At 42.5% G+C, this 81527-nt stretch carries 63 protein-coding genes, 1 tRNA gene and 1 pseudogene (1 of these 65 cut by a window edge); 33 read left to right on the forward strand and 32 right to left on the reverse strand.

Translation table 11 applies throughout. The features are described from left to right. A protein-coding gene (locus CLV59_RS11955) for a TROVE domain-containing protein (RefSeq protein WP_111592260.1) crosses the window boundary here: on the reverse strand, nucleotides 1–800 show its 5' portion. 724 nt of this gene lie to the left of the window's left edge; the window shows 800 of its 1524 coding nt (coding positions 1–800); it begins with the start codon at nucleotides 798–800; its stop codon lies beyond the left edge, outside the window. Between the two features lie 485 nt (nucleotides 801–1285). After that, nucleotides 1286–2485 (reverse strand): TROVE domain-containing protein, encoded by a 1200-nt coding sequence (locus CLV59_RS11960; RefSeq protein ID WP_111592261.1) that lies wholly within the window; start codon nucleotides 2483–2485, stop codon nucleotides 1286–1288. A gap of 38 nt (nucleotides 2486–2523) precedes the next feature. On the opposite strand from CLV59_RS11960, the gene CLV59_RS11965 reads away from it, so the two are divergent. The 3 genes from CLV59_RS11965 to CLV59_RS11975 all read left to right on the forward strand — a co-directional run bounded on the left by CLV59_RS11965 (nucleotide 2524) and on the right by CLV59_RS11975 (nucleotide 6123). Further along, complete coding sequence (locus CLV59_RS11965; protein ID WP_245950856.1) at nucleotides 2524–3612, forward strand: helix-turn-helix transcriptional regulator; 1089 nt, start codon at nucleotides 2524–2526, stop codon at nucleotides 3610–3612. A gap of 30 nt (nucleotides 3613–3642) precedes the next feature. After that, on the forward strand, nucleotides 3643–5292 hold the full coding sequence (locus tag CLV59_RS11970; protein ID WP_111592262.1) for an acyl-CoA dehydrogenase family protein: 1650 nt from the start codon (nucleotides 3643–3645) through the stop codon (nucleotides 5290–5292). Nucleotides 5293–5808: 516 nt separating this feature from the next. Then, nucleotides 5809–6123 (forward strand): hypothetical protein, encoded by a 315-nt coding sequence (locus CLV59_RS11975; protein WP_146616173.1) that lies wholly within the window; start codon nucleotides 5809–5811, stop codon nucleotides 6121–6123. 52 nt (nucleotides 6124–6175) lie between these two features. On the opposite strand, the gene CLV59_RS11980 is transcribed toward CLV59_RS11975, so the two are convergent. The 6 genes from CLV59_RS11980 to mgtA form a co-directional block, all read right to left on the reverse strand. Next, the gene (locus CLV59_RS11980; RefSeq protein ID WP_111592264.1) at nucleotides 6176–6562 is read right to left on the reverse strand and encodes a VOC family protein; all 387 of its coding nucleotides are present in this window, start codon (nucleotides 6560–6562) and stop codon (nucleotides 6176–6178) included. Between the two features lie 126 nt (nucleotides 6563–6688). Then, nucleotides 6689–8098, reverse strand: coding sequence for a serine hydrolase domain-containing protein (locus CLV59_RS11985; RefSeq protein ID WP_111592265.1), 1410 nt, complete (start codon nucleotides 8096–8098; stop codon nucleotides 6689–6691). 134 nt (nucleotides 8099–8232) lie between these two features. Beyond that, nucleotides 8233–9519, reverse strand: coding sequence for a TolC family protein (locus CLV59_RS11990; RefSeq protein ID WP_111592266.1), 1287 nt, complete (start codon nucleotides 9517–9519; stop codon nucleotides 8233–8235). Nucleotides 9520–9529: 10 nt separating this feature from the next. Beyond that, nucleotides 9530–12619 carry an efflux RND transporter permease subunit gene (locus tag CLV59_RS11995; RefSeq protein WP_111592267.1) on the reverse strand — a complete coding sequence of 1030 codons (3090 nt, stop codon included), beginning with the start codon at nucleotides 12617–12619 and terminating at the stop codon, nucleotides 9530–9532. 24 nt (nucleotides 12620–12643) lie between these two features. After that, the gene (locus CLV59_RS12000) at nucleotides 12644–13762 is read right to left on the reverse strand and encodes an efflux RND transporter periplasmic adaptor subunit (protein WP_111592268.1); all 1119 of its coding nucleotides are present in this window, start codon (nucleotides 13760–13762) and stop codon (nucleotides 12644–12646) included. Between the two features lie 35 nt (nucleotides 13763–13797). Then, nucleotides 13798–16494: a magnesium-translocating P-type ATPase gene (gene mgtA, locus CLV59_RS12005; RefSeq protein ID WP_111592269.1), complete on the reverse strand. Its 2697-nt coding sequence runs from the start codon at nucleotides 16492–16494 to the stop codon at nucleotides 13798–13800. Nucleotides 16495–16821: 327 nt separating this feature from the next. Between mgtA and CLV59_RS12010 the strand changes: the two genes are divergently transcribed. The 3 genes from CLV59_RS12010 (at nucleotide 16822) to CLV59_RS12020 (ending at nucleotide 22023) form a co-directional block, all read left to right on the forward strand. Continuing rightward, nucleotides 16822–17805, forward strand: a complete 984-nt coding sequence (locus tag CLV59_RS12010; protein WP_111592270.1) for a formylglycine-generating enzyme family protein — start codon at nucleotides 16822–16824, stop codon at nucleotides 17803–17805. Nucleotides 17806–17868: 63 nt separating this feature from the next. Beyond that, complete coding sequence (locus tag CLV59_RS12015) at nucleotides 17869–19926, forward strand: M48 family metallopeptidase (RefSeq protein WP_111592271.1); 2058 nt, start codon at nucleotides 17869–17871, stop codon at nucleotides 19924–19926. Nucleotides 19927–19956: 30 nt separating this feature from the next. After that, the gene (locus tag CLV59_RS12020) at nucleotides 19957–22023 is read left to right on the forward strand and encodes a M48 family metalloprotease (protein ID WP_111592272.1); all 2067 of its coding nucleotides are present in this window, start codon (nucleotides 19957–19959) and stop codon (nucleotides 22021–22023) included. Between the two features lie 47 nt (nucleotides 22024–22070). On the opposite strand, the gene CLV59_RS12025 is transcribed toward CLV59_RS12020, so the two are convergent. The 3 genes from CLV59_RS12025 to CLV59_RS12035 all read right to left on the reverse strand — a co-directional run bounded on the left by CLV59_RS12025 (nucleotide 22071) and on the right by CLV59_RS12035 (nucleotide 23943). Continuing rightward, nucleotides 22071–22679: a hypothetical protein gene (locus CLV59_RS12025; protein WP_111592273.1), complete on the reverse strand. Its 609-nt coding sequence runs from the start codon at nucleotides 22677–22679 to the stop codon at nucleotides 22071–22073. 63 nt (nucleotides 22680–22742) lie between these two features. After that, nucleotides 22743–23507 (reverse strand): tRNA(His) guanylyltransferase Thg1 family protein, encoded by a 765-nt coding sequence (locus CLV59_RS12030; protein ID WP_111592274.1) that lies wholly within the window; start codon nucleotides 23505–23507, stop codon nucleotides 22743–22745. Then, entirely contained in the window at nucleotides 23497–23943 is a 447-nt protein-coding gene (locus tag CLV59_RS12035) for an ATP-binding protein (RefSeq protein ID WP_111592275.1), read from the reverse strand. Before CLV59_RS12035 ends, CLV59_RS12030 begins: the two co-directional genes overlap by 11 nt. Before the next feature lie 368 nt (nucleotides 23944–24311). Between CLV59_RS12035 and CLV59_RS12040 the strand changes: the two genes are divergently transcribed. From CLV59_RS12040 to CLV59_RS12050, 3 genes are read left to right on the forward strand one after another with little or no spacing between them, the layout of a single operon-like run. Beyond that, nucleotides 24312–25721, forward strand: a complete 1410-nt coding sequence (locus CLV59_RS12040) for a TolC family protein (RefSeq protein ID WP_111592276.1) — start codon at nucleotides 24312–24314, stop codon at nucleotides 25719–25721. A gap of 44 nt (nucleotides 25722–25765) precedes the next feature. Continuing rightward, the gene (locus tag CLV59_RS12045) at nucleotides 25766–26722 is read left to right on the forward strand and encodes an HlyD family secretion protein (protein ID WP_111592277.1); all 957 of its coding nucleotides are present in this window, start codon (nucleotides 25766–25768) and stop codon (nucleotides 26720–26722) included. Between the two features lie 6 nt (nucleotides 26723–26728). Beyond that, nucleotides 26729–27898, forward strand: coding sequence for an ABC transporter permease (locus CLV59_RS12050; RefSeq protein ID WP_111592278.1), 1170 nt, complete (start codon nucleotides 26729–26731; stop codon nucleotides 27896–27898). Nucleotides 27899–27959: 61 nt separating this feature from the next. Here the strand turns inward: CLV59_RS12050 and CLV59_RS12055 are convergent, their stop codons facing one another. The 6 genes from CLV59_RS12055 to CLV59_RS28765 form a co-directional block, all read right to left on the reverse strand. Further along, complete coding sequence (locus CLV59_RS12055) at nucleotides 27960–28805, reverse strand: ester cyclase (protein ID WP_111592279.1); 846 nt, start codon at nucleotides 28803–28805, stop codon at nucleotides 27960–27962. A gap of 141 nt (nucleotides 28806–28946) precedes the next feature. Continuing rightward, complete coding sequence (locus tag CLV59_RS12060; RefSeq protein ID WP_111592280.1) at nucleotides 28947–29333, reverse strand: VOC family protein; 387 nt, start codon at nucleotides 29331–29333, stop codon at nucleotides 28947–28949. Nucleotides 29334–29390: 57 nt separating this feature from the next. Beyond that, nucleotides 29391–30347: an amidohydrolase family protein gene (locus CLV59_RS12065; protein WP_111592281.1), complete on the reverse strand. Its 957-nt coding sequence runs from the start codon at nucleotides 30345–30347 to the stop codon at nucleotides 29391–29393. A 67-nt stretch (nucleotides 30348–30414) separates the two neighbouring features. Further along, nucleotides 30415–30984 (reverse strand): Crp/Fnr family transcriptional regulator, encoded by a 570-nt coding sequence (locus tag CLV59_RS12070; RefSeq protein ID WP_111592282.1) that lies wholly within the window; start codon nucleotides 30982–30984, stop codon nucleotides 30415–30417. A gap of 245 nt (nucleotides 30985–31229) precedes the next feature. Continuing rightward, entirely contained in the window at nucleotides 31230–31691 is a 462-nt protein-coding gene (locus tag CLV59_RS12075; protein WP_111592283.1) for a hypothetical protein, read from the reverse strand. A gap of 283 nt (nucleotides 31692–31974) precedes the next feature. Then, the gene (locus CLV59_RS28765) at nucleotides 31975–32160 is read right to left on the reverse strand and encodes a class I lanthipeptide (protein WP_146616174.1); all 186 of its coding nucleotides are present in this window, start codon (nucleotides 32158–32160) and stop codon (nucleotides 31975–31977) included. A gap of 183 nt (nucleotides 32161–32343) precedes the next feature. Here CLV59_RS28765 and CLV59_RS12085 point away from each other — a divergent pair, with 183 nt between their 5' ends. Together CLV59_RS12085 and CLV59_RS12090 are read left to right on the forward strand one after the other, a co-directional pair. Then, nucleotides 32344–33147, forward strand: coding sequence for a DUF5995 family protein (locus tag CLV59_RS12085; protein WP_111592285.1), 804 nt, complete (start codon nucleotides 32344–32346; stop codon nucleotides 33145–33147). Between the two features lie 149 nt (nucleotides 33148–33296). Next, nucleotides 33297–34328, forward strand: coding sequence for an outer membrane protein assembly factor BamB family protein (locus tag CLV59_RS12090; protein ID WP_111592286.1), 1032 nt, complete (start codon nucleotides 33297–33299; stop codon nucleotides 34326–34328). A gap of 233 nt (nucleotides 34329–34561) precedes the next feature. On the opposite strand, the gene CLV59_RS12095 is transcribed toward CLV59_RS12090, so the two are convergent. The 9 genes from CLV59_RS12095 to CLV59_RS12150 form a co-directional block, all read right to left on the reverse strand. Further along, a complete protein-coding gene (locus tag CLV59_RS12095) occupies nucleotides 34562–34768 on the reverse strand; it encodes a hypothetical protein (RefSeq protein ID WP_111592287.1) in 207 nt (68 codons plus the stop codon). Between the two features lie 181 nt (nucleotides 34769–34949). Next, nucleotides 34950–35993 carry a hypothetical protein gene (locus tag CLV59_RS12100; RefSeq protein WP_111592288.1) on the reverse strand — a complete coding sequence of 348 codons (1044 nt, stop codon included), beginning with the start codon at nucleotides 35991–35993 and terminating at the stop codon, nucleotides 34950–34952. A gap of 401 nt (nucleotides 35994–36394) precedes the next feature. Continuing rightward, the gene (locus tag CLV59_RS12110; protein WP_146616175.1) at nucleotides 36395–37441 is read right to left on the reverse strand and encodes a hypothetical protein; all 1047 of its coding nucleotides are present in this window, start codon (nucleotides 37439–37441) and stop codon (nucleotides 36395–36397) included. A gap of 28 nt (nucleotides 37442–37469) precedes the next feature. After that, on the reverse strand, nucleotides 37470–38876 hold the full coding sequence (locus CLV59_RS12115) for a hypothetical protein (protein ID WP_111592291.1): 1407 nt from the start codon (nucleotides 38874–38876) through the stop codon (nucleotides 37470–37472). Nucleotides 38877–39839: 963 nt separating this feature from the next. Then, nucleotides 39840–40130 (reverse strand): HigA family addiction module antitoxin, encoded by a 291-nt coding sequence (locus CLV59_RS12125; RefSeq protein WP_111592293.1) that lies wholly within the window; start codon nucleotides 40128–40130, stop codon nucleotides 39840–39842. Between the two features lie 77 nt (nucleotides 40131–40207). Further along, complete coding sequence (locus CLV59_RS12130; protein ID WP_111592294.1) at nucleotides 40208–40492, reverse strand: type II toxin-antitoxin system RelE/ParE family toxin; 285 nt, start codon at nucleotides 40490–40492, stop codon at nucleotides 40208–40210. Between the two features lie 1199 nt (nucleotides 40493–41691). Continuing rightward, nucleotides 41692–42540 (reverse strand): hypothetical protein, encoded by an 849-nt coding sequence (locus tag CLV59_RS12140; protein WP_111592296.1) that lies wholly within the window; start codon nucleotides 42538–42540, stop codon nucleotides 41692–41694. 354 nt (nucleotides 42541–42894) lie between these two features. Beyond that, nucleotides 42895–45018, reverse strand: a complete 2124-nt coding sequence (locus CLV59_RS12145) for a hypothetical protein (RefSeq protein ID WP_111592297.1) — start codon at nucleotides 45016–45018, stop codon at nucleotides 42895–42897. 337 nt (nucleotides 45019–45355) lie between these two features. Further along, on the reverse strand, nucleotides 45356–45601 hold the full coding sequence (locus CLV59_RS12150; RefSeq protein ID WP_211323811.1) for a helix-turn-helix transcriptional regulator: 246 nt from the start codon (nucleotides 45599–45601) through the stop codon (nucleotides 45356–45358). A 776-nt stretch (nucleotides 45602–46377) separates the two neighbouring features. Here CLV59_RS12150 and CLV59_RS12155 point away from each other — a divergent pair. The 6 genes and pseudogenes from CLV59_RS12155 to CLV59_RS29195 form a co-directional block, all read left to right on the forward strand. Beyond that, complete coding sequence (locus tag CLV59_RS12155) at nucleotides 46378–47343, forward strand: sensor histidine kinase (RefSeq protein ID WP_111592298.1); 966 nt, start codon at nucleotides 46378–46380, stop codon at nucleotides 47341–47343. Between the two features lie 12 nt (nucleotides 47344–47355). Next, nucleotides 47356–47613 carry a hypothetical protein gene (locus CLV59_RS12160; RefSeq protein ID WP_111592299.1) on the forward strand — a complete coding sequence of 86 codons (258 nt, stop codon included), beginning with the start codon at nucleotides 47356–47358 and terminating at the stop codon, nucleotides 47611–47613. Between the two features lies 1 nt (nucleotide 47614). Then, complete coding sequence (locus CLV59_RS12165; protein ID WP_111592300.1) at nucleotides 47615–48106, forward strand: hypothetical protein; 492 nt, start codon at nucleotides 47615–47617, stop codon at nucleotides 48104–48106. Nucleotides 48107–48481: 375 nt separating this feature from the next. Further along, nucleotides 48482–48682 (forward strand): hypothetical protein, encoded by a 201-nt coding sequence (locus tag CLV59_RS12170; protein ID WP_111592301.1) that lies wholly within the window; start codon nucleotides 48482–48484, stop codon nucleotides 48680–48682. 30 nt (nucleotides 48683–48712) lie between these two features. After that, nucleotides 48713–48997 carry a helix-turn-helix domain-containing protein gene (locus CLV59_RS12175; protein ID WP_111592302.1) on the forward strand — a complete coding sequence of 95 codons (285 nt, stop codon included), beginning with the start codon at nucleotides 48713–48715 and terminating at the stop codon, nucleotides 48995–48997. 257 nt (nucleotides 48998–49254) lie between these two features. Continuing rightward, nucleotides 49255–50217: pseudogene (locus tag CLV59_RS29195) on the forward strand (recombinase family protein); the annotation flags it as partial. Between the two features lie 577 nt (nucleotides 50218–50794). On the opposite strand, the gene CLV59_RS12185 reads toward CLV59_RS29195, so the two are convergent. Together CLV59_RS12185 and CLV59_RS12190 are read right to left on the reverse strand one after the other, a co-directional pair. Further along, nucleotides 50795–50878: transfer RNA gene (locus CLV59_RS12185), tRNA-Leu, on the reverse strand. A gap of 102 nt (nucleotides 50879–50980) precedes the next feature. Continuing rightward, entirely contained in the window at nucleotides 50981–51520 is a 540-nt protein-coding gene (locus CLV59_RS12190) for a prolyl-tRNA synthetase associated domain-containing protein (RefSeq protein WP_111592303.1), read from the reverse strand. A gap of 241 nt (nucleotides 51521–51761) precedes the next feature. Between CLV59_RS12190 and CLV59_RS12195 the strand changes: the two genes are divergently transcribed. The 6 genes from CLV59_RS12195 to CLV59_RS12220 all read left to right on the forward strand — a co-directional run bounded on the left by CLV59_RS12195 (nucleotide 51762) and on the right by CLV59_RS12220 (nucleotide 57342). After that, nucleotides 51762–52868 (forward strand): serine hydrolase domain-containing protein, encoded by a 1107-nt coding sequence (locus CLV59_RS12195; RefSeq protein ID WP_111592304.1) that lies wholly within the window; start codon nucleotides 51762–51764, stop codon nucleotides 52866–52868. A gap of 242 nt (nucleotides 52869–53110) precedes the next feature. Beyond that, nucleotides 53111–54193, forward strand: coding sequence for a glycosyltransferase family protein (locus CLV59_RS12200; RefSeq protein WP_146616176.1), 1083 nt, complete (start codon nucleotides 53111–53113; stop codon nucleotides 54191–54193). 218 nt (nucleotides 54194–54411) lie between these two features. Further along, nucleotides 54412–54774: a four-helix bundle copper-binding protein gene (locus tag CLV59_RS12205; protein WP_245950858.1), complete on the forward strand. Its 363-nt coding sequence runs from the start codon at nucleotides 54412–54414 to the stop codon at nucleotides 54772–54774. Between the two features lie 121 nt (nucleotides 54775–54895). Then, nucleotides 54896–55312: a YciI family protein gene (locus CLV59_RS12210; RefSeq protein ID WP_111592306.1), complete on the forward strand. Its 417-nt coding sequence runs from the start codon at nucleotides 54896–54898 to the stop codon at nucleotides 55310–55312. A gap of 151 nt (nucleotides 55313–55463) precedes the next feature. Next, nucleotides 55464–56690, forward strand: a complete 1227-nt coding sequence (locus tag CLV59_RS12215) for an MFS transporter (RefSeq protein ID WP_111592307.1) — start codon at nucleotides 55464–55466, stop codon at nucleotides 56688–56690. A gap of 151 nt (nucleotides 56691–56841) precedes the next feature. Beyond that, on the forward strand, nucleotides 56842–57342 hold the full coding sequence (locus tag CLV59_RS12220; RefSeq protein ID WP_111592308.1) for a DinB family protein: 501 nt from the start codon (nucleotides 56842–56844) through the stop codon (nucleotides 57340–57342). 57 nt (nucleotides 57343–57399) lie between these two features. Here the strand turns inward: CLV59_RS12220 and CLV59_RS12225 are convergent, their stop codons facing one another. Further along, nucleotides 57400–57804, reverse strand: coding sequence for a 5-fold beta-flower protein (locus CLV59_RS12225; protein ID WP_111592309.1), 405 nt, complete (start codon nucleotides 57802–57804; stop codon nucleotides 57400–57402). A 387-nt stretch (nucleotides 57805–58191) separates the two neighbouring features. Here CLV59_RS12225 and CLV59_RS12230 point away from each other — a divergent pair, with 387 nt between their 5' ends. Beyond that, entirely contained in the window at nucleotides 58192–59532 is a 1341-nt protein-coding gene (locus CLV59_RS12230) for an SMI1/KNR4 family protein (protein ID WP_111592310.1), read from the forward strand. Between the two features lie 72 nt (nucleotides 59533–59604). On the opposite strand, the gene CLV59_RS12235 is transcribed toward CLV59_RS12230, so the two are convergent. Both CLV59_RS12235 and CLV59_RS12240 read right to left on the reverse strand, forming a co-directional pair. After that, complete coding sequence (locus CLV59_RS12235) at nucleotides 59605–60312, reverse strand: LytR/AlgR family response regulator transcription factor (protein WP_111592311.1); 708 nt, start codon at nucleotides 60310–60312, stop codon at nucleotides 59605–59607. After that, nucleotides 60309–61331, reverse strand: coding sequence for a sensor histidine kinase (locus CLV59_RS12240; RefSeq protein WP_111592312.1), 1023 nt, complete (start codon nucleotides 61329–61331; stop codon nucleotides 60309–60311). Before CLV59_RS12240 ends, CLV59_RS12235 begins: the two co-directional genes overlap by 4 nt. 229 nt (nucleotides 61332–61560) lie before the next feature. Between CLV59_RS12240 and CLV59_RS12245 the strand changes: the two genes are divergently transcribed. After that, on the forward strand, nucleotides 61561–62448 hold the full coding sequence (locus CLV59_RS12245) for an alpha/beta fold hydrolase (protein WP_111592313.1): 888 nt from the start codon (nucleotides 61561–61563) through the stop codon (nucleotides 62446–62448). A gap of 162 nt (nucleotides 62449–62610) precedes the next feature. On the opposite strand, the gene rsgA is transcribed toward CLV59_RS12245, so the two are convergent. Then, complete coding sequence (gene rsgA / locus CLV59_RS12250; RefSeq protein WP_111592347.1) at nucleotides 62611–63672, reverse strand: ribosome small subunit-dependent GTPase A; 1062 nt, start codon at nucleotides 63670–63672, stop codon at nucleotides 62611–62613. Nucleotides 63673–64332: 660 nt separating this feature from the next. Here rsgA and CLV59_RS12255 point away from each other — a divergent pair. Genes CLV59_RS12255 through CLV59_RS12290 form a run of 8 tightly spaced genes read left to right on the forward strand, consistent with a single transcriptional unit; the run spans nucleotide 64333 to nucleotide 81525 of the window. Beyond that, on the forward strand, nucleotides 64333–65739 hold the full coding sequence (locus CLV59_RS12255) for a hypothetical protein (protein WP_111592314.1): 1407 nt from the start codon (nucleotides 64333–64335) through the stop codon (nucleotides 65737–65739). 10 nt (nucleotides 65740–65749) lie between these two features. Further along, nucleotides 65750–70066 carry a DUF6603 domain-containing protein gene (locus tag CLV59_RS12260; protein WP_111592315.1) on the forward strand — a complete coding sequence of 1439 codons (4317 nt, stop codon included), beginning with the start codon at nucleotides 65750–65752 and terminating at the stop codon, nucleotides 70064–70066. Between the two features lie 5 nt (nucleotides 70067–70071). Next, nucleotides 70072–72345 carry a hypothetical protein gene (locus tag CLV59_RS12265; RefSeq protein ID WP_111592316.1) on the forward strand — a complete coding sequence of 758 codons (2274 nt, stop codon included), beginning with the start codon at nucleotides 70072–70074 and terminating at the stop codon, nucleotides 72343–72345. 9 nt (nucleotides 72346–72354) lie between these two features. Further along, nucleotides 72355–76140, forward strand: coding sequence for a hypothetical protein (locus CLV59_RS12270; protein ID WP_111592317.1), 3786 nt, complete (start codon nucleotides 72355–72357; stop codon nucleotides 76138–76140). Nucleotides 76141–76145: 5 nt separating this feature from the next. Next, nucleotides 76146–77480: a hypothetical protein gene (locus CLV59_RS12275; RefSeq protein ID WP_111592318.1), complete on the forward strand. Its 1335-nt coding sequence runs from the start codon at nucleotides 76146–76148 to the stop codon at nucleotides 77478–77480. 14 nt (nucleotides 77481–77494) lie between these two features. Beyond that, nucleotides 77495–78862 (forward strand): hypothetical protein, encoded by a 1368-nt coding sequence (locus CLV59_RS12280; RefSeq protein ID WP_111592319.1) that lies wholly within the window; start codon nucleotides 77495–77497, stop codon nucleotides 78860–78862. A 48-nt stretch (nucleotides 78863–78910) separates the two neighbouring features. Further along, nucleotides 78911–80347, forward strand: a complete 1437-nt coding sequence (locus CLV59_RS12285) for a hypothetical protein (protein WP_111592320.1) — start codon at nucleotides 78911–78913, stop codon at nucleotides 80345–80347. A gap of 2 nt (nucleotides 80348–80349) precedes the next feature. Continuing rightward, nucleotides 80350–81525, forward strand: coding sequence for a hypothetical protein (locus CLV59_RS12290; protein ID WP_111592321.1), 1176 nt, complete (start codon nucleotides 80350–80352; stop codon nucleotides 81523–81525). Nucleotides 81526–81527 lie beyond the last annotated feature (2 nt).

Raw genomic sequence — 81527 nt, forward strand, 5'->3', positions numbered from 1 at the left:
TTAGAAAGTACATCGCATACATCTTGTATATGCTCCTTCCCAATTTCGGCTTCCAGCATATTGCGCAGGTTACGCATCATGGCCATATAACCCAGTTCCTGACTTTCTATCAATGCCTCCCAGGTTCCACGGAAAGCACGTTTTTTATCTTCCTCAGTGGCATATTTCACCTGTCCCGCAGCAGAAAGCTGCGTTTCCCAGGTATATGGCGTAGCCAGTTCCTGCTTGGCTATTCTATTAAACAATTCCTGCTGTGCTTCATCTTTCGCCTTCGGATGTACGAGGAACAGGGCATCTCTTAAAGTGATGGCTGTTTTGCGATCGTATTTCCCGAACTGGTATTCATCGAAACGGTTGAAGGCAGTAGACAACCCTTTCTGCACCTGCTTGCTCAGCTTATGCAGTTTTTTCGTCTCTTTCCTTTCATTGGCCATGGTGTAGTATGCCAGTAACTCGGTAATTTCATCTGCACGTTTTACTACTCTGCCTACTGTCTGGCTCACCAGGTTATCCCCGCTGTGTTTTTTTGCCAGTTCTACTGCCAGTACCATAGGGATACTGCGCATGTACATTTTTTCACGGGCATATACTGCCAGCTTTGCGATGAATGACGGATCTACTTGCTCCATCATATGGCGGATACGATCCAGTTTCTCTGTTCCTTTTTCATAGAACTGATCGCTCAATGAAGCAGTTACCACGGTGGTATACAGCTCCATTTCCGGGGTCAGCTTAAATGCCGTATGACCTTCATGGTTAGTTGTTAACTGTGTGCCGCGTTTGAGAAAATTGAATTTCATATCCTTTAATTTTATTCGCTGTGATTAACATTACAAAGATGCATGTGCACCTACGCAGTCTTTCTGCGCAGTTCAAAAAATCTTTGATTTTTTTTCTTTCTTGATAAAAATGTTGACAAAGTAATCAGGCAAAAGGCGCGTCAGGGCGGATTTCTACGACATTTTACCAATTAAACTATTCCACAAGGTGGAAGCAGGGATTGAACCTGCATCTCCGACTTGGAGCGAAGTAACCCTATGCTACGGCACTGATTACTTTGTCAACAACAATATTTTAATACCAACCATCTGACTATCTCAGATGGGATAAAATAAAACGGCCGGGCAAAAGTTATAGTAAGGCGCCTCATTGCTCTACCATCCTGAGCTCATCACCGGTTTCCCGGAGACAGGAATTGAACCTGCGATAGATGAGAACGCATTATCTCACTATTGGGCGCCGACCGCTTATTTCGATTTATTTCTTTAGGTAACAAACCAGATGACTATAATAGAATGGCGGAAATATCTGTGAATGCTGACAACCTGTTGTCAAGGATCTCCATCATTTCAACTATTTTTTCATTCTTTCCTGCTAAAGCGTATACATCTTCCTCTATCACCTCAAACCTGCTTTCACCTTTAAGACTGTAATTAAACAGATACAACTTAGCAGTAGGGAACAGCTGCTTATAGGCTGTCCAGGCTTGTCGGAAGGCCATGCTCCCCGGATGTTGTTCCGTATTCCATAGTTGGGTATAGGTGAACAGCATGATTTTGTCTGCCTTATATTTTCTCTTTACCAGTTCTTCCAGTACCAGATGCCCATTTGCGTTATATCCGGCCCGATTGTAAGCTGTTATTACAGGAATAAGGTCGGGCGTTATATCATTTCGATACAAATCCGCTATTTCCAGGGTTCTGCCCAATATGCCACATTGCACCTCCTCATATTTGTATTGTAATAACTTATACAGTAGAGGACGAAGCTGGTAATTCCAGATACTATGATAGGTGGTAATTGGCAGCTTATGAAGTGGCCGTATGTCATAGGCGTAAACCACTGATGTACTGGTATTCCGTCCTTTGGGCGCTTCCTGCCATATCTTCTTCGCTGCGGAAAGCTTTTCTTTCCGATTCCCTGTTCGGGGCAGTTCCTGCCGGGCTATTTTATTAAATAGCGCCTGTTGTTCTGCATTCTTAGGTTTGGGATGCACCAGCAATAAGGCGTCCCGTAAGGATTTAGTTACACTGCGACTTAGCTGTGTGCACTCACACTCACTAATATTATTGAATGCAATAGCTAATCCTTTCTGCACCTGCTTACTCAGCCCTTTCTTATCATTCAATATCCTGTAACAGGCCAGGAACTCCATCATTTCATCCGGCCCCTGTATTACCCGGGATATTATTTTACTCACAAGTCCATCTCCACGATGAATTCTGTCCAGCGCTACTGCCAGCACCATAGCCATCCTGCGCAGGCGCAGGTTATTCCGGCAATAGACTGCCAGCTTGGCCACAAATTCAGGGCTGGTTTGCTCCATCAAACTACTGATCTCCACCAGCATTGCAGTATTCTTATTATGAAACAGATTGTCCAGTGAGATAGTAGCCACCCTGTTGTATAACGCTACTTCCGGAGCAGGACTATACGGCGTATATCCTTTATCGTTAGTGTTGTTTTCCAGGTAATGGGCGTTCATCTCTTTAATATTTGTTTCGTTTGATTGACAATACAAAGATGCAAACAGAACTGCGCAGTCTTTTTGCGCAGTTGAAAATATTTTTTAATTTCAAGGAAAATATTGTTGAAATGCCCGTTAACCGTAATGCCCTGATAAGATATAAAGCGATAGACACGTGCCTGAGAAACCGCCGTAGACGCTGGACTTTAGAAGATTTGATCGAAAAAGTTTCCGAAACGCTGTACGACTACGAAGGCATGGAGAAGGGGATTAGTCGCCGTACCATCCAAAGTGATATCCAGGTGATGCGCAGTGATAAACTGGGTTATAATGCCCCTATTATCATTGTAGAGAAGAAATTCTATACTTATGAAGACCCGAACTATAGTATCACCAATATCCCTCTCAGCGATGCCGATCTGTCCCGCATGACAGAAGCGGTAGAAGTACTGAAGCAGTTTAAAGGTTTTTCCCACTTTGAACACCTCAACGGCGTAGTACAAAAGCTGGAAGGCCACATATATGCATCTGCGCACAATCAGCATACCATTATTGATTTCGAGAAAAATGAGAACCTGCGCGGGTTGAGCCACCTGAACATCATCTATGATGCCATTGTGCATGAATATGTTCTGGAGATCAATTATCAGTCATTTACCGCGAAGGCGCCCTCTTTGATCTCTTTCAATGGCTGGTGGCTGAAAGAATACAAGAATCGCTGGTTTGTAGTAGGTAGCAAGACTGGCTTTAATTCCGTGACCTCTCTGGCATTGGACCGAATCCATGAAGTGAAAGCGAACAAGGAGGCGCTCTATGAAAAAAGTAAGTTGGGCCTCACGCCGGAACAGTTTTATGAACACGTTGTTGGCGCTACCGTCAATGAGATGCGTCCAAAACGGATACTGATTAAGGTAAGGGGAGAGCATGTTCCTTATGTAGCCACCAAACCGTTGCATGCCAGTCAGAAAATCATTGAGACCGGCGATAAATACATGATTATTGAAATGCGGCTGATTCCGAACTTCGAGCTGGAGCGGGAAATCCTGGGCTATGGTCCCGGAATGGAAGTGATCCAGCCGGAAGGACTGCGGAAGAGACTGGCCGAGAAAACACGGGAGGCTTCCCGTCTGTACTCAGCGGAATAGCTTAAATTTAGGAAGCCAAAACATCCAGTTATGTTACCTTCCGAATTTGACTTCAATACCTCGTTGAACCAGTCGCCCGCCCTGGTGGATTTCAATGCATTTACGACCAACCGGATGCTGAAAGATACCCTCCATGCCTACGGTGCTGATTGGGCGCATCCAGCAGCCTTAAAATTCGGAGAACTGACCGGGAGTGCCGCCATGCAGCAGGCAGGCGCATTGGCGAATAAGCACCTTCCCCAATTACATACGCATGATCGCTTTGGGAATCGCCTGGATAGGGTGGAATTCCATCCTGCCTATCATGAAATGATGGCGCTCTCCATTCAGGCGGGCGTACATTCTATCCCCTGGACTACTGATAAATATGGTGGCTACCTGGCGCATAGTGCGCTTTCTTTCCTTAAACAACAAGTGGATGAAGGCGTTTCCTGTCCGCTTACTATGACATTCGCAGTGGTACCATCATTACAAATCAACCCTGCTATTGCGGCCGATTGGATACCAAGGGTTACCTCTAACGAATACGATGCCCGTTTTATTCCCTGGTTTGAAAAAAGCGGCGTTACCTTCGGAATGGCCATGACAGAGCCTCAAGGCGGCAGCGATGTACGTAGTAATATTACCACCGCCGTCCATGCAGAAAACGGCATCTATAAAATCACCGGTCGTAAATGGTTCTGCAGCGCGCCTATGAGCGATGCATTCCTGGTACTGGCACAAGCGCCTAAAGGATTGAGTTGCTTTCTCGTTCCCCGATTCACCCGCGATGGCATAAAAAATAAATTGTATTTCCAGCGATTAAAAGATAAACTGGGCAATAAATCCAATGCCTCTGCCGAAGTGGAGTTCCATGAAGCCTGGGGAGAATTGATTGGCGAAGAGGGAAGAGGAGTGGCCAGTATTATGGAGATGGTAAGGCATACGCGACTGGATTGTGCTGTCGGTTCTGCCGCTACTATGCACAGAGCTGTCGCAGAAGCCATCCACCACTGTCACTTTAGGCAGGCATTCGGGAAAAAACTATCCGATCAGCCCCTCATGCGGAATGTATTGGCGGATCTGGCACTGGAATCTATTGCTGCTACCACCCTCGCTATGCGTATCGCGAAAGGGTTTGATGATGCCAGACAAAATGAAGAGGCGCAACATTTTATTCGTATAGCCACTGCCGTTGGTAAGTTCTGGAACACCAAAAGAGCGGTACTCGTACTTGGAGAAGCCATGGAATGCCTCGGTGGCAACGGTTATGTAGAGGAGTCCGTGTTACCGCGATTATACCGCGATGTTCCTGTCAATGCTATATGGGAAGGTTCCGGAAATATCCAGGCGCTGGATATACTGCGAGCCATGCAGAAAGAACCTGCCAGCCTGGAAGCAATTCTCCATTACCTGAAAAATGGAATGGGAAATCATAGCCTGCTAGACCGGCATCTCCATAATACCGCCCAATTACTCACGGGTAACCCACCAGAACAACAGGCAAGAGCAATAGCGGAGGCTGTTGCATTGGCTATTCAGGCTACTGAACTCATCCGGGTGGCGCCAGCGCCGGTGGCCACACTCTTCTGTGATATACGCCTGGCGGAACACAGGTCCCTTACTTGGGGCGCTTTACCGGAAACGCCGGTAAATATCCTGGAACAGACCATCCATCAAGCCTTTGAACCCGGTGTTTAAACGTACATTCCGGTAAATTTTTGTTGGTTTAAACATTTTGGAATTATAGGCTGTTGATTAACTATCAAAATTATCTATTTGTCCCCCAACCCGTGCTGTACTTTCTGAGCAACAAATAGCAACATCCCTAAACGATAGCTGAAGTCCTTTCATAATAAAGTCGTGCCAGAACTGGCGGCCTTTATTTTTTTTGTGTTGCTGGTAGGGAAAAGGATTGACAGTGACCTCAAAAAGTTAAGCCACCGTGCAGTGCTGCGCACGACTATTTATGTTTTCTCTAACAATTTTTTCGATAACATTGCAGTGTGACATTCATTATTTAAAACGAAATAGATAGCATTGAGAAAAATCCTATTGACCTGTGTATCGGCTTCCTTCCTGTGTTTTAGCTGTATTTATTATGCTCCTCATACCCGCACCAATCAGACCGCTGGATTTAATAGTACAGAGCATGTAAAAGGTTCGTACCAGATAGCTTTTGGTGAGAGAAAGCGAAAGAAAGCCATTCACCCAAGTATGAATTTTATAGAAGCAGTAAAGAATTATCGGGTGAAGAATAATCATTTTCCGCAAGATTTATGGAACCTGGAAAATGACTGTGATTACAATCGTACCGCCTTCCGTACGATGAGAGAAATTGGTTTTACCAGTCTTTCGATTGAGTACATTTACCTGGACTCCATGGTAATTGCCTTCCAGCATGATCCGGTTAAAATGCCGTATATGGATGGGAAGAAAGGAGACCCTATAGGAATGGTTTCCACGGGTAAATTTATTTTTACCTATAACAGGGATTCCTCGTCTTTCATGTATAATAGAATGATGGATTAAAAAGTCATTTATTGAGGTAGGGGGTAGCTATTCTTTTTCGGCGTCAGGTGGATTACATGTGAAATACATTGAACTTATGACCATCAGGGTCCGAGAATACGAAGCCATAATAACCCTTTCCAAATTCCACTGGCTGGGAGATTAATGTTCCACCTGCTTTTTTTACCTCTTCTGCCCATACATTTACTTCTTCTTTTGTATCGGCACTAAGTGTAAAGATGATTTCATTTCCAACTTTCGAATCGATGATAGGTCCTTCCATGGCAGGTTCCAGTATATCCTTCAGAAAGAAGTGGATGATGAAATTATCATCGCCAAAGAAGAAGCTTGTCAGTTGGTCTGATGCGCCATTATGTTTAAATCCCAGTTGCTGATAGAATTGTGTGGTACGGTCTAAATCCCGAACACCGAAGTTCGCCCAGATTTTCTTTGTTTTCATGACGAAGCAATTTATGGTGAATAGAGTGTTACTATTTACCTAAAGATAGCCAATAAGCATGGCATAGTAACGGGATCAGATCGATTATTTTTGTCAGGGTTTAAGTATAATGTCAGTGTGGTCGTGTTAGTGTAGTTGCTCCAGAACTGCTTTTCCATGGCTGTTCTGCGGGTTCAGTTCCACTGATTTACGGTACATCTTTTCAGCGGCCGGTTGTTGACCATCTTTTAACAAAGCTTCCCCATAACTGTCATACACATTCCAACTGTCGGGATACAGATAGGTATTCAATTGAAAAATGGCCAACGCATTTTTCAATTTTCCCTGCGCCATCATTCTGTAGGCCCAATCGTTTAAATCATTTTCTCCTGGCTGAAAGGCGGGAATGGATTTTTTTGCCTGCTGGTATATTTCCATGGCATGGCTGTATCCAACTGTATCCAGTTTCATCCGAAGGTAGGTAACCGGATCAGATAGGGGAATGGCGGGGTTAAAGACACCGGCTATTTCGTCTATAAAATCTTCGGGAGTGCCACCATTGAGGTTTGTGAGTACTACAATCCCCAGGTGATCTTCCGGATAAACGAAGAATGCGGAGCGGGCGCCTCCGGTGGCTATTATAGCGGCATGTGCTGGTCGGGGTTTAGTCACCCACCCAAGCGCCCACTGCGTTGGCTGACCGTTGTTGTAGCTGCCGGCAGTCCACAATGTTTTCAATGCAGGGGCGTTGAGTAGTTGTCCTCTTTGCAGCGCAGCAATCCAGCTGGCTAATTCATGCGCAGTACTTTTCAGTCCGGCCGCAGCACGCCGGTATGGGGCAAACTCTTCGTAATTTTTAATCAATTTTGCGGTTGGTAGTTTCTCTCCGTAGAGATAACGGGCATATATATACGTATCTGCGCTATGCGGAATAACGCTGAAGAAATCGCCGGATACCGTATATTTCATCCCGGCAGGACGGAACTGTTGCTGTTGGAAAAACTCCAGGAACGGCATGCCGGAATATTTGTCGATAATTTTTCCCAATAAGGCATAGTTCGTTTGATTATAGCTAAACTGAGTGCCTGTAGGGAAATCCATCGGCTTAGCCATCACCTGCTGCCAGGCCTGCTTCTCATTACTAACATCTTTTAATTGCAATACATCGGGAAGTCCGGATACATGCGTGAGCAACTGCCGAATAGTAACTGGTTGCCAGTTGGCAGGAAGACTGTCCAGGTAACGACCTACAGGAGCCTGTAAATCAATTTTGCCCGCCTGTACCAATTGCATGATAGCTACGCCGGTAAAAGCTTTCGTACAGGAATTAATAGAAAATAAAGTGCTGTCAGTTACAGGGATATTCTGTTCAATATTCGCAATGCCGTAGTTTCTTTCCAGTATGATCTTCCCATCCTTTACTACTGCCAATTGTACGCCTGGAATTCTGCGTGACTGCATTTCCCGGCGAATGATTGCATCTACCTTATCCTGTTGCGCTATCAGGCTGCCAATATGTAGAAAAAGTAGTATGATTAAAGTAGATAACTGTTTCATGTCAGGGTATATGCACTAAAGACACCGCCCTAAGCAAATGGTTGCATGACATCCAAAGAATAAAACATTTATCTGTAATGGCTCAGCGCCGTTTTATATAAAAACGGCGCTGAGAAGGGTTTTCATAGGTAACATTATTTTATATCCCAAATACCGGCGCTTCTTTCCAGCTCTACTAATGCAGACGCATAAGCGAACATCGCCTGATAATAGCTTTGCTGAAGATCGTTATAAGTACGTTGTGCATTGAGTACATCCAATAATGGGGTATCGCCTCTTTTATAGCTGTAAATTTTCCCATCCAGGATTTGTTGCGCTGCTGTCAGCAAGCCTTCCTGGAATTGCTTCACTTGCTTATGTGCATTGATGTAACTAAAATAGGCCTGCGTTACTTCTGTGCTGATCTGTAATTTTACTTGCTCCTCCTGTGTTGCGGCCTGTTGAATACCATAACGCGCAGCTTTTAGCTCTCCTTTATAATGATTGGAAAACTTCAACGGAATAGAAATGCCGGCATTCACACTTTTATATGCCGGCGTAGGTGCGGTCTCGTTAGTAGACTCTCCATTGCTTTGTATGCCTGCATTGATGCCCAGATCAATTTTACGGTTGGCTTTCACCAGCTGTAAATTTTTCTCTGCTGCCAGTTTTGCGTTTTGCGCTGCTACTGCATCTGCACGATTTGCTTGTGCATCTGCGATGAGGTTGGGCAGTGGGAAGACGCGTTCCATATTATACGGCAGATTTTCAGGCATGGGCAGCGTATCGGCGCGACTACTTCCCAGTTGGTTGTTAAGGGCAGCCAGCGCTGTTTTCCAGGCGGCTTCTCCCGCAAAGTAATCGTTCAGCATACTGCCGGCTTCCAGGTTGGATTGCTTGGCATCTATCTCTGTGATGGCGCCCGATTTAAAGCGAATGGCGTCTGCGTCAGCAATCTTTTTCATGGAATGGTAAGAATCCAACTGCACCTTCATAAGGTTGTATTGCTGAATGGCGTTGAAATAAGCCAGGGTGGCGTCTGCACGCAGGTTACGATAATAATCGGCCAGCAATGCTTTACTGGTGGCTGCTTCGCTACGGGCCAGTCCTATTCTTGCATTGCGTTTACCGCCCAGTTCCAGGGTGGTACTGATACCGGCACTCCAGCCATGTCCCAACTGCAGCGCACGGTTCTGATTATCAAACAGCCCTCCGCTCAATTCCGGATCGGGAAAGACCTTTGCACTTTCTATAGCGGCTTCTGATATACTGACGTTGTATTTTTCAGCAGCGTATCCCAGGTTTTTAGTGGCCACCTGATGGAGGTACTGCTCCAGAGGTATTCGTATAGTCGGAAACGTTGTATCTACCTGTGCATGGACGGTCATAATGCCCGTGCATAGCATGACTGAAAGAGAAATTATTCTGATAAATATGCGCATGTCAATTTTTTTATCCTTTTACGTAATCATCCTTTCCCCAGCGATTTTCCACCAGGTAGTAGATGGCAGGCAATACCAGTAAGGTGATGGCGGTGGCTACAAATAACCCATAAACGATTACAGTTGCCAGCGGCCTTTGTACATCCGATCCTATACCGGTGGCCAGTGATGCGGGGAGTAGGCCCAACGCTGCTACAGAGGCGGTCATCAATACAGGACGGAATCTGTTCTTAGTTCCTGATAATACTGCCTGCATCAATGGATATCCTTCTTTCCGGAGGTCGTTGAAATGGGAGATGAGTATCACACCATTCTGGATGGCTACACCAAACAAAGCGATGAAACCTACTGCGGAGGATACATTCAAGGTCATGCCACGTACATTGAGCGCCAGCATGCCGCCGAATAATGCCAGTGGTACGATAGACAAGATCATTCCTGCCTGACGGAATCTGCCGAAAGCGCCATACAGCAGCAGGAACATAATGGCCAATGCCAGCGGAACAATGAAGGTGAGTCGCGCATAAGCCCTGTGCTGATTTTCAAACTGTCCGCCCCACTGTATGCGATAACGTTGATGGTCATACGAAACCTCTTTTTCTATTCTGGATTGCGCTTCCTGGAGGAAGGTAGTGAGGTCTGTACCGCGCAGGTTCAGTTTTACGGTCAGGTGTCGTTTGTTCATCTCGCGGGTGATGGTGCTCTCGCCAGTAGCCATGCGGATATTCGCTACCTGAGATAATGGTATTTTCACACCGCTGGCGGCTGTCAGCATCAGGTTGCTGATTTTATCTGCAGAATTTCTTTCCGACTCGCTGTACCTGCATATGACATCGTATACTTTATTGCCGACGAATATCTGGGAGACAGCCTTTCCTCCAATGGCCACTTCAATCAATTCGGTAACATCGCTTACGTTGATGCCGTATCTGCTCAGAGCATCTCTGTTGACAGATACCTGGAGCTGTGGCAGTGGCGGTTCCTGGTCTATTGCCACATCGGCGGCGCCATGAATAGAACGGATCACTGCCGCTGTTTTCTCCGCAATATTGCGGGTAGAGGCAAAGTCGTCTCCATAAATCTTCACTACCAGCTCACTATGCGCACCTGCAATTTTATCCATTACACCATCAATCATAGGCTGACTAAATCCTACAGTATAGCCTGGCATACTGGCGTACTCTTTGGCCAGATCTGCAATCAAATCACTCTTTGTTCTGCCGTTTTTCCATTCGGAGTAAGGGCGCAAACCAACGCTGCACTCAAAGTGAGAAGCCGTCCATGGATCAGTACCATCATCATTTCTGCCGGCTTGCACCATCATGTAGGTCACTTCTTTATGACGCAGGGTACGGGCACGCAGCGTATCGCTCATCTCCCTGGACTTCGCCAGCGAAATGCCTGGCGGTAACTGTACCTGTAACCAGATAGAACCTTCATCCAAGGGTGGCAGGAAGTCCTTACCTACAGTAGCACTGAATAAGATAGCGCCAGCAAAGGCAAAGGCTACAGGCCAGAACACGATTTTTGGCTTACGCATAATCGCATTAGTCAACCCTTCATACTTCGCAGTTAACCATTCCAACCATTTGTTATGGTAGATTTTTACTGGCTTGCGATAAGCGGCAAAAGCGAGTCCTGGTATCAATAGCAGGGCTACTGCCAATGCGCCCAGCAATGCATATCCTACGGTGAAAGCCATCGGGGTAAACAGCTTTTTTTCCACTCTTTCGAAAGAGAAGAGGGGCAGATAGGCAGTGATGATGATAATAGTGGCGAACAAAACAGGTTTGGCTACGGAAGCGGCTATCTTCGCCACAGAAGGCTCTTCTAGCATATGCTCCGCATCGCCTTCTCTTTTCTTCAGGATGGTTTCTAACATCACAATTGCGCCATCCACGATGATTCCGAAATCCACTGCACCCAGAGAAAGCAGGTTCGCAGGAATATTGGTGAAATGCATCAGTATGAATGCAATCAACAAAGAAAGCGGAATAGTGATCGCTACAATCAAAGCCCCGCGCCAGCTTCCGAGGAATACGATCAGCACAATCAATACCAATCCCATTCCTTCCAGGAGGGTGTGACTTACAGTATGTAAAGTGGTGTCGATCAGCGTGGTTCTGTCCAGGTACGGACGAATGGTTACGCCTGGTGGTAGCAGATGGCTATTCAGGTCGTCCACAGCTTCGTGTATGCCTTCCAGTACGTTGGAAGGGTTCTGGCCTTTCAGCAGTAATACAATCCCTTCAATGCTTTCAGAATAATCCACTTTATGATCGGTGTATCCGAGAATGCCTTTGCGTTCCAGCTCTCCGAGTTTTACGGTGCCCACATCCTGGAGCAATACAGGGACGCCATTGACAGAACGAATCACAATGCTGCCAAGTCCTTCCAGGTTTTTCACGAGGCCAATACCGCGTACTACATAGCCGAGATCGCCCTGTGTGAGCACGCTACCGCCGGCGTTGGCATTGTTATTATTAATAGCCGTTTGTATATCGGAGAGGGACACCTTGAACTGTTCCAATTTTTTGGGATCTAGCTCAATTTGGTACTGGGTGGTGATACCTCCGAAATTGGTGACATCTGCTATGCCGGAAACTTGTTTGATTCTCGGAATGATGGTCCAGTTTTGCAGGTCGGTGAGTTCGCGCAAGCTGTGATTCTTGCTCTCAATGATATAGCGGTAAATTTCGCCAACAGGAGAGGTAAGAGGGTCCAGTCCTGGTTTGGCGCTATATGGGAGATCCAGGTCATTTAATCTTTCGTTTATGCGTTGACGTGCCCAGTAGTCTTCCGTTCCATCTTTAAACACGATGGTCACTACGGAGAGACCGAATGTACTTTTGCTACGCATGACAGACAGGCCAGGCATGCCATTGAGGGCGCGTTCAACAGGAATGGTTATTTGTTGTTCCATTTCCTCTGCTGCGAGTCCGGGTACCTGGGTTACCACTTGAGAAGTGACATCTGCAATATCAGGGTATGCTTCTACAGCCAGTTGTTTCCAGGAATAGTATCCGAAGATAGCCAGTAGCAGAAATAAGGCCAGGAACAACCATCGTTTGCCGATGGCGGTATTTATAATTTTCTTCATGAGAGTTTGCTTTGAAATTCAGCATTAACGGATGTCCTGGAGATACAGTCCGCCGTCTGTTACGATGCTTTCATCTTTTGTAAGTCCGGATTGAATCACTGTCGTATCGGCATTCACAGACATGATTTTTATTTTTCTTTTTACAAAGCGGTTTTTACCGGTTGCTACAAATACATAATTGCTTTCATTGGTAAGGAATACTGCTTTGGATGGAATTACTACTGCTGGTGCAGGTTTCTCGAAAAATTCCACCGTTACATACATACCCGGGCTGAGTAATCGTTTGCTGTTGTCGGCTTCCATGAGTACTTCGATGCTTCTGGTTTCATCATCTACTACTGGTCCGATATGGAAAATTTTGCAGGTCAGTTTAGTGTCTGGCAGGGAAGGAATGGTGACCGAACATTCAGCGGCATTGCGTACTTTCTGGAGGTCTTTTTCTTTTACTTGTCCTGCGATCCATACTTTGCCGAGAGCGGCAATCTTTGCTACGGCGGCGCCATCGTCTTTGATGAATTGGCCTAATACTACTTTGTTTTCCAGTATTTCGCCATTGATGGGCGCGTATACAGTCAGTGGTTGTCCTAGTGTAATTGTTTCCGGGTTTGCTTTGAATACCCGGATGCCCATCACGGCGTTTTCATATTCGCGTTTCTCTACATCGTAGGCGGTTTGCGCTTCTTCCAGATCTTTGGCGGCGCCTACGCCATGCTCCATCAGGTCTTTCTGACGTTGTAAGGTACGTTTGGCCTGTTCCAGTTGTGATTTTTCCTGGAAATAGGTTTTTTGAGCAGCAAAGAAATCAGGTGAGCTCAGTTCGAACAGTGGCGTTTGCGGCGTACATTGTTTACCCAGCGAAAGGTATGATTTTACTACTCTTCCGCTGAATGGAGACGCAATTTCCGCATAGGCTGTAGGTATTGTTTTTACCATACCGGCAGTGGTGAAAGTATTGCTGTAATCTTGCATACCAACAGCAGTGGTTTTGATACTTCCGGCCACTACGTCGCTGTCGGCCACCAGGATAGTATCCATCCGTAAAGTGTTGCTGGCCGTTTGCTGCGTTTCCTGGTTGTTGTGGCAGGAACAAAGCAAAGCGAGTCCCAGCGCGCTGCCGGCGTGTAAAAATTTCGTTGTTTTCATGTTTGTATTGATTGTAGGGAGATGCGGCTATGCTATTACAGCCAGTGACTAAACTTTTTGATGTACCATGTTTTTATTACCTGTGTTAAAAGACAGTAGCCGAGTAGTATGCCGATGAGCCATGGGAAATAGGACAGCGGCAGCGGCTCCATTTTTAAGGAACTGGCGAACGGTGTGAATGGAATCGCAATCCCGATCAGCATAATCAATGTAGTCAGCAAGATAACCGGCGTAGCAGCAATGCTTTGAATGAAGGGTATCTTACGGGTACGAATCATATGTACAATCAGGGTTTGAGACAATAATCCTTCTACAAACCAGCCACTTTGGAACAGGGATTGTTTCTCCGGCATATTTGCTTTGAAGAAATAAAACATGAGAAAGAAAGTAGCATAGTCAAAGATGGAACTGATAGGTCCGATAAAAATCATGAACCGGGAAATACCGGATGCATCCCATTTCTTCGGACGTTCCAGGAATTCTTCATCCATTTTATCCCATGGAATAGATATCTGGGAGATGTCATACAATAGATTCTGGACCAGCAACTGTACGGGCAGCATTGGGAGGAAGGGCAGGAACGCGCTCGCACCCAGCATGCTGAACATATTACCAAAATTACTGCTGGCAGTCATTTTGATATATTTGATGATATTTCCGAAGGTGCGACGGCCATAGATAACCCCTTTACGGAGTACGGTCAGGTCTTTTTCCAGCAGAATGATATCTGCACTTTCGCGGGCAATATCCACTGCGGTGTCTACGGTGATGCCTACGTCTGCCTGACGGAGGGCTGCGGCATCATTGATGCCATCCCCCAGGAATCCAACGGTATGGCCACTTTCCTGCAATAACTTTACAATCCTGGATTTCTGGTCCGGACTAAGTTTGGCGAGAATAGAAACTTCTTTCAGTTGTATTTTCAGCAGTTCATCGTTCATTTTCTCGATATCTCTGCCAAGGAGTACATGTTCTACCGGAATGCCTACTTCGCGGCATATTTTTCTGGTGACAATTTCGTTGTCGCCGGTCAGTACCTTAATATTCACGCCTAGTTGTTGTAAGGCTTTGATAGAAGTGACCGCGGATGGTTTGGGAGGGTCCATGAAGCCGATGAAACCAGTCAGCGTCATGCCGGTTTCATCTTCTACTGTACAAGGCTGATCGCCAGGGAAGTATTCCTTGATGGCTACGAGTAATACGCGAAGGCCATCTTCATTCAGTTTGGAGGAAATTCTTCTGATTTGCTGGCGGAGTTCCTGTTCCAGTGGGATGGTTTCTTTGTAATCTTCCGGAATGGCGGGATTTACTGCGCGGTCGCATACATGGAGCATTTCTTCCACGGCGCCTTTGCAAATCATGAGGTGGGAGCCATCTGCCTGGCGCAGTATAACGGACATGCGCCTACGTTGAAAATCGAAAGGTAGTTCATCTACTTTTACGAAATTTTCTTCTGGATGCAGACTACCATGCAATTCCACATGTTTCAGTACCGCTACGTCCAGGAGGTTTTTCAGTCCTGTCTGGTGGTAGCTGTTGAGATAGGCCCAGTTGAGTACCTGATCATCATCATGACCAAGGATATTCAGGTGTCTTTCGAGCACGATGGTATCGAGGGTCAGGGTGCCTGTTTTGTCTGTGCACAGTACGTCCATGGCGCCAATATTCTGGATAGCATGTAGTCTCCTTACAATTACTTTTCTTTTACTCAGCTGTACGGCTCCTCTGGCGAGGTTGGCGGTAACGATCATGGGCAGCATTTCAGGGGTAAGGCCCACTGCTACTGCAATGGCGAAGAGGAGGGCTTCCCACCAGTTCCCTTTGATAGTGCCGTTGATAACGAAGATTAAAGGAACCATGATCACCATGAACCGAATGAGGAGTATACTTACTTTATTCACCCCTTTATCGAAGCTGGTTTCAGGTGTTTTTCCGGTAACGGCCTTACTCATAGAGCCAAAGAGGGTCAGGTTGCCGGTGTTCACCACAATGGCGGTGGCGGTGCCACTGATGACGTTGGTGCCCATGAAGGAGATGTTTTCCAGTTCCAACACTGCTTTTTCACCGTTGTCGGCGATGGCGGCGGCACTTTTTTCAACGGGCAGCGCTTCCCCTGTGAGCATAGACTGGCTGATGAACAGGTCCCTGGAATAGAGAATACGGCAGTCGGCAGGCACCATGTCGCCGGCAGAGAGGTGAACGATGTCTCCCGGAACGAGGTTCTTTATTTCTGTTTCTACTTTTCCTTCTTTACGTATAGCCGTGGCAGTAACACGTACCATGTTGCGTAATTTTTCTGCGGCATTGGTGCTACGCATTTCTTGCCAGAAGCGGATAAAGGCGCTGACAAATACCATGATACCTACCATCAGAACGGTTTTGTAGTCACGCTCTCCGGGCTCGGCCATATATACGTCAATAAAGAAAGAGATGCAGGCAATCAGTAGCAGGATACCGATAAAGGGATTCAGGAACGCATTGAACAGTTGTTTGTACCAGGAAGGTGCTTTTTCATGATGTATTTCATTAGGGCCCCAGGTGGTAAGTCGTTCGCGGGCTTGTTTTTCTGTAAGGCCATCTACCTCGCTGTCCAGCATAGAGAATAAAAAAGGCTGTTCTGCTGCGGAGGCATTGCGCAGTTTAACAGTGGCAGCATTGGCGCGGCCTGCACCAGGAAACTTTTCCCTATACGCCTTTTTGAGCCTGTCGGCTTTTACGGCAGTAAAGTTCATAAAAGGAAATTTAACAGATTAGGAAACCAGGTTAGGGTGATGTCACAATGGGATACTCCTGGTCAGAAGAGTGCATGGCGAAAGGCCGGATTAAAACGGATAATACGCATAAAGACTACTGTTGCCCAGCAGTCTCTATGAGCTGCTGGCTGTTAGTGGATAATATTGTAGATTTTATTATAACACGGATCTGCGTCCATAGCCAGTTTGTTTTTTGATTACGCTGCAAAAGTATTGCCATTTAACATTTGGGGCAGTTAGGAATCATTAAGTTTTTTATTAGAATTTTATTAGAGATTTTTGGGGCACTAAAATGCTGAATACCATATGGAACAACCCACTTTTTTACATCGGCAGGAATGGATGAAATTACCGGAAGACGCGGCTCGGCTGCAGCTGGAACAGCTGGTTAAAGAAAGGCTGCCGGGATTTACTGTTAAAAGCTTTCAGCGTTTTGAACGTTTTGATCAAAGCAACTACACTGCTATTCTGGATTTTGAAGGGGCAGAGTTTGTATTTGTTCCGGGAGACACGGTTACCCTGGGATTCGATCCGTCCACCTTACCGTTCCAACACTGGAAGGACCTCATCGCGCCAAACGAATGGGAGGATACGGATATAAAGAGCTATATCCAGGAACGTTTTTCGCCGGTTCGACAGGTAACCATCAGCCCTATGATCGTGGAACGGGAGGCTGCCAACAAGGGCTACTTTGAAGTACCCCTGGATGATGAACGCCTCACCTCCGAAGAAAGCTATGCCAAGGTGCTGAAGGAAGTCCGCGAAACACAGCGGGAAAACTATAGTTATAATATCGCGGGAAGGTATGAAGTACGAAAGAGAGGAGATGAAATCTCTGCCTGGCTCTATTTCCCTGCTTCCCATCAGGAACTGGTGGAGGAAATTACCGCATCCGGTTTCCGGCTACCCACAGAAGACGAATGGGAATATCTCTGTGGAGGAGGCTCCCGTACTGTTTATCCATGGGGGAACAAATTCCTCACTGGTGAAAAAAATCATCATTTTTCAGCAGAACATGACAAGAATACCCCCTTCTTCCTGGACCTTCCTAACCATTTTGGCCTAACCATTGCCAATGATCCTTACAAACTTGAGGTGATGATGGACAGCGAGTGGTTCCTAAAGGCCGGAGACAGTGGTTGTAATATCTGTGGTGGCGCACCTATGGAACTAGGATACCTGCCTGTTTCCACGTATTACAGGGAGCCTTATATCTTCGAACCCGATATGGAATATAAAGAAGAAATCACGGGAAACTACACCTTTCTTAGAAGGATTATAAGATTATAACATCATATTTTTATTATAGTTATATATATTTACCCCTGATAGTTATCCTAAATCCCTATACCTATGAACTTTTATCCGCCAGGCCCGGTAAATGTACCGCCATCATTAACACAGGTGAGTGCTGGATTCCGTAAGGCTGTAACCCGCTCTATCCTGACGATTATATTGTTTATCGTCGTTTTTGTATTACTCACAGTGGCTTGTTTGTTATTAAACGTCGCTTGTTTTTGGGCGGCTATCCATCTGGTAATGGCCTGGTTCAGCAAGCTAACCCTGCTTATTGCCTTTGGAATGGTATGGGCTGGTGTATTGAGTCTGGTCTTCTTATACCAGTTCCTCGGTACTTTTTTCAAGACGAGGGAGAAGCCAGGGATAGAAGTGACGGCAGAAGAACATCCCCGTTTGTTTGAGTTTATCCATCAGGTAACCCAGGATGCCGGCGCGCCTAGTCCTAAACGTATTTATCTGACCACAGATGTAAATGCGGCGGTATCGTATGAAGGCAATTTATTATCGTTAGTATTTCCCGCGAGGAAAGACCTGTTCATAGGTATGGGCCTGGTGAACTCCCTGAATCTGGGAGAGTTCAAGTCTGCCATGGCACACGAATTCGGTCACTTCTCTCAGCAAAGCATGCGGGTAGGCAGTTATGTATACCTGTCTAACAAAATGCTGTACAGTATTCTTTTCGATAATGGGGTGAACAGAATGCTTAAAAATGAGCCTGGTGGACTATTAGGCATCTTTACCCTCATATTGGCAGGACTCTTATCTGCCATGCAGGGGATTCTGAAAGCCATCTTTAAACTGGTGAATGGACAATACAGCAAACTATCCAAAGAGATGGAGTTTCATGCCGATGCAGTGGCCATCTCCCTAAACGGTTCTCAAAACCTTATTCATACCCTGCGCCGTATCACCTTCAGCGGTAAAGTGACGGAGAGTATGAACCGCCAAATGGGAAGTATTATCCGCAGAGGCAGACAGGTACAAAATATGTATACGCTCCAATCCAGGCTGTTACTGGAAGAAGCAGGTAAAGAAGGGATCTCTGTAGAAAACGGATTGCCGGTAATTAATGGCAGTAACAATACGCCCGCAAAAAGGCTGGTATTCCGGGACCTCTGGAGTACGCATCCATCCAACCAGGACAGGGAAGCTAAAGCCAATACGGCTGCTATCAGCGGTTCTATAGATACCCGCAGTCCATGGATACTCTTTGATAATGTTGAATCCTTGCAAGAGCTGATGACCCGTTTGTATTACGTGGAAACCTATCCGGATTTAGAAAAATATACCATTGCAACAGTGGATGATTTTTATAAGGAAATGGAAACGGAGCCCGCTGCTCCTGCTATCTTTAAAGGATACTATGATGGTCGCGGATTTACTAAGATTAATACTGAAACCCCGCTGAACGAACAGTTTAACTCTTTTGAGAAAGTATACCAGGAGGCCCATATTGAACGGATAAGAAATAGGGAACTGCTCCTGGAAGAGATGGAATACATCGCTGCGATCAGAGAAGGCAAACTGGATATTTCCAATTTCAGGTATAACGATGAGGTATATACGACGGATGATGCAGGCAAACTATATTCTTCCATGGTGATCCAGGCAAGAGATGAACTCAAATGGCTGGAAAGCATGGATCAACAGGCTTACAATTTCCATCTGCAACAGGCAGCCCGTACAGGAGACGTTGCGTCTGTGCAACAAAAGTATAAAGTGGCTTGTGAAACAGAACAGTCCGTATTCAGTAGCATCGACCGTGTGAGTACTGTCATCACTTTGATCGCCGCTATCAGGACTTATGAGGAAATTACACCGGATGCGGGACTTGTCCTGGCAATCAAACTGAGTGCCCTGCAGGGAGAGATCCTGTCGGACCTGCGCCAGTTTCTGGAAAAGCAACAGGATATACTCGCCGCATACCCGGATTTCAGCAAATCTGCGAATGAGTGGCTGGATAAAAAATACACCTTTAAAGTTGGCAATGATCTGGCTATGTATGAGCTGGAGCCAGTTTTAAACCATTGTATTGATTATCTGGAAATGATGCAACAAGTTAGAATGCAGCGCCGCAAACAATACCTGAATGATATTGCGGCATTACAATAATTTAATTAGTACAGTGGCTGTTTGGTTTTTATGACGACTTTTTATCCACCTAATCCAACTATTCCTGGAAATACTAGAACTACAAATCCTGCGCTGAGAAAGGCTTTTCGCAAGTCGGTGATAAGTATCTTGTTATCGTTGCTACTGCCTTTCCTGTTGATATTAATTGCTATTGCCTGGTATTGCCACATCATCAGTGATGTGGCCTTACCCAAAAGCAGTGGTCAGGGGATTCTACTTACATTGTTATTGGGGTTGGCCGCTTTAGCGGGCCTAATGCTTTATTTTCTGATTGCTAAAATATGCAGGAGAACGCCCCCCACCGGGATGATAATAACGGAAGATGAACATCCGCAGTTATACGCCTTTATTCGCCAATTGGCGGCAGATGCAGGCGTGCCAGCTCCCGCAAAGATTTTTCTGAATCCGGAGATGAATGCAGCAGTGAGATATTCCGGCGGATATTTGTCTCCCTTATTCCGCAACGCGAAAGATTTACATATTGGTCTTGGCCTTGTTAACAGTCTCAATCTGGGCGAGTTTAAAGCTGTTATTGCGCACGAAATGGGGCATTTTACTCAGCGTAGTATGCGCATTGGAGGATATGTTGGTATACTGAATAAAGTACTGTACGTTATGCTGTATGAGTACAGACTCAAAATGCCCGTTAAAACCAGTACGCATAGTAATATAGATGCGTTCTTTCAACTCCTTCGCGAAAAGGGCTGGCGCTTGATGGAGATGCTGTTAATCCCGGTTTACCGGATTATCAATAAGCGATATAGCCGGCTTTCTTTGGAAATGGAATACCAGGCCGACTTGGTATCCTTATCCCTGGCGGGTTCCAGGAATTTAATCCATGCGCTTCGCCGACTAACCTTTGCAAGTATGGTAACGCCTACCCTGACAAAGCAAATCGAAAAATTACACCAGCAAGGCCGACAGCTACAGAATATGTTTGTCATACAGACTTTGTTAGCAGAATCAGAAGCGCAACAGTTAGGGCTGTCATTGGAAGCCGGCTTGCCGGTAATAGCAGATGCTGGCGCTGTGTTGGAGAAAAGGCTTCAGTTGCAAGATGTATGGGCCACGCATCCAACGATGGAAGAACGAGTGTCGAGAGCGGCGGCTGCAGATAACTTTGGGGTGGAGGATAAACGTAGTCCATGGATATTATTCGAGGCCCCCGTTATGTTGCAAGAGAAAATGACACGTTGTTTTTACAGGGAAAAATATCCCTGTCGGCCGGAGGAGCCATTGATCGCGACGGAGGCTATTTCACAGCAACTGCTATTAGAAAGGGCCCCTGAGGAGCTGCCGGTAGTATTCAAAAGATATTACAATGTGAGGATGTTCAACAAAGCTTCTGCCAGAATTCCGATGGATACGGAATATGATTCATTGGAGAAAATTTATAGTGAAGAGAATATTCTGCGGGTAAACAACAGGGTCTTATTGGGAGAGGAAATTCACTCTTTGCGGGCAATCAGAGACGGTGCTTTAGAGTCGGCCGGATTCAAATATAACGGCAAGTTATACCAGCCCAAGGATGCAGAACAGCTCTGTGACACATTAATGGAGGAATTTGCCAAAGAAATGAAATGGCAATTGGAGCTGGATCAGAAGGCGCTCAGTTTTCATTTGCATCAGGCGGCTGCCGGAGGTCCTGCCAGGATTGGCAGGCTGGCTATTATTCATTCAAGGGCGCATGAAGCGGAATTGTTTCTGTTGCAAAACAGAAAAGCTCCGGATACTTTTATCGCGTACTTCCTCGTATTGCAATCGGGCGATGGTATTCATTCTTCAAGGTTGCCGTCACTGGTGAAAGAGTTCTGTAAACTACAGACGGATATGCTTTCCTCCGTTCATGCATTTATTGCGGCACAGCAGGATGTATTAACATCTTCGCATGAGTTTGTGATGGTGGTGAGAAAATGGGAGGAGCAAAAATATACCTTTATGGATGGTGGGGGGTATAACCTGAAAGAGCTGATACCGGTATATGAGAACGCCGTGAGATACCTGGAGTGTATGAGAGAGATGAAAGAGCTGCGCAGACAACATTACCTCCAAGAGATTACTGCACTTCAACAATAGGATAAAATAAAGAAGGCTGATATTTTTATCAGCCTTCTTTGTATAAACTAAATTACTTTCTTCACTATTTTTCCGTTGGCATCTACTGTTTCCATATAAGGGGTACCAAGACTATCTACCATCACTCGCAATCTGACTTTACCATCCGGGCCATTGATTTGCAGCCCAGCTACGCCATTAGTGGTATTCAAGTTGATTCTGTTAACTCCGCTTCCTACAGGAGCGCCAGGTTTTTTATCATTCACCATTAAACCAGCACTGAAATTCTTACCTGCCAGGTCTTCCTGAGTGATGATACCAATAGCATCGTTGTTATCGTAGTCGAATGCCATTACGCGGAATCCGGAGCCCTCTGATTTAGCCATGGCGAGTCCGCCGCATTCATTTCCACTTTCATCATAGAAGATAAAGCCGGCTGGATTAAACCTGCGTTTAAAGGTTTTACCTCCTACCATTGGGGGAGGGGTGCGTTCCTCATTGGAAATAACAATTCTGTTGTTTCCTTTTTCGTCTACGATGTTGATACGTTTTACAGAAATTTCATCAAAGGATTCCTTTACATTTTTAAATGCCATCAGCATCATGGCCAGGCCTACTGTAGTAATGCAGGAATAGATAACAAGGAATCGATTGGGAGAGTTGGGTGATTTAAACATATGTCAGATGAATTTTATACGGGATTTCATATAGCCTATGAAGTTAGGATTTAGTCCTGGACCTCAGCTTACCGTTGGGGTGAACTGCTGAATGAATTCATTGTAAGCCAGTCCCATAGGGAGTTCTCTGTCTACAAATAATACTCTTCTTTGCACTTGTACGGCTTCTTTTTTAACAGGATTGTATCCTTCTGTAGTTACTTCTTTCCAATATATTCCGGAACCTCTTTTCTGCCAGGTGGGTAGGTCATTAAAATTGATACCGTGTGCGAAGAGTAGTTCATTCTTATCTGAGGAGGATAGTTTGTTAATACGTTCCGTTGCTTCAACGGCCGTATGACCGAGACCTCGTAGTAGCCAATAGCAGTGTGCACTCAGGGAATTGCGATGTGCGTCTTCATGTCTCCATCTGAAATAATCGGATACCAGCGAGCTATTAGGAAGTTGGCATATTCGACAATCGAATGTACCGATATCTCCCAGCTGTGTGGAAAAGCGGGCACTGGCTTCTGCGGCCAGAATGGAATTATACTTCCTTTCTTTCCTGCTGAAAGCATTTTCCTGTAAATGGAATAACAGGGATATCTCATCGCTTTGCGTATAGCCGTATACGATATTGAATCCGCAAGTCATCAGGTGGCGGACCGTTTCCACCATATAGTCATGGAAACGCAGATCGAAAGGCTTTTCGAAATCATGCTTTTCTTTGGTCAGTTTGGTGAAATTGCGGCCATCAATTCTGGCCACTATATACATTTCAGGGAGAATGTATTTGTCGTCATGGGTTTCAAATACCCGCATTTTCTTATCTAGGTCGTCAAATTTCATGCTGCCAGGGTTTTATCTCAAAGTTGTTTTCATTTATAGAAACATAATACATTTCATGGAATCCTTCCGCTGGGGAGGGGATTTGCAAGCGTTTATAGGCGCCTCGTACGCCTGCTTCCGGAATCAGTGCCTTACCGGTTCTGTTGTTATTGCGGGCAAGGGCTTCTTCCAGGTTCGACTGAAAGTAGTAGCACTTGATTTGGTAGTTGTATTGTTGGGCCAGGGCGATGTACTTGGCTCTGTCAGCGACTGTGGTATTGGTATTATCAATAACGAATTTCTGAGAGGTGCGCAGGCATGCCTCCAGGAACACATCTTCCCGATGCCTGGTATTAAGCAGGTCTAGCGAGATGCGAACATGCGTAGCAAAAAAATGTCGCTGATAAAAACTGGATTTGCCGGTTGCCTGAATACCGCAAAATATGATAGCTTCCATTACTCGTGGTTGGCAGATTTATTTTTACCGATATTAATAAAAATCAGGAGATACAACAAATATTCCGTAGCTTCCTTATATCCATAATGCCACCGGATGAGGCAGATTGATAAAATCGCTTATATTTGCCGGGAAGCGGCAGGTGCTAACCACCGCAAGAATCAAGTAAGATTGTCATTAACCTCATCGTTAGGTACGATAACTAACAATATTGTTGGCCATAAAATAAGCATGTCATGCGAAAAAGAAATAATACCCAATTGGCGAATAGATATGTATTATTAAAACCATATCCTTCATTCTGACGTTAAATCAGAATTACTCGCAACTGTACATATATCTCTGGATTTATTAAATGCTATCTGTCAATGAAAAGTAAGCTGTCTTTCCTGCTCTTGTCACTCCTTTTTTATCACTACAGCAGTAATGCCCAATCGGCGCCTGGTTTTAAAGAGCTGCTGGACAGTGCTATGGTGCGGGATGCAGACCTCAGAACTCAACTTACCAAAAATAAACTGACGGAGTTGGATGAGCACAAGTTGAAAGATGTATACCTGCCAACCCTGGAAGTGAGTGGCATGGCTGGTTATATGAATGCGACTGCCCATATTATTTCGCCGGAGTTGAATCTGCAACCATTCCTTAATATTCCGGAAGGTAAATACAACAATAATATCAACGTGTCGGGATTTTCCGGATTGGCGAAGGCAGATGCCAAAATGCTGTTGTATTCTGGCGGAAAGGTACAATACCTGCGTAAAGCGATAGGGGAGAAAAAGAAATCCGAAACGGTATTGTTGGAGAAATCTTCGGATGAAGTAGTGGCCATGATTTCCCGCGCTTATGATCAGCTGGCCTTGGTGCATCAGTCAAAAAAGGTATTGGATGAAGGAAAACGCCGGCTGGAAGCTAACCGTAAAACAGCTGATAAGGCATTAGGTTACGGCCTGATAACTCCTTACGATCATAAGAAGATAGAATTGGCGCAAGCTACGCTGGACGCTAAAATCGCCGAGTATGAAGGTAAAAAGGATTTACTGTTGACACAACTGGAAGTATTGACGGGCATCAGCAAAGACCGACTGGAACTGATTCAGCCGGTACTTGTGGCAGTGGTGCCGGAAGCGCCTCATAAATCAATTGAAGACCGTGCAGAAATACGGGCACTGGATTACGGTATTAACGCATCCGGTTACAAAATAAAAGCGGAACAAACCTGGTGGATTCCGAAAGTGCAGTTAATGGCTTCCGGTTATTATCTGGGACTTTATGGAACGAGGATAAAGTCGTCTGACAATATCATTCCTCCCATCCCCGCCATTGGTTATCCAGGGCGTAAGTTAGACTGGCGGCCTACCAACCTGAATGTATTCCCCATTTTCCTGGGAGGCGTTGGTTTCAAATGGGAAATATTCGATGGCAGGGAAGGCAAGCATGCCATTGAAACAGCCCGGATTGACCGCGAGTTACTGGAGAATCAGAAATATGATGCCAGACGTAAACTCACGTTGAATCAGGCAAATAACAAATCCAACTACGAAATCGCCAATTCCCAGATAGCTTTGAAAAGAAAGCAGAAAGAGATGGCCGGCGATGCGCTGGTAACGGCAGAAAAAGAATTCCGCTATGGCATGACGAAATCCACCCAGCTGATAGAAGCAGAAAATGACCTCGAAGCAGCCGAGCTGGATTATCAGAATGCCATCTTCAATCAGCGCCGGGCAGCCATTGAAATGATGAGATCCACACAGGAACTGGATATCACTAAGCTGTATTAATGCTTCCCGATTCAAAAAAAGTTATTACATATAATCGATAAGAAATGAGAATATCTATCTGCATACTTTTTATCAGCATACTGATACTAACGGGTTGTAGCTCCCGCCAGCGGGAAGCCGATAAATTCGAAGGGAAGGCTAAAAAGGATGTCATCTCCTTTGCGCCGAAAGTGACCGGCAGAATACTGAAGATCTATGTGACGGAAGGGCAAACCGTGAAGAAAGGAGATACCCTCGCTCAGCTGGATGTACCCGAGGTATCCGCAAAGATAGCCCAGGCACAGGGAGCCGTGAATGCCGCTACTGCACAGGAGCAGATGGCTAAAAACGGCGCTACCCCCGATCAGATGAAACAGTTACAGGCAAAATATAATGGATTGAAAGAACAGTATGATTTTGCCTTGAAATCCTATAACAGAGCTACCAATATGTTTAACGACAGCCTCATGGCGCCGCAGGCATACGATGAAGTATATGCGAAATATAAAGGGGCTAAAGCACAGTTTGATGCAGTCGTAGCAGAACTGGATGATGTGAAGAAAGGCACCCGCATCGAAAAGGTGGAAATGGCAGCAGGACAAGCATCTCAGGCAAAAGGCGCTTTGCAGGAAGCAAATGTAGCCTACTCAGAGCGCTACGTAATTGCTACTAATGATATGGAAATAGAAACAATCAGTCTCCGTCAGGGCGAACTGGCCACCGCCGGATTTGCCTTGTTCAATGGATATATTCCTGGAAGTACCTATTTCCGTTTCACCGTTCCTGAAAGCAAAATATCCCGGTTCAGGAAAGGAGAAGACGTACAGCTACAGGTAGTGTACAATAAAGAGCAGGTGAGCGGTACCATTGTATCTATCAAACAACTGACTCGTTATGCCGATATCACCACTGCGTATCCGGATTATCAATTGCAGGATGCCGTGTATGAAATCAAAGTACAACCGAAAGATATGAGCAAAACCCAGGATATACTGGTAAATGCAAGTGTTATACTGAAATAATCGCGCATGAAAGAATTTATCCGATTGTTAAAACGTGAGTTCAGGCTGTTTATCGGCAATTCCACCCTGCGTACGGTATTCTTCCTGGCTCCTGTATTTTACGCCACTTTATTGGGTTTTGTGTACAAAAGCGGAAAGGTGGAGAATATACCGGTAATTGTGGTGGATAAAGACAACACTCCGCTATCCGGGCAGCTGGTGGAAATGCTGGAGGATAACAAGAGTATCAAGGTACAGAAATACCTACAGGAACCTCCCAGTATTGAAAATGAGATAATTCGGAAAGAGGCTGCAGCAGTAGTGATTATCCCTTCCCGGTTTGAAGCGGATATACTCCAGAAGAAATACCCGGAAGTAAATGCCTACATCAATACAGGGAATGTGCTCACTGCCAATTTTGCCTCCAAAGCATTACAGCTGACTATTGGTACCTTCTCCGCAGGTGTGTCTATCAAAGGTCTGCAGAAAATGGGTATGCCGGCGGTGAGGGCTGCCACGCAATATGAACCGTTTAAAACGAATTATATTACCCTCTTCAATACCACCGGTAACTATCTCATATTTATGTGGCCGGCTATGCTGGCAGTGGTTTTGCAACAGGTAATCCTGCTGGCGATGGCGGTGAGTTTTGCCGCGGAATTTCAACGGGGCTCATTTGTCGAAGAATACCGGAATATGCGCAGATGGGCATTTCCTATTATGTTGATTAAAGTGATTCCTATTTGGTTCTTCTCTATCCTGATCGTTTCTGTTTACTATCTGATGCATGTTCTCTTCAGGGTTCCTTTGCCAGAAGGTATTTTGAGCTTTATCTGGCTGACGGCGTTCTTTGTAGGCTCCGCCTCCTTTATGGGGGTGTTTGTCAGCATACTGATTCCTGATGCCTTGAAAGCCACACAAATATTAATGGTGATCGCCTCTCCTGCATTTATCATCAGCGGTTTCACCTGGCCGCTGAATGCCATGCCGGCATTTGTGCAGTTTATGGCCAATATTATTCCATTAACGCCGTTTTTGCAAGCGTTTAAAATACTGTTGATTCAAAAAGGAGATGTGGTACTAACGTATCCGTATATACGTCACCTGGGAATATTGATCCTGGTGTATGGCGTACTGGGATGGGTAGCGTTGAAAATAAAACTGCGGCTGATATTCAAATCTGCCACTACGAAATAGCAATACCGATCAATAAAGAGGGCGCCGCTTACAGTGGCGCCCTCTTTATTGATCGGTGGTATTAATTAGCGGTTGTATAAACTCCTCTGTCTACAGTTATATTGAGTCTTTTAAGCATTTCGGCCGCATCAAATCCTTGTTTCTTATATTCAGCCTGTACTGTTTCTTTGGCCTTTTTTAAGGCTTCCATACTTGCCCATTCAGCTACCGTAATGAATAGCAGGTTGCCTTCCTGATCTGTATATGCGTAGGCGGCGTCTTTGATAAATCCAGGAAGTTTTTTGATCATTTCCCGATTGATGTTTGTTCGGTCGGTGAATTCTTTTTTGCCGGCTGACGGGATATAGAATTTATCAATAAAGTACACATGTTCTTTGTTACCGGATAGCTGGGTGATGTCTTGTGGTAAGGCTTCCAGCTGCTGTAAGAATCCAAGGCGATCTGTGAGTACATGGGCGCCGATGATTTTACCATCTTTAAATTCATAAATAGCCATTCCTTCATTGGTGACGGTTTTTCCTATGGCGGCGAAACCATTGAACGGGGCCACTTGTGTGCCTTGTAATTTCCATCTTACAGCGATTTTATTTCCTTCCCCAATCATCTCTTCAATGGTCCACTGAATGCCGGGAAAAGCATTTATTAGTCCCGTAATTGGCTTTGCGAAGGCAGCAGGACCTTTGTCGCCCAGTAAGCCTGGATAATCTGCGGATATCAATTCTGGCAGCAATGTCATATCATTTTTATTTAGCGCCAGGTCATAAAGTTTTGCAAGTACTTCTTTGTTTTTCTGAGTGGTCATAGTATGCTCCTTATTTTTAGTTTTTTGAGTAGTTTGTGCGTTGGTGGTCAAGGCTGGCAGTGATATTGCGAGCAGTAGGCAAATAGTGTAAAAGGAAGTTTTCATTTGCTTTTATTTTTCACAAAGCTACCTGCTCTGGGGGGCGTGGAATTGTAAAAAATCATTGATTTTCGGGTTAACGATGCTTCGCAAAAAAGGAGAAATAGGAAAAAGGCCGGTTCTGTTATACAGCGCCGACCTTTTCTATTATACATATGGACCAATCACGGAGAGGATATTTCCTGCGGGGTCTTTGAACCATGCAATGGTAGGACCGTTGCCCCGCATAATTCCTTTTGCATCGGTTTGAATATCGCCGGTATATTGTTCAAACGTAATACCTTTATCTATCAGGCTGTCTACTGCTTTATCTACATCCTCTACCTGAAAGTTGAGTACTGTAAATGTAGCTGGTTGATGATTCGGTTTAGGATAGATGATTACCTTTTGCCCTCCGGGAATATTCAATGTAAGTACCGACATCGGAGCAGGAGATTCATCCGTTTGAACTCCCAGCAGATCCTGATAGAATGCTTTCGCTTTAGTCAGGTCATCAACGGAAAAGCTGCTGAACGCAGAGTTAATTCCAAGCATGGCAGTGAGTTTTACGTAATTTACAACAATGAGGGTAGAATCGTAGCGGAGTGGACCTCACCCGTTCAGTCCCAGCAATCTGGCCGCGTTCCCACCAGCAATTTTCGATATCTCTTCCGTTGATAATGGAATATTATTAAGTAGCTCTATTCCGGATTCATTGGCGCTGAAAGGGTAATCCACAGAAAACATAACATTATCGATGCCAAATGTGCCCAGAGCAGCCAGGAGGGGAGGCAAGGAGAAAATGCCACTAGTAGTAAGATACACCTGATCGCGCAGGGTCTGACTGACTGTACGCTGATGATATCCTGTGCTGGTAACCTTAAACTTTTCATCTAGCCGCGACATCATCATGGGAAGCATTTCTCCCATATGCCCAATAATAATTTTTAATCGAGGGAATCGATCCAGTGTTCCGGAGACGATCAATCGCAATACTTGGAGCGCTGTTTGAGCATGCCATCCCCAGCCGCCACATGCGAGCATAATTCTTAATGAATCTGGTAAGTCGTGGTAATAAGCCTCGGTTACCAATTCCGGTAATAAGCCCGGGTGGAGATACAACGGCATTTGTAATTGTTCTGCCTTTTCCAGAAGGGGGCTGAATGTAGGATGATCCAGAAATTTTCCATTGGTTAGACCATTTATCAGCGCTCCACAAAAATGATGGGCCTCTTTGGCTCTTTCCAGTTCATCGGCGGCCGCCTGAGGGGACGACATGGGCAAGTGAGCAAATGCCTGGAATCGGGCAGGATAGGGAGAAATGCGTGCAGCAAGAAGGTCATTGTATCTGGTAGCAAATGAAAGCGCTTGCTGAGGTGGCAAACTTTCAGCACCACTGCCAACAACAGATAATACCTGCATGTCAATACCGTTGTCGTCCATGGATTTTAAGCGGGCATCGCTGATATCGACGAGTTTTTCTAATGCCGCTTGTGGAAGAGGCCACTGCTGTATTTCAGGAGCGAATTCTGGAAAAGCAACATGCTCTTCTAATGTAATTATGCGCATAGCTGTTTGATTTGAAATACAAATCTCCAGCTATCCATTTTTTATAATATTGATCCTGATCAAAAAATCATGACCCGGATTTAATTCTGCTGAGGGCCTCCTGTGTAATATTGAGATAGTTGGCTACTAACTTGTTGGATAAACGAAGTACCATCTCCGGGTTTTCTTCCAGGAGTAGCTGGTAGCGCTCTCGGGGATTGAGTGTAATGAAATCTTCCAGTCTGGTGGTATTTATGATGTAGGCATGCTCGAGAAAACCACGATAGAATTTTTCCCATGCAGGAATGGTATTCAATAGCGCATAAAAGTCTTCCCGACTAATATATAACAACTCCGACTGTTCAACCGCCTGCGTATCTTCTTTAAGTAAAGTACCACCAATAAAAGAGGCAAGGGAAGTAGAGAAGGTATTCTCAAAAGCAAACCGCCTGGTAGCTTCTCTGCCGTCAGGTTTAATGAAATATACCCTTAAACATCCTTTATTGACGAAAAACATTCGCCGGGAGAGGTCTCCTGTTCTTCCTACCAATTCATTCTTTTTTGCATCCAATGGCTTAAAGTGGCTGAGTACCTGTTGTAGGTCCGCTTCATTTAGTTGAACTCTGTCGGTGATGAATTTGATCAGTTGTTGGTACATGTAGATGGAATGTGGTAGCAATAATAGATAAAAGTAGACAATACTAAAAATGAGGCAGGGAAATGGATTTCAATTTAAATAATGGAGGTCCACTAAGTTGAAATTTACGATTGGACCTTGAAAATTCCGGATAAATATAAGACGTGATGTACTCGCAAAGCTTTTAAAAAATAAGAGGTCACAAAATGATTTCTCATTTGTGACCTCTTGCAACTGTATTTCTGATATATTGAACCAGGTATGCTTTAAGCGTTCTCCTTGATCAACTCATCTACCAGGATACGCTGCTTACGGATATCATCATTCAGGCGTTCCAGGTACTTTTTTGATTTAGCAATTTTCTCTGCCTGCTTATGGGCTTTCTCAGTTGATTTACTGGCATCCTTTGCCGCCTGGGTGGCTTTCTTAGCCAGTTTCTCATCGCCAATTTCGCCATCATGCAGATCTGATGCATGCTGTTTGGCCGTTTTCATTGCTTTGTCAGCTTCTTCGTTTAGTTTTTCTGCATCTGCAATCAACTCTTGCTGGCTCAGCGCTTCATAGGCGGCTTTTAATTCCAGGTCGTTTAATTTAGTTTGCTCATTTAAGATTTCCTTTTTTCTTTTTAACGTGGCAATTGCATCTTTGTCAATTTTTTGAGCTACAGCACCCATCGCGGTGAATAAAATAATAGCAACAACTGTGACAGCTTTTAGGCCTCTTTTCATAAATATAAGTGGTTTGATTTTCGCTCGGTTTGCAAGAAGGGTGCCAAAACGCTTTGCAGCCTTGATTCCATTCCTGTCGGTTTTTCAAATGTTAAAAATAAATAATATTATTTAATACGGTATTTTTTTGTAGAAAGATTTTTGTCTTTCTATACATTCACCTGCTTATTTGCTGCGCTTAAAGTGGAGGAATTTATAACAAACCAAGGTAAGAGGGGAGAAAGGAATGGGTTTTCAAAAAGGGTTGCTCTATATAGAACAACCCTTTTTCAATCAGCTGAAACTATGCACAAGCATGGTTTTGACATACAGTGTTGCACACTGTATAGTTGATTGTGTTGCATAAGGTGTTAGCCATGGAATTGTAGGCTGCGCCTCCGATAATTTGCTCAGGCTGCTGTACGAGTGAGGCAACCACTGTTTTGTCAAAAACTAATTTCTTCTCCAGGTGGAGTTTTTTCTTTTTCATAGTGTGAAATTTAAGGTTCGAAATGAAGTTAACAGTTGCCCCTGCATAATAGCTACAGTAAATATGCTGGTTGCATCGAGTTTTAGATGCTCCGGCTGGTTTTATTCCCACCAAATTATTATATTTATTGATAAGCGGTTTCAGAGCGACTGCCATGATACCATTCCCCAAAAACAAATACATATGTCGTCAACCCCAATAATAGCAAGTACTTTGGATGAAGTACTGGCAAAGCTGGAAGAGATCATCAGTAACGCCATTAAGAATAATGACCGTAGCGGTTATTTCGCTGCCCTGTATTATAAGGTAACCTTGAAAGTAAAAGAGGGAATAGCAGCTGGGCAGTTTGGAGATGGAAAAAGTATTACCAGATTGGATATACAATTTGCAAACCGATATTTCCATGCATTTGATCAGTGGCAGCAAGGGAAAGCGGTCACCAGTTCCTGGGAAGTTTGCTTCAATGCTACGAAGAAGCGTTCCTATCTGATATTACAACACCTCTTATTGGGTATGAATGCCCATATCAACCTCGACTTAGGAATCGCTGCATGTGAGGTGTCTGACGGCAATCTGGACAACCTGAGAACGGATTATAATAATATTAACCTGATTCTGTCTTCCCTTACATATGGCGTTATCAGTCAGCTGAACCTGCTGTCTCCCTTTATGTCTATCCTTGGTTTCAGAGGTACCAAATCAAATTCAATGTTGGTGCAATTCAGTCTTGGTAATGCCAGGGATGGTTCCTGGTGTTTTGCGGAGGAACTGGCGCTACTGAAAGATAATGCATATGATGCGTTTATTGTCAAGCGCGATAGTGAAATAGCAGAACTTGGAGGAAGCTTGATTAAAAACAGCGGGTTTCTGAGGATAGGCGTCTGGTTAATACACGTGTTCGAATGTAAGAAGGTAAGTTATATTATCGATGTGTTGAATGACTTTAAAAAGCCTTACAAGAAGGACTTGAAAGGGTTCAAACTTTAAATTATAATACTCATAGAAAGGAAAGGGTTGCCTCTACAGCGTAGATACAGCCTTTTTTTGTATTCCATTGATAGATGGTTGTTAAATAATTTCGATATACTGTGTGGCATTACAAGATGTTTAGATGTAAATTCATTATTTACTAACCTATGAAATACAAATTCTGGAAGGCCATTCCCGGGATAAATCACCCCGAATTACATGGTCGGGAGTTATTTGGAAGATGTCCCGATGCTGGAGGACTTGTGAAAATTGATGAAAACCTGCAACGCCACGAAAGTACAGTAGGTCAGTATGTTGATAAGTTTATTGTTGAAAATGATTTTGTAACGGTACGTACAACTGAATCAAAACTATGGGAGTTAAACCGGCACGACTTATCCACTCATCGTCTGATTGGTAATTATCCTGAAGAACTCATTGACTTAGTACATAAAGGAGACCTTGTGGTGGGTTATTATAAAAATGATAGGAATGAGGGCAGCTATGTTTGTTTTAATGTAGCGAGTGGCGAAGAAATTTGGAGGCATCCGGCAATTATAAGGTCTTATGTTACTATCCTTATAGAGGGAGATGAATGTATTATTCAAAATCGTGAACAGTTTCAGACAATTTGCTTTAGTCTGTCGACTGGACAAGTAAGATGGGAGTTCCGAGATAAGGAATCGGATGAACGTCCTGATAAAAGTCGTAGTCACTATATAACATCAATATTTATCGTAGCGGAAAGAGTTTTTGCACCTTATAGCAGGCCTGAGTATCAATCGGGGATTACGGCACTTGATTTGCAAACTGGCGAAATACTTTTTGAGTATGCGTTTAGAACTGACGCTGTTTGGAAAAACAAATTATACGCCTTTACAGAAAATAGTGTTGACCGTTATTTTATTAAAGAGTTGGATGCAGTTTCAGGCGAAATTATTTCAGCTCAAATTACACCGATAGTAGAATCTTACTTTACCTACCGTAAATATGCATGTGAGGTGTATGTTAAAGATGGTTGGATATATTTGTTTAACGCGCAATGCGACAGAATAGCTGTAATTGAATTGAGTAGTTTAGCTGTAACCTGGGAACATGCATTGCCGAAGAATTTCACCCCAAATATTATTCATGCAGTTGATGAGAAATTATTCATAAGTGGGCTACACGAAGATATCCTGGTTTATAGGAAGTCTTAGGGCAGATATTGATTCCCTGTAGATAAAGGATTTGGAAGTGCTTAAAAAAGGAAAAGGTCGGAGATGTCTCCGACCTTTTTACTTCCGTGCCCCTTAGTGGAACATTATCGAACCAGTTAATGTTGATAATGAAAAAGTTATCGATTTTGGGGCATCTATGAGTATATCTCCTAGGGAGCAATGGGTATGTTAGCTCAACTTTACGGATCTGATAAAATTATCAAGTGCGCTTATTACAAAGGATTGTGATCGGAGGATTTTCGCCAAAACCAGACAGTAAGAAAGATGAAAACTCCCGTTACAAAGATGGCTATCGGTATCAGAGATGTTCTATTTGCTGTGATATCCGGGGCATCGGAAGTTAGAATACGGAATAGCTCTTTCAATGAGCCAAAAGCAATTAGCCCCATGACAATCGCGTAAATTTTCCACTTTTTCATATAAAAAGATTATAGGTATAGTTAAGGAAATGCCTCTGTAAAACATGTAATCGGGAGTAAAAGTATAGAAATACGTTTTAAAGGACATGATTGATATTAATTATTCCGTAATTTCCAATCGTGTCCCCTTACTTCCCGCTATATTTATACAGCTTCTGCAAACAGACAAGTTTTTGAAGAATTAGAACGGATTTTTTCTTTGAGCTTCTTTATTAACAGATCGCAGCCAGTCCAGATACATAGATTCCGGCATTTCACGGTAGCCCAAATCCAGCAGCTTAGTATATAAGGCTAACATCTTAACGTAGGTATCACTGGCTGTGGGTCGTTTTTGTTTCGTTTGTATACCGTAAATACGTTTAAGTGTTTCTGCTTTAAACAACATTGCTTGTGTATTCTGTGGATGCACAGTCAATACAAAGTCGCAGCAACGAAGGATAAAACCATCTTCATAGTTTTTAATTTTGCGTTCGTAGCCTTTGGCCAGGTCGAGCATACATAGTGCTATAGACTGCCGGTTACTTAGTGTATCCATGTATATACCGCTCTGGATAGCAGTTAACGGGATATACCCAGACGCTGTTATCCATGCGTCAATTGGGAAACTCCCACTGGTTAACTCCGTATTGTACCAGCCTGATTTCTGACAACGGTTTTTTATGTACAGGTGGTTAGGGGCAAGTGCCAGCCAGCAAGGCACTTCCAGTTCATCGGCCATTATTTTGTATAGGTAGGGCATACTGTGGCAGTTACCTTTGTGTGTAATCAGCAATTTGGAAACAAACATATTGGTCCAATCCAAATGGCCGAAAAAATCGTTAAAATTGTACGCGTAAGGATAATTTATAATTTCCAGTTTGTTGCCTGATACAGCACGAATAGTATCTTTCAACACTTTGAATATGGCAAAATTTGTGTGAAAGTTACTGCTGTCAGGATACCCGTAACCTTTAAGTGGGTTATAGATCATCCACTGGCTGCAGAGAAAGGAAAGATGATAGATATAGTTATTAAACTTATTGTAATCCAGTACCCGGTCGGTATAGGCATATTCAGTTATAAAAACCGCCTTTTTAAACCCCTTTAGGTCGTTATCATCTACCAGCTTTTTAATCACCATGAATGCAGTGTCATAGTTAGACTTTACAGCAGCAGTATCCTGTGCAAGTAAACGGTTTGCAAAGCAAAAAAATAAAAGGAACCCATACAATATCCTATTTTTCATGTCTCAAATATTTGTTTCGTACTACCGGAAGAAGCAAGAAAATTAAGGCCGCAGGATAAAATAAAGCAGGTATGATACTCAGCAAACGTGTCAGCCAATGCACATTATTGAAATACTCGACCAATGGTTGTGTAAAGGACATCCTGGGTGGCATTGAACTATAGCTGCCATAATAGTATATATCCACAATCCCGTAGATTGCAATGAGCAATGCAACGAGCCAGATGAATTTTTTAGACAATAGCAATGTGATGATAAAATAGACAGGTACCAATACAGACAATAGCCCTTCATCACCCCAATGTCCATATTCTATATTCAGAATTAATTGATAGCAGGTAATTACTATCAGAAAGATCAGTAGCGTGTATTTTAAAATTGATATTGTTTTTTGCATATTATTATCTTACAGGGTTATAGTATCCTTTATCTTTCTCACCATTTACTCCCATAACAGGGTCGTATTTACTGGTGGTTGCATTCAGTGTGGCTATGCGGGGTGGGTAATACATACCATCTTTTGTCCACACATATACTGTTCCATCCCTTGAAGTGCCAAGATACACAGCTCCGTGCGTTATTTTGGGGTCGCCAAGACCAAAATCCTGCTTGAACCCAAAACTGATAGCTGTTTTCCCAAAGCGAAATTGTGATGGGTTATTGGAAACATTAGTGTAGTTGTTTTTAATATCATTCACAAATCCAGATTCCGATGTGACATTGGAAAAATCAGGTGTTTGTCCCTGTGTTACAGATAATGCACACGTCCAGCAATTGTAATTAGATTCAAATAGTTGGTTAGCAGTAAAGAAATTATGAGAATAATTATCTGAATTAGTAATCATGTCATTCACAGAAGCATTAATAGCCGCAACGCCTGGCACATCATTGGTAAGTTTAATCGTGCCATCCTTGCTCATGGTGGACATAAGCTGTTCTGCTTTCTTTGCATCTACACCCAGGTAAGTTGACAACGTTTTAGCATTATCGCCTTTTTCCATCTTTACCACGATCTGTCCACTCACTTCTTTACCATTCTTGTCCTTATTGATCTGTATATCCGGTACCCATTCAGCAGCTCTGCCGTCAGGGTCTTTAAAGGAAACGGGATTATCGTATGAGAAATGATAGGGAGACCAGTTAGCAAATTTATCTGCCAGGGGATCTATAGAATACCACCGGCTTGCCGATGAATTATCTGAGGCTTTTTTTAGCAGGCTATCCGTGTCCAGCAGTGCAACTATTTCTCTGGTGCGTATATTTATCAATACGGAGCCAACGCGCTGAATACTATCCATATCGAAACTTTCAACATACTTACCCCGCGACAGGGTATGCACTTTAGCTTTCTTGCCTATGGATTTAAATGGGTTATCTTCCTGCGCATGCGCAGTCATTATACATAGAAAGGAAGAAAAAAATATCCCTATCATTAAAAGCTGTTTCATATTAGGGGGGGTATTACGGTCATTTGCTTTATTTATGGATGATTGTTGTTTTTATGTTTGATACCCGGCCAATCTGTTGCCGGATTTGAGCTTTTAGGTCCTTATTTTCGCGTCGCTGTTTTTCCTGCTCAACAGATTTTCGCCATGCCTGATAGGCTTCAGGCGGCATCGCCTGATAACCTAGATCATCTATAAGCTGATAAAGAGCATTTCGCTGTTGGAATAAGCTGTAGGCTTCCCGGTACTCAGGTAGCTTATTGGGTGGAGGATTACCTACGGCCCGAATAGCCTGCCGTGTTCTGATTGTCAGATTATTGGCCTCCATCATTAGTGCTTCCAGATTATCCGAGTGCAATGCCTTTACATCTTGTAAACAACGGTAGACGAAACCGTCATCCTCATATTGTCGCAGGTATCCCTGTGTTAAATCCATAATCAGATATGCGATCAGCTTTTTCTGACTTAGGGTATCCAGATAGGTACCTTTTTTAATAGCGCTGGCATTGATAAAGCCAGACTGCATCAACCAATTATAGGAAACAAGATTACCGCTGGTAGTTTCAAAATTGTATCGCTTGCCGTCCTTATTGTAGAAAACTATGAAGGAATGTTCGGGTGCCTGGGCTAGTGTAGCTTTTATTCCTAATTGTTCTGCGAGCATCAGGTAAAGAAGAGGCATGGAATGACATTGCCCCTTTCCAGTCAATAACAGCTTAGTCACAAACATATTTTCCCAATGTTCCTTTCCCATATAGTCATCGAAATCATAGCCAAGTGGAGTATATTGTTGCTTTGCCCGCGTAATAGGATTATAGTAGGTGATGGTATCGGAAAATAGCTTTTGTAATGCGTAATGACGGGAAAGCTCGCTACTCGTATCCAGCTTTTCCTTTTGCATGATGTAATGGCAAAGAGTCAGCTTATTATTCAATAGTTGCTGAAACTTATCTGCGGGTAGTCGGTTATTGAAGAAGGCATTTTCCACCAGATATACAGCGCGGCTTATAGAAAAAGTGCTGGTTGATGACATTGTTTCCAACTCACGTAATGCCATCCAATAGGGTTTAGCAATGTTGTTGGTATCTCTGTAAATGCCCCTTGTGTTTTTCACCTCGTTGTTAAATTCAGCCATATAGATAGCCACCTGCACACGGGAAGACAGGCGGTGCTCATTAGTTGACACATCACGTTCGGTTGCTATTATTTGCCCCTGGTACTGGACTCCTTGATTTAAGGCACCTCTTCTAACAGCATCCACATTTACACCTACTGGATGCGGGGTTTCTATTTGAGGGATTGTTGGGTAGGGACTATGCACCGATATAATGGGTCGTGTCTGACTATAGCCTTTCACAAGGAAGCCCGTCAGAAACATAAATAGAGCACAGAACGAAAAAAATAGGGGTACTCTTGCTATTTTTTGGGGATTTAACATAAAAATTATACGTCATATGAATATATGAAAAAATACTGTATAAATATGGCAGGAGATATAAAATTTATGCCCGTTTGCCATAAATGGAATTACTCGGCAAACGGGAATGCTCTGAGCAATCCTCTCCTTTTTTATATTATTTTGTCAGTCAGATTATTCTGTTATTCCCAGTCGTGATAATCCTCCATTATGGATTACAAACTCTCCCAAAGCCTTCAGATGCTGTAGAAATGAGTTCGACAATTGTCCAGCTCGCCCGTCACAACTGGAGAGAATGGTTTTATTACCATTTTCTCTTTTTTATTTGTACCAGTAATACTGTTTGTGCTTGCAATTAAGGAAAGTGCCTCGTTTGTTTTTGTAGTTCGAAATGTCCCATTTTTCAGATTATAGAAAACTACCTCTAGGAATACCATTTTTTGCAACATCTCGCATTGAGTTCTGTGGAAATTTAGATCACTTTCTGAAGGAATTCTTCCAGGTTCGAGCTCTTAATTTCTTATTGTGCTGTGGAAGATATTTTAATTACGGTGTTATGTATCTGGTGTACTACGCAAATCTGGTGTGAAGACTGTGAAAAAACGGGTCATAAGGCCTGAGTGAATCCATTCAAATTGCCCGTCGTTCCAATCTTTTAAGGTTACACTCTTGAAATATTCTCTTTTTTAGCCTCGTAGCTGGATTGGCTCCAGGTAATGTTACAGTGCATACATCTGCTGCGCATGTGGAGGAGCGACAATTAATCGATTGTATCATAGTCAAAAAGGCATTGGGCATAAAGTTCATGAAGCAGATAAAACATCATAAAACGGGGTAGGGTAGTTAAAATTAAAGAATAATCCAGCGATAGTACTTTTGTACCCTTGAATAAGGTTGTTCATAACTAACACTATAATAAAAGAAGCTTCTCCTGAAACAAGAGAAGCTTCTTTCAATAATTTCACCCTGTATCGTGTGATCCAGCTATTTTTTTACAAAAGCTTTCAACTTTACGTTACCCATTTTGGCTCGGGCCTGATATAAATTAAAATCAGTCTGCAATTGAAGCCAAAATTCCGCACTTCCACCAAAAACCATTTCAATCCGAAGGCTCATTTCGGTCGAGATGTCAGCCTTGGCGTTAAGCAAATTACTTAACGTTGGGCGGGTAACATCCAGCAATTTGGCTGCTTCTGTTACGGATAGCCCATTTGCTGTAATTACCTCATCTCGCAGGATTAACCCTGGGTGATATAATGGCATTTTACCTTTCATGTCTAAATATTTCTTCCAATACCTGCACTTTCAAGCAGCACATTCAAATTATGTATGTATTGACAATTAAGTCAATGTTAATGGTAGTCTATAAAATCAATTTTAGAAGCATTACCATTCTCAAAAATGAAGATGATATTCCAGTTTTCGTAGATTGAAATACTCCAATACCCTTTCAAATCCTTGTCCAATAGATGTAATTTCCAACCAGGAAATGGTTTCAAATCTTTTGGAACTTCTCGTGCAGCGTTTAATGTCTGCAATACCACGGTGATTTTCCTAACATATTGTGCCGGTAGACCGTGGCTTTTACCTGTTTTATAAAGCTTCTCTAATGCTTTTGATCTGAAATTTAAAATCATTTTTGAAAATTAAATTCTAAGCGCCGCTATAGTGGGCGCTGTAAATTGTCGATCTCATTTGAACTTGGGTTTTGGTTATCGCTTAGGACGGTGATTTTTTCACCGTTGTTCGGTGTAAAGTTACGCACTACAATATTACAAGCAAAATTTATTTTTCATCTCCCTCTTCCTCCCTTCTGGCTGTAACATTGCTTGGACCCTCATTTCGTTTTTATCGGCTATTGTAAAAAAATATCTATATTTCCGTCTTAGAAGTGCCTGAACTAAATGAGAATCGAATCGGTTTGAATCTGCCTCGCGCAATCAAGATAAATTTATTGTATTCTTATTTTTACCAATATGATGTGGCGAGAATATAGAGGTAGCGATGATCATTTCTTTGTCGTTATAGCCGAAATTTTCCAATAATGGATAAATCTTCAATAAACTGGTTCGAAATGTATCTAGTCGCCCCGACGTAAATGAAACAGCCTTACAGTTACCACTGTAAGGCTGTTTTGTTCCTACAAGATTCCTGCTATCAACCATCCTTGTTGTGTAAACCCAAACAACCCTCCCAATACCCAGTTTGGGCTGCAAAATGGGATGCTCTAAAAAGACAAAAAAGGGAGAAATCAGCATTGGTAATAATAAAGGAAGGATTATATTAAGATGGAGATACAACGGAATCAGGTATCCATTGTATCTACGCTATGACTATTGTCCTGAAAACATGTACCATGCTTGCCTGAAGGCTGACGAAATCAAACTGGACATTAGAAAGGATTGCTTTGTTACTACATTAGAAAATGTACAAACCTCCAAAGCCATTTAAACCCATACCTGAATCTAAACCAGTAGTTAAAGAAGAACCCAAACCTGTATTCCTTAAGGATCTAGTGGAGTTTACTTATTGGGTTAATCATATCAGGAACATTGATATGAAAATTTGATTGATTACTTCTACACCAGAAGGCTGCTGGAAAAATGGGTTGGCGTCCCAGTGACAGGTCTGTTGACAAGGATATAATGCTTGTCAGTCTTGCGATTAATAATAAACACTACCCGGACTTGTTGTCTTTTAACACTAGGTATATTTTGACACTCTCAAATTATTCCGTAATTCCTAGGCATGGCAACCCTCCAATATGGATTACAAACTCCCCGAAAGCCGTTCACAAATCTCTTTGTCTGAATTCCCCAGGCCAATTCAGACCTACTCATTTACGCACTAAATTATTCGCATTGAGTACTGAATCTATTTCCTTTTCAGAAAGCTTGGTATTGGATCCAAAATAATTTATTATTTGAATGAGTTTTTTAACATATGCATCTGCATCAATACGCTTTCTTCCTATTGTGTAATAAGAAGTTACAGTTGTTGGATGTTCATCACGAAATTTCAATTCGGATTTAACTGAGTCGATTATTTTTTGGTATTCAATTTTCATTATTGCTAAACTTGTAGTATCATCCACATACCGTCCAAAATCCCGTAAAAAGGCTTTGATTTGATTACTTGTAAGTGAATCTTTAGTAACACTATAGATTCTATCTTTTACATAGGCAAATTCATTTTGCAACCTTGTTTTTTGCGCATTCAGATTATTTATCTCATAATTCAGAGAATCCACTGTATGCTTCAAAGTATCAATATAACGTATCATTCCATAATCAGGGTACCAATTTATTTGTCCTCCAAGATTTAAAAGACTAGCCTTAACAACGCTATCATTCACATTCTTTTGATCTACTTTTACTCCAAAACCTTCAAATGGCGATTGTCTTGTAACTGTATTTACTCCTGCAGCTGTAATATAAATCAGTAAAGCATTTGCAACAATGATTACGTAGTTAGGTAAATTCTTAAATTTCCTTTTTTTAATGAATAGGGAAATAGACCACAGTAGGGAAAAACTAAATGCAATGATTCTAATCCAGAATGATGTAATTTCTTGACTAAAGCTTGCCACAGTTAGGCACAGCAACCAAACGCATATCCCTGCAATTTGTAGATTGTCTAATGATTTAATATTTATAAATTCAGTAGGAGTTTTACTCTCAGTCATATTTTTGCTCAATGGATTAATAATTAAAGATATAAGCACTCAGCTGAGTGCAGATAAAAAATAAAATGGAAAACTTGTTAGTCCAAAGGGAAAACAACATTTCACTTTCCCCTATTGGAAGATTATAGAATGAATTTATGTTGATAATGGAATTGTTATCTAATCTCCTAAATTTATTATAATCATTTAGGATATAAGTTGTAAAAGCTCCGATTTGATCTGACATTCAGGTTAAAAATATCAAGCGGCTGGCGGTATATCCTCATTATAACTATTTCTGTTTATGAGATAGTGTCGTTTGTGTTCTTCATCGTGTGAAATTTCGATATATATGGCTAACAATTTACATGTTTGCTAGCCGCCGATTTTACTTTTAATATAGTAACGATAAAACTGTTCCTTATCTGGGTCAGAGAACGACATAAGCCCAGACTCAGTTAGTTGTTGCTCAAGACGTCCGATTACCTTGTTGATTTCCCCACTGGCATGGGAAAGGTCCCTCGCGTAATTCTCTACTTCCCATAATGCTGTTGAAGTAATGATAAAATTATCAAGGATTGAACGGTGTTCTACCAAGGAAGAGATAGAGTCTCGTAGCTTTTTAGAAATTACTTCACTGCTATAGGCTTCCTCAATCAATTCTCTAATATCTTTTTGAACGGTTACTTTTTCCTGGTACAATAAATTAATATTGAGTTTTTTATCTTCCCCATTCAATTTCCTACTGAAGGCAAGCGCAAGCCGGATCATGGCCTCTATTTCACTTAAAAGCAACGTTGCAGTTTCAAAAAATGCCTCGTTTTTTATGCTATTGTGAATGAGTTGTTGAACAGCTGCAAGACCTTTTACGAAGTTTTCATAATGATATTTTTCTATAAGTGATTCGCGACTTTCTTCAGCAACAAAACCAAAAGAGCCAATGATTGACTCAGGCACTGACATGCTTTTGGGAAGTTTACCTTCCTCTTCAAGAGCCTTTGTGTATGTAAAATGAACGAGGTAGTTATCGATATAGGTAAAATAGCACAGATTTAATGTTTTTTCGAGCATCATTGCAGGCACTGCATAAAACTCGTGATTCCCAATCCTCTCTCGTTTATATTGATTAAATTGATCCAGTGTTAGAGCCTCCATTTTCTTCATGCTCAAAAGCAATTGTTCAGATTTCTCAAACTTCACGGGTCTGAAGAGGTGTCTATCCTTTTGAATCTCATGCGTCCAATCCGACGGTATATACAATAAAAAAGAGCCAGCCTTTTCTAGGAATAATTGGTAATCTGGATTTTCATTAGCCTTTGGCTCAATGATATATATTCCTTCGGCATATCTATTAGGGACGAGGGTAGCAATTTTTTTCGTTTTTTCATTGATACCTGGGAATCGTTCTCTCAAAAGCGAATCAATGACATCCCTTGACGGCTGATTAAGATTTTCCAATACGAGATCAATTAAACCATTTACGACTGCATAATCATTCTCCACATCTTCCAAAGTAACGCCCACCGGATACTTGGCCATCATTCTTTTAAGAATACTCTCATCGTGTTCAAAAAGTGGTGTATATAAGTTGTCGATAAGTACGGTATCCACTTTTTGTGCGGAAGGGTTGATGTTACCATGTAAATAATCATTACGTTTGTTCATCAAAGTATGGAAAGCTGCAAATCGGGGATCTTTTCCATTGACAGCACCATCAAATCCATCACAATGAACGTGTAGCGATTTGACGCGGATATCGATTTGGTTCCTTATCAACGCATCAAACATTCTATCATCTTCTATGTACTCTTGTTTCCGTAAAATATAAATAACGAGGTTAACAAACGATTCCGCAACCACTGGCAGCAGCATTCTAATGGTTGTTCCGATTGCTGCAGCTTTAGTAATATCCCTTATCCAATTGGCTACTTGGTCAGTATATTCTGTATACGCTGATTTGGGACTAGGCGTAACAGGCGCCACCGGCTCCTTGAGCTCTATCTTTCTCAGGTCAATGAAAAGCTCGTCAATGGTTTGTGATAGCCGTACGTATGGGTTGATAAATAGTGTCCACTTCTCAAAGCCATTCTGGATCTGTCTGATCTCTTTCCCATGGTGTTTAAAATCGCCTTTCAAAGCAGCCACGAATTTCTCCCGATCCTCATCAGTTACATCGTCTTTTGAGCTATTTATCATTATCTCCATTCCGCTGCTATGGCCATAGAATTCAATATGCCAACCATCACACCAAATAGTATAATGCCAATGAATAACATTGTCTAACGAAGCAACTTTACCAATCATCGTGAGCCCATTCGGTTCGCCAAACCTCGCCTTTAAATACTTATAAGCATCGACAGGTGACAATTCTCCCTTAAAGTTTTTCCAGCTTGCCGCTTTAAATAACTTCTTTGATTCGGAAGGATTTTTAAACACGGCCAATATTTCCTCAGTTGATGGGGCATACCATTTATCAAACTGTAGTGCTTCATCAATCATATCATTTGATAATTTTCATTTTTCGATTATCGTGAAAATCCTTCTTTGGTAATTAATAAGTCTTACTGTAAATAGAATAAAGGCTCGCTATGGGAAGTACCCCATATAGAAGACAGTAATAATTTAGAGTTTAGCTTTTTATTAACCCAGACTATACAACTGCCACTTAAATGTCTCGCATTTATTGATTTTTTCTATATTGACTTACCAAGGTAGCATAACACATTGTACCGCGTGTAGAATGGATTATTTACTTAAAAATAATGGTAAAGTAAATCAGGGAGAATTGTTGGACTAATGAAAATGGCTCACAAACGTAGATTCCGAAGTGTTCTAATTATTTGGAAAAACTACCATCAACATTTAGCCTCACAGTCTTCGAGTCAACCAGCAAATCACATACACTAACATCCAGGGCAAGCGCAATTTGATACAGTAATTTCAATGTAGGTTGTGAGGTGTTATTGCAAATGCGATTAATGGTATTATAATCTCGTTTAACCATACCCGCGAGCACCTTCTGCTCAATCTCTTTTTCAGCCAGAACTACTTTGATCCGATTTAATTTCAATTTATCAGCCATAGTTGCAATTTGCAACTTGAAGTTACCTATAAAAATGAGAATATCCACATAAATTATTGCAGATTAATACCTTATAACATCGTTATACATCTAATAATGATATTTATATATCTATTTTAGTTTATTATTATGCTTATTTTGTAGTTTATACTACATTTTTTGTATTGTTTTGATATTTTATTTGTACCTTCATAGAAATAATAAAAAATATATGCGAATCATTATCCATATGGATACATCATAATAAGTACGTACATTCGCAGGCACAAAATATATCAATAGCGTGTTTGCTTGCTCTCGTTTCCGAAAACTACCACATTTCAAGAGACAACGAGGATGACAAGTGAAGCGCCTATATCATACTGGTGTAGGCGTTCTTGTCTCGTTGTCTGGGCGTGGTAGCCCTTCGGGAACGGCAAGAACATAACCTACGCCATTTTTATTTCCTGTCGGCCCCATTTACATCTCATCTCCCAAAGTCAGAATAATACTTACTCATTACACAATCTGAAAAGAATGTGTTGACTGCTTGTGCCTATTCTTTTTTACAACTTTTTATTGGGTTAGTGGCATAATCCATTCTATGAGTATACAAGTGTATCAAGTACTTCTGTATCCCTCATACTGGTTCCCCAGATAGAGGTTCCAAGATTTCTTCATAAAGTAAGACCTGTTGGTTCTCCGACAGGTAATCATTTAGCTGAATGGTCATGCAGTCATATAATTTATTCTGTCACTTATGGGATATTAATTAATCTCAATAATCGGTTATACGTATGATCTCAAAGCGTTTATATCCTACTTGGTTAAAATTACCTGTAAGACTGACTCTAGAAGATTATGATGCCCCATTTTCTGTAGTCGAGAGCTTCATCAATACAGTTCCTCTTTTTGAAGTGCGACAAAATCTCGAAGCATTATATACAAGAATAAAAGTGTCGGGAATTTCATCCCAATGGGAATCTAATGGATTTAGGGAATCTTTTGAAAAGTTTTTAGAGGCGACCTATGTTCACTATAAACAACAAAAAGAACCTGAACAAGATCCCCCTTATGGTATTCTGGAATTCCTTGCTACACTTGGGCATGAAATCAAAGGGCAACTTGCGGGTATAGCTATGGCAATTGATAGTATTCAGGAGTGTTGGGATGCGGACGCCAGAGTTTACAAGTCATCTGCTACTGCATATTTTGATATTATTCGAATGTCGGCCTTTAATGCGTTGACGGTATATCATAATTTGATAAAAACCTCAAAAATCCAGCGGAATCAAGTTAATTACCGGATAACTCCTGAGCAGTTTCCCATAGTTCCTTTTCTAAAAGATTGTACACTTCCTTTCATTCCTATGAGTTGTGTTAGCGGGAATACGTTGGAACTGAATACTGTGATTGCAGAGGGTACAGAAGGGAATGCAGATAAAGCAAAACTACGTGAGATAATTACCAACCTGGTTTTAAACGCGATAAAATTCTCCCATCCAAACATGCCAATCAGATTGCATGCAAAAATAGTTGACAGCAATTTGGTATTAGAAATCACGAGTAAAGGATCGGAGATTTCTGTAGCTCAGCGATCTAAGGTATTTGATGCGTTCTATTCACTGGAAAAGGGCAAAGCAGGAAGCGGTTTGGGCCTTTATATCTCCAAGTCATTAGCTTCAGCAATGAATGGAGATATCTCTGTTGATAGCCCCATGCCAGGTATGAACATATTTACAGTAACAATTCCAATTTTTTAACTCAATCCTTTTATGATGGAAAATAAAGATAATCTACTTCGTGAGTTACATGACTTATATAATCAAAGTGCAGTAGGTTTTAGAGATAGACTATGTGCTGATTTTGATTGGAGTATTCCAACCTACTATCGAAAAATGCGGCTAATTGAGAAGGAAGATGTTAGTGGAACAAGACTTAGCAATGTAGAAAAAGAAAAGATATCTCAGGTCGCCCTATCAATGCAAAAGGAGTTTCAGGAGAAAATTTTTAACCTTATTAAACATTGCTAGGATGACAGAACATAAATCGAAATTAAGTGACGACCAAATTGAATTTTCTCTGTTTCTAGCTTTTCCTGGTCGCGCAAGAAGGATAAGTAGGGGATTCCGATATACTATTATAGGGTTTGTTAGGGAGTGCATGGAGATTCCATTTTGGTTTCGGTCAGTCCTTGATGAACTGCCTCACTTTTTTAGCTTTTTAGATAATCTTGAACATTTAAATTATTCATATCCTCAGAAGGAATCGGTAATTTCTAACAGCTTGCTTCAGTTATCTAAACATGCCGATATTATCAAGTTAAATGCCGGTTTGAAAAAAATTTATATTGAACAGACCCAAGAAATAACAAATGGGAAATACTATTATGACAGCAGCTTTCCTACCGTGGCGTCTGAGCTATTTGAATTGTTTGATAGAGTACAAGATCAACTGATAAACAATTATAACCCAGAGTGGCAGGAGGAGATAGATGATTTTTCAGAAAGTGATGATGAGAGTTAATAGATCAACCTGGCCGCCATGAAGGACATGGCGGCCATTTCAATTGGTTCTGATTGGACAGTATATAGATCTTTCGGCAAATGGGAATAGGTGGTATCCAAATATGGAATAGCACTTTAAAGGAAATCTTTTCGTTACCTAATTGTCTTTAATTATCCCTGATTATTTTTAATTGTTTTGCAACTAGTTTTCAAATCAATTTCAAATGCCTATTTAATTCTGTCTATTTACATAAAATAGAATATTCAGTAATAATTGGACAATATTTGACATAATCGAGCACAATCGAGCATAAGATGGAAAGTACCTTTCCCCACTGATATATCTTCGCCATTGGTTTTATTCTTTTCTATAATCTTTTAAATCAAGCACACAATGGCGACAACAATTACAGCAAAAGACTTCCATGTACCAAGTGAAATTTTCCTCACAATAGCTGGTATAATTTCAAAAAATGACATCAATAATTCTATTACTGGAATCGATGAAGATGAAGACATTATCATTGTTGAAGAGAATGCTATCGCAGATTACGATGATGATTACGAAGATGAAGATGACAATGAGGATGAATAAGGTTTGTTTTCTATCACTAAACTACTTCACATGCAAGAACAATTAAGAATAATTCAGGAGCAAGTAAATACACTGAGCAATAAAGTAGATCTCTTACTTCAGCAAACAGCAAAAACAGAGATACCTGCTGGCCTACTCTCTGTACAGCAGGCCGCGGCATATTTACATCTGTCAGTATCTCACGTTTATTATTTATTAGCCACGGGTAAAATTAAAAATTTGCAAAGGCAGAAATATAGCCGTATTCTGTTTAGTGTGCAGGACCTACAGGCGTATTTATTTCAGCAAAATACCCGTTGCAAGGATGAAAAATAATCAAACAGGCCAGTGGTCAAAGAAAACCTCAGTGGGCATATTATTAACCCTACAATAAGCATGAATGGCACAAGAGAATAGCCCGTTAAATACTCACAGAATATCTCTGACTGATTGTAGGAAAGTGTTAAAAGTTGACCTGCTTACAGATGAACAGGTACTATTAATCAGGGATTTTTTATACCGGATGGTAGCCATCGAATTACAAGTCCGGCAACAACAGTTAACAAATATTTATCCAATAAACAATTTCACTGATGACACAACGAAATGCGCTCCTTTATATCCGCGTAAGCACAGACGAGCAGCTTAATGGATACAGTCCTGAAGTGCAGGAAGAATGTCTGATCCGTTACTGCACATTAAACAACATTTCTGTACTCGGTATCTACAAGGAAGATTATTCGGCAAAGACTTTCGAGCGGCCTGTTTTTAACCAAATGCTAACGGCAATCAAAAAACATAAAGGCACCGTCAACCTGTTGCTTTTCACCCGTTGGGACAGATTCAGCCGCAATGCCGGTGATGCTTATGCCATGATTAATGTATTGAGAAAGATGAAGGTGGAACCACAGGGAGTAGAGCAACCCCTTGACCTGGACATACCGGAAAATAAAATGATGCTGGCTTTTTATTTAGCCGCGCCAGAAGTGGAGAATGATCGCAGGGCGCTCAATACCCTGTTGGGTATGCGACGGAGCAAAAAAGAGGGCCGTTACTTGGGAATAGCTCCCGTAGGCTACCTGAATGAAAAGGAAAAAACAACGGTAAAGGGGAAAAAGGACAAGCCTATTCTGGTGATAGATGAAAAGCTGGCTCCATTGGTCGTGTGGGTATTTGAGGAAGTGGCAAGAGGGGTACATGATTTGGAGAAAATCAGACGAATGGCAAATATTAAAGGGCTACCTATCAAAAAAAGCCAGATTGGGAACATGGTGCGTAACCCTGTCTATTGTGGGAAAATCTTTATCTCGGCTTACAAACAGGAGGAAGCCCACTATGTTTATGGTATTCACCAGCCACTTATCTCTGAAAATTTGTTTAATGAAGTACAGGATGTGTTAAGTGGGCGTAAAAAGGTAACTAAAGCACGCAGTACAAAAGATGAGCATCTACCACTGAGAGGCTTTCTGGTATGTAAAAGATGTGGTAAGCCTATTACAGGTAGTGGTAGTAAAGGCAATGGCGGTACCTACTATTATTACCATTGCCAAAGCAGTACTTCCTGCAAAGAAAGATTCAGAGCAGATGAAGCCCACGAAATATTTAAAAAGAAACTGGGAAAAATAAAAGGAAAAGAAGATGTCCTCAACCTGTATTTGGATATTTTATCCAGAGAGTTAAAGGCAGGCAGCCAACAAAACGATAAGCAGATCACGGAAATTCAGGGAACCATTGATAAACTGAAACAAAGAATCAGCAATGCCCAAACCCTAATGTTGGATGCAGAGATTGCTCCGGCTGAATATACCAACATCAAAAACATTCTGAGAGCGGAGATCGAAGCACAGGAACACAGGAAAATGGAACTGGTAACTGATTATGAAGAACAGCAAAGGTACATAGACAAGGGTAAGACAATCCTTGTAAATGCCGTCTGGCACTATGAGAACGGAGATTTAGATGCCAAACAAAAGATCATTGGTTCGATATTCCCTTCAAAACTCATTTTTGATAAAAACGATTATCGAACCATGGAGCCTAACCCTATACTGGAGCTAATAGCCTTGCCAGTAAAGGATTTGGAAGTACTTAAAAACGAAAAGGTCGGAGATAACTCCGACCTTTCCACTTTAGTGCCCAGAACTGGATTCGAACCAGCACACCCTTGCGAGCGCTGCGACCTGAACACAGTGCGTCTACCAATTTCGCCATCTGGGCAACTGATTTTGTGTTTCAGGGCTGCAAAGATAAGCAGTCGTTTGATATTTCAAAATAAATTTTCAAAAAAGTTTAAAATAACTGTGTGTACTATACGAAAAACTAGATCTGAATGATCTTTGGCGGATGTCCGGCATTGATCAGGAAATCATGAATAACCCAGTCAGTGCTGATTTTCATATAGCTCGTAGTGGTTCCATCGCTGCAACCATACCACTCTTCCGACAGGATATCCTGATCTATAATTACACTGACCTTATTTTCCGTATCCAGTATCACACCAAAAACAGTAGCTGCACCGACAGAAGTTCCCAGCATCCGATCCAGTAGTTCTACGGGCGCAAATGATACCCGCGAAATATTTAATGCACTGCTCAGATCCTTTGTAATGAAAGGCTTATCAGCCGTAGTAATAAATAAATAAAAATTCGTCTGCTGACGATTGCACAGGAAAAGAGTTTTTACGGTCTTCATATTCAACTGCTGATCAATACGGAGACAATCCTCCATCGTAATCGCTTCTGCACAATCCACCCGCTCAAATGGTACTTGCGCAGCGGATAATGTCTGATATACTTTTTCCTGCAAAACGGTTTTAAACGTAACCGGCGCTGTATTTTTTACCTCGCTTATAAATGACATGACTGATTTTTTGTGCAACTGATATTGGTTTAGGGAGACACGTGTCTCCCTGTAATTCTTTCATGATCACAACAAGATAGGTACATATAATGGTTTCAGGAAATCATATATCCATCCAGGTCTTCCCTCAGCTATGTTAAGTTTTATTTTCCAGTAGGGGTAGCATTTTATTGATCCGTCGTTTTCCTGCATGCATGTATTTTATGGGAATTCCCTCTTCACCATTTAAAATCTACTCATCATGAGAACCATTGTAACCTTGCTGCTGGTAATCGTTTGCTGCTCCTGCCGCAAAAACGATCATCCAATGCCTGAAAAACCTGGTCAGGAAACCGGCTCTTTCGAAGATGCCCATATCGATAAAGCTAAAATCCTGCAACTGGAAGAAGACATCAACGGTGGAAAGTATAATATCCACAGTCTTATTATCCTTCGAAAAAACAAACTCATTTATGAACACTATTTCGCCGGCGATGACGCCGTATTCCCCAATCCGGTGGGCAAAATCCCCCATACGCGGGATAGTTTGCATGACTGCAGAAGCGTCACTAAAAGCATCGTATCCACTTGCATAGGACTGGCTATCTCCCAGGGGAAAATTAAAAGTCTGGATGATAAAATATTCGACTATTTCCCCGCTTATAAACAATTTGCCACCGGTGATAAAGCCAATATAACTATTCGGCATTTACTTACCCAAAGCTCGGGACTCGATTGGAACGAGCGCGTATCTTACGCCGATCCCGCTAACAGCGAACGCCAAATGCTGGAAACGCAGGACCCTACTGGGTTTGTACTGCAACGCAATAGCATCGCCAAGCCTGGCGCTGTGTTCAATTATAGCGGTGGTAACACCCATTTACTCGGACAAATCATCGAACACAGTACCGGCATGAATATCAAGGAATTTGCCAATCGCTATCTCTTTCAACCGCTGGGAATCAGCACCTTCTTCTGGACCACGCGCGCAGATGGGATTGCATGGGTTCCCTCCGGACTCCGCATGCGCCCGATCGATATGGTAAAGATCGGCCAGCTGTACCTGCAACAAGGCCAGTGGCAAGGACTACAACTATTACCCACTTCCTGGATTACAGCAGCCACTCAGTGGACTATCAACACAGATGAAACAGGACTGGGATATGGTTTCCAGTTCTGGTGCTCCAAACCGCAAATTGCTGGTCAACAAGTAAATATGACACAGGCAGAAGGCAACGGCGGTCAGATGATCTGCATGATCCCCGCAATGGACCTGGAAATAGTGATGACGGCAGGATACTACAATGATGAAACCGATCCGGCTAATGAGGTGCTGGTCAACAAAGTACTGACTGCTATCAATAACTAACAAACCCCAACACAACAGGAATGGTTGTAATTCAAACTTTACAACCTTCCTGTTTTTAGTAGAGAATGTATAATAAAAAAGTTAAAACTGTGTAAAGTTTTGTAATTTGGCATGAAATTATGACCCGGGTATTATTGCAAGTATTTTACCTTTGCGACTCATAAATGTTAAAACGACCTATTTACGTAATCTGGAAATAGCCAACACTTTACCTACAACTTATTTTACAATTGAATTCACATATGTCAAAGAAAGCGGCTTTAGTTGAATTGGGGGGATCGCATACAGAATGTCTTTTTGCACAAATATTCTTTTTGCGGGAACGTGGTTACGAAATACATGTTATTTGTAACCGTCATTTGTGGCCTTTCCTCAGTGATGTTCATCAGCACATTACTGGTCATATGTTGGTGGATACAGATGTAAAAGGATATCAGCAATACAAACTGTTACGCGAGGTTTGGCAATATATCCGTCAAGGTCGTATAGAAAATGTGATCTTCAACACCACCGAACTCAAAATTGTACGCAACCTGCTGATGTTCCCATTCCCGGGAGTACAGTTTACCGGGTTGTTACATAATGGCAGGAAGTTAAGCACCGGCTCTACTGTTCGCAGATTTATTGCCCGGAAAGTGAAAAAATTCTTCGTACTGAATGATGGTATGTTGCCGCATTTGAATGCGTCCGATAAATTAACTATTCGCAGCTTTTATGCAGCATTCTTTCCTGAAATGGAACATGTACCGCTGCCTAAATCCGATCAGGAATTCTGGGTATGCATTCCAGGAGAAATAGACCCTGCACGCCGCGATATCCCAGGTCTGATTGATCAAATCGCTCAGCAAGGCCTCGCTCCAAATGTAAAAGTGATCCTGCTGGGATCGCTGAAAGCAGATTCACCACTTGCTGCTGCCATTAAAGCGCTGCCGCAAAAGGATCAGGTCATTACCTTTGGTGAACAAAAAATATCCAATGATGTGTTTCATTCCTATGTAAAACAATCGGATATTATTTTGCCATTACTGCATCCGGTATTATCTCGTTTTGATGAGTTTATTAAAACCCGCATCTCTGGCGCTTATAATCTTGCCTTCGCGTATAAGCTGCCGCTGATGATGGAACAACATTTTGAAGCCTGGGAGGATTTCAGGGAACATGCTATTCTGTATCCTGCAGATGCGCTGGTGAAAACATTAAATGACGTGGTTGCAACCCCTTCCGTTTTAAAAGAGAAAAAAGATGGGCTGCGTAACTGGTCCAAATTAAGTTTCGATGTACAATGTAAGCGCTATATAGATCTGTTGGAAACGGCAGATAACTGATAAACAGGGAAAGTGTAGTAATTGGGAAAAACAGTTACTACACTTTTTTCTTGCCCCAATTCGTGGATACTCTTCCCCTCTGCCATACTTTCTGCATGGTCATTATTTTTTAGCAACAGTATCATAATCAAAGACATGCGATAACGCTGTACCCGCTGAGAATCGGTATGGTACAGTATTTTCGACGATATTTGTTTACCACCTTAAAAATATATTTTATGATGGCGGAACAACATATTTTCACTCATCGGCATTTCAAAGAATGCATTGATGCATGCAATGCATGCGCAGCTGCCTGTAACTATTGCGCTGTTTCCTGCTTAAAGGAAAAAAACGTGGAAGTCATGACCCGCTGTATCAAACTGACTTTAGAATGTGCTGCAATCTGCACGGCGACTGCACAAGTAATGAGTTTGGATGGTGAATTATCTGACCAGATTTGCCAGTTATGTGAAGACGCGTGTAAGCGTTGTGAAGAGGAATGTATCAGGCATGGAGATATGGAACATTGTCTTGCCTGTGCTGAAGCCTGTCGCAAATGTGCGGAAATGTGTGCGAAGATGGTAGTACATGCTTTGTAACATTTTTACATGAATGGAAAATGAAAAGACTTTGCAACATGGTGAGGTCTTTTTCTTTTTGGTGTACATGCAATAAAAATTTATCTTGTCGCCTTCAACCAAAAAAAATTAATAACGTAACATGAGAAGGAGTATTTTTCTGGCAGCATTTATCTGTCTTTCCACATTGATGTCTTTCGGCCAAAATGCTACCGACAAGCAGTTTCTGTTGATTTTTCGATTTAAAACCAACTTTGCACCACCCTCACAAGATGCCGTAAAAGAGAACATTAAACACTGGCAGGAATACATGGGTAACCTGGGTAAAAGTGGAAAACTGGTGAGTGGCTACAGGCCATCCAATGAAGGCGAAACAATCACAGGTACCGCCAAAACTTCGCAGAAAGGGGCGTATGTGGCCAATAATGAACTGATAAGTTCCTTTATTATCATCAAGGCAGCCTCTATGGAAGAAGCCGGAGAAATAGCGAAGAAATGCCCCATTTTTGAATTCGATGGCAGTGTGGAAATTAGACCAGTGATGAACATGGCTAATTGATTCATTGATATTCAATAAAAATACTGATCCCGGTTGCCATTGGCGCCGGGATTTCGTTTATTAAACATATCCAGCGAATAAGATCTAGTTTGAAAGAAGCTTCCATTTTATTATCTTCAATTCATTCATGAATCCCTTACCCTAAATATCTATGGATCAATCAACGACTTTGATCGAACCTGGCTTTCGCCGCTTTATTATCAGATTGGTAGCCTTTTTCAGCCTCGCATTGGCGGTGATGAATTTATACATCGCAGACTCATCGTTTAATGAAATCATGCACACCGTTTCCCAGACGACCTGGAGTCTGAATTGGATTTCAATCATTTATTCACTTGGATGTCTCGTGATAATGCCCTTCTGTACCGGACTTGCAGGACTATTGGGCCAACGGAAACTCTTCTTGTTAACGTTTCTAATTTTCGCAATATTTTCATTTTGCAGTGCAAATGCTACCCATATGAATGCGCTTTTAATTTTCCGGTTTTTCCAGGGAATAGCAGGAGGTAGTATGATTATTTTGTCACATACCTTGCTCATCGAAAGCTGGCCGACTGAGAAAAGAGGAATCGCGCAGCTATTCGCATTATTGGCATTCTCATCAATAATATTTGCCCGGACAATAGGAGGGAGCATTACAGACGATTATTCCTGGCCCATTATTTTCATTATCAACATTCCCTGGTGTATCATTTTAGGTACGGCTGGTCTGGTAATCCCGAGAAATGTAGAGTATGAGCGACAGGAAGATTGGATGGCTAATCTCCTCCTGATGACAGGGGCCGCTGCTTTATATTTGGGAGTAAAGGGAAATACAGAGCCATACGGTGCAATTACTCCGCTCCGGATATCATTATGCATAGTGGGCATAATAAGTTGGACCTTATTTATCTGGCGACATTTCCGGACCGCCTCACGACAAGGTAAAGTAGCATTACTGAAGAATAAAAATGTAGCGATAGGACTAGGATTGGGATTTATTACCATCATTGGAGTAATTATCATTGCTGAATACATCTTATCCTCTTCCAGACTTAGTAAAATGAGCGGAGAAATGCCACTATGGCCTGTAGTTCCGCTTACGATTGTAATGATATTTACAATTGCATTGACCATTAGGAAAATGGAATCCATGAAATACTTGATTGGAACTGGTTTTCTGCTGTTTGGTATGACTATTTTGTTATCGATCCTGAGATGCTATGCAGAAGTATTCTGGCTAGTGATGTCTGCTACCATGGCAATAGCCTTGCTGTCTTTTTCATTGACTACCCTTACCTTTTCCAAATTACATGGCCGGCAGGTGAGTGAGGCTGTGGCGCTGTATAACATTATAATGAAGCTGGCGATAGTTTTGGGCTACTTAATGATTTTCTGATAGCTAAATACGTATAGTCTTCAATGTTATTGTTGCTACAGCTGACTTTGATAATTTAACGGTGTCGCAATTCTCCCTTTATTTGGCGTTTGTGCACCCTTTTTTGTTGCAGAAAGGTTGCTAAGTTTGTATCAGACTAAATCTCATAAAAATGGAAACCGCTGAATTGATACATTCAATCGACCAGGTTAATACGCAACTACAGGACATTATTTCCTCTTTCACTACGGAACAGTTGAACACCGTTCCCTTCGAAGGTAGCTGGACGGCAGCCCAGGTAGCGGAACACATTGAGAAATCAGTGTCTCCCGGTATGCTGTACGGTACTGTGGAGAATAGAACACAGCAGGAAGATAAACTACAAGGTATCCGTCAGGTATTCCTGAATTATGATATTAAGATGAAGTCGCCGGATTTTATCCTTCCTTCAGATAAAATTCACACGAAAGAAGAGCTACTTGCTGATGTGAGCAGCAGATGGCAGCAATTGAAGGAGGCGGCGCAAACCCTTGACCTCTCTGCTACCTGTGTGGATTTTGAAATTCCGGGCATCGGTTATCTCACCAGATATGAACTGATTGGCTTCTTTGTAGTACATACCACCAGACATATCCATCAGTTGAAGAATATTCACTCTTATTTTAAGAAATAGGAGTGGAGCTCTCTATAGAACAAGGACGTCCAGAAGGCGTCCTTGTTCTATTTATACTTAAAACTCGAAAAAGAAACAGATTAATGCGGCCCATTCTTTTTTAATCCCAGATGCAGATCCAATATTGCTATGGTTTCTGTCCTGTACTGTACCATCATTCTTGATATAGCCAATAACGCTATAATTCCTGTCTTCAATGGTACCATCTTTTTTGACATAACCAATCGTAGAATTATTACGATCCTCAATACGATCAGATCTTACAAATCCAATAACTTGATAATTGGCATTTTCAATGGTACCATCGCTTTTAATGTAACCTACCGTATTCGTAAGCCCATTTCTGATTACGCCATCGCTACTCACTGAAAAACGGGTATTGCCAGTGGTGGTTTTGATCGTCTGCGCATGTACGAATCCGCAGCAAAGTAACATACTGATGGAAAAAAGGATCTTCTTCATAGTATTGGTATTGGGATTGTGGTGTAGATGAATTTAGTTTATTTTAGAGAGACAACTGCTAAATAAAATGCAATGGTCTCCCTATAAATTAATTAAAAAATGGTTGAAACTATTGAAGACAAAGGCTTTTATTGTCATGAATGTGAATTTTAGCATAAAGGTTGTCAATTAGTCTTGTAGCTTATTCGTTAGATAGGTATTACAGTTTTTGACACCGGTAACATTTGTTTTAAGTAGGTTTTTATTACTTTTTCAGTACAAATTCTACTACAACTAAACGACCAATAGTACGGTATGGAATCTTCAGGAAAGAAAGTCAACAATAGTTTTTCTCTAAACCAGATATATTTAACTTACATCCGGATTTTTAATCGCAAACAAATTCATATGCAGCCGTTTGGAGAACAGATTGAAAGAATCAAAAAGAAGCTGAAAATTGCTGATAAAAAAGATAGCGCTCGAAAGGTTTTTGGAGCTACCTCACATAAATATCATATTAATAAGCCGATAGCCGAATCTGTTGTTCGCCAGTTTGAAGATGAGCACCATATCACTTTACCGGCCTGTTATAAAGCTTTCCTGTGCCAGATTGGAAATGGAGGAACTTCCCATCTCCAATCAGCCGCTGGCCCTTTCTACGGCATATATCCGCTGGGAGAAAGTCTGGATGAGCTCTGCGAACCGATGTATTTAAGTCATCCTGTAAAAATATTTCCTTATCTGACAGATGAATACTGGACGGAGCTTACTAAATTGATCGATGATGATAACATCTCCGATGAAGACTTCGATGTCGCCATGGGTAATATGTTCGCAGGCATAATGCCAATAGGAACTCAGGGATGCTCCTATATCCACGGATTGGTCCTGAACGGCCCGCATGCAGGGAAAGTAGTGTACCTTGACCAGGACCGTCAGAAACCTAAATTTACCTTTGAAGATAATTTTCTGGACTGGTATGAACGTTGGCTGAATGAAGTCATTTCCGGAGAGCTGTTAGATGATCGAAAGGGATGGTTTGGATATACGATGGGAGATGATGTGCAAACATTGCTGGAGAAAAACCGCAGTGCAGTAGACGAGGCTATTAAATCGGATTGTCTGGCTGGGATATTGAGCAAAGTTTACATAGATACCGCTCATCTTAAGATCTTCGAAAATGAATATCAATTGGCGACAGAAAACTATAAAAAGGAATGGCTGCAAATCCTGACCAAATTTAGTTACGAGGTGGCTAAGCCTTATCTGGCCACTTACGGTAATCTATTACATGTGTATCAGTTTGTATGCTGGTATGCCAGAGAGAAAAGCGAAGAATGGTTGGAACACATAACGCAGCATATCCATCTTATCACTGATAGAGAAACATTCCGGTTTGCCACCTACCTGCTCGATGAAACGAATATTGATTATGGTCCACTGATTGTTCCTATGACACTTAATGATGATCTGGAAATCCGCCGCTCCGCGTTTTATACTCTGGGAAAGTTGCAGAACAAGGCGACCTATATTTCGGCTTTTATTAATGGGTTGAATGATAGTTCCAGCCAGGTTGTTCACACAACCTTGCAGGCCTTGCAAGATGTGAAAGATAAACGTTTATTGCCGCATTATAAGAAGATAGCAGACCGCGTTCCGCAGGAACCGAATCATGTACTGACTAATCTGGAATGGCGACTAAAAGAACATGGTCTTACTTTGTCAAAAATTAAGAACATGAATTTCTAATAGTGTTGGCAATGATTTATGTAGTACTAAGTGAACATGCCGGCCCAATTATGTTTGAGTCGGCTTATATATTTACTTTTTTATCAGATGCTTATCTATCAGTTGCATCAACTCTTCCTTATAATTCTTGCTCACTGGAATCTTATGAGTACCAATCGTAATTTCATTCCCAGAAAGTGACTGAATCTTATTGACTGCCACTATAAATGACTTTTGTATACGCAGGAATTTTCCGGATGGCAGTTGTTCTTCAACAGATTTCATAGTGGTAAGTGTCAGTATTTTTTTCTGTTGTGTATAGATGGTTACATAGTTCTGACTACCTTCTATAAAAAGGATATCCTGATAAGCTATTTTCTCATAACTATTATTACACTTGACAAAGAAGAATTCTTCCCGCTCGGTACTGGTAGCTTGTTTCGACTGTAGAAACTCCTGGGCGCGATTCACTGCGCGCAGAAAGCGTTCGGGGGTAATGGGTTTCACCAGATAGTCCAGCACATTCAGTTCAAAACCTTCCAACGCAAAGTTGGGATAAGCTGTAGTGATGATGACCAGTGGTTTTGAAGTGAGTCCACGTAGGAAATCAATACCCCGGATTTTCGGCATCTCTATATCGAGGAACATCAGGTCAATTTTCTCCCGGGCCAATACCTGACTGGCCTCCATGGCATTGCTGCAGTGTGCGCTCAGCCTCAGAAAACCAGTGTCCTGTATCAACAATTCGAGCCCCTCCCGGGCCAGTGGTTCATCGTCAACAATAATGCATTTTATGTTCATACTATATCAATGGTGAGCATTACTTTATAATCTGTAGTACCCGGGGTGATGTTTAACTGATAATTTCCTTTATAAATAAGCTCCAGCTGACGTTTTACATTTTCAAGACCTATGCCTCCGGCTGTTGTAGGCTGCAGCAGCGGCTCTGTCGTGTTTTCCACTTGTAGTGTGAAGTTATTATTTTTATAATTCAGGTGTAGCAGTATCTTGTTTTCCTTGTTGGTATTGGCGGATACATATTTAAATGCATTCTCTACAAAGGGAATGAGGAGGAGTGGAGCAATATCAAAATTCCTGACTTCTTCTCCTACCTGATAATCCAGCTGCAGTGATTTGCCTTTGCGTAGTTTTTCTAATTGTACATAATTGTTCAGATAATCAATTTCCCGCTCTATAGGAATAGCAGGCGTGTTGCATTCATATAGCTGATAACGAAGCATGTCTGCAAAGGTTGCCAGGGTATTGGCCGCCATATCCTGATCTTTCTTTATTAATACATAAATGCTATTGATCGCATTAAATAGAAAATGAGGATTCATCTGCGATTTCAGGAATCGCAATTCACTTTCTGTACGTTCCTTCTCTACCGCGCGGTGGTGGCGATCTGTGGCCAGCTTATCTTTTATAACCTTGGCCGCAATAAATACAAAGCAGGTGTAGAAATTAGTCATTGCTATATAAAGGAAGAAATTGAGCCAGTCAATAGTATTACTGGCTTTGGGGCTTTGCGTGGTGATAAGAACAGACTCCGCCCAGGTAATGACAAGTGCAGTAAGCACTAGTAGTCCCACGGATGCCCCGCTAAACCTGAAATATTTTTTCTGGTAGAAATACTTGGGTAGAAGCCAGTAAATAATGGGATATACCAGCAGTGCCTGGAAAAATAACCATACTGCAGTGTTCAGTAGGGCTCCAAGTATCGGTGCATGGTACGTCTTATGACTGGCGTAGGACCAGAACAGCAAATCTGCAGTCCAGAACAATATGTGTATTCCTTTGTATTTGGTAAAAAAGCGCATAACTGGTACAAGGTATTCTGGGTATAACAAAATAGCAATTATAATTGACGAAAGCGACCTTACAATTGACTAAATACATTTTCTGATGATAAAGTAGGTCCAATAGACGCAAACAGTAGCTTTTCCTGCATTTCATCCTGAACTTTCTCTGTTTTGTCAATACGAATTGCTGGATGCCGGTACCTGGTCTTTCTTTGTGCAATCAATCACTAAAAATTAATCCTGTAATATGAAACATCTTATTTCCGCTGTCCGCACATTCATCCTGGCTTTCCTGTTGCTGGGAATGGGATTTAGCCATTCTTTTGCAGCCAGGAACTATTCTTTTGCAGTAAAAAAGGAAGGGCATGGTAAACCAATTATCCTGATTCATGGCTTATACTGTTCAGGAGCCGTATGGGATGAAACTGTTGCGCATTATAAGAATAAATATACCTGCTATGAGCTTACCCTACCTGGATTTGCAGGTCAGCCTCCTTTGAAATCGGATACCATTCTCAAATCTATCGCACACGAATTGGCTGGCTTTATTCGGGATAACAAGCTGGAAAAGCCTGTTATCATAGGTCATAGTTTGGGTGGATGGCTGGCTATGCAGTTTGGTATCATGTATCCGGAGCTTCCAGGAAAACTGGTATGTGTAAGCACAGGTCCGTTCCTGCCTGCATTCATGCTGGGAACAAATGCTACCGCCGATAGCGCTCGCCCAATGGCATTACAGATGAAGGAAAGAATGTCGTCTCTCAGCAGCGACCAAATTCGAAATGCGCAACGCTACATGCTAAGTAGTATGATCTCTGATACCGCCAATATTCGTAAAGTGATGGAGATGGCAGCGCTCTGCGATTCTTACACGCAAGGAGAGGTAATGTACGAACTGTATACCACCGACTTACGTCAACAATTGAATACTATTACCTGTCCTATTCTTGCACTGGGGGATTGGTCTGCTTATAAGGATTATGGCAGTACCCGCAACAGTGTACTGGAAAACTATAAATCCCAGTATCAAAAGGCGCCACAAACAGTAATTGCAATCAATGATGTAGCCAAACATTTCATTATGATGGATCAGCCAGGATGGTTCTTTGAACAACTGGATGCATTCCTCAAGTAAACATAATTGGGTACGTGATCAGTCCAACAATAACTGATAAAGGGTTTAAAGATTAAAAATACGCTTTCGTATAAACGCAAAAAGAAACCGCAGCTAACAGCTACGGTTTCTTTTTGTGTTTATGTCCTTCAAAGTTGCGCTTTGTTTTCTTTATTGAAGGTATCAGTACTTGCTGTCTTTTCGGTGCTTGAATATCTGCCTGGCCATTTTAGTGAAATGCTTTTCATTTCGCCGCTTATCCGCTTTACTTGTTAGGAAATGGTCTTGCTCACGTAATAGTTTCAGATAGCTGCGGTATACCGTTTCAGGCAATGTACCGTTTTGTACAGCTGCTACGATGGCGCACCCTGGCTCATGTTGATGGGTGCAATCGGCAAACCGGCATTTTGGCGCCAGCTCATCTATGAGTGGGTGATATATGCCTGCGCTTTCGTTCTCTCCTGTAAGGCCAAACTCGCGCATTCCCGGTGTATCGATGATCATGCTGCCATTAGGAAGCAGTACGAGGTGCCTGGCGGTGGTGGTATGTTTTCCCTTGTTGTTGGCAGTGCTGGTAGCTCCTTCTTCCTGCAGCTTGTAACCTAACAGACTGTTAAGCATTGTACTTTTGCCTACGCCTGATGATCCCAGCAAAATATAAGTGTGCCGGGGTAGAAGATATTGGCTCGTCCATGCTGCCTGCTGCGCCTGATCCAGCGCGCTGGTGAGTACCACCGGACAATTATATCCCAGTTCCATCACCGCTTGCCGGTAAGTTTCCGGATCGGGTACGAGATCGGACTTATTGAGAATAACAACAGGCTGAATATTGCATTGTATAACCTGTTGAAGGTAACGTTGCAAACGCATAAGATTGTAATTATGATCGAGCCCCTGCACGATAAGTGCGGTGTCGATGTTCGCAGCAAGTACCTGGCGCGTGCTTTGCGTACCCGGGGCTTTGCGACTAAGCTCGTTGATGCGCGGCAACGTATCGATGATGATACATTCCTCCTCATAACGTTTCACCAGTACCCAGTCACCTGTTTTGGGATAGGCTTCAGGTTCACGGCTGTTGATAAGTGCTCCTGAAAGCTGCCCTTCCAGGGCGCCCGTTTCAGTGATCAGAAGATGTTTAAATCCTTGTATAGACAGAACTCTCGCAGGTTCGAGGTGCTGAGATATATTTGTTTCGAAATGATGCATAAAATGCTCATTCCAACCGTACAACTGTAGTGTAGGCATGGTATAACAAATGTTGTCTTGCATATGCGAATAGGCATAGCAAGTCAGTTCCAATAAATTTATTGAATACATTCAACGCAGGTAGCCGGAGAATATTAAAGCGGAAACGCTTTGTGGGCCTGCGTTAGGCAACAATGATCGGCAAGAGATGATATGTTGATTGGCGTGTCATAGACTACAAAGGTAGGGAAATATTGATAAGCTTTACCCGAAAAAAGAAAGGTACCCAGAACTGGGACCGTATCTTATTAATTTTCAGTTCTTTTCTGCGGATACGAGCCTCCTATGAGCCACGTATTTTTACGTGATTGTGCCGCGCCTTTTGAGCCTGATGGAATATATGGGATATTTACATTGACTTTTCCCTCTTTTTTCAAAAAAAGAAAAAAGTCTCCGTTTTTCTGAAATGCTATTGAACTATTTTAAAATAGTGTTGTTCTTTTACCGAACTTGATAATTTTGCGTATATACAGATAGATACCTAACTATTTTAAATATTTAACCACCAAATTATTATAACCATTTCCTAAAGAAGTATTGTCGTTATAGTGTACTCGTTGTATTTACTCCATTCCTTACTGGTATGAAATGGGCTGATTATTGACTCAGGTAGTACCTGTTCGGTTTGTTATTTGTTTCAGTCTTAAAAATATTGCTAAGATGGCTGATTTAAATGCCAAATTTAATGGCTCGTATCTTAATAGTGCAAATTCATATATTAATATTGATGCCGACCTGGCTGATAAGTATAACAAAGGCCCCAATAAATATATGCCATTGTTAATTGATCCTAATGTACCAATGAATCTGGCGAATATCAAGGCACACATGCAGAAACGTATGGATACCTTTAAGAGCCGGGTCAACCTGAATGAGCTGTACTTTGCAGGAATTACGGACGAAGAAATCATCGCTAATGAGAAAAGTAAAGCTCCTCCAATTATTGTAATGTCGTCCGGCCGCGCAGATTGGATAAAAATAGCATTGCAGAATGGCCAGAATGCTATTGACGCGTTAGGCGGGAAATACACAGGTATAGTAACTGATGAATTGATTTTTATAAATGGCCCCGTACCCTTTTATTTTCCTAAAAGATATACTGGTGAAAGTGCGAAAAGAAACTTTTACATATTTGTTCATCAGACAGAATACGAATGGTACGCCAATGAACTTGCTGGATTTGGCATTACTGTAATCGGGTGGAATACACAAAGAGACAATCTGCAAGCTGATAAAGATTATGATGTATGCCTTGGATTTGGTATGAGCAGATACGCAGTCTTTCAGTTCTTCAAAGACTTCTTTAAGTTGCCCGGTAGCCCTTCACATAAAAAAATCTGGATGCTGGATGATAATCTTTGTCATATAAAAGGATTTCCCGGATTTAGTACTTGTGAAAACCGAAATCAAAATGCTGGTGTCGGATTTTGGGTGGCGAATAATCTTTGTGCGCAACAGTTTTTTACCACGATGGGGAGTAAGGCCCAGGGAAAAAGCATAGAAGACGAATTCACAAACCTGGCCGTGGATAAACCAACTTTTATACAACAGGGAATGCTGTGGAATTTTGCACAGATTGCAGATGAGTTAAGTTTTAGTCCCTATTTCATCGCTTCAAATGAGGATATCACCTTTGGCAGAATGCTGAAGAAATATAATCCCAGCAATTCCTATACAATCTCTGGTACAACTATTCTTAAATGTCAGACGCCTGCCGCACCTTCAGATGCTGTTATAGATCCGGGATTTGTCATTCATAAAAATCAAAAGGACGTAATTTATTTGTGTCTTTCTGATCCATCGAATAAAAACAATTTGCAAGTGCTGAACACTAAAACAAAGGTTGCCAAGGAATTATTTGAATTCATGGGTGATATTGACATTGATGTTCGGTCGAAAGAAACACAATCGCTTTCCTTTGTTAAATCTGGAGAACAAATTGTAAGAACGGGCATGCACCAAACTGGCGCCGACATATTTGATGCCGTTCCTGAGGGATGCTTTATTACATCCGGCACTTTCTATATCTACAGGTATGCATCTACTATTGCTCCATCCAATTCTTAACTAATACTTTATGTCTATAAACGACCTGGTAGCAAATCTAAGAAATCAGGCTACTGCTAAAGGAAGTATTACGCTGGATAATACCATATTGTCCGATGATCAGCTCACGGCTATCCGGGCATCATTTGGCCTGTCTGCTTCAGCAAACATCACAGTGAATGCAATGCAGCCATCAAGTATTCCGGACCCTACAGGTAACAGCATAACAATCAATGCGGGAAATGCTGATCTGCTGAACCAGACGGGTATTGCTGTTAAGTCACTCAGTTTTACTGTGGGTACCAGTATTGATTTTATCCTGAACTTGCAGATGGCTGACCAGTGGAAATGGACGGACAGCTTTCCTAAACTAACCCCTTTTCCTTTTAATAAAATTAGCTGTAGCGCTACTTACTTCGTATATACCACTAAGGCCGTAGATACCTTCCCGTTATGGTCTGCGAGTAATGATGATTCCATCCCACTGGCAACAGGACTTAACCTGGGTACTAAACTTTCGCTGCAGGCTTTGTCAAAGCTCCCGGCCATATTTGGCACTATCAATACGGATGTAAAGGCGGCCGGCCCTATAGTCAATAACAGCGCATATCCATATCCTGTTATGATGCTAACCGCCAAGTTGCTGGATAGCTTCTCTTTATTTGGCTCTTTAACTATCAGCGACCTTGTTTATATTGTTCAGATAACGGAACCGCAACATCTGGTACAAGAAGTGATTTCCGCAGTAGGAGCCACTGTCGGGGATATGCAAATCCTGTTAGATATCAACCAAAGCACGGAAATGCTAAGGGTTACAGGTAAATCCGTGAACGGAAATGAAACTTTGGGGAGCCTTTCAAGTGGCACATTAGGACAAGCTGTATTGCCTGCTGGTACAAACTTTAATGACTTTGTTCCATCCACATTCAACAATGTATTCGATTCGATTACGTTTAATGGATTTTATATCGCTGCAACGCTGGGAGCCCAGAAAAGTATAGACAGAGTGATTTTCTCCATAGGACAGAAAAGTAATACGCATATTAATCTTGGTGCATTCGATCTGACAAATTTCCTCCTAAACGTAGCCTGGACAAATCCACGAGGGGCAAGCCCGACAATAAATGTGAGATTTTCGGCAAGTGGAATGATCCCATTAAAAACCTTCACAGCCCCCCTGAACTTTAATATCGTTGTAGCTAAAAATGGCTCATGGGCTATTCAATCAATTGAAGCGGATTATCCTGGTATTATTAATCTTGCTGATATTATCCAGGAGGTAGCTCCAGGTACACAAATACCTGATGAACTTAAGGGTCTTAGATTTGGCGAATTCCTGTTAAAGGCAGATGTGGCATCGAAGGACTATACCTTATCGCTGCATGGATATTGGGACTTGACGATTATGTCTGCAATCGTTTCAAGTAAATATTATTTATTATTAAACAGCACTAACGGAAAAACTACTTTTGAATTACAGGCCGGATTCAATGTCGGAGATAGTTCCGTAGGTGCAGATATTACGCTCGGCCAACAATTTACCTTCACAGGTGAAGCAGATAATATTTCTTTATCCGATCTCCTGACCAGTATGTTCGGTGTATTGGGCATTGATCTTTCTGGTCTACCCGAAATTATGCTGAACACACTGAAGATAGACTATCATAAAACAGTAGCTGATCTGATAAGTGTAGACGCAAATCTCACATTTGGAAACAATTATACCGGTGTATTTTCATTAGTGGCAAAAAAGAATGCCACAGACTGGCAATTCATCGCCTATGCAGGTCTGGGAGCCAATAATCCTATTGATATAGGAGCGCTGCTTCCGTTAATTGGCAATGACATCAAAGGTGAATTTGAAATCAAAGATGGGTTCTTTATCATCACGTCAAAGACGATAGGAGATCTCACCCTGTCTGCAAAGCCTGGACTAACCGTTAAACCAGGCATTTCACTCGGATTCGATGTCGTCCTGGCTGGCTCTGATCAGCAACTGGTGCAGCAAATCCTTTCCTATCCTGACGCGCAGGAACAAAACAATGCTGTTTATTATATCGCAGCTGATGGAGCTCTGATAAGATCTAATGTTGATGACACTAGCAATGATGCAAATCAGACTGGGAATGTACATTCCTTCACCATCAATAAACAGATCGGGCCAATACTTTTCAAGAGTATCGGTATTAAGTACGCAGATTTCACTATTAGTGCAGCATTAGATGTCAGCATGAATATTGGCCCGCTTGGAGCTTCGCTGGATGGGCTCTCTGCAGGGATAGCATTAAAAGACGATTATAAACCGGTATTCGGGCTGAATGGCTTGGGCATTGCCTATGCAACTCCTGCACTCACCATTGAAGGGGCATTGATAAGATTACCAGATAGCCAGCTGAGTGAAGGAATTAAATTTCAGTTCGACGGCGTATTAATTGTAGAAGCAGAGCAGTTTGGCCTTTCGGCCCTTGGCTCATATGCGCAGAAGACAGACAATACACCTTCCTTTTTCCTTTTTGTAGATATAAATGCTGTCCTGGGAGGCCCGCCACCGTTAATCTTTACAGGATTAATGGGAGGATTGGGGATCAACAGAAATTTGTTGATGCCTAAATTTGATGAGGTACAGGATTTTCCGTTGCTGGCAATAGGTGCGCCGCAATCTGGCAGCCCTAAAGATATTGCCATGCGTACCTTACAAATTCTGGAAGGAGAAATCGCAGGTAATAGCGGAAAAACAGAGGTCTGGATACCTCCAAAATCAGGGGATTACTGGTTGGCTGCTGGTGTCAAATTTACCATCGCAGATATCATATCAGGAGAATTACTATTGGCCGCTGAATTTGGAAATCAACTGCAATTTGCCGTACTGGGACTGGCTTCCCTCAGCCTCCCTCAAAATGTAAGTATCGACAGCGCATTTGTATTCGTAGAACTACAAATGGAAGCCGTATTCCAGCCATTAGATGGGTTCCTGGGCGTCGCTGCCAGTCTTACCAATAATTCATTTGTTCTAACGAAAGACTGTCATCTTACCGGAGGGTTTGCCTTTAATCTCTGGTTTGGCAGCAATCCCAATGCCGGCCAGTTTGTAGTGACTGCCGGCGGGTATCACCCTGCTTTTTCAATTCCTGATTACTATCCGAAAGTACAGCGATTAGGTTTCAGCTGGCGTGTATCCGGCGATGTGTCCATTAAAGGAGGGTCTTACTTTGCCATTACGCCTTCTTGTGCAATGGGAGGTGGTGGCCTTGAAGTACTGTACCAGAGCGGACCTGTTAAAGCCTGGTTTACAGCTCAGGCAGACCTGATAGTTGCCTGGCATCCGTTTTCTTTTAATGCCACACTCAGAATTGAAATAGGCGCATCCGTAAGAGTAAGCGTCTGGTTTGTGCATAAAACAGTTACCGTGCACCTGGGGGCCGACCTTGAACTATGGGGCACTCCACTCGGAGGAAAAGTAAAAGTACATATTGTAATAGTTACCGTAACGATACATTTTGGTTCCAGTGGCGCAGATGATCCTAACAAAGAGGCAATAAGCTGGTCGGAATTGAAACAGATGTTGCCTAAGCCGGAAGATATACTGAAGTCGGTAGCCAATACTGGCGTTTCTTCCATGCTACGAAGAGATAAAGGCAGCGGGCAAATTGTTTTTAATGATAACAACTCCAGTAATACTACTCCTGTATGGATTGTTAGGTCAGGCTCTTTTGCATTTAACACACAAAGCGTAATCCCTGCCAGCAGTCTGCAATATGGCAGTAGTGGTAGTAAAAGTGCCAGTGGACCAACGATTAATATACGTCCAATGTTTAAAAGCGGAATTACATCCGTACATCAGGTAAGCATTACCCAGGGGAGTGCAAATGGTCCTGAAGTAGATGTAAGTGACTGGTCTTTTAATCCTGTAACAGATAATCTGGCGGCCAACTTATGGGGAACCCTCATCAAAGACAACAGTGGAGATTATGTACAACGCCCGGCAAAACCCTCCGCAGATGTGGTAGGAGGGCTGCTTACCGGATATGCAGTCCAAGTACCGGGGCCAGATCCCGGAACTACATTTGGGTTAATCGATATGACACTGCTACAGGAAGAATACCTGGCAAATAATGCTGCCAATCCACTGAATACCAGTGAGCCCAGATCCGCTGATTATTTACCAGCAACAAGCAGTACAACTATCAGCGACATAGGGGGGATAGCTACTACGCTTAAATCCTCCAGAGATTCTATCTATGATGTACTCAAAAATAGTGGCCTCTATTCCGGTGATAATGATACTATGAGCGATATGGGGGCTAATGCAACAAATTTATTTACCAGCGTACCAATGGAACAATCATAAATACTATGATCACAAAACTGGATATCAGTGGAGACATTCCGGCCGGAGATCTTCAACTGTTCGACCATTATGTTCCGGCATTAGAAGGGGGGAGTCATTTTATTCATATCACACAAACACTCAAAGATGGAACGAGTGATGTGAATACAGATCCTATTAATTCCGTACAGGAATTTGTAGTAGTTGCGCCGCAGTTTTCTATCGATACCCCTCAGGTGATTAACCGATATCCTCCCGCCGGAACTACAGGTTTGTATGGGGAAGTACTACCGCATATAGTACTTAAAGATCCTTTCCTCCCATGGGAAAGAGATATGAAGGCAAAAGGAACGCCCTGGCTGGCACTGATGGTATTTCAGGAAGATGAATTAACTGACGGAGAGGATCCTGAAGTTAAATCTTCGGCCACCACTGTAGGTACTTTTATGCAGCAGCCCGCCCCTGTGCTGGTTCCTGGTATTTCAGTAGAAGCTGATATTCCTACTACCGCACCCTGTAGGTTTATCAATATTCCTGTGGCTGTATTCCAGCAACATGCACCTTATCTGAATGAGTTACCGTTCTTATCCCATCTCCGCAAAATCAACACCGGTGACCGTCCAATTATGGGGTTAAATGAGCATGGCTTGTTTTCTGTTGTTGCCTCCAACAGGTTTGCTGCTGCTCCAACCTCCGCGACGGTTAAGACAGTAAAAAATATCGTTCACCTGGTATCACTGGAAGGACTACACGATTATCTTCAACCAAATGCGAATTTTGGAAATTATACAAGCGTCTCGCTGATTACTTTGGATAGCTGGGCCTTCTATTCGCTTCCCGATCTCAAAGAAGATTTCAGGGCGTTGGTGTTGAACTTGGTAGCGCAAGAAACCAGTCAGGGAAATATAGACCCTACACTGCTATGGTTAAAATTACCTTCCATAAGCACGGGAGCAGATAATGCATTACAGGAAGTGAGTAAACGAATAAACGATGGATATGTGCCGATAGCATATCATACTAGAACTGGGGAAAATACATTTGCATGGTATAGAGGTCCGTTAACCCCTCTGCTGCCTCAACCGAATATTCCGGACAATCCATATCCCAACTCAGATGCAGCGCTGATATTCGACAAAACGCGTGGCATCTTTGACGTATCGCTTGCTGCAGCATGGGAAACAGGGCGCTCAGCGGCACTCGCAGACGCCAAATTCGAACAGTCGCTGATTGGTCTGCGGAAAAACGTCAGCAGAAAGGCGGATGAATTATACTATCGTTCTGTTTCCCCTCATTTCAAGAATATCACGGATACCATGCAGTCAGGTTTTCTGGACTTCATGACTGCATCACAGTTAGAACGAATTAAGGCAATTGCGGATAAACCTGCTGCCGTACAGGCGCCTAGTGTCGCCCCAAAAGATAGAATAATATCTGTTCAGACTTATAAAGAAACCATCTCCTCACTTGCAGCGCAAGAGCAATTGGGACAGTTGATTAATAAAGAGTCGGATCCATTATCCGACTGGGTTTCCCAGTTAATGCTCTTATACAAACTTCCTTTTGACTGTCTCGTGCCCGATGAGCGTTTGCTGCCTAATGAATCTTTACGCTTCTTTTATCTGGATAAAAACTGGTTGAATGCAGCCGCAGATGGTGCTATGAGCCTTGGCCTGGAATCTTCTAAAGCTGTTTTTTTCAATGAACAGATAAGAAAACAGGTGATAGAAGATGCAAAGAAAAAAGTAGCCGTAATAAGAGCAAGATTATTAAAAAAGGCATCCATAAATGATACTACTCCCGAGGTAATGAGTGGCATGTTACTGCGGTCTGCCTTAGTAACCGGCTGGCCAAATCTAGAGATCAAGCCCAAAGACGAAGCCGGTAAACCTGTTAGTATTCTGAGGATAGATCATCCCGCCCCTGATATACTACTTATAATCTTTACTGGTGTGCCGGCAACTGTGGAACTAAGTGAGCCCAGAGAATCGTTAGGTTTTGGAGTAGATGATGATGGAATGATTGTATTAAGAAACGTATCCTCTTCGGGTACGATAGGAGCACAGATAGGTACCCTGAAAATTCGTGATCTCAGCGGCGCTCAACAGTACTGTATGCGGGCGGCAAACAGTAGGGTGCTGAACATCCGTCCGGATGATTCCAATGGGTTGATTCAAACTATTACAAAAGCCTTGCAACAGCAGATCAGCTTGCAAAACAATACGCTTACATCTTCCACTTTCGCCATTCAGTTGATCAAATCCGCAGAAGCGATCGTTTTTAAAAGTCAGGGAAATTAAAAATAGTTTATGAGCACACCAGCTATGGTGCCTATGGCACTTGATGTATTGCTGAGCAATAATACTTTAATGACGCGTGATGAAGCGCTGTTCAGAACCTGGAAGTTTTCATACGATCTCTTGGGCGATGATACTTTCCATTCTCCGGAAGCACAGGCCTTTGATGCGGATATCACTGGTATCATGCAAACAGGGGCCTGGTTACATTGGACGCTGCCAAGAGCGCTGCGCTCCGGTAGCATGGATAATGGAACAGATTTTCCTTTAGTACCCAATCGATGGCTGATAGTAAGAGTACACAGAGATACCCAGGGGAATAATATATCCAAAGCATGGGTGCAGGAAAGTGATTGCCCTAATTCTTCTACTAAAACATCCTCCAGCTATATGATAACAAAGGAGGTAAGAGATTATTATAAAAATAGTGCAGACCCCAACAGAAACCACCATCCTTTCTCCTCCTTAAGTGATGATGCCGCCAACAATTGTTATACTGCTAATATGGGCTTTCAGTCAGACCTGAGTGCATGGTCTGAAAAAGCCGCCGATTTTCAATTTCTTACGGCAGTAGCACCCGGTAACGTAGATTCAAGTGGCTATATTTATAACAATCTTGGCATTTTCTCTTTTCATGATGATCTGACAGATGCTCCATCACAAACTACGCTCAGCTATTTCGTTTGCGGCTGGTATTCAAATGCAGGATCGGAAATTATAAAAGTAAACGGGTTTACGGGTGGAACTACTATAGGAGATGTGCTGGCATCGCTCAACTGGACCATCGCGAATAACGACGCCCCTGGCGCCATAGATAGCACCTTCTATACCGGAATGTCTTTTGGCCTTAACTGGGATAATACCAGCGGCAGCTCCGTACCATTGCCGGATGAACTGGAAGCCAATAACTATGCGGAACACATGAGGGTAACTATTGCCAATAACAGCATTGACGCCTTCAGTACACTGATTGGCACCCAGCTGCAAGGGGCCGAATATAGAAATGTTGTTGAATTGCTACGTGCTTTTCAATACGACATGCTACCCCAAATGAATGAACCAGATGGCGCCGCCGCTGTTAAGGAGCGAATACGAAACGAATGGTTCAATTCAAAATTTGGAGGGACGCGTTGGGAAATCGTGCCTGATAGCAATAATAGTGGACAACAGCAGGATGGAACTTTAACTGACACGGAGAAGACATGGTTGTCACAACTCAATATAAACCAACGTCAGCTGGACAAAGCACTGGAGAAACTCTATTCTCTGCAATTCAATCTGAATGCTGCCTGGTGGAAATATGGATACATGAATGCCGTTAGCCAACAGATGGCAAATAATAATACAGGTATTACCGCCGACCAGATAAAACCGCATCTTGACCCAACCACTTCAGATGGAGAACTTCGTAAAGTATTGGATCAGCTAGCGGTAGTAAACGGCTTACTGAGTACAGTTCCTCAGCCGGCAACAGATCCTGGGTTGAGCCCTGAAGATGCCTATAACCTCGGTGTACAAAGATTCGCGGTAAATCATGTAGGAACTGGTAAGATATTAAAGTCGGTGAATATGCCTCGTTACTGGCTTGCTGCCAATCCCAGCGTATTGGTTTCAGGCGTGGCCCCCGACCCGCTTGCCGATCCAGATACCAGTATCGAGATTCGCCTGTCCTCCCACCTCATTAACTCCATCAAATTAGGTGGACACCAATTTAATCTGCAGGACCTTACATTTATGATGCCTGCACTGAGTAATATGAGTGCCGTTCCGGCTGCGATACAGCCACTTTATCAGGAGTTTTTCCTACTGGACCCCGCCAATGCAGGCCTCCTTGCCGGCAAAGCAGGTATTAGTTCGGATGAAGCTAAGCAGGAAATGAGTTCGCATAACAGTAGCGTATATACGCAAGGGGTATTGCCGGATATTTTACTTGACATGTGGATGCAGAAATGGAATCCCATGTATATCGAATATGAGATCAAGTATTTACCAGTTCCTTTTGAATATAAAGTACAGAACACCACCTATCGGAATTGGACTTTTAACGGTACCGATTATGATATGAAGGCGAACCTGCAAGGTCTTAATGCTGGATCTTCAGTGAAAGGAAGATCGCTGCTGAGCCCACATGCACAGTTTACTTTCGGAGCCAGACTAAAAGCCTTTATTGATCAATACGGTGACCAGGGCGGGCCATTCAGTGATATCTATAACCAGATTAATGATATTGATAAATGGCGATTCCTTACACAAGAGCTGGTCGATTTTAATGAATACCTGCTACAACGCGACAAGCGGGCCTACAGAAGACCTTCCTTCGAAACATTTAGCTATAACTCCGCCACACTTACTTTTGCCAAAGTAATTGGTTACCCAGATACTACCTCCAATCCACCTTATGATACCCCCAGCTATGGGCAAGGTGCAGTAAATTCATTTCCGGACGTGAAAATAGGCGGAGTTAGCGATTTCCCTTTTCACGCCATACGCAGTGGACAGTGTTACTTCTATCAATTGACGGTATTTGATAAATTCGGAAGAATACTGGAGCTGATAATGCCACAAGGCGCCGGCGTCCATAATTACAACAGTTATCCTATGGTGGTGGATGACGCACTGGCCGTAAATAATAAGCTATCCGCAGACTCCTCGGTGGAATCGCCATGGCAGTTACCCCCACGGTTATTACAGCCTTCGAGATTAAATATGGAATGGGTGGATTATAAAAACGATACCGCCGTCCTTAACCTGGCTGCTGATGTAAATCCTGTTTGCGGCTGGATACTATCGAACCACCTGGACAAATCCGTGATGGTATTTTTGCCGGATGGGACTAATGCCGGAGAAATAGCATTACGGCAAAACGGACAGACAGCAGTACCATCTTATATTGCACCGCCGCATAATGATATCAGTAGTGTAGATCAGATTACTGCCGCCTCGTCGCACCTGGGTGCTTTTATCTCTGCTATGTTAACCAAAACGGCGGATGAGTTTCGTGTGTTCATTAACGCTATAGATGCTACACTTTGGACCACGGACCCTTTAGGAAACAGGACAGATCAGAACCTGAGTCTGCTCATAGGCCGTCCGTTGGCATTGGCCCGGGCCAGCCTCCAATTTGAGCTGGATGGTTTGCCGATAACGTCCTGCGACTGGCCGGCTCCTGTTAGCGCAGCGCCTGTCGATCCTAATATTCCTGATTTTACCACCTCTCCGTTCAGTATCCGCTTGGGCGATCAAGGTTCGCCTGCCGACGGCGTCATCGGCTATTTTGAAGATCAGCAATATGACCAGTTTAATTGCGTGGTGGCACCAGAGGAAAGCCAGTCTTATGTGAAGCAAATCGGACCATTGCAACAGGCAGATGGTAATTATTTGCAACTCGCATTCAATAGCCCTGTCAAATATATTACGCTACTGGTAGACCCACGGGCAAGCATACACGCGTTTACAGGTATTCTGCCAATAAAAGAACTGATAGTTCCAACACAGTTCGTAGATACGCCGCTATCGTCAATGGAAGTTACATTCACTGTTGGACCATTGTTGACCAGGTTAGGACCTAATAAGGACGCACAAACAGTTACGGTGTTGGCTATTGGAATTAATCATCTGCCTATTGCTGAAAATAACGGTGTATGGAGCTGGTGGGAGAAGTCATTGGCAGGAGGGACCTCATGGCAGGGATATGGCCTGAATGTGGCGCCTGTTAATGCGCAGATATCCTTGACACCGCCAGTTATACGAGAAGGATTACTGCAGTTCGTCACCAATTTATCTACTGATAAACAATAGTCATTATGCAAAAGGACGATGCTTCCACATTGCTTAAATATGATATCAGCACAGATCCTGCAACTGTAAATATCAGTGGTGATAATAACCCGGATACGGCCAAAATTATTATACAGGTGAAAGCTGATACAAATGTTCTTTGCAAATATATTTCCATTCAGGTGCCTGTTGGACCAGACGCTACAGATATGTATAGCGTAAATCCACTTCCAAATTCATCCAGTGATAATTCAGACTGGGTACCCACCAATGACTTTGTGCCGGGTATGGGTAATGATAATAGTGGTAATGACTCTACTTTCTTATATAAACATACTAATGATGGCTATACGGTAGATTCAGATGTTACTTTCACTATTAATGGTACAGTTAATGACGAGGCAGGTACTGCACAAATAATGATAAGAGAAATTTCTGCAACAGTTGATGATGGCACCTATCAAATAAGACCCATGACACATAATATTACCAAGGTTGCAACACAAGATACATTCTATCTGAATAGTGCTGTAGTTGCTTATTTAGACACCCCTGGAGTTCCTGTCGCATTGCTGGACAGAAACCGGGGATTTCAGTTAAACTGGCAAAGTAATGGAAGCGATTTTAAACTGTTCATTGGAGGAACGGGTGGGCAGCCAATAGATCTGGGTACCCAAAGCTTTTATCAGGTTAGTGCCGGTTTAACTAGTGATACCACTTACATTATCCAGGCACAAAAGGATAGTGACTACCTGAATCTTGAATACACTGTCAGTATTAATGCCCCCGATGCCGGATTTACCAGCCTGTCTGCTAATACATTTACAGACTTATCTCAGGGAAGTACAAAAATATTAGGTAGCCAGCATATCCTTGCTCAGGGTGGTCAGGTAGATACAGCATATTGGCACGCAACCAGTGATGGTTTTGTTATCGCAAGTATATACCCGATATTTTCATCTGATCTAGGGATTACAAATGAAATCACACTGGCCACCATTATCACAGGAACTAACTCCTTTACTATTTCCTGCATCGCAGATAATTTAGGCCAGGCCTATAATAGCCTCTCTATTCCAGTAAAACAGGGAGATGTTTTTTCCTATTTATGTGGCACTTCAAGTGGAGAGCCCGGGATGACTACAACATTCATTTGGGTTGGCTTAGGTACTGGAATGCCTACCACTACAGTTGGAAGTGAAAGCGATAAACAGCTTGTTCAAAAAGCTAAAAATGATATGAATGCCTACTTCAGTAAGCGGAAACAAAAGGCAGAAGATTTTATTACGGCCTTTGAAACGGCCTTTGAGAAGACGCTTCAGCCAGCAGCCAAAGAACAATTAATCAAAAAATTGCTATAGCAAATCGTTGTTGCATGGAAAATAAAGATCAGGATGCTGCTACCTTACTACAATATACCATCTCCACAAACCCCTCCCCGGTAAACATAAGTAGTAGTACTAATGCAGTGACTGCTCAAATTATCATACAGGTAGCCGCAGACCAGGATGTTTTGTGTAAATACATCTCAATAGCTATACCAGTGGGAGATGACAGCGATGATATGTATTTAATCAGTCCGATTCCGACGTCCTCTTCTGATAATGATGACTGGGAGATAAGTGCTGATATTATTCATGGGATGAATGATGACGACGGCAACACACAGAATTTTTTATATAAACATACCAGCGATGATATGACAGTCAGCACTGGCATTACTTTCACCATTGATGGTACTGTTAATAGCGTAAGCGGAACGGCCACCATTCAAATAAAAGAATATTCTATGGGTTTAGATGATGATAACTATATGATAAGACAAAAATCACAAGATATCAGCAAAGCCGCACAGGAAACATTTTTCCTTAACAGTGTAGTGCTGGAGTATATTGATACGCCAGGTGTACCGGTAGGTTTAATAGATAAGTCAAGAGGAGTGCAACTGACATGGCAAAGTAATGGTGATTACTTTAAGGTGTATGCAGGATCCAGCCCAAGCCCGGTATATGAAGGGGAAGGGCAGTCATATGTTATGCCAAATGGATTAACAACAGATCTTGCGGTAATAGTAGAAGCAGATAAAGGTGGAGATGTGTTGTATCAGGAATATGTGATAAAAGTAAACTCCCCAACATTAGAAGTCAGCCGATTAGATGTGGATGGCCCCCTAATGGTAAACGGCATAGCCTATTTTGGCAACAATCCATTGTCTAACGGCCCTGTCAGTATATTTAACAACAGCCATATTTTCTATCAGGGTGCTAATCCCCCCGCTGTTTATTATACACCCACATCGGATGGTTTTGTAACTATTCAGGTTACTTCACACAGTCTTCCCCAAGCGGGTTTGATACAGGCACAAATATTTGTCTCACCAAATACTAGCTATATGGTGTCCACTTTTGCTTCATTAGTAAGTACAACAAGCAATTCTTTGACGTTGCCTGTTCAGATGGGTGTACAATTCTGGATAGAGACAGGGGTAGTGAACGGAGCCAATACTTCATGGGAATTTCAATATAGTTGGGTGGCACTTGGACAGGGAGATATTAAGTCTACAAGTATGAATAGGTCGGAAGAAGCAGCTGAAAAAAGCACTGATAAAATAGATAGAGAGATAAAGGCATATCAGTATGCACAAAAACAAAAGGCGGCAGAATTTATCACTGCGCTTGAAAAAGCGTTTGATAAAGTCTTGACAAACGATGCAAAAGAAGAACTAATTGAAAAATATCTGTAAGAAAGATTACATTTTTAATTCCTCAATAATATCCCCAAAATAAGCATCATGAATAAAGATCAGTTACAACCACCCTTACTCAGTTATGATGTAAAAACTAAACCGACGAATATTACCATTAGTCAAAGTAATAACCCTTCTCAGGCAGACATACTGGTGACCATACTTCCCAATGCGGATGTTAAGTGTCAGTACCTTTCGGTATTAGTACCCCTTGGAGAGCAAAGCAGCGACTTGTTTTCCAAAGATCCGACGCCTGGAGGCAAGAGCAGTAATACTGACTGGGTGCCCAGCAACGCGAATGTTGTGGGCATGGGGCAGGATGCCGGAAATGATTATCAGACATATCTTTTTAAACATTCTGCTGATGATATGACGGTGGATTCGGCAGTTACCATAACTGTATCAGGAACAGTAAACCAGAAAACCGGAAAGGCTTCCATTGAAGTGAGAGAAATGTCATGTGAGCAGGCAGAAAGTCAATTTGTAGTCCGGGGAAAAGCTTATGACATCTCGAAAAATGGCGACCAAGCGTTCTTTCTGAATAACGTAGTAATGATTTATACAGATACTCCCGGTAGCCCTGCACCTTTCCTGGATAGAAACAGGCCCCTGCAACTTCAGTGGCAAAGTAACGGGCAGTATTATCGTGTATACGACGGTTCCCAGACAGGTCCCGTGAGCGAGGGCACAAACCCCTGGTACAATATTCAAGGAGGACTAACTGCCGACACTACTTTCATCATAGAGGCTACCGCCGGTCAACAGACTTTATATCAGGAATATGTGGCGCAGGTAAATACGCCGGATGTCTCTGTTGGTCATATTACTGCTGACAATGTTACGGGTATGTACGGATATTTTGTCAATAATTTGAATGCCCCTGGAACATCAACTATTGCTGACGCACAGATTATAAAATTGACCGCCACTGGATCCATTGATCTAACTGGAGGAAATGTTTCTGCATTCGGAAGTAAATTAAAACTGGCATCCAATCAGTATATCCCAACTACACTTTATCGGGCGATGTCAGACGGATTTGTTATAGCAACAATTGAAGCTACATTTACCTCACAGGACATAGGTAGCGTATATCTCGCTACTATTATCTCTGAAAATCAAAGTTACTACGCATCTGGCGATCGTACCACATTCGGACAAAGTTGCAATACCGTTACTGTCCCTGTTCACAAAGATGGTGTTTTCTCTATTGCAGCAGACAGGCAAGATGGCGCCAGCAACAACGTAAGTGGAAAAGCGACTTTCTACTGGATTGGATTCGGAAATGGAATGCCAGAAAAAGTGACACAGAAAAACGAAGACACACAGCTCTCTGAAAATCTGAAAGCTGACTACAAGGCACATCAGAATGCCCGCCAGTTAAAAGCATTAAACTTTGTCTCACTGTTAGAAAAGGCTTTTGAAAAACCATTGCAGGATAAGACAAAAGAAGAACTGATCGAAAATCTATTAAAGTTATAACTATGGCAAATCCCCCAATTGTTGATATACCATTGTTGAAATATGCGACCAGCACAGATCCTGATACTTTGGTCATCAATGATCCTCTCGATCCTCAAAGATCCAAAGTAATAATTGAGATCCCTGCTACTCCCGGTATAAAATGTAAAGTGATTAGTGTATCCATTCCCGTTGGTGATTCATCTGATACACTTTTTTCCCTGCAAACACTACCATCATGCGGTGTGAATAATACTGACTGGGCACTAAGCAGTAATAATCTCATAGGTCATCTAAGTGGTATGAATGAGGACCAGCCAGACAATGCGGAAAACTTTCTGATTGAACATATGTCTGATGATAAAACGGTTAATACACCTGTTACCATTACCATTGAAGGTTCGATAAATGGCGTTATTGGAACGGCTGTTGTTAAAGTGACAGAACTATCCACCACGGCTGATAATGAGACTTATCAAGTCAGGGAGTATTACAAGGAGCTTACCAAAGCAGGTAAGCCGGCTTTCTACCTGAATAGTTTTGTAGCATTGAATCCTGATATCTCCGGCCATCCGGTGTCAGCAATACCAAAGATGAAACCATTTCAGATGGAATGGCAAAGCAATGGCGATACCTTCCGGATTTTCATGGATGGGAGTACAGCACCGCTTACCACCACCTCCAATAAATATTATCCTTTTCCAAGAGGGCTGACAAGAGATGCCAATTTTATTTTAGAAGCCAGTAAGAATGGCAAGATTTTATATCAGCAATTGTCAGTAACCTGCGCAGATAGCGATTTTAACGGCGGTTATATTCATGCTGCCGGCGATGTTACCATAGAAGGGTATACGAACTTTAATGGGCAACTGACGATGCACCAGCCGATGACCTGCAATGGTACTTCTACTTTTCATGAAACAATGTATGTTGATAAACTACAGATCAATGACACAGCAATGGCAGTACAAAAGCTTACCTGTGCAAGAGGTCTGGAAGTCAGCCAGGAAACGAAGCTGCAGTCCACCACCATCAGTGGAAACCTAACCGTAACGGGACATATAACCGCAAATGGTGGTGTAAACAGATCGGCTGACAAGGAAACATGGACTGCTCCCCAAAAGTTGGATAAAAAAATTAAGTATTTTGGAACTGAGCTCGGTATTTTACCGGGCTCATTCCATTTAGATTTAGTCTGATT

The organism is Chitinophaga dinghuensis, from assembly GCF_003259435.1.
GTDB classification, from domain to species: Bacteria; Bacteroidota; Bacteroidia; order Chitinophagales; family Chitinophagaceae; genus Chitinophaga; species Chitinophaga dinghuensis.

Coding starts and splice junctions, on each gene's coding strand:
- CLV59_RS11960 (WP_111592261.1), bottom strand. CDS start 2,485: ATGAACGCCCATTACCTGGAAAACAACACTAACGATAAAGGATATACG.
- CLV59_RS11965 (WP_245950856.1), top strand. CDS start 2,524: ATGCAAACAGAACTGCGCAGTCTTTTTGCGCAGTTGAAAATATTTTTT.
- CLV59_RS11970 (WP_111592262.1), top strand. CDS start 3,643: ATGTTACCTTCCGAATTTGACTTCAATACCTCGTTGAACCAGTCGCCC.
- CLV59_RS11975 (WP_146616173.1), top strand. CDS start 5,809: ATGAATTTTATAGAAGCAGTAAAGAATTATCGGGTGAAGAATAATCAT.
- CLV59_RS11980 (WP_111592264.1), bottom strand. CDS start 6,562: ATGAAAACAAAGAAAATCTGGGCGAACTTCGGTGTTCGGGATTTAGAC.
- CLV59_RS11985 (WP_111592265.1), bottom strand. CDS start 8,098: ATGAAACAGTTATCTACTTTAATCATACTACTTTTTCTACATATTGGC.
- CLV59_RS11990 (WP_111592266.1), bottom strand. CDS start 9,519: ATGCGCATATTTATCAGAATAATTTCTCTTTCAGTCATGCTATGCACG.
- CLV59_RS11995 (WP_111592267.1), bottom strand. CDS start 12,619: ATGAAGAAAATTATAAATACCGCCATCGGCAAACGATGGTTGTTCCTG.
- CLV59_RS12000 (WP_111592268.1), bottom strand. CDS start 13,762: ATGAAAACAACGAAATTTTTACACGCCGGCAGCGCGCTGGGACTCGCT.
- mgtA (WP_111592269.1), bottom strand. CDS start 16,494: ATGAACTTTACTGCCGTAAAAGCCGACAGGCTCAAAAAGGCGTATAGG.
- CLV59_RS12010 (WP_111592270.1), top strand. CDS start 16,822: ATGGAACAACCCACTTTTTTACATCGGCAGGAATGGATGAAATTACCG.
- CLV59_RS12015 (WP_111592271.1), top strand. CDS start 17,869: ATGAACTTTTATCCGCCAGGCCCGGTAAATGTACCGCCATCATTAACA.
- CLV59_RS12020 (WP_111592272.1), top strand. CDS start 19,957: ATGACGACTTTTTATCCACCTAATCCAACTATTCCTGGAAATACTAGA.
- CLV59_RS12025 (WP_111592273.1), bottom strand. CDS start 22,679: ATGTTTAAATCACCCAACTCTCCCAATCGATTCCTTGTTATCTATTCC.
- CLV59_RS12030 (WP_111592274.1), bottom strand. CDS start 23,507: ATGAAATTTGACGACCTAGATAAGAAAATGCGGGTATTTGAAACCCAT.
- CLV59_RS12035 (WP_111592275.1), bottom strand. CDS start 23,943: ATGGAAGCTATCATATTTTGCGGTATTCAGGCAACCGGCAAATCCAGT.
- CLV59_RS12040 (WP_111592276.1), top strand. CDS start 24,312: ATGAAAAGTAAGCTGTCTTTCCTGCTCTTGTCACTCCTTTTTTATCAC.
- CLV59_RS12045 (WP_111592277.1), top strand. CDS start 25,766: ATGAGAATATCTATCTGCATACTTTTTATCAGCATACTGATACTAACG.
- CLV59_RS12050 (WP_111592278.1), top strand. CDS start 26,729: ATGAAAGAATTTATCCGATTGTTAAAACGTGAGTTCAGGCTGTTTATC.
- CLV59_RS12055 (WP_111592279.1), bottom strand. CDS start 28,805: ATGAAAACTTCCTTTTACACTATTTGCCTACTGCTCGCAATATCACTG.
- CLV59_RS12060 (WP_111592280.1), bottom strand. CDS start 29,333: ATGCTTGGAATTAACTCTGCGTTCAGCAGCTTTTCCGTTGATGACCTG.
- CLV59_RS12065 (WP_111592281.1), bottom strand. CDS start 30,347: ATGCGCATAATTACATTAGAAGAGCATGTTGCTTTTCCAGAATTCGCT.
- CLV59_RS12070 (WP_111592282.1), bottom strand. CDS start 30,984: ATGTACCAACAACTGATCAAATTCATCACCGACAGAGTTCAACTAAAT.
- CLV59_RS12075 (WP_111592283.1), bottom strand. CDS start 31,691: ATGAAAAGAGGCCTAAAAGCTGTCACAGTTGTTGCTATTATTTTATTC.
- CLV59_RS28765 (WP_146616174.1), bottom strand. CDS start 32,160: ATGAAAAAGAAAAAACTCCACCTGGAGAAGAAATTAGTTTTTGACAAA.
- CLV59_RS12085 (WP_111592285.1), top strand. CDS start 32,344: ATGTCGTCAACCCCAATAATAGCAAGTACTTTGGATGAAGTACTGGCA.
- CLV59_RS12090 (WP_111592286.1), top strand. CDS start 33,297: ATGAAATACAAATTCTGGAAGGCCATTCCCGGGATAAATCACCCCGAA.
- CLV59_RS12095 (WP_111592287.1), bottom strand. CDS start 34,768: ATGAAAAAGTGGAAAATTTACGCGATTGTCATGGGGCTAATTGCTTTT.
- CLV59_RS12100 (WP_111592288.1), bottom strand. CDS start 35,993: ATGAAAAATAGGATATTGTATGGGTTCCTTTTATTTTTTTGCTTTGCA.
- CLV59_RS12110 (WP_146616175.1), bottom strand. CDS start 37,441: ATGAAACAGCTTTTAATGATAGGGATATTTTTTTCTTCCTTTCTATGT.
- CLV59_RS12115 (WP_111592291.1), bottom strand. CDS start 38,876: ATGTTAAATCCCCAAAAAATAGCAAGAGTACCCCTATTTTTTTCGTTC.
- CLV59_RS12125 (WP_111592293.1), bottom strand. CDS start 40,130: ATGAAAGGTAAAATGCCATTATATCACCCAGGGTTAATCCTGCGAGAT.
- CLV59_RS12130 (WP_111592294.1), bottom strand. CDS start 40,492: ATGATTTTAAATTTCAGATCAAAAGCATTAGAGAAGCTTTATAAAACA.
- CLV59_RS12140 (WP_111592296.1), bottom strand. CDS start 42,540: ATGACTGAGAGTAAAACTCCTACTGAATTTATAAATATTAAATCATTA.
- CLV59_RS12145 (WP_111592297.1), bottom strand. CDS start 45,018: ATGATTGATGAAGCACTACAGTTTGATAAATGGTATGCCCCATCAACT.
- CLV59_RS12150 (WP_211323811.1), bottom strand. CDS start 45,601: ATGGCTGATAAATTGAAATTAAATCGGATCAAAGTAGTTCTGGCTGAA.
- CLV59_RS12155 (WP_111592298.1), top strand. CDS start 46,378: ATGATCTCAAAGCGTTTATATCCTACTTGGTTAAAATTACCTGTAAGA.
- CLV59_RS12160 (WP_111592299.1), top strand. CDS start 47,356: ATGATGGAAAATAAAGATAATCTACTTCGTGAGTTACATGACTTATAT.
- CLV59_RS12165 (WP_111592300.1), top strand. CDS start 47,615: ATGACAGAACATAAATCGAAATTAAGTGACGACCAAATTGAATTTTCT.
- CLV59_RS12170 (WP_111592301.1), top strand. CDS start 48,482: ATGGCGACAACAATTACAGCAAAAGACTTCCATGTACCAAGTGAAATT.
- CLV59_RS12175 (WP_111592302.1), top strand. CDS start 48,713: ATGCAAGAACAATTAAGAATAATTCAGGAGCAAGTAAATACACTGAGC.
- CLV59_RS12190 (WP_111592303.1), bottom strand. CDS start 51,520: ATGTCATTTATAAGCGAGGTAAAAAATACAGCGCCGGTTACGTTTAAA.
- CLV59_RS12195 (WP_111592304.1), top strand. CDS start 51,762: ATGAGAACCATTGTAACCTTGCTGCTGGTAATCGTTTGCTGCTCCTGC.
- CLV59_RS12200 (WP_146616176.1), top strand. CDS start 53,111: ATGTCAAAGAAAGCGGCTTTAGTTGAATTGGGGGGATCGCATACAGAA.
- CLV59_RS12205 (WP_245950858.1), top strand. CDS start 54,412: ATGATGGCGGAACAACATATTTTCACTCATCGGCATTTCAAAGAATGC.
- CLV59_RS12210 (WP_111592306.1), top strand. CDS start 54,896: ATGAGAAGGAGTATTTTTCTGGCAGCATTTATCTGTCTTTCCACATTG.
- CLV59_RS12215 (WP_111592307.1), top strand. CDS start 55,464: ATGGATCAATCAACGACTTTGATCGAACCTGGCTTTCGCCGCTTTATT.
- CLV59_RS12220 (WP_111592308.1), top strand. CDS start 56,842: ATGGAAACCGCTGAATTGATACATTCAATCGACCAGGTTAATACGCAA.
- CLV59_RS12225 (WP_111592309.1), bottom strand. CDS start 57,804: ATGAAGAAGATCCTTTTTTCCATCAGTATGTTACTTTGCTGCGGATTC.
- CLV59_RS12230 (WP_111592310.1), top strand. CDS start 58,192: ATGCAGCCGTTTGGAGAACAGATTGAAAGAATCAAAAAGAAGCTGAAA.
- CLV59_RS12235 (WP_111592311.1), bottom strand. CDS start 60,312: ATGAACATAAAATGCATTATTGTTGACGATGAACCACTGGCCCGGGAG.
- CLV59_RS12240 (WP_111592312.1), bottom strand. CDS start 61,331: ATGCGCTTTTTTACCAAATACAAAGGAATACACATATTGTTCTGGACT.
- CLV59_RS12245 (WP_111592313.1), top strand. CDS start 61,561: ATGAAACATCTTATTTCCGCTGTCCGCACATTCATCCTGGCTTTCCTG.
- rsgA (WP_111592347.1), bottom strand. CDS start 63,672: ATGCCTACACTACAGTTGTACGGTTGGAATGAGCATTTTATGCATCAT.
- CLV59_RS12255 (WP_111592314.1), top strand. CDS start 64,333: ATGGCTGATTTAAATGCCAAATTTAATGGCTCGTATCTTAATAGTGCA.
- CLV59_RS12260 (WP_111592315.1), top strand. CDS start 65,750: ATGTCTATAAACGACCTGGTAGCAAATCTAAGAAATCAGGCTACTGCT.
- CLV59_RS12265 (WP_111592316.1), top strand. CDS start 70,072: ATGATCACAAAACTGGATATCAGTGGAGACATTCCGGCCGGAGATCTT.
- CLV59_RS12270 (WP_111592317.1), top strand. CDS start 72,355: ATGAGCACACCAGCTATGGTGCCTATGGCACTTGATGTATTGCTGAGC.
- CLV59_RS12275 (WP_111592318.1), top strand. CDS start 76,146: ATGCAAAAGGACGATGCTTCCACATTGCTTAAATATGATATCAGCACA.
- CLV59_RS12280 (WP_111592319.1), top strand. CDS start 77,495: ATGGAAAATAAAGATCAGGATGCTGCTACCTTACTACAATATACCATC.
- CLV59_RS12285 (WP_111592320.1), top strand. CDS start 78,911: ATGAATAAAGATCAGTTACAACCACCCTTACTCAGTTATGATGTAAAA.
- CLV59_RS12290 (WP_111592321.1), top strand. CDS start 80,350: ATGGCAAATCCCCCAATTGTTGATATACCATTGTTGAAATATGCGACC.